This window comes from Streptomyces sp. NPDC093600, assembly GCF_044764755.1.
Taxonomy (GTDB): Bacteria; Actinomycetota; Actinomycetes; order Streptomycetales; family Streptomycetaceae; genus Streptomyces.
Genome location: NZ_JBIWIU010000001.1, coordinates 678,506 through 791,568, shown reverse-complemented (window position 1 = coordinate 791,568; position 113,063 = coordinate 678,506). Strand labels below are relative to the sequence as shown.

The 113,063-nt window shown below is 71.8% G+C and carries 103 protein-coding genes and 1 pseudogene (1 of these 104 cut by a window edge); 46 read left to right on the top strand and 58 right to left on the bottom strand.

Annotated elements, in window-relative coordinates; all coding sequences use genetic code 11:
- Positions 1–354, bottom strand: the 5' portion of a protein-coding gene (locus ACIRB4_RS03905) for a DUF1707 domain-containing protein (protein WP_403288247.1). The gene continues 345 nt to the left of window position 1, outside the view; the window shows 354 of its 699 coding nt (coding positions 1–354); its start codon is at positions 352–354; the stop codon falls past the left edge of the window.
- A 258-nt stretch (positions 355–612) separates the two neighbouring features.
- On the opposite strand from ACIRB4_RS03905, the gene ACIRB4_RS03900 reads away from it, so the two are divergent.
- Complete coding sequence (locus tag ACIRB4_RS03900; RefSeq protein ID WP_403288246.1) at positions 613–2,280, top strand: fumarate hydratase; 1,668 nt, start codon at positions 613–615, stop codon at positions 2,278–2,280.
- Between the two features lie 257 nt (positions 2,281–2,537).
- A complete protein-coding gene (locus ACIRB4_RS03895) occupies positions 2,538–3,191 on the top strand; it encodes a lipoprotein (protein WP_403288245.1) in 654 nt (217 codons plus the stop codon).
- Between the two features lie 104 nt (positions 3,192–3,295).
- On the opposite strand, the gene ACIRB4_RS03890 is transcribed toward ACIRB4_RS03895, so the two are convergent.
- Positions 3,296–4,828 carry a ricin-type beta-trefoil lectin domain protein gene (locus ACIRB4_RS03890; RefSeq protein ID WP_403288244.1) on the bottom strand — a complete coding sequence of 511 codons (1,533 nt, stop codon included), beginning with the start codon at positions 4,826–4,828 and terminating at the stop codon, positions 3,296–3,298.
- Positions 4,829–4,935: 107 nt separating this feature from the next.
- Between ACIRB4_RS03890 and ACIRB4_RS03885 the strand changes: the two genes are divergently transcribed.
- The 3 genes from ACIRB4_RS03885 (at position 4,936) to ACIRB4_RS03875 (ending at position 9,288) form a co-directional block, all read left to right on the top strand.
- Positions 4,936–6,348 carry a class II fumarate hydratase gene (locus tag ACIRB4_RS03885; protein WP_403288243.1) on the top strand — a complete coding sequence of 471 codons (1,413 nt, stop codon included), beginning with the start codon at positions 4,936–4,938 and terminating at the stop codon, positions 6,346–6,348.
- A 142-nt stretch (positions 6,349–6,490) separates the two neighbouring features.
- Positions 6,491–7,156 carry a DUF402 domain-containing protein gene (locus ACIRB4_RS03880; RefSeq protein WP_403288242.1) on the top strand — a complete coding sequence of 222 codons (666 nt, stop codon included), beginning with the start codon at positions 6,491–6,493 and terminating at the stop codon, positions 7,154–7,156.
- A gap of 290 nt (positions 7,157–7,446) precedes the next feature.
- The gene (locus ACIRB4_RS03875; RefSeq protein WP_403288241.1) at positions 7,447–9,288 is read left to right on the top strand and encodes a SpoIIE family protein phosphatase; all 1,842 of its coding nucleotides are present in this window, start codon (positions 7,447–7,449) and stop codon (positions 9,286–9,288) included.
- Between the two features lie 110 nt (positions 9,289–9,398).
- Here ACIRB4_RS03875 and ACIRB4_RS03870 read toward each other — a convergent pair whose 3' ends face one another.
- A complete protein-coding gene (locus ACIRB4_RS03870) occupies positions 9,399–11,573 on the bottom strand; it encodes a transglycosylase domain-containing protein (RefSeq protein ID WP_403288239.1) in 2,175 nt (724 codons plus the stop codon).
- Positions 11,574–11,804: 231 nt separating this feature from the next.
- On the opposite strand from ACIRB4_RS03870, the gene ACIRB4_RS03865 reads away from it, so the two are divergent.
- From ACIRB4_RS03865 to ACIRB4_RS03855, 3 genes are read left to right on the top strand one after another with little or no spacing between them, the layout of a single operon-like run.
- On the top strand, positions 11,805–12,329 hold the full coding sequence (locus ACIRB4_RS03865) for a PadR family transcriptional regulator (protein ID WP_403288238.1): 525 nt from the start codon (positions 11,805–11,807) through the stop codon (positions 12,327–12,329).
- Positions 12,326–13,009 carry an ABC transporter ATP-binding protein gene (locus ACIRB4_RS03860; RefSeq protein WP_403288237.1) on the top strand — a complete coding sequence of 228 codons (684 nt, stop codon included), beginning with the start codon at positions 12,326–12,328 and terminating at the stop codon, positions 13,007–13,009. The genes ACIRB4_RS03865 and ACIRB4_RS03860 overlap by 4 nt, the downstream gene beginning before the upstream one ends.
- The gene (locus ACIRB4_RS03855) at positions 13,006–15,351 is read left to right on the top strand and encodes an FtsX-like permease family protein (protein ID WP_403288236.1); all 2,346 of its coding nucleotides are present in this window, start codon (positions 13,006–13,008) and stop codon (positions 15,349–15,351) included. The genes ACIRB4_RS03860 and ACIRB4_RS03855 overlap by 4 nt, the downstream gene beginning before the upstream one ends.
- A gap of 41 nt (positions 15,352–15,392) precedes the next feature.
- Here the strand turns inward: ACIRB4_RS03855 and ACIRB4_RS03850 are convergent, their stop codons facing one another.
- Positions 15,393–16,355: a LysR substrate-binding domain-containing protein gene (locus ACIRB4_RS03850; protein WP_403288235.1), complete on the bottom strand. Its 963-nt coding sequence runs from the start codon at positions 16,353–16,355 to the stop codon at positions 15,393–15,395.
- A gap of 134 nt (positions 16,356–16,489) precedes the next feature.
- Here ACIRB4_RS03850 and ACIRB4_RS03845 point away from each other — a divergent pair, with 134 nt between their 5' ends.
- Positions 16,490–17,044: a peroxiredoxin gene (locus ACIRB4_RS03845; RefSeq protein ID WP_403288233.1), complete on the top strand. Its 555-nt coding sequence runs from the start codon at positions 16,490–16,492 to the stop codon at positions 17,042–17,044.
- Between the two features lie 17 nt (positions 17,045–17,061).
- Positions 17,062–17,595: an alkyl hydroperoxide reductase gene (locus ACIRB4_RS03840; protein WP_356885578.1), complete on the top strand. Its 534-nt coding sequence runs from the start codon at positions 17,062–17,064 to the stop codon at positions 17,593–17,595.
- 81 nt (positions 17,596–17,676) lie between these two features.
- Here ACIRB4_RS03840 and ACIRB4_RS03835 read toward each other — a convergent pair whose 3' ends face one another.
- The 5 genes from ACIRB4_RS03835 to ACIRB4_RS03815 form a co-directional block, all read right to left on the bottom strand.
- Positions 17,677–18,375: a hypothetical protein gene (locus ACIRB4_RS03835; RefSeq protein ID WP_403288232.1), complete on the bottom strand. Its 699-nt coding sequence runs from the start codon at positions 18,373–18,375 to the stop codon at positions 17,677–17,679.
- Positions 18,372–19,868, bottom strand: a complete 1,497-nt coding sequence (locus tag ACIRB4_RS03830; protein ID WP_403288231.1) for an AI-2E family transporter — start codon at positions 19,866–19,868, stop codon at positions 18,372–18,374. The genes ACIRB4_RS03835 and ACIRB4_RS03830 overlap by 4 nt, the downstream gene beginning before the upstream one ends.
- Positions 19,869–19,986: 118 nt before the next feature.
- Positions 19,987–20,676 carry a transglycosylase SLT domain-containing protein gene (locus tag ACIRB4_RS03825; protein WP_403288230.1) on the bottom strand — a complete coding sequence of 230 codons (690 nt, stop codon included), beginning with the start codon at positions 20,674–20,676 and terminating at the stop codon, positions 19,987–19,989.
- Positions 20,677–21,052: 376 nt separating this feature from the next.
- Positions 21,053–22,375 (bottom strand): PhoH family protein, encoded by a 1,323-nt coding sequence (locus tag ACIRB4_RS03820; RefSeq protein WP_403288229.1) that lies wholly within the window; start codon positions 22,373–22,375, stop codon positions 21,053–21,055.
- Between the two features lie 339 nt (positions 22,376–22,714).
- Positions 22,715–23,476 carry an isoprenyl transferase gene (locus tag ACIRB4_RS03815; RefSeq protein ID WP_403288227.1) on the bottom strand — a complete coding sequence of 254 codons (762 nt, stop codon included), beginning with the start codon at positions 23,474–23,476 and terminating at the stop codon, positions 22,715–22,717.
- A gap of 63 nt (positions 23,477–23,539) precedes the next feature.
- On the opposite strand from ACIRB4_RS03815, the gene mgrA reads away from it, so the two are divergent.
- Positions 23,540–24,625, top strand: coding sequence for an L-glyceraldehyde 3-phosphate reductase (mgrA, locus tag ACIRB4_RS03810; RefSeq protein WP_403288226.1), 1,086 nt, complete (start codon positions 23,540–23,542; stop codon positions 24,623–24,625).
- Between the two features lie 350 nt (positions 24,626–24,975).
- Here the strand turns inward: mgrA and ACIRB4_RS03805 are convergent, their stop codons facing one another.
- Positions 24,976–25,329, bottom strand: a complete 354-nt coding sequence (locus ACIRB4_RS03805; RefSeq protein WP_403288669.1) for a winged helix-turn-helix transcriptional regulator — start codon at positions 25,327–25,329, stop codon at positions 24,976–24,978.
- Positions 25,330–25,407: 78 nt separating this feature from the next.
- Between ACIRB4_RS03805 and ACIRB4_RS03800 the strand changes: the two genes are divergently transcribed.
- On the top strand, positions 25,408–26,559 hold the full coding sequence (locus ACIRB4_RS03800) for a winged helix DNA-binding domain-containing protein (protein ID WP_403288224.1): 1,152 nt from the start codon (positions 25,408–25,410) through the stop codon (positions 26,557–26,559).
- 72 nt (positions 26,560–26,631) lie between these two features.
- Here the strand turns inward: ACIRB4_RS03800 and ACIRB4_RS03795 are convergent, their stop codons facing one another.
- Positions 26,632–28,134 (bottom strand): DUF2079 domain-containing protein, encoded by a 1,503-nt coding sequence (locus tag ACIRB4_RS03795; protein WP_403288223.1) that lies wholly within the window; start codon positions 28,132–28,134, stop codon positions 26,632–26,634.
- A 25-nt stretch (positions 28,135–28,159) separates the two neighbouring features.
- Positions 28,160–29,023 (bottom strand): prepilin peptidase, encoded by an 864-nt coding sequence (locus ACIRB4_RS03790; protein WP_403288222.1) that lies wholly within the window; start codon positions 29,021–29,023, stop codon positions 28,160–28,162.
- A gap of 70 nt (positions 29,024–29,093) precedes the next feature.
- Between ACIRB4_RS03790 and ACIRB4_RS03785 the strand changes: the two genes are divergently transcribed.
- Positions 29,094–29,453 (top strand): DUF192 domain-containing protein, encoded by a 360-nt coding sequence (locus tag ACIRB4_RS03785; protein ID WP_403288221.1) that lies wholly within the window; start codon positions 29,094–29,096, stop codon positions 29,451–29,453.
- Here the strand turns inward: ACIRB4_RS03785 and ACIRB4_RS03780 are convergent.
- A complete protein-coding gene (locus ACIRB4_RS03780; RefSeq protein WP_403288220.1) occupies positions 29,425–30,549 on the bottom strand; it encodes a hypothetical protein in 1,125 nt (374 codons plus the stop codon). The two genes, ACIRB4_RS03785 and ACIRB4_RS03780, sit on opposite strands and share 29 nt — an antisense overlap.
- 285 nt (positions 30,550–30,834) lie before the next feature.
- Between ACIRB4_RS03780 and ACIRB4_RS03775 the strand changes: the two genes are divergently transcribed.
- Together ACIRB4_RS03775 and ACIRB4_RS03770 are read left to right on the top strand one after the other, a co-directional pair.
- Positions 30,835–31,287, top strand: coding sequence for a hypothetical protein (locus ACIRB4_RS03775; RefSeq protein ID WP_403288219.1), 453 nt, complete (start codon positions 30,835–30,837; stop codon positions 31,285–31,287).
- A complete protein-coding gene (locus ACIRB4_RS03770; RefSeq protein WP_403288218.1) occupies positions 31,280–32,560 on the top strand; it encodes a low temperature requirement protein A in 1,281 nt (426 codons plus the stop codon). Before ACIRB4_RS03775 ends, ACIRB4_RS03770 begins: the two co-directional genes overlap by 8 nt.
- 63 nt (positions 32,561–32,623) lie before the next feature.
- Here ACIRB4_RS03770 and ACIRB4_RS03765 read toward each other — a convergent pair whose 3' ends face one another.
- The 14 genes from ACIRB4_RS03765 to ACIRB4_RS03700 all read right to left on the bottom strand — a co-directional run bounded on the left by ACIRB4_RS03765 (position 32,624) and on the right by ACIRB4_RS03700 (position 44,027).
- Positions 32,624–33,232, bottom strand: a complete 609-nt coding sequence (locus tag ACIRB4_RS03765) for an OmpA family protein (RefSeq protein WP_403288217.1) — start codon at positions 33,230–33,232, stop codon at positions 32,624–32,626.
- A 13-nt stretch (positions 33,233–33,245) separates the two neighbouring features.
- A complete protein-coding gene (locus ACIRB4_RS03760; RefSeq protein ID WP_403288216.1) occupies positions 33,246–33,827 on the bottom strand; it encodes a hypothetical protein in 582 nt (193 codons plus the stop codon).
- 21 nt (positions 33,828–33,848) lie between these two features.
- Positions 33,849–34,493 (bottom strand): pilus assembly protein TadG-related protein, encoded by a 645-nt coding sequence (locus tag ACIRB4_RS03755; protein WP_403288215.1) that lies wholly within the window; start codon positions 34,491–34,493, stop codon positions 33,849–33,851.
- A complete protein-coding gene (locus tag ACIRB4_RS03750; protein ID WP_403288214.1) occupies positions 34,490–34,717 on the bottom strand; it encodes a Flp family type IVb pilin in 228 nt (75 codons plus the stop codon). The genes ACIRB4_RS03755 and ACIRB4_RS03750 overlap by 4 nt, the downstream gene beginning before the upstream one ends.
- Before the next feature lie 108 nt (positions 34,718–34,825).
- Positions 34,826–35,536 (bottom strand): response regulator, encoded by a 711-nt coding sequence (locus ACIRB4_RS03745; protein WP_403288213.1) that lies wholly within the window; start codon positions 35,534–35,536, stop codon positions 34,826–34,828.
- Positions 35,533–36,816, bottom strand: coding sequence for a sensor histidine kinase (locus ACIRB4_RS03740; RefSeq protein ID WP_403288668.1), 1,284 nt, complete (start codon positions 36,814–36,816; stop codon positions 35,533–35,535). Before ACIRB4_RS03740 ends, ACIRB4_RS03745 begins: the two co-directional genes overlap by 4 nt.
- A 51-nt stretch (positions 36,817–36,867) precedes the next feature.
- Complete coding sequence (locus tag ACIRB4_RS03735) at positions 36,868–37,755, bottom strand: DUF5936 domain-containing protein (RefSeq protein WP_403288211.1); 888 nt, start codon at positions 37,753–37,755, stop codon at positions 36,868–36,870.
- 15 nt (positions 37,756–37,770) lie between these two features.
- Complete coding sequence (locus ACIRB4_RS03730; RefSeq protein WP_403288210.1) at positions 37,771–38,712, bottom strand: type II secretion system F family protein; 942 nt, start codon at positions 38,710–38,712, stop codon at positions 37,771–37,773.
- A 15-nt stretch (positions 38,713–38,727) separates the two neighbouring features.
- Complete coding sequence (locus ACIRB4_RS03725; protein WP_403288209.1) at positions 38,728–40,068, bottom strand: CpaF family protein; 1,341 nt, start codon at positions 40,066–40,068, stop codon at positions 38,728–38,730.
- Positions 40,065–40,616, bottom strand: a complete 552-nt coding sequence (locus ACIRB4_RS03720; RefSeq protein ID WP_403288208.1) for a TadE/TadG family type IV pilus assembly protein — start codon at positions 40,614–40,616, stop codon at positions 40,065–40,067. Before ACIRB4_RS03720 ends, ACIRB4_RS03725 begins: the two co-directional genes overlap by 4 nt.
- Entirely contained in the window at positions 40,613–40,951 is a 339-nt protein-coding gene (locus ACIRB4_RS03715; RefSeq protein WP_403288207.1) for a TadE/TadG family type IV pilus assembly protein, read from the bottom strand. The genes ACIRB4_RS03720 and ACIRB4_RS03715 overlap by 4 nt, the downstream gene beginning before the upstream one ends.
- A gap of 51 nt (positions 40,952–41,002) precedes the next feature.
- Positions 41,003–42,307: a CpaE family protein gene (locus ACIRB4_RS03710; protein ID WP_403288206.1), complete on the bottom strand. Its 1,305-nt coding sequence runs from the start codon at positions 42,305–42,307 to the stop codon at positions 41,003–41,005.
- Positions 42,308–42,314: 7 nt separating this feature from the next.
- Positions 42,315–43,022, bottom strand: coding sequence for a Flp pilus assembly protein CpaB (cpaB, locus tag ACIRB4_RS03705; protein WP_403288205.1), 708 nt, complete (start codon positions 43,020–43,022; stop codon positions 42,315–42,317).
- Between the two features lie 150 nt (positions 43,023–43,172).
- Positions 43,173–44,027 (bottom strand): hypothetical protein, encoded by an 855-nt coding sequence (locus ACIRB4_RS03700; protein ID WP_403288204.1) that lies wholly within the window; start codon positions 44,025–44,027, stop codon positions 43,173–43,175.
- 360 nt (positions 44,028–44,387) lie between these two features.
- On the opposite strand from ACIRB4_RS03700, the gene ACIRB4_RS03695 reads away from it, so the two are divergent.
- From ACIRB4_RS03695 to ACIRB4_RS03675, 5 genes are all read left to right on the top strand, one after another.
- Positions 44,388–46,091 carry a chitinase gene (locus ACIRB4_RS03695; protein WP_403288203.1) on the top strand — a complete coding sequence of 568 codons (1,704 nt, stop codon included), beginning with the start codon at positions 44,388–44,390 and terminating at the stop codon, positions 46,089–46,091.
- Between the two features lie 111 nt (positions 46,092–46,202).
- Positions 46,203–46,736 (top strand): chloramphenicol phosphotransferase CPT, encoded by a 534-nt coding sequence (gene cpt, locus ACIRB4_RS03690; protein WP_403288200.1) that lies wholly within the window; start codon positions 46,203–46,205, stop codon positions 46,734–46,736.
- A 171-nt stretch (positions 46,737–46,907) separates the two neighbouring features.
- Positions 46,908–48,251, top strand: coding sequence for a M14 family metallopeptidase (locus ACIRB4_RS03685; protein ID WP_403288199.1), 1,344 nt, complete (start codon positions 46,908–46,910; stop codon positions 48,249–48,251).
- A 137-nt stretch (positions 48,252–48,388) separates the two neighbouring features.
- A complete protein-coding gene (locus tag ACIRB4_RS03680; RefSeq protein ID WP_403288198.1) occupies positions 48,389–50,251 on the top strand; it encodes a serine/threonine-protein kinase in 1,863 nt (620 codons plus the stop codon).
- Positions 50,233–51,087 carry a TIGR04222 domain-containing membrane protein gene (locus ACIRB4_RS03675; RefSeq protein ID WP_403288197.1) on the top strand — a complete coding sequence of 285 codons (855 nt, stop codon included), beginning with the start codon at positions 50,233–50,235 and terminating at the stop codon, positions 51,085–51,087. Before ACIRB4_RS03680 ends, ACIRB4_RS03675 begins: the two co-directional genes overlap by 19 nt.
- 20 nt (positions 51,088–51,107) lie before the next feature.
- On the opposite strand, the gene ACIRB4_RS03670 is transcribed toward ACIRB4_RS03675, so the two are convergent.
- The 4 genes from ACIRB4_RS03670 to ACIRB4_RS03655 all read right to left on the bottom strand — a co-directional run bounded on the left by ACIRB4_RS03670 (position 51,108) and on the right by ACIRB4_RS03655 (position 54,920).
- On the bottom strand, positions 51,108–52,541 hold the full coding sequence (locus tag ACIRB4_RS03670) for a GntP family permease (RefSeq protein ID WP_403288196.1): 1,434 nt from the start codon (positions 52,539–52,541) through the stop codon (positions 51,108–51,110).
- Between the two features lie 137 nt (positions 52,542–52,678).
- Positions 52,679–53,089, bottom strand: coding sequence for a RidA family protein (locus tag ACIRB4_RS03665; protein ID WP_356885643.1), 411 nt, complete (start codon positions 53,087–53,089; stop codon positions 52,679–52,681).
- Positions 53,086–53,835: an IclR family transcriptional regulator gene (locus ACIRB4_RS03660; RefSeq protein ID WP_403288195.1), complete on the bottom strand. Its 750-nt coding sequence runs from the start codon at positions 53,833–53,835 to the stop codon at positions 53,086–53,088. Before ACIRB4_RS03660 ends, ACIRB4_RS03665 begins: the two co-directional genes overlap by 4 nt.
- A complete protein-coding gene (locus ACIRB4_RS03655) occupies positions 53,832–54,920 on the bottom strand; it encodes a sugar kinase (RefSeq protein WP_403288666.1) in 1,089 nt (362 codons plus the stop codon). The genes ACIRB4_RS03660 and ACIRB4_RS03655 overlap by 4 nt, the downstream gene beginning before the upstream one ends.
- A 216-nt stretch (positions 54,921–55,136) precedes the next feature.
- On the opposite strand from ACIRB4_RS03655, the gene ACIRB4_RS03650 reads away from it, so the two are divergent.
- Complete coding sequence (locus ACIRB4_RS03650) at positions 55,137–56,408, top strand: alanine racemase (protein WP_403288194.1); 1,272 nt, start codon at positions 55,137–55,139, stop codon at positions 56,406–56,408.
- A 10-nt stretch (positions 56,409–56,418) separates the two neighbouring features.
- Complete coding sequence (locus tag ACIRB4_RS03645) at positions 56,419–58,044, top strand: amidohydrolase family protein (protein WP_403288193.1); 1,626 nt, start codon at positions 56,419–56,421, stop codon at positions 58,042–58,044.
- 42 nt (positions 58,045–58,086) lie between these two features.
- On the opposite strand, the gene mptB is transcribed toward ACIRB4_RS03645, so the two are convergent.
- The gene (gene mptB / locus ACIRB4_RS03640; protein WP_403288192.1) at positions 58,087–59,520 is read right to left on the bottom strand and encodes a polyprenol phosphomannose-dependent alpha 1,6 mannosyltransferase MptB; all 1,434 of its coding nucleotides are present in this window, start codon (positions 59,518–59,520) and stop codon (positions 58,087–58,089) included.
- Between the two features lie 127 nt (positions 59,521–59,647).
- Here mptB and ACIRB4_RS03635 point away from each other — a divergent pair, with 127 nt between their 5' ends.
- On the top strand, positions 59,648–60,859 hold the full coding sequence (locus ACIRB4_RS03635) for a pyridoxal phosphate-dependent aminotransferase (RefSeq protein ID WP_403288191.1): 1,212 nt from the start codon (positions 59,648–59,650) through the stop codon (positions 60,857–60,859).
- Positions 60,860–60,939: 80 nt separating this feature from the next.
- Positions 60,940–61,332: a hypothetical protein gene (locus tag ACIRB4_RS03630; protein ID WP_403288665.1), complete on the top strand. Its 393-nt coding sequence runs from the start codon at positions 60,940–60,942 to the stop codon at positions 61,330–61,332.
- A 175-nt stretch (positions 61,333–61,507) separates the two neighbouring features.
- Here the strand turns inward: ACIRB4_RS03630 and ACIRB4_RS03625 are convergent, their stop codons facing one another.
- Positions 61,508–63,331 carry a phosphoenolpyruvate carboxykinase (GTP) gene (locus ACIRB4_RS03625; protein ID WP_403288190.1) on the bottom strand — a complete coding sequence of 608 codons (1,824 nt, stop codon included), beginning with the start codon at positions 63,329–63,331 and terminating at the stop codon, positions 61,508–61,510.
- A gap of 207 nt (positions 63,332–63,538) precedes the next feature.
- On the opposite strand from ACIRB4_RS03625, the gene ACIRB4_RS03620 reads away from it, so the two are divergent.
- Together ACIRB4_RS03620 and ACIRB4_RS03615 are read left to right on the top strand one after the other, a co-directional pair.
- A complete protein-coding gene (locus tag ACIRB4_RS03620) occupies positions 63,539–64,213 on the top strand; it encodes a hemolysin III family protein (RefSeq protein WP_403288189.1) in 675 nt (224 codons plus the stop codon).
- Positions 64,214–64,221: 8 nt separating this feature from the next.
- A complete protein-coding gene (locus ACIRB4_RS03615) occupies positions 64,222–64,848 on the top strand; it encodes a TetR family transcriptional regulator (RefSeq protein WP_403288188.1) in 627 nt (208 codons plus the stop codon).
- On the opposite strand, the gene ACIRB4_RS03610 is transcribed toward ACIRB4_RS03615, so the two are convergent.
- Genes ACIRB4_RS03610 through ACIRB4_RS03600 form a run of 3 tightly spaced genes read right to left on the bottom strand, consistent with a single transcriptional unit; the run spans position 64,814 to position 67,003 of the window.
- The gene (locus tag ACIRB4_RS03610; RefSeq protein ID WP_403288186.1) at positions 64,814–65,830 is read right to left on the bottom strand and encodes a glycoside hydrolase family 26 protein; all 1,017 of its coding nucleotides are present in this window, start codon (positions 65,828–65,830) and stop codon (positions 64,814–64,816) included. The genes ACIRB4_RS03615 and ACIRB4_RS03610 overlap by 35 nt on opposite strands.
- 1 nt (position 65,831) lies before the next feature.
- Positions 65,832–66,479, bottom strand: a complete 648-nt coding sequence (locus ACIRB4_RS03605; protein WP_403288185.1) for a vitamin K epoxide reductase family protein — start codon at positions 66,477–66,479, stop codon at positions 65,832–65,834.
- 20 nt (positions 66,480–66,499) lie between these two features.
- Positions 66,500–67,003: a DUF5949 family protein gene (locus tag ACIRB4_RS03600; protein WP_403288184.1), complete on the bottom strand. Its 504-nt coding sequence runs from the start codon at positions 67,001–67,003 to the stop codon at positions 66,500–66,502.
- A 150-nt stretch (positions 67,004–67,153) separates the two neighbouring features.
- On the opposite strand from ACIRB4_RS03600, the gene ACIRB4_RS03595 reads away from it, so the two are divergent.
- Positions 67,154–67,576 carry a tyrosinase family oxidase copper chaperone gene (locus ACIRB4_RS03595; protein ID WP_403288182.1) on the top strand — a complete coding sequence of 141 codons (423 nt, stop codon included), beginning with the start codon at positions 67,154–67,156 and terminating at the stop codon, positions 67,574–67,576.
- Positions 67,560–68,426 (top strand): tyrosinase family protein, encoded by an 867-nt coding sequence (locus ACIRB4_RS03590; protein ID WP_403288181.1) that lies wholly within the window; start codon positions 67,560–67,562, stop codon positions 68,424–68,426. Before ACIRB4_RS03595 ends, ACIRB4_RS03590 begins: the two co-directional genes overlap by 17 nt.
- A 65-nt stretch (positions 68,427–68,491) precedes the next feature.
- Here ACIRB4_RS03590 and ACIRB4_RS03585 read toward each other — a convergent pair whose 3' ends face one another.
- The 5 genes from ACIRB4_RS03585 to ACIRB4_RS03565 form a co-directional block, all read right to left on the bottom strand.
- A complete protein-coding gene (locus ACIRB4_RS03585; protein WP_403288179.1) occupies positions 68,492–68,773 on the bottom strand; it encodes a chaplin in 282 nt (93 codons plus the stop codon).
- A 289-nt stretch (positions 68,774–69,062) separates the two neighbouring features.
- Complete coding sequence (locus tag ACIRB4_RS03580) at positions 69,063–69,551, bottom strand: hypothetical protein (protein WP_403288178.1); 489 nt, start codon at positions 69,549–69,551, stop codon at positions 69,063–69,065.
- Positions 69,552–69,741: 190 nt separating this feature from the next.
- Positions 69,742–70,581, bottom strand: a complete 840-nt coding sequence (locus ACIRB4_RS03575) for a hypothetical protein (RefSeq protein WP_403288177.1) — start codon at positions 70,579–70,581, stop codon at positions 69,742–69,744.
- Positions 70,582–70,981: 400 nt separating this feature from the next.
- A complete protein-coding gene (locus ACIRB4_RS03570) occupies positions 70,982–71,263 on the bottom strand; it encodes a hypothetical protein (protein ID WP_403288176.1) in 282 nt (93 codons plus the stop codon).
- A 436-nt stretch (positions 71,264–71,699) separates the two neighbouring features.
- Positions 71,700–71,942, bottom strand: a complete 243-nt coding sequence (locus ACIRB4_RS03565; protein ID WP_403288175.1) for a chaplin — start codon at positions 71,940–71,942, stop codon at positions 71,700–71,702.
- Between the two features lie 500 nt (positions 71,943–72,442).
- Between ACIRB4_RS03565 and ACIRB4_RS03560 the strand changes: the two genes are divergently transcribed.
- The 8 genes from ACIRB4_RS03560 to ACIRB4_RS03525 all read left to right on the top strand — a co-directional run bounded on the left by ACIRB4_RS03560 (position 72,443) and on the right by ACIRB4_RS03525 (position 81,973).
- Positions 72,443–73,600 (top strand): glycosyltransferase, encoded by a 1,158-nt coding sequence (locus ACIRB4_RS03560; protein WP_403288174.1) that lies wholly within the window; start codon positions 72,443–72,445, stop codon positions 73,598–73,600.
- Entirely contained in the window at positions 73,597–75,051 is a 1,455-nt protein-coding gene (locus ACIRB4_RS03555; RefSeq protein WP_403288173.1) for a sugar transferase, read from the top strand. Before ACIRB4_RS03560 ends, ACIRB4_RS03555 begins: the two co-directional genes overlap by 4 nt.
- Positions 75,051–76,364 carry an O-antigen ligase family protein gene (locus ACIRB4_RS03550; RefSeq protein ID WP_403288172.1) on the top strand — a complete coding sequence of 438 codons (1,314 nt, stop codon included), beginning with the start codon at positions 75,051–75,053 and terminating at the stop codon, positions 76,362–76,364. Before ACIRB4_RS03555 ends, ACIRB4_RS03550 begins: the two co-directional genes overlap by 1 nt.
- 244 nt (positions 76,365–76,608) lie before the next feature.
- Positions 76,609–78,273: a murein biosynthesis integral membrane protein MurJ gene (gene murJ / locus ACIRB4_RS03545; RefSeq protein ID WP_403288171.1), complete on the top strand. Its 1,665-nt coding sequence runs from the start codon at positions 76,609–76,611 to the stop codon at positions 78,271–78,273.
- Complete coding sequence (locus ACIRB4_RS03540) at positions 78,182–78,991, top strand: polysaccharide deacetylase family protein (protein WP_403288170.1); 810 nt, start codon at positions 78,182–78,184, stop codon at positions 78,989–78,991. Before murJ ends, ACIRB4_RS03540 begins: the two co-directional genes overlap by 92 nt.
- Positions 78,988–80,121 (top strand): glycosyltransferase, encoded by a 1,134-nt coding sequence (locus tag ACIRB4_RS03535; RefSeq protein ID WP_403288169.1) that lies wholly within the window; start codon positions 78,988–78,990, stop codon positions 80,119–80,121. Before ACIRB4_RS03540 ends, ACIRB4_RS03535 begins: the two co-directional genes overlap by 4 nt.
- An 8-nt stretch (positions 80,122–80,129) precedes the next feature.
- Positions 80,130–80,825, top strand: coding sequence for a lipopolysaccharide biosynthesis protein (locus tag ACIRB4_RS03530; RefSeq protein WP_403288168.1), 696 nt, complete (start codon positions 80,130–80,132; stop codon positions 80,823–80,825).
- Positions 80,822–81,973 (top strand): GNAT family N-acetyltransferase, encoded by a 1,152-nt coding sequence (locus tag ACIRB4_RS03525; RefSeq protein WP_403288167.1) that lies wholly within the window; start codon positions 80,822–80,824, stop codon positions 81,971–81,973. Before ACIRB4_RS03530 ends, ACIRB4_RS03525 begins: the two co-directional genes overlap by 4 nt.
- A gap of 33 nt (positions 81,974–82,006) precedes the next feature.
- Here the strand turns inward: ACIRB4_RS03525 and ACIRB4_RS03520 are convergent, their stop codons facing one another.
- The 4 genes from ACIRB4_RS03520 to ACIRB4_RS03505 form a co-directional block, all read right to left on the bottom strand.
- Positions 82,007–83,515: a glycoside hydrolase family 26 protein gene (locus ACIRB4_RS03520; protein ID WP_403288165.1), complete on the bottom strand. Its 1,509-nt coding sequence runs from the start codon at positions 83,513–83,515 to the stop codon at positions 82,007–82,009.
- A gap of 208 nt (positions 83,516–83,723) precedes the next feature.
- Positions 83,724–83,954, bottom strand: coding sequence for a chaplin (locus ACIRB4_RS03515; RefSeq protein ID WP_403288164.1), 231 nt, complete (start codon positions 83,952–83,954; stop codon positions 83,724–83,726).
- 226 nt (positions 83,955–84,180) lie between these two features.
- Positions 84,181–84,342 carry a hypothetical protein gene (locus ACIRB4_RS03510; protein WP_403288163.1) on the bottom strand — a complete coding sequence of 54 codons (162 nt, stop codon included), beginning with the start codon at positions 84,340–84,342 and terminating at the stop codon, positions 84,181–84,183.
- Positions 84,343–84,564: 222 nt separating this feature from the next.
- Positions 84,565–86,601 (bottom strand): thioredoxin domain-containing protein, encoded by a 2,037-nt coding sequence (locus ACIRB4_RS03505; protein WP_403288162.1) that lies wholly within the window; start codon positions 86,599–86,601, stop codon positions 84,565–84,567.
- Between the two features lie 199 nt (positions 86,602–86,800).
- On the opposite strand from ACIRB4_RS03505, the gene ACIRB4_RS03500 reads away from it, so the two are divergent.
- The gene (locus ACIRB4_RS03500) at positions 86,801–87,367 is read left to right on the top strand and encodes a Uma2 family endonuclease (RefSeq protein ID WP_403288161.1); all 567 of its coding nucleotides are present in this window, start codon (positions 86,801–86,803) and stop codon (positions 87,365–87,367) included.
- 89 nt (positions 87,368–87,456) lie between these two features.
- Here the strand turns inward: ACIRB4_RS03500 and ACIRB4_RS03495 are convergent, their stop codons facing one another.
- The 13 genes and pseudogenes from ACIRB4_RS03495 to ACIRB4_RS03435 form a co-directional block, all read right to left on the bottom strand.
- Positions 87,457–88,188 (bottom strand): DUF4365 domain-containing protein, encoded by a 732-nt coding sequence (locus ACIRB4_RS03495; RefSeq protein WP_403288160.1) that lies wholly within the window; start codon positions 88,186–88,188, stop codon positions 87,457–87,459.
- Positions 88,189–88,710: 522 nt separating this feature from the next.
- Positions 88,711–88,869: pseudogene (locus ACIRB4_RS03490) on the bottom strand (DUF255 domain-containing protein); the annotation flags it as partial.
- Positions 88,870–88,975: 106 nt separating this feature from the next.
- Positions 88,976–90,211 carry a helix-turn-helix domain-containing protein gene (locus ACIRB4_RS03485; protein ID WP_403288159.1) on the bottom strand — a complete coding sequence of 412 codons (1,236 nt, stop codon included), beginning with the start codon at positions 90,209–90,211 and terminating at the stop codon, positions 88,976–88,978.
- A gap of 153 nt (positions 90,212–90,364) precedes the next feature.
- Positions 90,365–90,517 carry a hypothetical protein gene (locus ACIRB4_RS03480; protein WP_403288158.1) on the bottom strand — a complete coding sequence of 51 codons (153 nt, stop codon included), beginning with the start codon at positions 90,515–90,517 and terminating at the stop codon, positions 90,365–90,367.
- A gap of 164 nt (positions 90,518–90,681) precedes the next feature.
- On the bottom strand, positions 90,682–91,311 hold the full coding sequence (locus ACIRB4_RS03475) for a pyridoxamine 5'-phosphate oxidase family protein (RefSeq protein WP_403288157.1): 630 nt from the start codon (positions 91,309–91,311) through the stop codon (positions 90,682–90,684).
- A 3-nt stretch (positions 91,312–91,314) separates the two neighbouring features.
- Positions 91,315–92,580, bottom strand: a complete 1,266-nt coding sequence (locus tag ACIRB4_RS03470; protein ID WP_403288156.1) for an ATP-grasp domain-containing protein — start codon at positions 92,578–92,580, stop codon at positions 91,315–91,317.
- Between the two features lie 53 nt (positions 92,581–92,633).
- Entirely contained in the window at positions 92,634–93,884 is a 1,251-nt protein-coding gene (locus tag ACIRB4_RS03465) for an ATP-grasp domain-containing protein (RefSeq protein ID WP_403288155.1), read from the bottom strand.
- A gap of 37 nt (positions 93,885–93,921) precedes the next feature.
- On the bottom strand, positions 93,922–95,433 hold the full coding sequence (locus tag ACIRB4_RS03460; protein WP_403288154.1) for a condensation domain-containing protein: 1,512 nt from the start codon (positions 95,431–95,433) through the stop codon (positions 93,922–93,924).
- 4 nt (positions 95,434–95,437) lie between these two features.
- Positions 95,438–96,706, bottom strand: a complete 1,269-nt coding sequence (locus ACIRB4_RS03455; protein WP_403288153.1) for an ATP-grasp domain-containing protein — start codon at positions 96,704–96,706, stop codon at positions 95,438–95,440.
- Positions 96,707–96,747: 41 nt separating this feature from the next.
- A complete protein-coding gene (locus ACIRB4_RS03450; RefSeq protein ID WP_403288152.1) occupies positions 96,748–98,007 on the bottom strand; it encodes an MFS transporter in 1,260 nt (419 codons plus the stop codon).
- Positions 98,004–99,365, bottom strand: a complete 1,362-nt coding sequence (locus tag ACIRB4_RS03445; protein ID WP_403288150.1) for a TldD/PmbA family protein — start codon at positions 99,363–99,365, stop codon at positions 98,004–98,006. The genes ACIRB4_RS03450 and ACIRB4_RS03445 overlap by 4 nt, the downstream gene beginning before the upstream one ends.
- Positions 99,362–100,735 (bottom strand): TldD/PmbA family protein, encoded by a 1,374-nt coding sequence (locus tag ACIRB4_RS03440; RefSeq protein ID WP_403288149.1) that lies wholly within the window; start codon positions 100,733–100,735, stop codon positions 99,362–99,364. The genes ACIRB4_RS03445 and ACIRB4_RS03440 overlap by 4 nt, the downstream gene beginning before the upstream one ends.
- Before the next feature lie 68 nt (positions 100,736–100,803).
- Positions 100,804–101,775 carry a TauD/TfdA family dioxygenase gene (locus ACIRB4_RS03435; protein WP_403288148.1) on the bottom strand — a complete coding sequence of 324 codons (972 nt, stop codon included), beginning with the start codon at positions 101,773–101,775 and terminating at the stop codon, positions 100,804–100,806.
- Between the two features lie 270 nt (positions 101,776–102,045).
- Between ACIRB4_RS03435 and ACIRB4_RS03430 the strand changes: the two genes are divergently transcribed.
- The 9 genes from ACIRB4_RS03430 to ACIRB4_RS03390 are packed head-to-tail and all read left to right on the top strand — an operon-like array spanning position 102,046 to position 112,933.
- Entirely contained in the window at positions 102,046–102,906 is an 861-nt protein-coding gene (locus ACIRB4_RS03430) for an isocitrate lyase/phosphoenolpyruvate mutase family protein (protein ID WP_403288146.1), read from the top strand.
- 49 nt (positions 102,907–102,955) lie between these two features.
- On the top strand, positions 102,956–103,930 hold the full coding sequence (gene sbnA, locus ACIRB4_RS03425) for a 2,3-diaminopropionate biosynthesis protein SbnA (RefSeq protein WP_403288145.1): 975 nt from the start codon (positions 102,956–102,958) through the stop codon (positions 103,928–103,930).
- Positions 103,923–104,993 (top strand): 2,3-diaminopropionate biosynthesis protein SbnB, encoded by a 1,071-nt coding sequence (gene sbnB / locus ACIRB4_RS03420; protein WP_403288144.1) that lies wholly within the window; start codon positions 103,923–103,925, stop codon positions 104,991–104,993. The genes sbnA and sbnB overlap by 8 nt, the downstream gene beginning before the upstream one ends.
- Complete coding sequence (locus ACIRB4_RS03415) at positions 104,990–106,705, top strand: amino acid adenylation domain-containing protein (protein ID WP_403288143.1); 1,716 nt, start codon at positions 104,990–104,992, stop codon at positions 106,703–106,705. Before sbnB ends, ACIRB4_RS03415 begins: the two co-directional genes overlap by 4 nt.
- A gap of 1 nt (position 106,706) precedes the next feature.
- Complete coding sequence (locus ACIRB4_RS03410) at positions 106,707–107,864, top strand: nucleotidyltransferase family protein (protein ID WP_403288142.1); 1,158 nt, start codon at positions 106,707–106,709, stop codon at positions 107,862–107,864.
- On the top strand, positions 107,861–108,766 hold the full coding sequence (locus ACIRB4_RS03405; protein WP_403288141.1) for a hypothetical protein: 906 nt from the start codon (positions 107,861–107,863) through the stop codon (positions 108,764–108,766). Before ACIRB4_RS03410 ends, ACIRB4_RS03405 begins: the two co-directional genes overlap by 4 nt.
- Positions 108,763–109,887 carry a 2-aminoethylphosphonate aminotransferase gene (locus ACIRB4_RS03400; RefSeq protein WP_403288140.1) on the top strand — a complete coding sequence of 375 codons (1,125 nt, stop codon included), beginning with the start codon at positions 108,763–108,765 and terminating at the stop codon, positions 109,885–109,887. The genes ACIRB4_RS03405 and ACIRB4_RS03400 overlap by 4 nt, the downstream gene beginning before the upstream one ends.
- Positions 109,888–109,940: 53 nt before the next feature.
- Complete coding sequence (locus tag ACIRB4_RS03395) at positions 109,941–112,193, top strand: FAD/NAD(P)-binding protein (protein WP_403288139.1); 2,253 nt, start codon at positions 109,941–109,943, stop codon at positions 112,191–112,193.
- Positions 112,190–112,933, top strand: a complete 744-nt coding sequence (locus ACIRB4_RS03390) for a maleylpyruvate isomerase family mycothiol-dependent enzyme (RefSeq protein ID WP_403288138.1) — start codon at positions 112,190–112,192, stop codon at positions 112,931–112,933. The genes ACIRB4_RS03395 and ACIRB4_RS03390 overlap by 4 nt, the downstream gene beginning before the upstream one ends.
- Positions 112,934–113,063 lie beyond the last annotated feature (130 nt).

Sequence of the window (113,063 nt, the reverse complement as noted above, 5' to 3'; positions counted from 1 at the left end):
CCGGGTGGTGCTGGAGAAGACGGCGACCACGTTGTCGGCGGGGGCCGAGGTGTCGTCCGGGCCGTACGCGTAGGCCGATTCCGGATCCTGGCTTGGCCGGGTCCCGGCGGGGAGGTCACGGACGATGGGCTCCAGTTCGCCCACGGTCTTGGCGCGGTAGACGGCGTCGATCCGCTCCGAGTGCTCCTCGGCGTCGATCCGCCCCTCGGCCAGGGCGTCCCGGAGGATGTCCGCGATCCGGTCCCGGTCGGCGTCCGAGGCCCGCAGGGAGTCACCGGCAGCGGCGGGGGCCGGCGCGACAGGGGCGGGCTCGGCGGGGGCGACCGGCTTCTGGGGCTGCTTTTCGAGGTCCACGAACTCAGACTAGCGAAACGCGATAGATCGCGACCAGGGGCGCGGCGCGGCTTCCGGCCATGGGGGGCTGTCGGCCATGGGCGGCTGTCGGCCCCCGGTCCGGCTGGATCGGTCGGACTGGCCGGAGCGGCCGGAGCGGCCGGAGCGGCAAGTGAGCCTTACCTCACAGGATGGGTGTCGGTGGCGCGTCTTACGCTTGAGGACGCGCTGCCAATGGAGGCGGCGCAGCTGTCTGCCGAGTGAGGAATGGCCGCCGTCATGCCAGAGTTTGCGTACTCCGATCTACTCCCCCTGGGAGAGGACACCACGCCCTACCGCCTGGTGACCTCCGAAGGTGTCTCCACCTTCGAGGCCGACGGCCGTACGTTCCTCAAGGTCGAGCCCGAGGCGCTGCGCCGGCTCGCCGCCGAGGCCATCCACGACATCCAGCACTACCTGCGCCCGGCCCACCTGGCCCAGCTGCGCCGGATCATCGACGACCCGGAGGCGTCGAGCAACGACAAGTTCGTCGCGCTCGACCTCCTCAAGAACGCCAACATCGCCGCCGCGGGCGTCCTGCCCATGTGCCAGGACACCGGCACCGCGATCGTGATGGGCAAGCGCGGCCAGAACGTGCTGACCGAGGGCGGCGACGAGGAGGCCCTGAGCCGCGGTGTCTACGACGCGTACACCAAGCTCAACCTGCGGTACTCCCAGATGGCCCCGCTGACCATGTGGGAGGAGAAGAACACCGGCTCGAACCTGCCCGCGCAGATCGAGCTGTACGCGACCGACGGCGGCGCGTACAAGTTCCTCTTCATGGCCAAGGGCGGCGGCAGCGCCAACAAGTCCTTCCTCTACCAGGAGACGAAGGCCGTGCTCAACGAGGCGAGCATGATGAAGTTCCTGGAGGAGAAGATCCGCTCGCTCGGCACGGCCGCCTGCCCGCCGTACCACCTGGCGATCGTCGTCGGCGGCACCTCCGCCGAGTTCGCCCTGAAGACCGCGAAGTACGCCTCCGCGCACTACCTGGACGAGCTGCCCGCCGAGGGCTCGGAGCTCGGCCACGGCTTCCGGGACAAGGAGCTGGAGGAGAAGGTCTTCGAGCTGACCCAGAAGATCGGCATCGGTGCGCAGTTCGGCGGCAAGTACTTCTGCCACGACGTGCGCGTGGTCCGTCTCCCCCGCCACGGCGCCTCGCTGCCGGTCGCGATCGCCGTGTCCTGCTCGGCCGACCGTCAGGCCGTCGCGAAGATCACCGCCGAGGGCGTCTTCCTGGAGCAGCTGGAGACCGACCCGGCGCGCTTCCTGCCGGAGACGACGGACGAGCACCTGGACGAGGCGGGTGACGTCGTCAAGATCGACCTGAACCAGCCCATGGACGAGATCCTCGCCGAGTTGACGAAGTACCCCGTCAAGACCCGGCTCTCGCTGACCGGTCCGCTGGTGGTGGCCCGCGACATCGCGCACGCCAAGATCAAGGAGCGCCTCGACGCCGGCGAGGAGATGCCGCAGTACCTCAAGGACCACCCGGTGTACTACGCCGGTCCGGCCAAGACCCCCGAGGGCTACGCCTCCGGCTCGTTCGGCCCGACCACGGCCGGCCGCATGGACTCGTACGTCGAGCAGTTCCAGGCGGCGGGCGGCTCCAAGGTCATGCTGGCCAAGGGCAACCGCTCGAAGCAGGTCACGGACGCTTGCGGCAGCCACGGCGGCTTCTATCTGGGCTCGATCGGCGGCCCGGCGGCGCGCCTGGCGCAGGACTGCATCAAGAAGGTCGAGGTCGTCGAGTACGAGGAGCTCGGCATGGAGGCCGTCTGGAAGATCGAGGTCGAGGACTTCCCGGCGTTCATCGTCGTCGACGACAAGGGCAACGACTTCTTCCAGGACCCGGCTCCGGAGCCGACGTTCACCCACATCCCGGTGCGCGGCCCGGGCCTGGGCTGACAGCGGCAGGGCGGTACGTACGCAGATGATGGCGGGGCCCTCGGCGGGAGCCGGGGTCCCCTGTCGTGGTGCGGGGGCCGGGGCGTGCGGGAGAGGTCCTTGTGCGCGGCCGAGTGGGTGGTGATGCGCGGCAGTGGCATGGGGCGGCCCGGCGGCGCTCAGCGTCCTGCGGCCGGTGGGCGGCGGGACAAGGCCCCCTCCCCCCTGCGACCCGCCCCTCGGTGGAGCCCCGAGCCGGCCTCACTAGGCTGACGCGCATGAGACATCACATACGGGTACGGGCCCTGGCGCCCGTCCTCGCCGCGGTCACGGCCGTCGGCGTGCTGGGCGGCTGCGGTACGGAGAAGGCGTCGACGCCTGAGGTCAAGGAGGCACCGGCCGCCGCCGAGGCCACCACGGCCGCCAAGGGCAAGGGCGCCAAGGCCGCGGCCTCCCTCGGGGGGCCGGGCACCGCCTGCGTCCTTCCCGTCTCCTTCGGGCTCGCCGCCGACTGGAAGCCGAAGGCCGTCAAGGTCGACGAGAACGACGAACTCGCCGCCGCGCTCGGCAAGCAGGGCCCCGCGACCATGGTCTGCGAGATCGACGCCAAGCCCGCCGGCAACATCGGCTACATGCGCGTCTGGACCGCCCCCGGCGGCTCGGCCCGTACGGCGCTCGAAGGGTTCGTGAAGGCCGAGGAGAACACCTCCAAGGTCTCCTACAAGGAGACGAAGGCGGGCGCGCTGCCCGTCGTCGAGGTGACGTACTCCATCTACAACAAGATCATGGAGGAGTCCAAGGAGGAGAGCGCCTTCGCGGTCTCCACCCCGAAGGGCACCGTCATCGTGCACCTCGGCGGGCTCGACTCCGAGGAGCACCGGGAGATGCTTCCGGCGTACGAGCTGGCGCGCTCCAGCCTCAAGGCGCTCTAGACGACCGCGAGACCGGGGCCCCCGTCCCGCACCGGACGAGGGCCCTGGCCCGGGCCCCGTAGTTTGCCGTGTCAACGCGTCAACGCGTCGTCACGTCGTCGCCGTTATGCGAACCGCTGGTTCGCCGAGCCGTCGCAGTTCTGGAGCCGCAGCGGCTCCTTCGCCGCCGCCTGCGTCAGGCACAGCCCGGTCGCGGCCGCCGGCCGGATCGTGGCCCCGTCGCGTACGAACGCCTGGTTCGCCGCGCCCGAGCAGTTCCACACGATCATCGCCGTGCCCGCCTGGTACTTCGCGCCCGGGACGTCCAGGCAGCGGTCCTGGGTCAGCTCCGTGTGGACGGTCTTGCGGGCGGAGTCGTACCACCAGCCCTGGTTGCGGCCGCCGTGGCAGTCCCAGCCGAGGACCCCGGTGCCGTTGGCGCTGTTCGAGGCGTTGACGTCCACGCAGTTTCCCGTGGCGGCGTTCTTCAGCGGTTTGTAGACGTCGTCCCAGGCGTACGGGAAGAGGGCCGGCGTCCCGGACGAGTTCACGTCCGCGCAACTGGCCTCGCGCACGTTCGAGTTGTAGAGCTGCGTGAGGCAGGAGGCGAAGGCGGCGTGGCCGCGGGCGTTGGGGTGGAAGGACTGCCGGACGGAGTTCTCGTCCGGGGTGCCGGGCTTGGAGAGGTCGATGTAGAGGCCCCGGGCCCAGGCGTCGTCCATGCAGACCTCGTGGCCGTGGAAGAGCCGCGAGTTGTCGAGGTAGGTGGCGCCGGTGTTCGCGGCGGCCTTGCGCATGCCGCGTTCGAAGGCGGGTACGGCGGTGTTGCGGCCCCAGACGGTGTCGGAGTCGTAGCCGAGTCCGCCGCAGGCGAGCTTGCCGGGGAAGTTCGGGTTGTCGTGGAAGTCGGGTCCGATGGGGCTCGGGTAGCCCATGACGACGAGCTTGTAGTCGCGGTCGGCGTAGCCGGCGTCCCGCATGACGGTCCTCAGATCGCGTACGGTCTGCTCGACCTTGGGGACGAGCGCGTCGACGCGGGCCTGCCAGCCGGGGGCGTACTTCGGCTCGCAGGGACCCTGGAGGGTGAGATAGCGGGTGACGCAGTCGGTCATCACGGGTCCGAACTGCAGGTCGTCGTTGGCTCCGGCGACGAGGAGCACCATCTTGATCCGGGTGTTGCGGGCCTTGACGGCGAGGTTGTCGCTCTGGACGAGTTCGTCGGCGTACTGCTTCGAGCCGCCGATCCTGATGTTGCCGGTGTGGGCGCCGGAGCAGGACACGTTGAAGGTGAGGTCCGCGGGGATGCCGGTGCGGTGGACGGCGGCCTCGGGCGAGCGGTGGCACCAGTTGCTGGGGCCGTTGGTCGGCGGCTCGTAGGTGCCGACGCCCTCGCCGGAGATCTCGCTGTCGCCGAGCGAGATCAGGCCGCTCTTGCGGTCGGCGAGCGGCCGCTCGGCCGGGTCGCCGTAGATCTTGACCGCTTCGGCGGCGCGGATGGCCTCCAGTTCGGGCGAGAGCGGTACGGATGCGATGCGAGCGGTGCCGTCGGTCGTGTCGGCCGCGCCGGCGGGTGCCGCGGCTGCCATGGTTCCGAAGACCGTCGCGGCCGCGGCCGCGGCCGCGACCGTCCAGCGGACTCTGTGCCTGGTGCGCCTCATTGCGCCTCCTGGAGGGTGGGGTTACCCACGGTTTCTACTGGCCGGTACGCGCATTGGGAATAGGCAGAACAAGACAACTGCTCAACTTTTACAGGAGGTTGGGATACATGAGTGACACGAGTGACAACCGGGAAGACTTCCGGATCGAGCACGACTCCATGGGCGAGGTGCGGGTCCCCGCACACGCCAAATGGCGCGCCCAGACCCAGCGTGCGGTGGAGAACTTCCCCGTCTCGGGTCAGCGCCTGGAGCGCACCCACATCGAGGCCCTCGCCCGGATCAAGGCCGCCGCGGCCAAGGTCAACGCCGAACTCGGCGTGATCGACGAGGACATCGCCGACGCCGTCCAGGAGGCCGCGGCGGAGGTCGCCGAGGGGCGCTGGGACGAGCACTTCCCGGTCGACGTCTTCCAGACCGGCTCGGGCACCTCGTCCAACATGAACGCCAACGAGGTCCTCGCCACCCTCGCCGGCGAGCGCCTCCCCGAGGGCCGGGACGTCCACCCCAACGACCATGTGAACGCGTCCCAGTCGTCCAACGACGTCTTCCCGTCCTCGATCCACATCGCCGCGACCGCCGCCGTCACCCGCGACCTGATCCCCGCCCTCGACCGTCTGGCGGTGTCCCTGGAGCGGAAATCGGCCGAATTCGCGGAGGTGGTGAAGTCCGGTCGTACGCACCTCATGGACGCCACTCCGGTGACCCTGGGCCAGGAGTTCGGCGGTTATGCGGCCCAGGTCAGGTACGGGATCGAGCGGCTGGAGTCCTCCCTTCCCCGGCTCGCCGAACTCCCCCTCGGCGGTACGGCGGTGGGAACCGGCATCAACACGCCACCCGGCTTCTCCGCCGCCGTCATCGCCGAGGTCGCCCGCGCCACCGGCCTGCCGCTCACCGAGGCCCGTGACCACTTCGAGGCCCAGGGCGCCCGGGACGGCCTGGTGGAGACGTCCGGCCAGCTCAGGACCATCGCCGTCTCCCTGACGAAGATCTCCAACGATCTGCGCTGGATGGCGTCGGGGCCGCGTACCGGCCTCGCCGAGATCAACCTCCCCGACCTCCAGCCGGGCTCCTCGATCATGCCGGGCAAGGTGAATCCGGTCATTCCCGAGGCGGTCCTGATGGTCGCCGCACAGGTGACCGGAAACGACACCACGGTGGCGGTGGCGGGCGCGGCCGGGAACTTCGAACTCAACGTGATGCTCCCGGTGATCGCCAAGAACCTCCTGGAGTCGGTCCGGCTCCTCGCCAACGCCGCCCGGCTGCTCGCGGACCGTACGGTCGACGGCATCACCGCCAACGTCGAGCGGGCCAGGGAGTACGCGGAGTCCTCGCCGTCCGTCGTCACGCCGCTGAACAAGTACATCGGCTACGAGGAGGCGGCCAAGGTGGCCAAGAAGTCCCTGGCCGAGCGGAAGACGATCCGCGAGGTGGTGCTCGAGTCCGGGTACGTCGAGCGCGGCGACCTGACCGTGGAGCAGCTCGACGAGGCCCTCGACGTGCTGCGCATGACCCACCCGTAGAAGGGGAGGACCACATCGGCGGGGCGAGTTCGGCCCAAGCGGGGAAGGCGCGTGAAACCGGCGCGTCCGTATCTGACTCATCTCCGACCCCTCCGTGACCTGTGCCGCAGCGGTGGCGGGGGCACGCCCCTAAGATCTGCGCATGACAGGATCGGGCGGCCCCCAGCACTGGGCGCCTGGGGAGCACATCCTCTGGCGCTACCGCGGCAACGGCTCCGGCGCTGTGCACATCTGCCGGCCGGTGACCGTCGTCCAGGACACCGCCGAGCTGCTCGCCGTCTGGATGGCGCCCGGCACCGAGTGCGTCAAGCCGGTGCTCACCGACGGCACTCCCGTCCACGAGGAGCCGCTCGCCACCCGCTACACCGCCCCGCGCACCACCGTGCGCGCGCGCTGGTTCGGCACGGGGGTGCTGAAGCTGGCCAGGCCCGGGGACCCCTGGTCGGTCTGGCTGTTCTGGGACCGCGGCTGGCGCTTCCGCAGCTGGTACGTGAACCTGGAGGAGCCCCGGACCCGTTGGGCCGGCGGCATCGACTCCGAGGACCACTTCCTCGACATCTCCGTCTACCCGGACCGCAGCTGGCTGTGGCGGGACGAGGACGAGTTCGCGCAGGCCCAACGGGCCGGTCTGATGGACGCGGCACAGGCCGCGCGGGTACGGGGCGCGGGCCGGGACGCCGTCGAGGTGATCCGGGCGTGGGGGGCGCCGTTCTCGGACGGCTGGGAGGACTGGCGGCCGGATCCGCGCTGGAGCGTTCCCGAGCTTCCGTCCGACTGGGATCGCACTCCGGCGCACACGGCACCGTGAGACCCTTGATGCGCCCCCGGGGTGCAAACGTAGGATCGTCCTCCGCAAGACCGTGATCAACCGAGCGTCGCGTCAACCACTGAGCACCGCGCAGGACCTGACCGTAAGTCATCCAAGAGGGGGAGAGCCGTGCCGGACGTGTGCCCGGGTGTTCCGACCCCTGCCGTAGACACCGCTCGCGGGGTATTCACATCCGCCGCCCGCCAGGGGTTTATCGCCGGTGAAGGCGCGGCATCGGCGAGAAGAGCGAGTGCATCGCCCCACCGGCCCGGACGGACGGAATCCCACGCGTGACGGAGCATCCCACCTCCCACGAAGGCCGCCAGCCGCTGGCTGCCCGGCCGCAGGAACGCACCCGCCCCCGCCAGGAGGCGGCGGCCGCGGCCGTCGCGGTGCCCGCGCCCACCGGCGGCGGCGGGGTGGCGCAGGACGTCGCCGCCACGCGGCGGGAGGGCGACCGGCTGCGGTTCGTGGGCGCGGCGACCCGGCGGATCGCGCGCGGGATAGACCTGGACGAGATCGTGCTGGGCCTGTGCCGGGCGACCGTACCGACGTTCTCCGACGCGATCCTGGTCTATCTGCGCGACCCGCTCCCAGTGGGTGACGAGCGGCCGGTCGCGCCGTTCGTGCTGCGGCTGCGCCGCACCGACCGGTTGCGCTTAACGGACCTGGAGGGCGAGGAGCTCGTCCTCGTGCCCGATCCCGACCCCACGCCCGCGGCCGAACTGTGCGAGGTCCGCTCCGGCGGCGCCCTCGCCGAGGTGCTGCGCGGGGTGCGGCCGGTCTTCGGCGACTCCGAGGCGGCCCGGGCCGCGCTGCCCGAGCTGCTGGGAGCCGATCACGCGCTGCCCGGCGGTCACCGGGCGATCCTCGCCCCGCTGCGCGGCCGGCGGCGGGTCATCGGCGCCGCCGTCTTCCTGCGCCGCCCCGAGCGGCCGGGTTTCGAGCCGAACGACCTGCTGGTCGCGGCGCAGCTGGCGACGCACACGGCGCTCGGCATCGACAAGGCGGTGCTGTACGGCCGTGAGGCGTACATCGCCGACGAGCTGCAGCGCACGATGCTGCCGGACTCGCTGCCGCAGCCGACCGGGGTGAGGCTCGCCTCGCGCTATCTTCCGGCCGCCGAGACGGCCCGGGTGGGCGGCGACTGGTACGACGCGATCCCGCTGCCGGGCAGCCGGGTGGCGTTGGTCGTCGGTGACGTCATGGGGCACTCCATGACGTCCGCCGCGATCATGGGCCAGCTGCGGACCACGGCGCAGACCCTCGCGGGGCTCGACCTGCCGCCGCAGGAGGTGCTGCACCATCTGGACGAGCAGGCGCAGCGGCTGGGGCAGGACCGGATGGCGACGTGCATGTACGCGGTGTACGACCCGGTCTCGCACCGGATCACCATCGCCAACGCCGGTCATCCGCCGCCGATACTGCTCCACCTCGGCGGCCGGGCGGAGGTGCTCCGGGTTCCGCCGGGCGCTCCGATCGGGGTGGGCGGGGTGGACTTCGAGGCCGTGGAGCTGGACGCCCCGGCCGGCGCGACGCTGCTCCTGTACACGGACGGTCTGGTCGAGTCCCGGCTGCGGGACGTGTGGACCGGGATAGAGCAGTTGCGGGAGCGCCTCGCGGCGACGGCCCAGCTGACCGGCCCCGACCATTCGCCGCCGCTGGAGGCGCTCTGCGACGACGTCCTCGACATGCTCGGGCCGGGCGACCGGGACGACGACATCGCGCTGCTCGCGGCCCGTTTCGACGGGATCGCGCCCAGTGACGTGGCGTACTGGTTCCTGGAGCCGGAGGACGCGGCCCCGGGCCGGGCCCGGCGGCTCGCGCGGCGGGCGCTCGCCCGCTGGGACCTGGAGGAGCTGTCGGACTCGGTGGAGCTGCTGATCAGCGAGGTCGTGACGAATGCCGTGCGGTACGCGGAGCGGCCGGTGACGCTGCGGCTGCTACGGACGGACGTCCTGCGCTGCGAGGTCGGCGACGACTCTCCGCAGCTGCCCCGGCAGCGGCGGGCGCGGGACACCGACGAGGGCGGTCGCGGGCTGTTCCTGGTGAACCGGCTGGCCCGCCGGTGGGGGGCGACCCGGCTCTCGGGCGGCAAGGTGGTCTGGTTCGAGCTGGCCACGCGTAGCTGAGCGGCGGGAGCAGCGGGAGTACGCATACGGCGACGGCCGGGCCCTTGGCGGGCCCGGCCGTCGTCCTTCTCAGCGCTCAGCGCGGGAGCCGTGTCGACGCAGGAGCCCTGTCACTGGCGCGGGCGCTGATCGTCCTCGCCCACGACCGGCGGTTCGAAGGTCGGCTCCGTCCGCGTGGGCGTCGGCAGCGGCGGTGTCGTGGTCGTCCGGGTCGGCTGCGGCGGCGTGGTCGCGGTCGACGTCGGCGGCGGCGTCGGGTCCGGGGACGCGGTGCTGGTGGCCGGCGGGGTCGGCTCGGGGGACTCGGTGGTCCGCGACGGCGTCGGGTCCGGCTCGACGACCGCGGAGTTGTCGGTCTCCAGGTCGAAGCGGGCGTCGGAGCCGCCGCCCAGCGCGCTGGTGGTGTAGGCGCCCCAGATCTGGGCCGGGGTGCGGCCGCCGTTGGCGCGGCCGGGGTTGATCGTGTCGGTCAGGGTGGTCTGGCCGCCCTTGACCTCCTCGCCGAACAGGCCGACGGCGGTGACCAGTTCGGGGGTGTAGCCGACGAACCAGGCGGAGCGGTTGTTCTCGGAGGTACCGGTCTTGCCGGCGGCCTGGTAGTTGCCCGCGGCCCGGAAGCCGGAGCCGCTGCGGACGACGCCCTGCATCGCCTTGGTGGTGGTGTCGGCGGCCTCGCGGCTGATGACCCGCTCGCCGATCGACTTCACCGGCTCCGCCCTGCGGTCCTTGTGCTCGGCGGACTTCACGATGGTCGGGGTGACCTTCACACCGTGGTTGTCGAGCGTGGCGTAGACGGCGGCCATGTCCCAGGTGGAGGCGCCCATGACCCCGAGCGACATGGAGGGGGTCTCGCCGAAGTCCTCGCCGTCCTTCATGCCGAGGTCGAGGGCGGTCTTCTTGACGTGGGCCGGGCCGACGTCGACGATCATCTGGGCGTACACCGAGTTGATCGAGCTGTTGGTGGCCTTCTGGACGGTGACGGGGCCGTAGCTCCGGTCGTCCTCGTTCTCCGGGTTGAACGGCACGTCGCTGCCCACGACCGGCCGCTTGCTGGTGCCGTCGTAGATGGTGCCGAGGCCTATCTTCCGGCCGTCCTGGGTCTCGGCGCCGTTCTCGAGGGCGGAGGCGAGCACGATCGGCTTGAAGGTCGAGGCGGGCTGGTAGTCGCGGCGGGTGGCGTTGGACATCCAGTGCTCGGTGGCGCCGAGGCCGCCGTAGAGGGCGACGACCTTGCCGGTCTTCGGGTCGACGGAGGTGGCGCCGGCCTGGACGGTGGCGTCCTTCTCGTCGCCCTTGCGGTCGAGCTTCGCCTCCAGTTGCTCGTCGACCGCCTCGATCAGCGCCTTCTGCTTCTTCTCGTCGATGTTGAGGGTGATCGTCCAGCCGCCGGCCTTGATGTCCTCCTCGCTGATGCCCTGGCGCATCAGCTCCTGGTTGGCGGCCTCGACGAGGTATCCGCGCTGGCCTTCCATGCCGGGGGCGGGCTTGGGCTTCTGCGGGACGGGGAACTTCAGGCCGTGCCGCTCGGTCTGCTCGAGCCAGCCTTCCTCGACCATGTTGTCGAGGGTGTAGTTCCAGCGCTCCTCGACCAGCTTGCGGCCGGTGGGGGTGGCGGAGGTCCAGTCGTACTGGTTGGGGGCCTGGAGCAGCGAGGCGAGGTAGGCGCCCTGGGCGACGGTCAGCTTGGAGGCGTCGACACCGTAGTAGGACTGGGCGGCGGCCTGGATGCCGTAGGCGCTGCGTCCGTAGTAGCTGGTGTTCATGTAGCCGGCGAGGATCTCGCTCTTCGCCATGCGCTGGTCGACCTTGAGGGCGATCACCATCTCCTTGAGCTTGCGGGTGACCGTCTGGTCCTGGTCCAGGTAGTAGTTCTTGACGTACTGCTGGGTGATGGTCGAGCCACCCTGCTTGCCCTTGCCGGTGACGGTGTTGAGCGCGGCGCGGGCGGTGCCGCGGATGTCGACGCCGTTGTCCTTGTAGAAGGTCTTGTTCTCCGCGGCGACGAAGGCGTACTGGACCTTGGTCGGGATCCGCTCCAGGCCGACGATCTCCCGGTTGATCTCGCCGGTCCTGGCGATGATCTTTCCGTTGGAGTACTTGTAGACGTTGCTCTGCATGGTGGCCTGGGCGTTGGCGGACGGCACCGGGACCAGCAGGTAGATCGCGTAGAAGGCGCCCATGACGAGCAGGCAGCCGACGAAGAACGTGCCCAGGAGTTTCTTCCAGGTGAAGAGGCGGCGTATCCGTCCGCCCTTTTTCACTCGGCCTTTTTCCGCTCGGCCCATGTCCCTCGTCGCTCCGCTCATCGTCGTCCCGGGCAGGTGTCCGCACCGAGTCAGCTCAGCAAGCTAACACCGCTGATGCAGACAAAGGGCAATCGATCCGGTCTTTTCCGGACGTGAGAATCAGCACCCGTCTCCCCTGCAATCGACGCTTCTGGGGCCCGGATGGTTGTGCGACACCGGTCACAACCTGGCTATACAGCGTGCGTATACACCGGGTGTACAGTGGCCGTCATGTCAATCGGTCACACCCTTCTCGGGCTCCTGGAGTCCGGACCGCGCCACGGCTACGACCTCAAGCGCGCCTTCGACGAGAGATTCGGCCACGACCGGCCCCTGCACTACGGGCAGGTCTACTCGACCATGTCGCGGTTGCTGAAGAACGGCCTGGTCGTGGTGGACGGCGTCGAAGCCGGCGGCGGGCCCGAGCGGAAGCGGTACGCGATCACCGAAGCGGGCATCACCGACGTCGAGCGCTGGCTGTCGCAGCCGGAGAAGCCGGAGCCGTACCTCCAGTCCACGCTCTACACCAAGGTCGTCCTCGCCCTGCTCACCGGACGCGGCGCGGCGGAGCTGCTCGATGTGCAGCGCTCGGAGCATCTGCGGCTCATGCGCGAGCTCACCCGGCGCAAGAAGGGCGGCGACCTCGCCGACCAGTTGATCTGCGATCACGCCCTGTTCCACCTCGAAGCCGATCTTCGCTGGCTGGAACTGACCGCCGCCCGACTCGACCGGCTCGCCGAGGAGATCCGCCGATGACGCCCCCTCCCCTCCTCCACGCGACCGGCGTCGACAAGACGTACGGGCCGACCCCCGCGCTCTCCGGGGCGGACTTCGCGGTCCGGGCCGGCGAGGTCGTGGCCGTGATGGGCCCGTCGGGTTCCGGGAAGTCCACGCTGCTGCACTGTCTCGCCGGGATCGTCCGGCCCGACGCCGGCACCATCACCTACGACGGGCGCGAGCTCACCGGCCTGTCGGACACCGCGCGCAGCGCTCTGCGCCGCACCGACTTCGGCTTCGTCTTCCAGTTCGGCCAGCTGGTCCCCGAACTCAGCTGTGCCGAGAACGTCGCCCTGCCGCTGCGCCTGCACGGCGAGCGGCGCAAGCACGCCGAGGCCAAGGCGGTGGAGTGGCTGACCCGCCTTGAGGTCGACGACATCGCCGCCAAGCGGCCCGGCGAGATCTCCGGCGGCCAGGGCCAGCGGGTCGCGGTCGCCCGCGCGCTGGTCGGCTCCCCCCGCGTGCTCTTCGCCGACGAGCCGACCGGCGCCCTGGACTCGCTCAACGGCGAACGGGTGATGCAGCTGCTCACCGACGCGGCCAGGGACACCGGCGCCGCGGTCGTCCTCGTCACCCACGAACCCCGGGTCGCCGCCTACTCCGACCGCGAGGTCGTCGTCCGCGACGGCTCCGTGCGGGACGCGGAGTGGGCGGCATGAGGCTCCGTACCTGGGCGCGCGACCTGCTGCTCGGCGCGCGGTTCGCGGTCACCGGGGGCCGCTCCGGCTGGACCCGGACGGCCCTGACCAGCGTCGGCATCGGCCTGGGCGTCGCGCTGCTGCTCGTCGCCTCCTCGATACCGAACCTGCTGTTCTCGCGCGAGGTGCGCGAGTCGCAGCGGGACGTCAACGCGAGCCAGGAGGTGCCCCGCCCCACGGCGGACTCCTTTCTCTACGCCAAGCCCTCCACGCTCTACCGCGGTGAGACGATCACCGGGCTCGTCCTGCGGCCCGAGGGACCGCACGCCCCCGCCCCGCCGGGTGTGGCGGAGCTGCCCGGAGCGGGCGAGATGCTGGTCTCCCCCGCGCTCGCCGAGCTGCTCGCCTCCCCGGGCGGCGCCCTGCTCCGCGAACGCCTGCCGTACCGGACCATCGGCACGATCGGGGACGCGGGCCTCATCGGACCGGCCGAGCTGCGTTACGTCGCGGGCAGCGACACCCTCACCACCGTCGACTACGACGGGCGCGGCAAGGAGTACGGCTGGTCGGTGCCGAGCGAGCCGCTGAACGCGTTCCTGCTCCTGCTCGTCGTCATCGCCTGCGTCGTCCTGCTGCTGCCCGTGCTCGTCTTCATCGCCACCGCCGTCCGCTTCGGCGGCGAGCAGCGCGACCGGCGGCTGGCGGCGCTGCGCCTGGTCGGCGCGGACAGCGCGATGACCCGGCGCATCGCGGCCGGGGAGTCGCTCGCCGGGGCGCTGCTCGGGCTGGGCCTCGGCGCCGTGCTCTTCGCGCTGGCCCGGCAGCTCGCCGGGACGGTCCAGGTGTGGGACGTCAACGCCTTCCCCACCGACGTGGTGCCGCTGCCCGCGCTCGCCGCGGTCGTCCTCGTGGTGGTCCCGGTGTCGGCGATCGTGGTGACGGTCTTCGCCCTGCGCGGGGTCGCGATCGAACCGCTCGGTGTCGTACGGACCTCCACCCCGCGCGCCCGCCGGCTGTGGTGGCGCCTGCTCCTGATCGCGGCCGGTGTCGCCCTGCTCGTCCCGATGGCCGGCGCGGTCGGCTTCCGGGAGACCTCGGCGGACACCGTCATGGTCACGGCGGGCGCGGCCCTCGCCCTCATCGGGCTCACCACGCTGCTGCCGTGGCTGGTGGAGACCGTGGTCAAGCGGCTGCGGGGCGGCCCGGTCGCCTGGCAGCTGGCCACCAGAAGGCTCCAGCTGAGCAGTGGCACGACGGCACGGGCGGTCAGTGGGATCGTGGTCGCCGCGGCCGGGGCGATCGCGCTCCAGATGCTTTTCCAGGCGATGCAGAACGACTTCATGCGGCCCACGAACATGGACACCGCGCGGGCCCAGATGGAAGCGCACACGGACGCGGTGGACGGCGACGAGGCCCGCGAGATGATCGCGAAGTTCTCGCGGACCGAGGGCGTGACCGGAGTGATCGGCACGATCACCTCGCACGTCTGGCGGCCGGGCCCGCTCAAGAAGGGCGAGGGGTTCACCCCGATCACCTCGCTCACCGTCGCGGACTGCGCCTCGCTCAGGGAGCTGGCGGCGCTGCCCTCCTGCACGGACGGCGACGTGTTCATCGCGCGGACGCACGGCCGGGAGGGCCCGGACGACGCGTACCTCGCCGAGACGGCCCGCCCCGGAGCGGTGGTCGCCCTGCGGGACATCCCGTCGGACGGCGGCGCGGTGCCGACCTGGCGGATCCCGGACACGGCCCGCACGGTCGACTCCCGCCGCGATCCGATGGGCCAGTTCCGCTTCGGTGTCTTCGCCACCCCGTCCGCCGTCGACGTGTCGGGGCTGGACATGCCGAACGCGTCGGCGATGGTGCGGATCGACCCGGCGGTGCCGGACGCGCCCGAGTACGTACGGAACACGGCCGCCTCGATCGATCCGCTGATCTGGGTCGGCACCCTGCAGAACTTCGAGCGCGACGCGCAGTTCAGCAGCGTACGGACCGGGATCCTGGTCGGCGCGACCGCGACGATGATCCTGGTGGCCGCGTCGCTCCTGGTCACGACCCTGGAGCAGGTGCGGGAGCGGAAGCGGCTGCTGTCCTCGCTGGTCGCCTTCGGGACGCCGAGGACGACGCTGTCCTGGTCGGTGCTGTGGCAGACGGCGGTCCCGATCGCGCTGGGTCTGGCCCTCGCGGTGGCCGGCGGGCTCGGGCTCGGCCTGGTCCTGCTGAAGATGATCGACAAACAGGTCGAGGAGTGGACGGTCTTCCTGCCGGTGACGGGGGTCGGCGTCGCGCTGATCCTGGCGGTGACGCTGCTGAGCATGCCCGCGCTGTGGCGCGTGATGCGGGCGGACGGGCTCAGGACCGAATGACCCGGACGGGATGAACCCGGGGGCTGGGTGCCGGTGCCGCTTCAGGCGCCGGCGCCCACCACCCGTACCGGAAGCCGCTTCATCGCGCCGCGCAGGGACCGCGCCAGCTCCTCGAACTCCTCGTGCCGGGCCGCTCCGGTGCGCATGGCGAGAGCGACCCGCCGCGAGGGCGCCGGATCGGTGAAGCGGCCGGTGAACAGGGCCGTGTTGCGGGCGGTCTCGACCTTGACGGCGGTGCGCGGGAGCAGGGTCACGCCGAGACCGCCCGCCACCAGCTGGACCAGGGTGGACAGGCCCGCCGCGGTGGTGGTGACGGGCGCCCCTTCCGTACGGCCGGCCTCCCGGCAGATGTCGAGGGCCTGGTCGCGCAGGCAGTGCCCCTCGTCGAGCAGCAGCAGATTGAGTTCCTTCAACGCCTCGCGCGGAATGTCCTCGCGGCCGGCCAGCGGATGCCCCTGCGGGGTCACGAGCACGAAGTCCTCGTCGAAGAGCGGCAGTTCGATGACGCCCGGAACGCCGAGAGGCACAGCGAGCAGCAGCAGATCCAGCCGCCCGGCGGCGAGCCCCTCCAGGAGCGAGGAGGTCTGCTCCTCATGCACCTGGAGGTCCAGCTCCGGATAACGCTCGTGGACCAGGCGCAGGACCGTGGGCAGCAGATACGGCGCGACCGTCGGGATCACGCCGAGCCGCAGGACCCCGGTGAAGGGAGCCTGCGCCGCCTCCGCCTCCTCCATCAGCTCCGACACCGCGTCCAGCACCGCCTTGGCGCGCACCGCGAGCCGCTCCCCCGCGGGTGAGAGCAGTACCTTCCGCGTCGTACGCTCGAGGAGCTGGACACCGAGTGCCTCTTCGAGAGCCGAAACCGCGCCCGAAAGTGCGGGCTGGCTCATCCCGATCGCCGCCGCGGCGTCCCGGAAGTGCAGATGCTCCGCGACCGCCGCGAACGCTCTGAGCTGGGAAAGACTGGGCTGCTTGCCTCGGTACGGGTTGTACGGGGATCCCACTGATAACCACCTTCAATCAACACGACCCAGTCTAGCTATTTCACTGATCAATGCACCGCGTGCCATGCTGGTCGCCGTCCAACCCCCATGGAGGACCCCAAAAGGGACCTTCAACCCCTCTGCAAGGAGAGCGCGTGCTCACTGTCGGTGACCAGTTCCCCACCTACGACCTGACCGCCTGCGTGTCGCTGGAGAGCGGCAAGGAGTTCGCTCAGATCGACCACAAGACCTACGAGGGCAAGTGGCGTGTGGTGTTCTTCTGGCCGAAGGACTTCACCTTCGTCTGCCCCACCGAGATCGCCGCGTTCGGCAAGCTGAACGACGAGTTCGCCGACCGTGACGCCCAGATCCTCGGCGTCTCCGGCGACTCGGAGTTCGTGCACCACGCCTGGCGCAAGGACCACGACGACCTGCGTGACCTGCCCTTCCCGATGCTCGCCGACTCGAAGCACGAGCTCATGCGCGACTGCGGCGTCGAGGGCGAGGACGGCTTCGCACAGCGTGCCGTCTTCATCGTGGACCAGAACAACGAGATCCAGTTCACCATGGTGACCGCCGGCTCCGTCGGCCGTAACCCCAAGGAGGTCCTGCGGGTGCTGGACGCCCTGCAGACCGACGAGCTGTGCCCGTGCAACTGGACCAAGGGCGAGAACACCCTCGACCCGGTCGCGCTCCTCTCGGGCGAGTAAGGAACGGGTGAACTGAGATGGCTCTCGACGAACTCAAGTCCGCCATACCGGACTTCGCCAAGGACCTGAAGCTGAACCTCGGTTCGGTGATCGGCAACAGCGAGCTGCCGCAGCAGCAGCTCTGGGGCACCGTCCTGGCCTGCGCGATCGCCTCGCGCTCGCCGAAGGTCCTCAAGGAGCTGGAGCCGGAGGCCAAGGCCAACCTGAAGCCCGAGGCGTACCAGGCCGCCAAGTCCGCCGCCGCGATCATGGCGATGAACAACGTCTTCTACCGGACCCGGCACCTGCTGTCGGACCCCGAGTACGGGACGCTGCGCGCCGGTCTGCGGATGAACGTCATCGGCAACCCGGGCGTCGAGAAGGTCGACTTCGAGCTGTGGTCGCTGGCCGTCTCGGCGATCAACGGCTGCGGTCAGTGCCTGGACTCGCACGAGCAGGTGCTCCGCAAGGCCGGTGTCGACCGCGAGACGATCCAGGAGGCGGTCAAGATCGCCTCGGTGATCCAGGCGGTCGGCGTGACGCTGGACGCGGAAGCGGTGCTGGCCGAGTAGGGCCGCCGCGACGCGAGGAAGGGCCCCGGGGTCGTCACCCCGGGGCCCTTCGTCATGCCGTGAGCCGTCACGCCTTGAGCGTCATGCTTTGAGCGCGGCCATCAGCGCCTTCATGTCCTGGATCAGCACGGCCTCGATGCCCGACAGATCGGTCTTCCGCTCGGCCGGGACCGCCTGGTTCGTGTCCACGTCCCAGTCCATTTCCGGTGTGAGCCAGATGTCCAGCTGGGCCTGGCCGTCCAGCACGCTGATCCAGGCACCGGAGTCGTCCTTGTCGCGGTGGACGTACGCCCGCTCCCCGAGCCCCTCGACCGGCTCGGTGTCCGCCATCATCTCGCCGAGCCTCGGCTCGAACTCCGGCCCGGGATCGGTCACCTTGTGCAGGTCGTAGCCGACTTCGGCGGTGAAGCCGGTTTCATCGGAGCCCAGCACGACCGTGCAGCGCGCTCTGTCCAGCGCCGGGTGCGTCCGGGTCGGCGTCGGCACGTCGGTGTCCGGCGTCTTCTTCCCCAGCTCCACCTGGAGCGCCTTCAGCTCGGCCTTGTCGCAGAGGTTCTCGACCGTGCGGTATCCGCCCAGGTCGGGGCCGCCGTCCTGGGGCCTCTCGTACGCGAGGAGTCCCCCGGCCCACACCGCCGACGCCACCACCGCGCCGCCCAGCGCCCACAGCCAGGGCGGCCGCGGACGGGACGGGCGGGGCGGCTCGGGCGCCGGTTCGATACGAGGGGACTCGGCGGCCGGGAAGGCCGTACCGCCCACGAGTTCGGGTTCGGTGATCACGCGTCGTCGTTCCTGTCCGTCGATCCCGGCGCCGGGGTCGGTGCCACCGCGTGGGCCGTCGCGCCGCGCGGTTCCGGGGTGCTGAGCAGGGCCCGTTCGGTGCTGTACGCGCGGAGGTAGCCGACCGCCGTGTTGGTGACCGCGACCAGCGGCACCGCCACCACCGCGCCGCCGATGCCCGCCGTCAGACCGCCGGCCGCCACCGCGAGGACGACCGCCAGCGGATGGACCCGCACGGCCCGGCCCAGGATGAAGGGCTGGAGCACATGGCCTTCGATCTGCTGCACGGCCAGGACCACGACGAGCACCATCAGGGCCGTGAACACCCCGTTGGTGACCAGGGCGACCACGACCGCGAGGGCGCCGGAGATGACCGCGCCGACCAGCGGGATGAAGGCGAAGAGGAAGATGAAGACGGCGAGCGGCACGGCCATCGGGACGTCGAGGAAGTAGAGACCGAGGCCGATGAAGACGGCGTCGATGAGGGCGACGAGGACCGTTCCGCGTACATAGGCGGTCAGCGTCCGCCAGGCGCGCGGCCCCGCGCCCGCGACACCGGGCCGTGCCTGGGCGGGCACCAGCTTCAGCGTCCAGTTCCATACCTTCTTGCCGTCGTAGAGCAGGAAGAGCGTCGAGAACATCGCGAGCAGTATGCCGGCCATCGCCTCGACGACCACCGTCACGCCCTGGAGTCCGGCGGAGGTGATCTGCTCGGTGTTGGCGCCGATGGTGTCGCTGAGGTTCTGCGCGATGTCGTTGATCTGCGACTCGGTCACGTGGAACGGGGAGTCGAGCAGCCAGCGCTTGAGCTCCTCGATGCCGTCCCTGACCCGGTCGGACAGGTTGTCGAGGTTGTCCATGACCTGCCAGACCACGAACCAGCCCACCAGGCCCATCACCACGAAGCCGGAGACGGCGGTGACGGCGGTGGCGACCCCGCGGGGAAGCCCCATCCTGCGCAGCCGGGCCACGGTGGGCTGGAGGAGCGCGGTGATGAGGAGCGCGGCGACGAAGGCGAGCACGACCAGCTGGACGGAGCTGATCACCTTCATGAGCACCCAGAGCGTGCCGGCGAGGACGAGCAGCCGCCAGCCGGCCTCGGCCGCGACGCGCATGCCCCACGGGATGGCGTCGACGGGGTCGGGCCGGGCGGCGACGGCGGGCGCGTAGGCGGGGGGCGCGGGTACGGACGCGGTGGGGGCGACGGGCGCGCGCCGCCCCGGCCACCGGCCGGACCCGGCCCCGGCCCCGGCCTTGGCCGTGCCGCCTTCGGTGCCCTGACCGTCGCCCGCGTCGGCGCCCGGCCGGTCGGACGGACCGCCCGTGCCCGGTCCTGGCTCGTCCGACGGGTCGTAGGGGCGGTCGCCGATGTCGTCGTAGGGCGGGCCGAGTTCCTCGTCCGCCTCCGCGCGGGCGCGGCGCTCGTCCAGGCGCTCGCTCATCCGGGCCAGGCGGTCGCCCAGCCGGCTCAGCCATCCAGGCAGTTTCGACATGCTCTTCCTTCTTCCCCCGCTCACTCCCCCCAAAGGAGCCGACCGGGTCCCGAACCTACACGCACGGAGCCCCTCACCGTAGGACGGTGAGGGGCTCCGAGAGGTTGAGCTCGCCGGACTAGTACCAGCGGTTGGCCTGCCAGAACGACCACGCGCCGCAGGGGCTGTCGTAGCGGTTGTTCATGTAGTTCAGGCCCCACTTGATCTGGGTGGCGGGGTTGGTCTGCCAGTCGGCGCCGGCCGACGACATCTTCGAACCCGGGAGGGCCTGGACGAGACCGTACGCGCCCGAGGAGGGGTTGGTCGCGCGGTAGTTCCAGCCGGACTCGTGGTCCACGATGTTGCTGAAGCACTGGAACTGCGAGGCCGGGATCATCTGACGGGCGATCGCCTTGACCTCCGCGATCGAGTAGGAGCCCTGGGCCGAGAAGCTCGACGCGTCGCGCACCGCGGAGCGGTTGGCGCGCTCCTCGGCTTCCTTGCGCTCGCGCTCCGCCTTGTCGGCGGCCTTCTTCTTGGCCTCGGCGTCCTGGGCGGCCTGGAGACGGGCCGCCTCCTCCGCGGACTTCTTCGCGGCCGAGTCGGCCGCGGCGGCCTGGGCGTCGGCCTGGGCCGAGAGCGAGGAGACCTGTACCTGGGCCTGCTCGCCCATGGGGATGTCCGCGAGCAGCGTGGTGTCGGCGGCGGTCGCCTCGAAGTTGTCGTCCGCGGGCTGGGTGCCGCCCGAAGCGACGCCGACGACGGCGCCGACAGTGGTGACCGCAGTGGCCGAAGCCACCGCGAATCCCCGGACCGAGATCCGGCTCACACGGTTTCCTTCCAGCATCGCCCACGCAGGTGACCAAATGGGCGAAATCGTGCCCCTGGCGCTGGTCTTCGACGAGATGGGTCACAGAAGACACGGGCCCGTGGTGCTGTGGGCGGCATACGGCGAACGGTTGTTGAGTTGTGTGGTGCCGCACCCCTGAAGGTGCACGTGTGCCGTATGCGGGGCCTGACGGAAGCAAGACTCTGCCGGACGGCGACGCCGCAAGGCAATTCTGAGTTGCGTGTGAAAGCTCACACCCCGTCCTGCGCAGCGGTTTTGGTCGATACGGAGGACAGCGCGGCGCCGCCCGGCTAAGCTCCTGCGCTTTGCCGGGCGGCGCCAACTGCCGTACGTGTACGGGACCGCGTCAAGCGGGTCAGATGTGAACGTCCTCCAGCATTTCGGTCACGAGCGCGGCGATCTGCGAGCGCTCGGAGCGGGTGAGCGTGACGTGCGCGAAGAGCGGATGCCCCTTCAGCTTCTCGACGACGGCGACCACGCCGTCGTACCGGCCGACCCTGAGGTTGTCGCGCTGGGCGACGTCATGGGTCAGCACCACACGGGAGTTCGCCCCGATCCGGGACAGAACGGTCAGGAGGACGTTCCGCTCCAGGGACTGGGCCTCGTCGACGATCACGAAGGCGTCGTGCAGGGAGCGGCCCCGGATGTGCGTCAGCGGCAGGACCTCCAGCATGCCGCGGCCGAGCACCTCCTCGATGACCTCCCGGCCCGCCACGGCGGAGAGCGTGTCGAAGACCGCCTGGGCCCAGGGGCTCATCTTCTCGGACTCGCTGCCCGGCAGATAGCCGAGCTCCTGGCCGCCGACGGCGTACAGCGGACGGAACACCATCACCTTCTGGTGCTGCCGGCGCTCCAGGACCGCCTCCAGGCCGGCGCAGAGCGCCAGCGCGGACTTGCCGGTGCCGGCCCGGCCGCCCATGGAGATGATGCCGACGTCGGGGTCGAGGAGCAGATCGAGCGCGATCCGCTGCTCGGCGCTGCGGCCGCGGATGCCGAAGACCTCCCGGTCCCCGCGCACCAGGCGGATGTTGCCCTCCGCCGTGATCCGGCCGAGCGCCTTGCCCCGCTCGGACTGCAGCACCAGGCCCGTGTGGACCGGAAGCTCGGCGGCCTCCGGGACGTACAGGGTCTCCTGGTCGTAGAGGATGTCCACCTGGTCGGCGCCGAGCGCGATCTCGGACATTCCGGTCCAGCCGGAGTCCGTGATGGCGAGCTCGGCGCGGTACTCCTCCGCGAGGAGACCGACCGAGGACGCCTTGATGCGCAGCGGCAGGTCCTTGGAGACGACCGTGACGTCGTACCCCTCGGCCTGGAGGTTGCGCGCGACCGCGAGGATCCGTGAGTCGTTGTCCCCCAACCGGTAGCCGGCCGGAAGCACGCCGGGGTCGGAATGGTTGAGTTCGACCCGCAGCGTGCCGCCCAGGTCCCCGATCGGGAGCGGGGCGTCGAGGCGTCCGTACCGGACCCGGAAGTCGTCCAGGAGGCGCAGGGCCGCCCGGGCGAAGTAGCCGAGCTCGGGGTGGTGCCGCTTGGCCTCCAACTCGGTGACCACGACGATCGGGAGCACGACCTCGTGCTCGTCGAAGCGGGACACTGCGTTGGGGTCGGCCAGCAGGACGCTGGTGTCGAGTACGTAGGTGCGCCTGTCGGACAAGCGGCGCTTAGTGCTGGTCACCACGGAAGGACAGACCCCCTCTGAAGACCCCTGCGAGGGCGGGGTGCGACGGAATCGGTGTCGCTGCGGGATGGGACCGGGCTCTGGCCACGAAAGGCGGGCCGAGCACCGGCCCTCCGCTTCGTCCGTGCATGTCCTGCACGGTCGTCCTGGTGCAACGGGCCTCCCGGGTGGCGGTCTCCGTGCCGCTCACTCTGGAAGGGATATGCCCTGCGAGAGGCGCCGCCATGCCATGGCATATGACGACGTGTTCATGAACGCTGGGTGACCCGCGCTCCGGCGCGCCCGAGCGCGGGTGCGGCGCGGGTGCGGCGCGGGTGCGGCGCGGGTGAGGCGCGGGTGTCAGGTGCCGTAGCGGCGGTGGCGGGCCGCGTAGTCGCGCAGCGCGCGCAGGAAGTCGACCTTGCGGAAGGCGGGCCAGTGGACTTCACAGAAGTAGTACTCGGAATGGGCGCTCTGCCACAGCATGAAACCGGACAGGCGCTGCTCGCCGCTGGTACGGATGACCAGGTCGGGGTCGGGCTGTCCGCGCGTGTAGAGGTGCTCGGAGATGTGTTCGACGTCGACGATCTCGGCGAGCTCCTCGAAGCTCGTCCCCTTCTCCGCGTGTTCCAGGAGCAGCGAGCGGACCGCGTCCGCGATCTCCTGGCGACCGCCGTAGCCCACGGCCACGTTCACGAGTATCCCCGTGTTGTCGTGGGTGGTCTGCTCGGCTTCCTTCAGTACGGACTGGGTGCGGGCGGGCAGCAGGTCCAGCGTGCCCACGTGGTGGACGCGCCAGCGGCCGTCGGCGGCGAGGGCGCGCACCGCGTTCTCGATGATGCCGAGCAGCGGCACGAGCTGCTCCTCGGGCCGGTTCAGGTTGTCCGTGGAGAGCATCCAGAGCGTGACGACCTCGACGTCGGTCTCGGCGCACCAGCCGAGCAGCTCCTGGATCTTGTCCGCACCGGCCTTGTGGCCCTGCTCGGGAGTCCCGCCGGACGCCTTGGCCCAGCGCCGGTTGCCGTCGAGGATGACACCGATGTGCTTCGGCACCTGGGCGTGGTCGAGGCGGCCTTCCACCCGGCGTGCGTAGAGCCCGTACACCAGGTCGCGCAGGTTCACTGTTCTTAACCCCTCCATGCCGCGGCGGTTCCCCGAAGCCGCCACATTACTGCGCACGGGTCAATGGCTCCCAGCCCGGGACTGTCACAAGACCGTGATAAGCAGAGATACGTGACTGATTCTCCCCTGTACCGCGCCTCAGCGGACCGTTACGACCACATGGAGTACCGCCGCACCGGGCGCAGCGGGCTCCGGCTTCCCGCCATCTCGCTGGGCCTCTGGCACAACTTCGGCGACGACCGGACGCTCGGCTCGCAGCGGGCGATCCTGCGCCGCGCCTTCGACCTGGGCGTGACCCATTTCGACCTGGCGAACAACTACGGGCCGCCGCCCGGCTCCGCCGAGCTGAACTTCGGCAAGATCTTCGCCCAGGACTTCGCGCCCTACCGGGACGAGCTGATCGTCTCGACGAAGGCCGGCTATCTGATGCACCCGGGGCCGTACGGCGAGTGGGGCTCCCGCAAGTATCTGATGTCGTCGCTGGACGCCTCGCTGAAGCGGATGGGCCTCGACTACGTCGACATCTTCTACTCCCACCGCTTCGATCCGCACACCCCGCTGGAGGAGACGATGGGGGCCCTGGCCTCCGCCGTCCAGCAGGGCAAGGCGCTGTACGTCGGCGTCTCCTCGTACACCAGCGAGCAGACCGCCGAGGCCGCCGGGATCCTCAAGGAGATGGGCGTCCCCGCCCTCATCCACCAGCCGTCGTACTCCATGATCAACCGCTGGACGGAGGAGGACGGCCTGCTCGACACGCTGGAGGCGGCCGGCATGGGCTGCATCTCCTTCGTGCCGCTCGCCCAGGGGCTGCTCACCAACAAGTATCTGACGGGCGTCCCGGAGGGTTCGCGGGCCACGCAGGGCAAGTCCCTCGACCCGAACCTGCTCTCCGACGAGGTGCTGCGGCGGCTGCGCGGGCTGGCGGAGATCGCCGAGCGCCGGGGCCAGTCCCTGGCGCAGCTGGCGCTGTCGTGGGTGCTGCGCGACGAGCGGATGACCTCCGCGCTGATCGGCGCTTCCAGCGTCGGGCAGCTGGAGGAGAACGTGGCCGCTCTGTCCGGTCCGCCGCTGACGGAGGAGGAGCTGAAGGAGATCGACTCGTTCGCGGTGGACACCGAGGGCACGAACATCTGGGCCGGGCGGGGCTGAGGCCGAAGCCCGGGCGCGGGACCGGGGGAGGAACTGAGACCGGCCGGGGAAGAAAAAACGGGCCGGTCCGTGGGGGGGATACGGACCGGCCCGAGGGGGGGTTTCCACCATAACCCTTCGTAAGTCGTGGTGTGTGCCACCCGGCGCCGACGGATGGCCGGTGAGTCGCACCAGCCCAGTCGCGGCACGGGTCGTGCGGGGCGGTGGCGGGTTTACGCCCGGGCGTGGCGGCGGTTTCCGTACTCCCAAGGGGGACCCCCGGGGGCGGGAGCCCGGTTGACGCGCGGGGCCGGGGGCCGGACGGAAAGCGCGGGGCCGGGGGCCGGACGGAAAGCGCGGGGGCTCGGTGGTCAGGCGGCCTGTTCCGCCTTGCGGGCGAGGATCTCCGCCATGAAGCGGTCGCCCCACTCCCCCAGCGGCATGAGCGCCGTGTTGAGCGCCTCGCCCAGCTCCGTCAGGGAGTACTCCACCCGGGGCGGGACCTCCCGGTAGACCTCGCGGTGGACGATGCCGTCCACCTCCAGCTCGCGCAGTTGCTGGATCAGCATCTTCTCGCTGACGCCGGACACCTGCCGCCTGAGCTCCCCGAAGCGGCAGGTGCCGTGCGCGTGCAGCGCCCACAGGATCAGCGGCTTCCACTTGCCGCCGACGACATCGACGGCCGCGTCGAGTCCGCAGTCGTATCCCGTCTTGCCCTTGGCCATCGCCAACTCCTCGAATCGTCCCGACTGTTCGGTCAAGGCGGACAGCTTCTGACCTATTCCGCGCCTACGGTCGGAGGCATGACCACCACCCCACCACACGTCAGCTGGGCCGAGGCGGATGCCCGGAGGATCCACCGTCAGTTTCTGGACGAGCCGGCCGACGCCCCGCCGGCGGCGGTGACGGCCGCGATGCTCGGCGCGCACGCCCAGGTCCTGTCGGCGGCCGAGCTGTCCGTGGCCCTGCGCACGACCGGGGCGACCCGGGCCGACGTACGGGCCGCGCTGTGGCAGGACCGCTCGCTCATCAAGACGTACGGCCCGCGCGGCACCGTGCATCTGCTGCCCGCCGCCGATCTGCCGCTGTGGACGGGGGCGCTCTCCGAGATCCCGTCGGGGCCGAACCAGATGCCGCCGGACGTACGGATGACGGCCGCGCAGACGGACGAGGTCGTGGCGGCGATCGGGGACGCGCTCGCGGGCGCGGAGCTGACCGTGGACGAACTGACGGACGCGATCGTGGCGCGAACCGGCCCCTGGGCGGGCGAGCGGGTGATGGACGCCTTCCAGGACAAGTGGCCGCGCTGGCGGCAGATGACCCACACGGCGGCGCACCGCGGGGTCCTGTGCTTCGGGCCGAACCGCGGCCGGAAGATCACCTACACCAGCCCGGGCGTGCGGCCCGCGGAGGGGACGGAGGCGCTCGGCGCCCTCGTCGAGCGCTACCTGTACGCGTACGGCCCGGCGACCCCGCGGCACTTCGCGAAGTGGCTGGCCGCTCCGGCCGGGTGGGCGGGCACGCTGTTCGCCGCGCTGGCCGGGGACGGGCGGATCGAGGAGGTCTCCTTCGAGGACGCGGCGGCCTGGGTCGTCGCCGGGGACAACGACTTCCCGGCGGAACCGGCGCGGGGCGTGCGGCTGCTGCCGTACTTCGACGCCTTCACCATCGCCTCGCAGCCGCGCGAACGGCTCTTCCCGGGAGCCGCGTACGAACGGGCGCTCGCGCGCGGGCAGGCCGGCAACTTCCCGGTGCTGCTCGTCGACGGGACGGTGGCCGGCGTATGGCACCAACGGCGCTCGGGCAAGCGGATCGCGGTCACGGTCGAACCGCTGCGGCCACTGGACGCGGCACGTACGCGGGAGCTGGAGTCGCAGGCCGAGCGGGTGGCCGCGGTGCTTGAGGGGACGGCGGAGCTGACGGTGGGGACGGTGACGGTGGGCCCGCACGCCTGAGCGGTCAGGGTGGGGGCGGGGTCCGCTCCGGTGGCGTCTGAGCGTGGAGGGCGCAGTCCGCTCCGGCGGCCCTCAGCGGGCGGTGCGGCGCAGGAGGGTCAGGCCGTCGCGCGCGGCCACGAGCTCGTAGCCGTGCTCCTCTCGCGCCGCGGCCAGCTCCGCCAGCTGCTGTTCGATCGGGTAGGGCCAGTGGCCGGTCTTGTACGGCCACGCCTCCGGTGCCCGGGCGTCGTGGAGGATCCACTCGGCCGTCGGGGCCGGGAGGTGCTTCCGGTCGTACCGGTAGAGCTTGCTGTCCACCGGGAACGTCGGGAAGACGACGACGGTGCAGCGCGAGGTGAGCTGCGGGACCAGGCGGTTGGACGCGGCGACGGTCGCGCCGTCCGGGATCCTCGCGAGCAGCGTGCGCGCCGCCTCGATGTGGGGGGTGGTGCGCCAGGTGGCCCGCTGGGCGAGCTGGGCCAGCGGGAAGGACGGGATCATCACCGCCGTCACCGCGAGCACCGTGGCCAGCGAGGCGCGGATGTGGCGGGCGGCGAGCGGATGGTCTGCACGGCGCCAGACGGTGAGGGCGTCGATCAGTCCTGCGAGGACGACCGGCATGAGGACCGCGCTGTAGTGGAAGGCCGTGCCCCAGTGGAAGCCGTTCTCGGAGAGCATCCGCCAGGCGAGGGTCGGTACGGCGATCAGCGAGAGCGGGGAGCGGAGCGCGAGGAGCGCGGACGGGGCGAAGACCAGGACGAGGGTCATCGCCTTGATGTCGGGGCGCAGGGCGTCGAGCGGCGCGTGGGCGAGGGTGGAGAGCAGGGAGCCGTAGCCGTCGGAGAGGTTCCCGCCGTGGGCGTAGCCCCCTCCGGGGTTGAACGCGGGCAGCAGGAGTGCGATCTCGACGAGGGAGCCGAGGAGACCGGCCACGGCGGTGGCGACGCCGAGCCGGCGCGGGCCTTTGATCGCGATGTACACGCCGATGGCCGCGAAGGTGAGGCCCAGGTCCTCCTTGACGAGCAGCAGGGGCGCGGCCCAGGCGACGGCCGGGCCCCAGCGCCGCCGTCCGAGCGCTTCGAGGCTGAACGCGAGGAGCGGTACGGCGAGGGCCACCTCGTGGAAGTCGAAGGCGGCGGCTGAGGCGATCCCCCAGCTCAGGCCGTACCCGGCGGCGACGACATGGGCGGCCCGGCGGCCGAGCGCGCGGCCCGCCCAGCGGGCGAGGGGGACGACGGCGAGGGCGAGAAGTGCGGCCTGGGCGACCAGCAGGCAGAGGGGTGAGGGCCAGAGGCGGTAGAGGGGCGCGAGGACGGCGAGGAGCGGATGGAAGTGGTCGCCGAGGAGGTTGAAGCCCTCGCCGCGCAACGGGACGACGGGCGCGCGCAGTTCGGCGTAGGCGCGGACGGCCTGCTCGAAGATGCCGAGGTCGTAGCCGGTGGTACGCAGGAGGAGGTGGCGGCGGACGGCGACGGTCGCGTAGAGGACGCACAGACCGGCGGCCCAGGCCCAGGGCAGGAGGGCGGACGCTCCCCGGGGCTGCCGGAGGACCGCGGGAACCACCTGAACCGTTCTGTCAGCAATTGTCCGCATACGGCAGGATGCTAGGTCGCGAACCTCAGGGGGTGGCGGAGAGCGCGCCGAGGAGGACGCCGAGCAGGGCGCCGCCGAGCATGAAGGGGCCGAACGGTATCGCCGCCTTGCGGCCGCCGCGCCGGGCGAGGACCAGGCCGAGCCCGTACAGCGAGCCGAGGAGGAAGCCCGCGAAGGCCCCGGCGAAGAGGATGCCCCAGCCGTACCAGCCCAGGGCGGCGCCGAGGGAGAGCGCGAGTTTGACGTCGCCGAAGCCCATGCCGGCGGGGTTGATCAGGAACAGCACCAGATAGGCGCCGCCCAGCGCGAGCGCGCCGAGGAGGGCGTGGCTCCAGGAGCCGGCGTCGTACGGGAGGAGCGCGGCGGCGCCGAGGAGCGACGGGGTGGCAGCGGCGAGCGGGAGGGTGAGCCCGTCGGGCAATCGGTGCACACAAACGTCGACGCTCGCCAGGAGCACCCCGAAGGGCGCGTACAGCAGCCAGACGACCAGCTCGGGGCGGGGCCCGGTGGCGGCGGCGAGGAGGGCGCAGACGAGGGCGGTGAGGAGGGCGGGGGTGAAGGGAAGGGAGCCCGGGGCGGTTTCGGGCTCCGACTGCGGTTGGGGCTGGGGCTGGGGCTCCGACTGCGGTTGGGGCTGGGGCTGGGGCTCCGGCTGGGGCGCGGTTGCGGGGGGCGCGGCCCCGATCCGGATCCGGGCGCGGGGGCCGCACATACGGCAGGGCGGGGCGCCGAGCCAGCCGCCCGCCGGGCCGGTGAGGGCGTGGCCCGCCGGGCAGCGGTCGCGCCAGGGCTCCCCGGGCTCGACCGACAACCGGTAGGCCGCGCGCGGCACGAGCAGGCCGGCGGCGGCGCCCCACAGGGCGGCGACGGCGATCAGCGTGGGGGACACGGCCCGACCCTAGGCCCGGCGTACCGCTACCGTCTCCCCTTACGGGGAGTTGGCCGGGGGGAGTTGGCTCATGCGGAGTTGGCGCGACGGTACGGGGACGCTGGCCGTGCCGGACGGGACGGTGCCGCTGGAGATCGCGGCCTCCCACCGGGCACGGCGTAGAGGGCTCCTCCGCCGGGACGGCATCGCGGGAGCGCTCCTCATCACCCCGACCAACAGCGTGCACACCTTCGGCATGCGGTTCACCATCGACGTGGCCTATCTGGACCGTTCGTTCCGCGTGATCGATGTGGTGACGATGAAGCCGGGCCGGCTCGGCATGGTGCGGCCGCGGGGCCGGCATGTGCTGGAGGCGGAGGGCGGTGCGATGGCGGCCTGGGGCCTGCGGCGGGGCGTACGGGTCACGGCGGTCCCGAACCCAGAAGCGTGAAGGCGCCGTAGACGGCGGAGGCGAGCGCGAGACCGGCCAGGACGAGGACCCGGGTGCGCACCCGGAGCCGTACCAGCGCCACCGCGGCCGGAAGGAGCAGCCCGAACGCCGGCATCATCAGGCGCGGCCGGGAGCCGAAGTACGCGGCGCCGATGAGGGAGACCACGACGACGCCGATCGTGTACACGAGCAGGGGCAGGGGCTGCCTCTGCCGTACGCACAGGACCACGAGCCAGGCGAGCAGGCCGAGGGCCGCGCACAGGCCGAGGGCGGCCAGGGGCGGCAGGCCCCGGATGAAGCGGGCGAGGGCGACCCCGCCGTCGATGGAGTTGCCCCAGGCCGCCTGGACGTCGAAGTAGGCGGTCGCGCTGCCCTCGCGCACGCCGACGTAGACGATGTACGCGAGCCAGCCCAGCGGCGCGAGCAGCGCACCGGCCACCACGCGCGCGTGGAGCCCGCGTTCGCGGACGAGGGTGGCGAGGGCCGTGATGCCGATGGCGGCGACGAGCGCGGCCGCGGTCGGCCGGGTGAGCCCGGCCAGCGCGCACAGGGCGCCGGCCAGGAGCCAGCGCTCGCGCAGCACGGCGAGGACCGACCAGGCGGCGAGCGCGGTGAAGAGCGTCTCGGTGTAGGCCATCGACTGCACGAAGGCGGTCGGGTACACGCCCCACAGGACGGCGAGGGTGATCCCGGCGGGGCGGCCCGCGAGGTGCGCGCCGACGGCGAAGAGGCCCCATGCGGCGGCGAGCGAGGCGGTCCAGGAGACGAGTAGTCCGGCGGTGGCGGCGTCGACGGGGAGGGCGGCGGACAGGGCCCGTTCGAGGAGGGGGAAGAGGGGGAAGAAGGCGAGATCGGAGTGGACGCTGCCGTTGGGCAGGGTGACCTGGTGGCCGTAGCCGTGCTCGGCGATCCTGACGTACCAGACGGAGTCCCAGCGTCCGCTCAGCCGGTGCAGTCCGTCCTTGCCGGTGACGGCGGCGGCGATGCCGAGGACCGCGAGGCCGAGGAGGCGGGTCGCGGCGTAGCCGCCGAGCGCGGGCCAGGGGACGGCAGCGAGGGCGGGCCATCGCGGGACGGTGGGCTGAGCGGGGGACATGCGCTCGATTATGTCCGGGCCTGTCCACAGCCCCGAGGGCGGGCGACGGCTCCGAGGCGGGCGGCGGGAGCAGGTTATCCACAGGGGATGCGGACGGCCCCGCGTTGGTGGGGCATGAAGGGGGCGGGGGACGTGGAGGACTTGGTGAGGACGGCCCGGGGCGGGGTGCTCCTGACCGAGTGGGCGTATGCGGCCGACTGGCCGCGGGGGAGGTTGCGGGGCCGGCTGCGGGGTGAGGGATGGCAGCGGATCTGCCGGGGGGCGTGGGCCGTTCCGGGAAAGGAGGTGGACTGGAGGGTCCGGGCGAGGGTGGTGCAGCTGCGACGGCCGGAGTGGGTGTGCAGCCACAGGACGGCGGCGGCGCTGCACCGCGTCGAGGTCCTGAACGGCGGCCTACTGAACAGCGGTGGCGCGGAAGGGGAGGAGGTGCCGGTTCTGGAGTTCACCATGCTGAGGCGGGGAGGCCGCGGGGTCTCCTTCGGGGCCGGTCTGCGCGTCCACACGACGGTGCTCCTCACCGAACGGGACGTGTCCGTACGGGCGGGGCTGCGGGTGACCGACCGCTTCAACGCCCTCGCGGAATGCCCGTCGGTACGCCGGATCCTGCGCCTCACGGCCACGGAGGTCTTCCACCACCCGGACCGCGTGATCGCCAGAATCCGGGCGGTATTGGCGACGCAGCCGTGGCGCGCGAGCACCCTGAGCGGCGGCGTTGGAAATGATGGTGCGCATGAATGATCCCCAGCACCCCAGCGACACCGGCGCGCGTGCCCTGTCGCGACGGCTTGTTCCGATGACGGGCCGTGACCCGGAAGAGCAGGGCCGGGTCTCCTCACCACTGGAGCTGCTGTTCGACCTGACCTTCGTGGTCGCGGTCGGCACGGCGGCGTTCCAGTTCGCCGAGATGGTCGCCGAAGGGCATGCCGGGGAGGCGGTCGTCGCCTTCGTACTGGCGATGTTCGCGATCAGCGTCGCCTGGATCAACTTCAGCTGGTTCGCCTCCGCCTTCGCCACCGACGACTGGCTCTACCGCGCCTTGACGATGGTGCAGATGATCGGCGTCGTCGTCTTCTCGCTCGGCCTGCCCGCGATGTTCCACTCCGTCGAGGAGGGGGAACACCTCGAACTGCGTGCCATCGTCATCGGCTACGTCGTGATGCGGATCGCGATGGTGCTCCAGTGGTGGCGCGCCGCCCGGCAGTCCCCGTCGTTCCACGACGTCGGTATGGCCAACATCCGCTGGACGGTGATCGTCCAGGCCGGCTGGATCGTCGTGGCCTTCGTCCATATGCCGATCGCCGCCGTCTTCGTGGCGTTCGGCGTCCTGGGCGCCTTCGAACTCGTCCTGCCGGTGCTCACACAGGGCTCCGCGGGCGGCACGCCCTGGCACCCGCACCACGTCGCCGAACGGTACGGGCTCTTCGCCATCATCACGCTCGGCGAGGGCGTCGTCGGCACCGTCGCCTCCTCCGGCGACCTCCTGGGCGGCGGCGACGGCACGCACTGGACCTGGAACGCGATCGCCGTCGTCATCGCCGGCGTGGGCCTGACCTTCGGCATGTGGTGGATGTACTTCATGACGCCGTTCGGCGACATCCTGGCGCGCCGCCGCGGCCGCGGATACCTCTTCGGTTACGGCCACATTCCCCTGTTCATCGGCATCGCCGGAGCCGGCGCGGGCCTGCACGTGGCGGGCCTGTACATGGAGCACCACGCCAAGATCTCCGGCACGGCCGTCGTCCTCGCACTGGCCCTCCCGGTCGGCCTCTACCTCCTCATGGTCTATCTGCTGCACAGCCTCCTGCTGTCCGCGGCCGACCCCTTCCACCTGCTCCTGATCTCCCTCACCCTCGCCGTGCTGCTCGCCGCGGTCCTGCTGGCAGCCGCCGGCGTGGCCATCGCGGTGTGCCTGCTCGTGATCATGCTCGCGCCGTTCGTCACCGTGATCGGCTACGAGACGATCGGCCACCGTCACCAACAGGAGATGCTGAGAAGACTCGGTACGCGGTAAGCGCGGTAAGCAGGGCACTGCCTGCACCAGGCATCACGGCAGGCCCAGGCCCTCAACTCGTACTCAGTCGCCTGTCGTGCGGGGGAAGGAGATCTCCACGCGGCGGTTCTTCGTGCGGCCTTCCTCCGTGCGGTTGTCGGCGATGGGGTAGTCCTCGCTGTACCCGCGGATGTCGAACGTCTTCCCCGGGTCGAGCGTCTTGGCCAGCTCCTGCTGCACGGCGTTGGCCCGCTGCTTGGAGAGCTTGAGGCCGTGCTCGTACGTCCCGAGGTTGTCGGTGAACCCGAAGACCCGGACCTTGCTGGAGTCCTGCTGGTTGATCTCGGCGGCGATGGCGGCGATGCGCGCGGTGGCGGCGCTGCTGAGCTTGGCGCTGTCCTTGCCGAACAGCACCTCGGCCTGGAGGGCGAACGTGACGTCCACATTGGTGTCCTCCCGCCGCTGTTCACCGCCCTCCTCCTCGACGATCTGCTTGATGTCGAGCACCTTGGCGGGCGCGAGGGTGGCCCCGTCGGGAAGCATGAGCTCGGGCGAGTTCGGGTCGATCGGGGGTGGCGGGGAGGAGCTGGAGGTGGAGTTGGGCGGATCGTCGGCGAGTGCGGGGCCGGCGGTGAGCGCCGTGGCGAGGAGGGTGACGGCGGCGAGGGTGGCGAGGCGGTGGGGAGTCGTCATGGCGGCGCGCCCGTCAGGAGAGCTTGATGGTGCCGGGGCGGAAGGTGGGCAGTTGGAAGGTGACTTCGGTGGTGGCGGGGGGTGGGGCGGGGAACTGCATGAAGACCTGCGTGGACTTGCCTGGGGCAAGGCTGGACAGGCCGGAGGTGGTGAGCGGTCGGCCATCCGTGTCCCGCAGTACGTAGTACCGCTTCTTCCCGGCACCATCCACGAGGGTCGCGCCCCCCAACGAGTTGCCGTGCTTGACGATCTCGGTCTCGTCCCCCGCGAGTTGGGCCGGAATGACGCGGGGAGCGTCAGATGTGTTCGCCAGCTCCCCGCTGATGGTCAGGAAGCCTCCGGCGTCCCGCTTCGCCGACTGCACGGTGAGCTCAAGCCCCTCCTGTCCCTTGAGGACAGCCAGAACCTCGCCGGGTTCCTCGGTCTGTGCCCCCTTGTTGCCGTCGTCGGTCTTGGGAGCCGAAGAAGTCACCGATGACTTCTGTGCCTGAGGTTCGTCACCGCTGCCGCACCCGGCAGCACCGAGGACCAGGCCAGTCGCGATGACGACCGCGGCCGCCCCTCTACGGGCCTTCGTCGCGTACCGCACACTCATGAGACGGGGTTCCTTCGTTTGTCAGTCAGCCAGTCGAACGCTGAAGAGATCGGCAACGCTCGGGAGCCTCGGGTTCTTGGGATCGATGTGCCAGTCGACACCGTCACAGGAGAGGCCCAGGATCGGTGAATCGTCCGGATCCGACGGCGGCTCCGTCGGTGTCGGCTCGGGCTCGGGCTCAGGTTCGGGCGCATTGAACGTGCACCGAGGCTCGATCACTGCCGTGGCGGACGCCGTGGCGTGTTGCCGTTCCGTACCCGGAATGATCGACTCCCCCACCGTCCCGAGAGTGCGCACCGTGACGCGGAAGCCTTCTTGGGCACCGCCAAGTCGCACACACTGATCACCGAAGAGCTCAGCCTCGTTCTTCGCCGCGAACGCGCCGGCTCGTTCGCAAGCCGCATCCTCGTCGAAGCGTCCGCCTTCCACGTAGTCGAGCCACTCGGTGGGGTCCAGGATCACACCCAGCCAGCCGTCGCGAAGCTGGTCCCTCGCGTCCTGCGCGGCTGCCAACGCGGCGGCGTCGGCAGCTGTCTGCGCTCCATTACGAGTGGCGGCCGCCTGCCCGACCGCGAAGTACGCGAACGCAAGAAAGAGCAGGCCCGCCACCACCGTGATGTAGATGGGGAAAGCCTGCCCTGAGTCGTCCTCGCGACGACCAGTCACTCGCCCCCGCCGCCGCCGGTCAAGCTGGCGATCTTGGTGCTGATCGCGTTCTTGATGTCCTGGCCGATGCTCGTGCCCGAGATCGCGATCACGATGGCCACCACCACCACGATGATCCCCAGGTACTCGACCGCCGTCTGCCCCCGGTCCTTCGACGCCGTCCGCGCCCAGTTGCCGACGTAGACCCTGGTCCTGGCCACGGTCTTCAGCATGAGGTCGTTCATGGTGGTCCCCTCCGGATCCGTACGGCAGCGCGTCGGTATCGCCCCGCTCACCGTACGTGAGCGGGGTGTTCGTGCCACAGGGTCCGTGGGCCCAAAGGCGGGCCCAGTTCATGAGGTGGTCCTTGTACCGAGCCAGGCCGCTATCGCCTCGCTTCTTGTCGTGCTGTGGAGTTTCGCGAAGATGCGGTTGATGTGGTTCTTCACCGTCTTCTCGCTGATGAAGCAGGTGTCGGCGATCTGTCGATTGCTCAGGCCCGACGCGATCAGGTCCATCACCTCCGCCTCCCTCCGACTCAGACCGAAGCATGACACATTCGGTTGCAGCTGCGAAGGGGGATGGGCCGATTCCGTCAAAATACCGCCCGTTGAGCCAACCACCCTGTGTGCAGTCGCACCCACCGCCCTCCCCCGCACCATCCCCAACAGCGCGTTCGCCGCCGTCGGCGTGAAGTGTGCCCGGCCCTCCCGCACATCGCGGACCGCCGTCACCAGCTCCTCCACCGTGAACTCCCCGTGCACCAGGTAACCCCCCGCCCCCAGCCGCAGCGCCTCCCGGACCACCGCGCTCTCCCCGCTGTACGTCAGCATCAGGACCGGAGCCATACGGGTCAGGCGGGGAAGGGCCGTCAGGCCGTCCATGCCCGGCATGCGGACGTCGAGGAGGATCACGTCCGGGCGGTGGCGGGCCGTCGCCTCAAGGGCCGTGCGGCCGTCCGGGGCCTCCGCCACCACCCGGAGGCCCGGGTGGGCGGCCAGCAGGGAGGTCAGGCCCGCCCGGACGACCGGGTTGTCGTCGGCGACCAGCACGGTCAGTGTCATCGCGCCACACCCCCGACCGGAAGCTCCAGACGTACCTCCGTGCCCTTCACCGCCCCGCCCCTCCCGATCCTGATCCGCGCCCCGACTCCCGCCGCCCGCTCGACCATCCCCACCACGCCGAAGTGGCCGGTCCGGCGCAGGCCTTCCAGGGTCGTGCCCGGTGGCAGGCCGGGTCCGTCGTCCCGCACGCTGATCCGGAGCAGGCCCGCGACGACACCGGCCGAGACGTCGATCCGGGTCGGCCTGGCGTGGCGGCCCGCGTTCTCCATCGCCTCCGAGGCGATCGTGAGGAGCTGTCGGGCGACGGTGTACGGCACCGGCGGTACGGCCCCCTCGCCCACCCCCCGGTAGGCCGTCTCGATGCCCGAGCGCCGCCCGAAGTCCCGTACCCGGTCATGGAGTTCCGCGACCACGTCGACACCGCCCTCCCCGCCTCCGTACGACTGTCTGCGCAGGTCGGCGAGGAGCTCCCGCGACTCGGCGACCGCCCTGCGCGCCGAGCGGGCGACCAGCTCCGCCTGGCCCCGGACCGTCCGGGGGTCCGCCGTCGCGGCCAGGGCGTCGGCGGCGAGCGCCAGGCCGTGCAGGGTCTTGGCCACCGAGTCGTGCATCTCACGGGCGAGGCGGGCGCGTTCCTCCTCCACCGCCTGCGCGGCGGCGAGACGGGCCCGGGTCTCCGTGAGGGCCTGCGTGGCCGCACCGAAGCGGAGGAGGAGGTTCCTGAGGGTCACTCCCAGGGCTCCCGTGATGACGCAGAGGCCGGGCAGCAGCAGCGCCTCGCCCAGGGACGTGTCGGCGCGCCGGGGATCGGCGGCGTGGACCGCCAGGAGGATCAGGGACTGCAGGCAGGCGAAGAAGGCGGCGCCGCGCCAGCTGTAGACGATCCCCGCCAGCAGGGGCGTGCAGACGCTGACGTAGCCGAGGGTGCTGCGCGGGCCGGCCGTGACGAGCAGCAGCGCGCCGAAGAGGGTGTCCACCGCCAGCAGGGAGGGGTGCCGCAGGAGCAGCGGGCCGAACCGTTCCCAGTCCCTGAACAGCGTGTACGAGACCATGAACGTCACGAGCACGGCGGCGCCGACGAGCTTCTGGGCGAGGCCGGGGGCCGCGTTCAGGAGCGCGGCCGGGGCCGCCAGGGCGATCATCGCGAGCCGGAAGCCGAAGACCTGGCGGCACATGGCCTGGAGGGCGTTGATCTGGAGGTTCGGGGACGCTGCCGGCCCGGGACCCGTCGGCGCGCCACTCACCCGCCCACTCACTCGTCCGTTCACCCGCACGCCCACGCGCCCGCCCACCCGGTCACTCAGCCGCAGACCCACGCGCCCGCCCACCGGTCACTCCCCCGTGATCGAGCCGAAGTCCGTGCCCGTCCCCAGGAACAGGCCCGCGCCCAGCAGGATCATCGTCGCCGGGACCATCAGGGTCGTGATCACCATGGTCGCCTTGGGGACCGCCTTCGCCGCCTTCCTCCGGGCGTTCTGGGCGTCGGTCCTGCGCATGTCGTTCGCGATCTGGATCAGCGTGTCGACGATCGGCGCGCCCAGCTCCTCGCCCTGCTGCAGCGCCGTGACGAACTGGGCGACCTGCTCGGAGTCGTTGCGCCGGCGCAGTTCGTCGAAGGCCTGGCGGCGGCTGACACCCATGTCCATCTGGCGCAGGGTGATCCGAAGTTCGTCGGCCCACGGGCCCTCGTACTTGTCCGCCACCCGGTCCAGCGCCTGCCGGAAGCCGAGCCCGGCGCTGACGACGACGGCGAGGACGTCGAGGAAGTCGGGCAGCGTCCGCTCGATCTGGTCCTTGCGGATGCGGATGGCCGACCAGATGCCGACCTCGGTCCAGAAGACGGCGAACGCGAAGAGGAGCAGCGCGACGACGAGGTCGCCGTTGGAGAGCATGACCAGGCCGCCGAGGCCGCCGAGGAAGCCGTAGACGGCGCGCCTGGCTCCGTACCGGTCGATGGTCAGTCCGCCGGGGTTGCCCGCCAGGTCGATCCTGCGCCGGACCTGGTTGACCCGTTTGGGGCCCATCAGGCGCAGGACGGCCGGTGAGTAGCGCATGCCGAGCCGGTCCACGACGGAGTCGACGGCGCCGGTGCGCGTGGAGCCGACCTCCAGGGCGAGCCGGAGGTCGTCGGGGAGGCGGGCGTCCGCGCGGTAGAGGCGGATGCCGCAGAGGATTCCGGCGACGGAGAGGCCGGCGGCCAGGGCGAGCAGCAGGTCCATGACGGCTCCCGGGCCTCAGACGTCGATCTTCGAGAAGCGGCGGATGACGACGAAGCCGACGACGTACAGGCCGAAGGCGAGGACGACGGCGAACTGTCCCAGGCCGGAGCCGGTCATCCGGTCGAGCGCGCCCGGCTGCATGTTGTCGATCATCAGCAGGGAGCCGATGCCGATGACCGGTACGGCGTAGGCGGTCATGCTCACCTGGGACAGCTGGGTACGGACCTCCCGCCGGGTCTCCTTGCGCTCCTCCAGGGTCTCGGTGAGGTTGCGCAGGGAGGCGACGACGGTGCCGCCCGCCTTGTTGGCGAGGACCAGGGTGGTGACGAGGACGACGAGTTCGCGCGAGGGCAGACGCTCGGCGAGTTCGCCGAGGGCCTCGTCGAGGGAGGTGCCGACGGCGAGCTGCTGGGCCACCCGTTCCAGTTCGTCGCCTGCCGGGGCCTCCATCTCGTCGGCGGCCATGCTGAGCGCCATCCGCAGGGCCAGCCCGGCGTGGGTGGCGTTGGCGAGGATGCGGGAGAGTTCGGGAAGCTGGTTGATGAACTTCTCGATCCGCTTCTGCCGCTGCCAGTTGAGGAACCCCAGCGCGACCCACACGCCGAGGAAGCCGCAGAGCGGGCCGAAGAACGGGGAGAGCAGGGACTGCCCGGTGATCCACAGCGCGGTGACGGTCGCCGCCATGGCCACGAGGAACTCGCCGGGGGTCAGGTCGAGACCGGTGGCGGAGATCCGCAGTTCCAGCCGGCGGCCGAAGCGGGTACGCCGGACACGGCGGTCGAGGGCCCGGAAGCGGCGGCGCCGTCCACGGCCCGCCGCCTCCGGTTCGCCGGTCTGGGCGAGCCGGGCGACGAGGGCGGCGCGCTGGGCGGAGCCGCTCGCGTACAGCTGCGTACCGATCACCCCGAGGACGCCGCAGAGCAGTGCGACGCCGATCGTCAGCAGGGTGGGATTCATCCTCCGTCGCCTCTCCTACTTCGCTTCTCGGGTGGCGAGCTGTTCGTCCGACGCGGCCACGCCGAACGCCTGGGGGATCGGCTGGCCGGCGAGGTAGAGCCGTTCGGCGACCCGCCGCGGCAGCGGGTGGTAGGTGAACTCGCCGTGCACCCGCCCGTCGGCGGTGAGCGGCTGGGCGCGGAACCGGCAGACGGTGGCGAGCGTGAACCGCTCCCGCCCGTTGGACGCCAGGACGGCGATCTCGGTGATCCGGCGGGTGCCGTCGGGGTGCCGGGTGAGCTGGACCAGGACGTCGACGGCGCTGTTGATCTGGTCGCGGAGCGCCTCGAAGGGGACCTTCACCTCCGACATGGAGGCCAGGGTCTGGAGCCGCATCAGGGCGTCCTCGGCGGAGTTGGCGTGGACGGTGGCGAGCGAGCCGTCGTGACCGGTGGACATCGCCTGGAGCATGTCGAGCGTCTCGCCGCCCCGGACCTCGCCGACGATGATGCGGTCGGGGCGCATGCGCAGGGAGTTGCGGACGAGGTCGCGGATGGTGACCTGCCCCCGGCCCTCGATGTTCGGGGGCCGGCTTTCGAGGCGGATGACGTGGGACTGCTGGAGCTGGAGTTCGGCCGAGTCCTCGATGGTGATGACCCGTTCGCCGTCGGGGATCAGTCCGGAGAGCGCGTTGAGGAGGGTGGTCTTCCCGGTGCCGGTCGCGCCGGAGACGATGATGTTGAACTTCGCCTGCACCAGCCCGGCGAGCAGGAACAGCATGTGCTCGTCGAGCGAGCCGAGCCCGATCATCTCGGTGAGGGTGTACGCGCGGGGGAAGCGGCGGATCGTCAGGGTCGCCCCGGTCAGGGAGAGCGGCGGGATGATCACGTTGACGCGTTCGCCGGACGGCAGCCGGGCGTCGACCATGGGGTTCGACTCGTCGACCCGCCGGTTGACGGTGGAGACGATCCGCTCGATGGTCTGCATCAGCTGCTCGTGGGAGGCGAAGCGCAGCGGGAGGAGCTCGACCCGGCCGGCGCGCTCGATGAAGATCTGGTCGGGGCCGTTGACCATGATCTCGGTGATGGACGCGTCTTCGAGGAGCGGTTCGAGGACGCCGAGGCCGAGCGCCTCGTCGACGACGCGGCGGATGAGCTGGGCGCGTTCGACGGTGGAGAGGACCGGTCCCTCACGGCTGATGATGTGCCCGAGGACGCGCTCCAGGCGGGCCCGGCGCTCGGCGGCGGCGAGCGCGGACATCTCGGTGAGGTCGATCTCCTCCAGGAGCTTGGCGCGGAAGGAGGCGACGAGGTGACCGTCCTCCCGGCCGCCCGAGCCGCTCTCCTCGGGGGCGTTGATACGTGCCCGCAGACTCATGAGAGGTCCTCCTCGGGCGTGGAAGCGGGTTCGTACGCGGGCGTGACCTCGTACGCGGACGCGTGCGTGAACTCGTGCGTGGACTCGGGCGCGGGCGCCGACCCGGACCCGGGCATCGGCGCCGACTCCGGCATCGGGAGGGTCGCCGACTTCCGTACCGTCCCGAAGTCCCAGAACGGCACCACCGACGGGATGTCGACGGTCACCGTCGCCGTCACCTGTCCGTCCCCGCCAGGCGCGGAGACGGCGCTGCGCTCGGCGATCCAGTCGCTCATCGCGCGGTGGCCGGCCGCTTCCGGGTCGAGCTCCGTGTCGTCGTGCGTGGCCGCGCGGGCCGCGGCCCGCGCGCCCGTCCCCGCCTGCTGGGCGGCGTACGCGGCGAGGCCGAGCTGGATGCCCGCGAGAGCGACGAGCAGCAGGATGGGCAGGAAGCCGAGGTACTCGACGGCGACCTGCCCCCGGTCCCGGCCACGGCCCCGGCCGCGGTCCTGGGAGACCCGGCCCCGGTCCATCCAGCCCCCGCCCCCGGCTCGCTCCCCGCGCCTCACGGCCGGCTCCGTTCTTCCCGTACGGCTCCGGCCTCGCCCGGCACCGTGAACGGGAAGGCGATCGCCCCCGGGAACAGCACCGGCACCCGCAGGCCGACCCTCGCACGCACCATGTCGCCCTCCTCGTCGCAGGTCACGGCGGCGCCGTCCGCCCACGCCCCGTCCAGGTGCCGCCTCCCCGCCTCCCCGCAGTCGTCGCCCACGGCCGCCGCCCGAGCCGCCTCGTCGGCCGCGTTGCCCGCGAGCGTGAAGGTGTAGCCGACCAGCACGCACTGCCAGAGCAGCACCAGCGTGAGCAGGATGAGCGGGACCATGCCGAGGAACTCGACCGCCACCTGCCCTCTGTCATCGTCCCGGTACGGCGCGGGTCCGGCGCCCGGCACGGCTCAGCGCCCCTTTCCGCCGCGCCGCAGCAGCCCGACCGAGCCGCGGTCGTTGCCGCGCGTCACGCGGGCGAGCTGCTTCCCGGGCCGGCCCCCGCCGCCCGCCGCGCCCGCGCTGCCCGCGCCGCCCTGATCCGGTGCCTTCACCAGGCCCAGCTCCCCGGCCAGCGACCACAGCGCCTGCTTCACCGTCGAGCGCGCGTCGAGCTCGTGCAGCCGGCCGGCGTCCACCACGCCCTGGAGCTCCTTGAAGTGGGCGGGTACGACGACCCCCGCCATCCGCATGCCCGTGATCTTCTGGATGAGGCCGGGCTGGATCTCGGTGGCGCGGGTGTAGCGGTTCACCAGGCAGACGCTCTCCTCCGCCTTGCGGATCTGGAGGCGGTCCCACATCCGTACGACCCGCTTCGCCGCCCGTACCGCGACCACGTCGGGGGTGGTGACGAGGACGGCCGCGTCGGCCATCTCGACGGCGGCGGCGTTGGAACCGGTGAGATAGGTGCCGCAGTCGACGACCACGACGTCGTAACGGGAACGGAGGGCGCCGACGATCTGGCGTGCGGAGCGGTCGCTGACCTCCTCTCCGCGCTCGCCGTCGCCGGGGGCGAGGAGCAGCGCGAGGCCGGTCTCGTGGGTGTAGACGGCGTCCTGGAGGACGCGCGGCGAGAGGTCGTCGACGGCCGCGAGGTCGGCAAGAGAGCGGCGGAACTGGACGTCGAGATAGGAGCCGATGTCTCCGCCCTGGAGGTCCATGTCGACGAGGGCCACGCTGTGGCCGGACGTCTGGGAGGCGAGGGCGAGCTGAACGGCCGTGACCGTGGTGCCGACCCCGCCCTTGGCCCCGCTCACGGTGACGACCCTGCCGCCCGGGCCCGTGAAGACGTCGGCGCCCGCGCCGAGGTGGCGTCGGACGCCCACGGACCACTGGGCGGCCGCCTGGACCCGGCTCGCCAGCTCCTCGTACCCGAGGGGGAGCGTGACCAGGCCGCGCGCGCCGGAGTCCATGGCCGCCGAGAACAGCACCGGGCTGGCGTCGGCGGTGATGAGGACGACACCGACGGCGGGGAAGCGGAGCGCGACCTCGCGGATGAGCTCCAGGGCGGGGACGGGGCCGATCCGTTCGTGGACCAGGACGACGTCCGGCAGCTCGTCGAGGGACACGGCGGCGAGCCGGGCGAGGGCGTCGACCAGTCGGGTGGAGTCTCCGACGGGTGGGAGGGGCTCGGCGTCGGGGAGCCGGCTGAGCAGCGTGGTGACGGACCGGGCCGCGTCGGGGTCGCCGACGGCCGGCAGGATCCTGGTGGTCATACCGGCCTCACTTGTCCTTGTCGAGCGTGTAGGTGCGGTCGCCGGGCTTGAGGGTCGGCTCGCTGCCCGGCGCGACGAGCGCCAGCCGTACGTGCTCGGCGAAGGACTCGGCGTAGGCGACGCGCTGGGTGTCGAGGGTGTTCAGGGCGAAGGTGATGGGGACGGCTTCGGTGGCGCGGCTGCCCCGGTCCTCGCGGTCGGCGCTGATCGGCGTCAGCTTGCCGACGTCGATGACACGGGCGTTGCTGACGATGACCTTGGACTGGTCGGGCTGTCCGTCGCGTTCGCCGGCGAAGGTGGCGTAGATGTTGACCGTGGCACCGGCGGTGATCTTTCCGGCCACTCCGGTGGCGGCGTCGATCATGATGGCGATCTCCTGCTGGCCGGCCTGGAGCGCCGGGCGTTCGACGATCATGTCGCTCTGCAGCAGGGAACCGGCCTGGAGCCGGGTGACGGCGATCTTCCCCTCGATCTGGGCGAGGTCCGTGACGGCGTTGGCCGAGAGCCATCGCTCGGGCATCGAGATCTTCTGGAACTGCCTGGCGCCGAGCGGGGTGTAGGGCTCGATGTCCTTGGTGACGCGGTACGCGGTCACCTCGGGGCCGACCTTGGAGTTCACGTCGCTGATCACCGAGAGGACTCCGGCGAACGCACCCAGGGCACACAGGACGGACAGCAGAAGAAGTAGGACGCCACGGCGCTGGCGGGAGTTCATTGCCGTACAACCTCGATCGGAGACATGTGACTCGGCGGACAGGGACCGTAGGACGGAGCAGGCGAGGGAACGGACGAGGGGGCGTACGGGAGGTCGGGAGAGCGGTCGTACGAGTCGTACGGCCGGAGGTACGGCGGCGCCATCGCGCGACTACGGGACACGGGCGGCGGACGCCTGGTGCTCGGCCGTGGGCAGCGGGGCGGAGCAGAAGCCGCAGCGGTCACCGATGAGCTCCATCGCGCACCAGTGGCAGGTCTCGCGCCGTACGGAGGAGACCAGTTGGTGCAGGACGGGCAGGTCGGGGAGGTAGGCGGCGAACTCGACGAGCCGTCCGGTGCCCCACCAGCGTGATGACTCGGCGGGCAGCGGCGCCTCCCGCACCGCCCGCACCTGCCACTGCGGTACGAGGGTGGCGGTGGGCCAGTCGGTCTGGAGCTGCCCCCGGGCCAGCACCAGCTCGGTGGCGAACTCGGGTCCGGCCGGCGGCGGGACGCCCGGTCCGATCCTGTCGAGCTGGGGGACGGGCCCGGCGAGCACGGCGAACTGCGCGCCCGGCAGCCATCCCTTGACATGGGACTTCAGGCTGACCGGTACGCGGTCGAGCCTGGCGACGGAGCCGAGGACGGCACCGGCGTAGATGTAGTGGGCGAGCAGCCGCGCCGCCGACGCGACGACGCCGGGGCTGAAGTCGCAGACGGAGAGCTGGCGCAGCTGGAGCGCCAGGACGGCGGTGCCGAGGGGCGGCAGGTCGGACCTCACCAGGGCGATCCGGTCGCTCTCCAGGAGGGAGCGGATCGCGTACAGCCGCTGCTCCGTTGCGGTCGGTACGGAGGAGGGGTAGACCACGATCACATGGCCGTGGCGGTCCACGAGCAGCTGGAGTTCGGCGACGGCGGAGGCGAGCGGCTGGGTCTCGGGGGCGGGCAGGACGGCGGCGGTGGGCGTGCGCTGATCGGCCGGTGGCAGCACCAGGTCGGCGCTGGTGACCGCGATCGCTGTCGACACGTCAGACCCCCCTCCATGTCACTCACTGCGTTCACCGCGTCACTGCACAGGCGGCCGCCCCTGCACCTTATCCACGACCCCCGGGGTGGTGAACAGACAATCCGCCAAGCGACAGGGAGATTTTTGGGCCCGGCGTAGGTCCACGCTGGGCCCAGGACTGGGCCCGGCGGGCGACCCGCGACCGGGCCCGCGGCGGGCCTCGCCCTAGGTCCGCGCCATGGGCCCGGGGACCCAGGCGCCAACTCGCCTTCTCCGCATGGGTCTTGACAACTCAATTGGTCTGGACCAACTTGTTCCCTCAGCGGTGGCCACCGTTCCGAACTCCTCCAGACCCCCCGACTCCCCCACCGGAGGCAGCAAGTGGACCGCACCACCACACGCTCCCGCAGATGGCTCGGCAGCGTCCTCGCGCTGGCCGTCGGCTCCGGGCTCGTCCTCGTCGGCGGCGCCGGCACGGCCCAGGCCGCGGACGTCAACGTCGCCAAGAACGCGGGCTTCGAGTCCGGCACCGCCAACTGGACCTGTTCCGCCGGCAGCGGCACCGCCGTCTCCTCGCCGGTACGGACCGGCGCCGGCGCCCTCAAGGCCGCCCCCGGTGGCCAGGACCACGCCAAATGCACCCAGGTCGTCACCGTCAAGCCCAACTCGACGTACAAGCTGAGCGCCTGGGTGCAGGGCGGGTACGCCTACCTCGGCGCCAGCGGCACCGGCACCACCGACGTCTCCACCTGGACCCCGGACAGCTCCTCCTGGAAGCAGCTGACCACCACCTTCACCACCGGCGCGAACACCACCTCCGTCACCGTCTACACCCACGGCTGGTACGGACAGGCCGCCTACCACGTCGACGACGTGAGCGTCTTCGGCCCCGACGGGGGCGGCGGCACCGACCCCGACCCGGTGGTCCCGGCGGCCCCTGCGGGCCTCGCCGCGGGCACCGTCACCTCCTCCTCCGTCGCCCTGACCTGGAACGCCGCCACGGGCGCGACCGGCTACAACGTCTACCGCGGCGGCACCAAGGTCCTCTCGGTCAGCGGCACGTCGGCCACCGTGACCGGGCTCGCCGCCGACACCACGTACCAGTTCCAGGTGACCGCGACGAACGCCGCGGGCGAGTCCGCCAAGTCCGCCACCGTCTCCGCGCGGACCGGCAAGGTCACCGACCCGGGCCCCGGACCGGCCGTACCCAGGCACGCGCTGACCGGCTACTGGCAGAACTTCGACAACGGGGCGACCGTCCAGAAGCTGCGGGACGTGCAGGCGCAGTACGACATCATCGCCGTCTCCTTCGCGGACTCGACCGCCACGCCGGGCCAGATCGTCTTCAACCTCGACCCGGCCGTCGGCTACGCCTCCGTCGCCGACTTCAAGGCCGACATCGCCGCGAAGAAGGCCGCCGGCAAGTCGGTCGTCATCTCCGTCGGCGGTGAGAAGGGGAACGTCACCATCAACAGTGACGCCTCCGCGACCGCCTTCGCCGACAGCGCGTACGCCCTGATGCGGGAGTACGGCTTCAACGGCGTCGACATCGACCTGGAGCACGGCATCAACTCGACGTACCTGACGAAGGCGCTGCGCCAGCTGTCCGCCAAGGCGGGTCCTTCCATGGTCCTGACCATGGCCCCCCAGACGATCGACATGCAGAACACCGGGACCGAGTACTTCAAGACGGCGCTCGCCGTGAAGGACATCCTCACGGTCGTCAACATGCAGTACTACAACAGCGGTTCCATGCTGGGGTGCGACGGCAAGGTGTACAGCCAGGGCTCGGTCGACTTCCTCACCGCGCTCGCCTGCATCCAGCTTCAGGGCGGCCTCGACGCCTCCCAGGTCGGCCTGGGCGTGCCCGCCTCCACGCGGGGCGCGGGGAGCGGCTATGTCGACCCGTCGATCGTGAAGAACGCGCTGGACTGCCTGACCCGGGGCACCGGCTGCGGTTCGTTCAAGCCGTCGCGGACCTGGCCGGACCTGCGCGGCGCGATGACCTGGTCGACCAACTGGGACGCGACGGCGGGCAACGCCTGGTCGAACGCGGTCGGCCCGCACGTACACAACCTGCCGTAACCCTCGGTCGGCTCACGCCGTGGCGCCGCCGTTCCCCGGGCGGCGCCACGCGCGCGGCAGAAGGGTTGGAAATCGCTTCGTCGCCGTGACGGCTGCGTCTACGGTGACGTGGTGACGACTCAGGTGATCGTGTTGAACGGCGGCTCCAGCTCGGGCAAGTCGGGGATCCTCCGCTGCCTGCAGGCGGCCTTGCCGGACCCGTGGCTCGCCGCCGCCGTCGACTCGCTGGTCGAGGCGATGCCCGCTTCCCTCCAGGCCTCGAACGCGGGAATCGACTTCGCCGCGGACGGGGGCGTGCAGGTCGGAGCGGCGTTCCGGGAGCTGGAAGCGGCGTGGATGGCGGGGGTCGCCGCGATGGCCCGCGCGGGCGCCCGGGTCATCGTCGACGACGTCTTCCTGGGCGGAGCGACGTCCCAGGAGCGGTGGCGGAAAGCTCTGGACGGACTGGACGTGCTCTGGGTCGGCGTCAGGTGCGAGGGCGCGGTCGCCGCGGGCCGTGAGGTCGCCCGGGGCGACCGGCCCGTGGGAATGGCCGCCAAGCAGGCGGAGGCGGTCCACGAGGGCGTGGTCTACGACCTGGAGGTCGACACCACCCGCACGGAGTCCCTGGAGTGCGCGCGGACCATCGCCGCCCACGTCGCATGACCGGGAGCTCCGGGGGCCCGGCCCACCGCTCGGTTCAGCCGCCCGAGCGGGACGGGCCAGTATGGCCGAACCGCATACCTTGACCGGTGCATGCCAGGGCTTCACGATGTGGCCTGGACACCCGCACCGGTTTCTGTCGCACACCCCCACACTCCCCACCCAGGAGACAGCATGCGACTACGCATTCGCGGAAGAAGGTCCGCCACCCTCGCGGCCCTGCTGGCGCTCGCCGTGGCGGCGCCCCTCTCCGCAAGCGCGACCCCCGCCGGGCCCGACCCCGCGCCGGCCGCCGCCACCCCCGCCGAAGAGGTGATCCGGCAGTACGAGATCACCGTCCCGTCCACCCCCGCCGCCCGCACCGCCCTCGCCGCCACCGGGGTCTCGGTGGACGAGGTCGACGGCCGCTCGGTCGTGGTCAGCGCCAACGCCGAACAGCTGCGGCGGCTCAAGGCCCTCGGCCACAAGGTCACCGCCCTGCCCGCCCCGCCCACCCGGACGATCGAGGGGCTGGGGATCAAGCCCCTCGACTTCCCCTCCGCCGACTCGAAGTACCACAACTTCGCCGAGATGAACGCGGAGATCGACCAGCGCCTCGCCCAGTACCCGGCCATCATGAACAAGCGGGTCATCGGAAAGACGTACCAGGGCCGGGACATCGTCGCCATCAAGATCAGCGACAACGTCGGCACGGACGAGGCCGAGCCCGAGGTCCTCTTCACCCACCACCAGCACGCGCGCGAGCACCTGACGGTGGAGATGGCGCTCTATCTGCTGCGCGAGCTCGGCGCCGGCTACGGCAAGGACTCCCGGGTCACCAAGGTCGTCGACAGCCGCGAGATCTGGATCGTGCCGGACCTCAACCCGGACGGCGGCGAGTACGACATCGCCTCCGGCTCCTACCGCAGCTGGCGCAAGAACCGGCAGCCCAACGCCGGCTCCAGCTACGTCGGTACGGACATGAACCGCAACTGGGACTACAAGTGGGGCTGCTGCGGCGGCTCGTCCGGCTCCCCGAGCTCCGCGACCTACCGAGGCACCGCCCCCGAGTCCGCCCCCGAGGTGAAGGTCGTCGCCAACTTCGTCCGATCGCGCGTGGTCGGCGGCAAGCAGCAGATCAAGGCCGGCATCGACTTCCACACGTACAGCGAACTGGTGCTGTGGCCCTTCGGCTGGACCAACGCCGACACGGCGCCGGGCATGACCCAGGACGACCGGGACGCCTTCGCCGCCGTCGGGCGGAAGATGGCCGCGAGCAACGGCTACACCCCCGAGCAGTCCAGCGACCTCTACATCACGGACGGGTCGATCGACGACTATCTGTGGGGCTCGCAGAAGATCTTCGGATACACCTTCGAGATGTATCCGGCCTCGTCCGCGGGCGGCGGCTTCTACCCGCCCGACGAGGTGATCGAGCGCGAGACGAGCCGCAACCGGGACGCCGTCCTGCAGCTCCTGGAGAACGCCGACTGCATGTACCGCTCGATCGGCAAGGCGTCGCAGTACTGCGCGAGTTGAGGCCGTGACACCGCCCCGTTGATATCGATTCCGTGAACTCCCTGTCCCGGACCCCTCCGGGACAGGGAGACCCCATGGCCGAGCCGTCCGTCTCGTGCCACTGTGGACGGGGACCGGTACCACGGGGGAGGTACGGCATGGCGGGCGCGCGCGTGGAGGAGTTGCGCGGGGACGATCCACAGCGGCTCGGGAGGTACCGGCTGCTCGGGCGGCTCGGTACGGGCGGCATGGGACGGGTCTATCTCGGCCGCACCCGCGGCGGGCGGCTCGTCGCCGTCAAGACGCTGCTCGCCGAGGGCGTCGTCGGGGAGACCGACCGCCGCCGCTTCGCGCGGGAGGTCGCGCTCGCCCAGCGGGTCAGCAGCGCCTACACCGCCCAGGTCCTCGACGCGGACGCCGGCGCCGACCGCCCCTGGATGGCGATCGAGTACATCGCCGCGCCCTCCCTCGCCGAACTCGTGCGCTCGCAGGGCGTGCTGCAGGCGTCCGCCGTACGGTGGATCGCCGCCGGAACGGCCGAAGCACTGGTCACCCTGCACCGGATGGGGATCGTCCACCGCGATGTGAAGCCGCAGAACATCCTGCTGCCCCTGTCCGGCCCCCGCCTCATCGACTTCGGCATCTCGCACGCCACCGACCTCACCCGCACCCAGCTCACCCTCGGCACCATCGCCTTCACCTCTCCGGAGCAGGCGCGCGGCGAGGAGTCGACGGCCGCCGCCGACGTCTACTCGCTGGGCGCGACCCTCTTCCATCTCGCGGTGGGCCGGCCGCCCTATCCGGAGGACGGCGACACGCTCCGGCTGCTCGCCCGCGTGCAGCGCGGCGATCTCGACCTGGGCGGCCTGCCCAAGGAGCTGACCCCGCTCATCCGGCCCTGTCTTGCCGCGGAGCCGCACGCCCGGCCCGAGCCGGCCGAGGTGCTTGAACAGTTCACCTCCTCCCTCGCCGGGCTGCCCCGCTCCCCGAGCGGCGACCGGTGGCTGCCGCCGCGCTGGAAGAAGCTCATCGGCGCGTACGAGAAGCAAGGGCGCCGATTCCTGGAGACGGGCCCGGACGGCGGCGAGGCGCCGACGGTGGACCAGCGGACGCGCGCGGTCCCGGCCCCCGGGCCGACGAAGGTGCTCCCGGAGGAGCGGGCGCGCCGCGCCGCGGAGGCACGGGCCGCGCGGGCGGCCAAGTCCGCGGCTCAGGAGGAGCGCCGGCGGGCCCGCGCCTCCCGCACACCGGAGCGCACCCCACCGGCGCGCACCGCACCGGCGCGCGCCGCACCGCCGCCGTCGGTGCCGCCACCGGCATCGGCACCGGCGACCGGCGGGAAGAGCGGCGGCGGCTGGTTCGGGATCGTCGTGCTCGCCGTCATCGGGTTCCTGCTCTACCAGGCGAACGCCGACGACACGAGCTCCCGCAGCGGCGGTTCGGTGGTGTCGCCCCGCTCCACGTACACCTACAGGTACACGCCACCGCCGACCCCGACCCCGGCCCCGACCCCCGACGCGGTGGACCGCGCCTTCCGCGCCGTCGACCCGGGCGACTGCCTCTCCGCGTACGACGACGGCTACGGCTCCTGGTCGACGAAGGTCCCGCGGGCCGTGCGCTGCTCGGCCGCGAACGCGTACCTCCGGGTCACCGCGGCGACCGCGGGCATCGACTTCGCCGACTGCCCCACGGGCAACGGCCGCAGCTACTGGTACCACTCCGGCTCGCGCCACGGTTTCTCCACCACGCTCTGCGTGGAGCGGCGGTTCCGCAAGGGACAGTGCTTCGTCGCCAAACGCGACGGCACCACCATCACGTCCTCCCGGCCCATGAACCTGTGGAACTGCGACGCGGAGAAGGTCCCCAAGGGCTACAACTCGATCCTCCGGATCACCGGCTACTACACAGCGCAGAAGTCCTATCCGCGCGGATACTGTTCGCGCAACGGATACGACCGGAACGTCTACTGGACGTACGAGGTCGACGGGGGAAAGAGCGTGCTGTGTACGACAACGGCCTGACGGCCCTCGCCCCGCTCCTGGCGAGCGGTGCGTCGCTGCGCGGTCTGTGGCGCGAGAGGGCCGAGTGCGAGGCGTCCGTGGAGCCCGCAGGCGCTCCCGACCCGGCCGATCCGCTGCCGGTGGCACTGCTCGCCGGGGGCCCGAAGCGGGTGGCGGACACGGTGCTCTTCGGTATGCACCAGGCCGGTCGCCTCGTCCTCGACGGGAAGAAGGCCCGCGCGGGCACGACCGAGGCGTACGGCTCCGGGCCGTGGGAGCGGCTCGTGGCGGAACGGGTGGCCCGGGGCGCGGTGGACACGCACCGGCTGCACGAGAAGCTGGCCGAGTCGAACCCCCTGACGGCCCTGGACGAGGCGCTCGTGAGGGACGGACTGCTCCACCCGCTCGGCCCGCTGCGCGCCTGGCGACGCTCCTGGTACCTGCACGCCGTGGTCTGTGTCGTCTCGGCCTTCGTCGGGGTGGCCGCCTCCGACGGGGAGGGCGGCGCGGCCTGGCTGAACCCGGTCTCGCTGTGCGTCCTCGCTCTTCTGCTCGTGGGCCTCCCGTGGGCGCCCTTCGGCAGGTTCACCCCGGAGGGGCGGCTGACCCCGGCGGGCGCGGCGGCGCTGCGGCGGCTGCGGGAGGCGCACCGCCGGCTCGACGGCTCCTCCTGGGCGAACGCCCCGGCCTGCGGGCACGAACACCCCCACGCCGACCCGGAGGGGATCGGCGTGGCGCTGTTCGGCACGAACGGCATACGGGACAAGGCCCTGCGCCGCGCGATCCGGAAGGCCAACGAACGGCCCTCGTCCAGCGGCTGCGGCGGTGGCGGCGGCTGCGGGGGCTGCGGCGGCTGAGCCCTGCGGGGCCGGCGCGCCTAGACCACGAGGCTGAGTGCCGCCGCCACCGCGAAACCGGCCAGGGAGAGCACCGACTCCAGGACCGTCCAGGACTTCAGGGTGTCGCGCTCCGAGATCCCGAAGTACTTCGCCACGATCCAGAACCCGCCGTCGTTGACGTGCGAGGCGAAGATCGAGCCGGCCGAGATCGCCATGATGACCAGGGCGAGGAAGGCCTGGGAGAAGTCGCCGCCCTCGACCAGCGGCAGCACGATGCCGGCCGTGGTGACGATCGCGACCGTCGCCGAGCCCTGGGCGACCCGCAGGACGAGCGAGATCAGATAGGCGAGGACGATGACGGGCAGGCCGACGTCGTTGAAGGTGTCGGAGAGCGCCTGGGCGACCCCACTGGCCTTGAGGACGGCGCCGAAGACCCCGCCGGCACCGACGACCAGCAGGATGTTGCCGACCGGCTTCAGCGAGGAGGTCGACACCTGCTCCAGGGACTTGCGCGACCATCCGCGCCGGACGCCGAGCAGGTAGTACGCCAGGACCAGCGCGATCGTCAGCGCGACGAACGGGTTGCCGAAGAATTCGATTACGGACCGGAGGGTCGACGGGTCGAGCGCGATGGAGGAGAAGGTCGCGGCGAGGATCAGGACGAGCGGCGTGCCGATGATGAAGAGGACCGTGGAGAGCGAGACCGGCGCCTCGGAGGCGCCGCCCGCGCGTTCCGCCGCCACCTTCGCCCTGGCCTCCTCGGCGGCCTCCAGCATGTCGTGCGGGACCTCGACGAAGATCCGCTTGCCGATCCAGGAGGCGTAGGCCCAGGCGGCGAGGACGGCGGGGAGGCCGACGACGACGCCCATGAGGATGACCCAGCCGAGCGAGACGTGCAGCAGACCGGCGGCGGCGACGGGACCCGGGTGGGGCGGCAGGAACGCGTGGGTCATCGAGAGTCCGGCGAGCAGCGGCATGCAGTAGAGCAGGACCGACTTGCCCGACCGCTTGGCGGCGGCGTACACGATCGGCGCGAGGACGAAGATGCCGACGTCGAAGAAGACGGGGATGCCGAAGATGAGGCCGGTCAGGCCCATCGCGAGCGGTGCGCGCTTCTCCCCGAAGAGGCCCAGGAGGCGGCTGCTGAGCACCTCGGCGCCGCCGGAGACCTCGAGTATCGCGCCGAGCATGGTGCCCAGGCCGATGATGATGGCGACGTGGCCGAGGATGCCGCCCATGCCGTTCTCGATGACGGACGTGGCCGCCGACTTCTGCACCGTGCCGAAGAGTTCGGTGACGGAGAGGCCCGCGGCGAGGCCGACGCCGAGGGAGACGGCGAGCAGCGCGACGAAGGGCTGCAGCCGGATCTTGATGATCAGTACGAGCAGCAGGGCGATGCCGAGCGCCGCGACGGTCAGCAGGCCGGCGGTGCCGGGTATCAGGAGCAGGAGACCACCGGTGTGGGGCTGCATGGGGAGTACCTCGTTTTTGGGTAGGGGGGAGCGCGGCACGGCGTTCCGGGGGCGAACGCCGTGCCGTGAAGCGGTGGTTCCAGCGGAATCAGCTCGGGTTCAGAGGGGTCGGCTCGGGCTCAGAGCGATCGGCTCGGTCAGCCGAGGACGGCGAGCGCGTCGATCTCGATGAGGAGGCCCTTGGGGAGGCCGACGTAGACCGTCGTGCGCGCGGAGGCGGGCGCCTTGAGGCCCTGCTCCTCGAAGTACGCGTTGTAGATCTCGTTCATCTCGGCGAAGTGGTCGACGTCGGTGAGGTAGACGCGCATCATCATCACGTCGTCCCAGCTGGCGCCGCCCTCCTCCAGGATCGCCTTGACGTTGGCGAAGGTCTGGAGGGTCTGCTCGCGCAGGGTCGGACCGGCGGGCGTAGGAGCCTGGCCGTCGACGGCGGGCAGGAAGCCGACCTGGCCGGCGACCTGGAGGATGTTGCCCTTCTTGACGCCGTGCGAGAACTTCGCGGGCGGGGCGGTGTGGGTGGCGGGGGTGAGCGCGATCTTCTCGGTCATGTGCGGTCCTTGCCTGAATAGTCGCGGCTGATGGCGTCGGCGGTGCGGCGCACCAGCGGGAGGAGCGTGAGGAGTTCCTCCGCGGTCACGACCACGTTGGGGGCCGAGACCGACATGGCCGCGGCGACGCGGCCGTCGGCGCCGCGGATGGGGGCGCCGACGCAGTTGATGGACTCCTCGTGGCCACCGAGGTCGGTGGCCCAGCCCTGTTCGCGCACGGTCGCCAGCTCCTGGAGGAAGGCGGCGGCGTTCGGGGTCGAACGGGGCGTGTACTGGGGGTAGTCGAGCTTGGCGGCGACGGAGCGCCGCTCGGGCTCGGGAAGGTCGGCGAGCAGCAGCTTGGCGACGGCGGCGACGGTGATCGCGACGGGCTTGCCGATACGGGAGTACATCCGGACCGGATAGCGGCTCTCGACCTTGTCGATGTAGAGGACCTCGCCCTCCTCGTACACCGCGAGGTGGACGGTGTGCCCGATCTGCTCGTTGAGGGCGATGAGATGGGGGTGGGCGATCTCGCGGATGTCGAGGTTCTCGACGGCCTCCTGCGCGAGGGCGAACAGCCGGGCGCCGAGGCGGTAGCGCTGGTCCTGCTGGCGGTAGACGAGGCCGTGCTCGTGCAGGGTGCGCAGCAGCCGCAGGGCGGTGGACTTGTGCACGCCGAGCCGGTCGGCGACCTGCCCGAGGTCGGCGGGGCCCTGGGCGAGCAGCGGCAGGATGCTCAGCGCGCGGTCGACGGTCTGGCTCATGGCGTACGTCCCTCTTCCTGGTCGTCCCCGTGATCCCTTGTCCAGCCGGGGCCGAGGTGAAGTCTCTCCCAGGCGGTGTCGTCGAGAGCGACCAGCCGGTCGGCGTGGGCCCGCGCGGGCGGCGCGGCGAGATCCCCGGGCACGGTGAGGACGGCGGCGGCCATCAGGTGCCCGTGCCGGATCCGCTCCCGTACGCCGAGCCCGCGCAGCGTCCCGGACAGGAAGCCGGCGGCGAACGCGTCCCCGGCCCCGACGGGCGCGACGACGTCGACGGTCGGTGCGGGGACGAAGGTGACGGTGTCGGCGGCGGGGGCGGATCCGGCGGGCGCCTCCAGCCGGTCCGGCGCCTGAGGACGCGGTGCGGACCCGGCGGGCGCCTGAGGCCGAAGCTCCGGAGTACGTGTGGGCTCCTCGCGGCGCTCGAAGGCGACCGCGCCCTGTCCGCCCCGCTTCACCACCAGCACGCGCGGCTCGGGCAGGGCCTCCCGGATCGCCTCGGGCCCGTGGAGCGCCCACGCCTGCTCCGCCTCGTCCTCGCCGACGAACACCATGTCCGCGCCTCGCGCCAGTTCCCGCAGGACGTCGCCGCCGTGAGGCCACAGCCCCGACCGGAAGTTCACGTCGAACGACACCAGCGGCCGGCCGGCCCGTCGCGCGGTCAGGGTGCGCGTCAGCGCCAGGCAGTCGTCGGAGAGCGCCGCCGTGATCCCGGACAGGTGCAGGATCCGGCCGTCGGTCACGTCCGCGTAAGGCACCGTCGTGGGCGACATCGCCGACGCCGCGGAACCGGCCCGGTAGTACGCGACCTCGTGCTCGTCCGCCGACCGGTCCGTGGCGGTACGGAAGTAGATCCCGGTCGGCCGCAGCGCGTCGCGCCCGACGGCCGACACATCGACCCCGTACGACGCGATCGCCTCGACCAGGTGGTCGCCGAAGCCGTCGCGCCCCACCCGGCTGACCCACTTCGCCCGGTGTCCGGCCGCGGCCAGCGCGCAGGCCACGTTGGACTCGGCCCCGCCGATGGTGCGGGCGAAGGACGGCACATCGGCGAGGCGGCCGGGCCGGGAGGGCAGGAAGGTGACCATGGACTCCCCGAGACAGACGGCGTCCACGGGCGCGTCCGGCGCGTCCACGGGCGGGGTTCCGGTCACTCGGAGGCTCCTCGACGATCGAGCGGGTCCATTGACCCGGCGTTGGCCCGGATGTTAGACAGCAGCAAGCGATATACGCAATGGTCATTGCGCATGCTGCAACGTGTACAAAGGGGCGGAGACAGCGTGCTGTGGAAGAAGGAGAGGCCCATGCCCATCGAGCCCCTGGCGGACGAACGCGTCGACCACCGTTTCAAGGCCCTCCCCCCGGACGCCGAGGGCCTCACCGTCGGCGAGCTGGCCGGCCAGCGCCGCAACCTGTTCACCGGCGGCTTCACCACCCCCGTCCTCGCCCTCTCCGCCGAGTCCGTCGAGCACAACCTCCGCCTCCTGGAGACCTACGCCGAGCGCCACGGACTCGCGTTCGCCCCGCACGGCAAGACCTCCATGGCCCCGCAGCTCTTCGCCCGCCAGCTCGAGCACGGCGCCTGGGGCATCACCGCCGCCGTCCCCCACCAGGCCCGCGTCTACCGCGCCCACGGCATCGCCCGGATCTTCCTGGCCAACGAGCTCGTCGACGCGGCCGCCCTGCGCTGGCTGGCGGCCGAACTCGACGCCGACCCCGGCTTCCGCCTCGTCTGCTACGTCGACTCCGTCCGCGGCGTCGAACTCATGGACGCCGCCCTCACCGAGGCGGGCGCCCGCCGCCCGGTCGACGTGGTCGTCGAGCTCGGCGCCGGCGAGGGAGCCCGTACCGGCGCCCGGACCACGGCCGACTGCACCGCAGTCGCCGACGCGGTCGCCGCCACCCGCACCCTGCGCCTCGTGGGCGTCGCCGGCTACGAGGGCGAGGTCCCCCAGGCCACGACCGAGCGGGTACGGGAGTGGCTGAACCGGCTCGTGTCCCTCGCCGTCGAGTTCGACAAGGCCGGCCGCTTCTCCCCCGACACCGAGGAGATCGTGATCAGCGCGGGCGGCAGCGCCTGGTTCGACGCCGTCGCCGACGTCTTCGCCGAGATCCCCGAACTCTCCCTGCCCGTCCTGAAGTTGCTGCGCTCCGGCGCGTACGTCTCGCACGACGACGGCCACTACCGCCATCTCACCCCCTTCAACCGCGTCCCGGAGGAGGGCGCCCTCCAGCCCGCCTTCCGGCTGTGGGCGCAGGTCGTCTCCCGCCCCACCGCCGAGCAGGCGTTCACCAACGCGGGCAAGCGGGACGCCGCCTACGACCTGAACCTGCCCGAGGCCCAGGTCGTCCGCTCCGCCCGCGACGGCTCCCAGCGTCCGGCGCACGGCATCACCGTCACCGGCCTCTCCGACCAGCACGGCTGGCTGCGGACGGAGCCGGAGGCCGCGATCGAGGTCGGGGACTGGCTCGGGATGGGCCTGTCCCACCCGTGCACCTCCTTCGACAAGTGGCAGCTGATCCCGCTGGTCGAGGCGGACGGCACGGTCGTCGACTACATCCGTACCTTCTTCTAGGGGAGCCCTCATGGATCTCGTCATCCGTGACGCGGAGGTCGTCGACGGCAGCGGTCGCCCCTCCTACCGCGCCGACGTCGCCCTCGACGGCGGCAGGATCGCCGCGATAGTGAAGGAGGGCGCGGCGGCCGGCTGCCAGCGCCCCACCGCCCGCCGCGTCCTGGACGCCGACGGCCTCGCCCTGTCGCCCGGCTTCATCGACATGCACGCCCACAGCGACCTCGCGCTGCTGCGCGACCCCGACCACAGCGCGAAGGCCGCCCAGGGCGTGACCCTCGAAGTCCTCGGTCAGGACGGCCTGTCGTACGCGCCCGTCGACGACCGCACGCTCGCGGAGGTCCGGCGGGCGATCACCGGCTGGAACGGCGACGGATCCGGCATCGACTTCGACTGGCGCACGGTGGGCGAGTACCTGGACCGCCTCGACCGCGCCCACGGCGGACAGGGCATCGCCGTCAACGCGGCCTACCTCGTCCCGCAGGGGACGGTCCGGATGCACGCGGTCGGCTGGGAGGACCGCGAGGCGACGCCCGAAGAGCTCGACCGCATGCGGCGCCTGGTGGCGGAGGGCATGGAACAGGGCGCGGTCGGCATGTCGTCGGGCCTGACGTACACCCCCGGGATGTACGCGGCCGACGCCGAACTCACCGAGCTGTGCAAGGTCGTGGCGCGGTACGGCGGCTACTACTGCCCGCACCACCGCTCGTACGGCGCCGGTGCGCTCCAGGCGTACGAGGAGATGGTCACCCTCACCCGGGAGGCGGGCTGCGCCCTCCATCTGGCCCACGCGACGATGAACTTCGGCGTGAACAAGGGCAAGGCACCCGACCTCCTGGCCCTGCTCGACCGGGCCCTTGACGAGGGCGCCGACATCTCCCTGGACACGTACCCGTACACGCCGGGCTGCACGACCCTGGTCGCGATGCTCCCGAGCTGGGTGGGCGAGGGCGGCCCGGAGGCGGTCCTCGCCCGGCTCCGTGACGACGCGACGGCGGAACGGGTCCGTCACGACCTGGAGGTCGTCGGCTCGGACGGCTGCCACGGCGTGCCGATCGAGTGGGACACGATCGAGGTCTCGGGCGTGAGCGACCCGGGACTCGCCTCCCACGTCGGAAAGACGATCGCCGCATCGGCGCGGGAGCGGGGCGAGGCCCCGTGGGTGACCGCCCGTCGGCTGCTGATCGACGACCGGCTGGGCTCGACGATCCTGCAGCACGTGGGCCACGAGGAGAACGTCCGGACGATCATGCGCCACCGGGTCCACACCGGCGGCTCGGACGGCATCCTCCAGGGCTTCAAGCCGCATCCACGGGCGTACGGCACGTTCCCGCACTACCTCGGCCGGTACGTGCGCGAGCTCGGCGTCCTCTCCCTGGAGGAGTGCGTGGCCCATCTGACCTCCCGCCCGGCCGCCCGGCTGCGCCTGCCGGACCGGGGCCTGGTCCGCGAGGGGCACCGCGCCGATCTGGTCCTCTTCGACCCGGCGACGGTCGCGGCGGGTTCGACGTTCGACGCGCCGAGGACCTTGCCGGCGGGGATCCCGCACGTGCTGATCGACGGCCGCTTCGTGATCGAGGACGGGAAGCGGACGGACGCCCTGGCGGGCCGCGCGATCCGCAGGACCCCGACGCCCTGAGCCCACCCCACGCGCCCCGTGGTGGGCCACGGGACGGCGTCCTTACGGGCGCGGCCGTCCCACGGTCCTGTCCACCACGGGGCCGTGCACCGGCCGGGAGTCCTGGGCCCACGGCTCCCGCCGTGCCCACCACAGCCCGAGCACAAGAACCACCCCCGCTGCCACGAAGCCGTACCACGGCGTACGCCCCGACGGCGCCGTCTCGTACACCAGCGCCGCCGACAGGACGACCAGCAGCTGCCCCGCCCGGCTCCGCCACGCCACCGCCGCGACCACCACCGTCCCCCACAGCAGGTACCACGGCTGCACCATCGGCGACAGCACCACCAGGGCGATCAGCGACAGCCCGAGCCCCAGCACCGGGTCGACGCGTCCCCGGTAGGCGCGCCAGGCGAGTGCGGCGATGACGGCGAGCGCGGCGACCAGCCCCAGCGTCCGCACCACACCCTTGACCGGCTCCGGATCGTCCGCGACGAGCAGCCCGAGCCCGAGCCCGATGTCGCTCGTCACCGACAGCGCCGTGTGAATGGTCCCGGCGACGCTCTGCGTACGCAGCCAGCCGAACCCCGTCCCGGCGACGAGCGTCGCCCCGGCGGCGACCGCCCCCGCCACCGCCCCGGGCAGCACCAGCCCCTTCACCACGCCCCGTACGCCGTGCCCGCGCGCCACCATCACGCCGATGAAGAGCAGCGCCACCGCCGCCGGCGACTTGACCATCATCGCGAGCCCCACCAGAACGCTGCCGAGCACCCACCGCCCGCGGACCGCGAGCACCACGCCGCTCAGCATCAGACCGATCATGAGGCCGTCGTTGTGCATCCCGCCGACGACGTGGATGAGCAGCAGCGGGTTCAGCGCACCCAGCCAGAGCGCGCCCGGGCCACCGCCGAGACCCCGTACGGCCCAGACGATCAGCGCGAGCGCGGCCAGCGCGATCAGCCGCATCCCCAGCACGGCGGGCACGATCTCGCCGCCCGTCAGCTGCACCACCCCCTGGGCGAGGGCGAGGAAGACCGGCCCGTAGGGGGCGGGGGTGTCGGTCCAGTGCCCGCCGACGCTGTCGGCGGCGTCGGCGCCGAGGTCGCCGGGGCCCAGGACGGAGGGGCCCGCGCCGTAGACGTCGTGGCCTTCGAGGACCATCGCACCCTGCGCGATGTAGCTGTAGACGTCGGCGCTGTAGAGCGGGGGCGCGAGCACGAGCGGCGCGGTCCACCAGGCGAGCGTCACGAGGACCCGGTCCCGTACCCCGTCCGCGAGCAGCCTCCCGTACCGCCACCAGGCGGCCACCAGCAGGGTGAGGCCGAGGTACGCGAGGACGGCGGCGGCGACGGCGGTTCCGGAGCCCCGGGGCGCCCAGATCCCCCACGGCTCGCGCACCGGAAGGGTCCCGGCCGCGTACCCGCCCGCGGCGACGGCGAGCGATCCCACCGCACCCAGCCACCGGCATCCGGAGGCACTCGCACTCAACACCCACATGACGGGCCAACCTATCCTGACGTGCGACGCTCCTCCGGCCCGTGACCCCTGGGGCAGGGCGGCCCCAAAGGCCCGACGTGTCCCAAAACACGAGGCGCGGTGTCCGCCCCCGCCGTAAGCTCGCGTCATGCAGGTGATCCAGTCCACGAAGCTCGCCAACGTCTGTTACGAAATCCGGGGCCCGGTGCTCGAAGAGGCGATGCGGCTGGAGGCTGCCGGTCATCGCATCCTCAAGCTGAACACCGGCAACCCCGCCGCCTTCGGTTTCGAGTGCCCGCCGGCGATCCTCGAGGACGTGCTGCGCAATCTCGCCGACGCGCACGGCTACGGCGACGCGAAGGGGCTGCTGTCCGCCCGCCGCGCGGTGATGAGCCACTACGAGACGAAGGGCATCCCGCTCTCCGTCGAGGACATCTATCTCGGCAACGGCGTCTCCGAGCTGATCCAGATGTCGATGCAGGCCCTCCTCGACGACGGCGACGAGGTGCTGGTCCCCGCCCCGGACTATCCGCTGTGGACGGCGTCGGTCTCCCTGGCCGGCGGCACGGCCGTGCACTACCGCTGCGACGAGCAGGCGGACTGGATGCCGGACCTCGCCGACATCGAGCGGAAGATCACCGACCGCACCAAGGCGATCGTGATCATCAACCCGAACAACCCCACGGGTGCCGTCTACGACGACGAGATGCTGCGGTCCCTCACCGAGATCGCCCGCCGCCACAACCTGGTCGTCTGCTCGGACGAGATCTACGACAAGATCCTCTACGACGGCACCACGCACACCCCGACGGCCGCCATCGCGCCGGACCTGCTGGTCCTGACGTTCAACGGCATGAGCAAGAACTACCGGGTGGCGGGCTTCCGCTCCGGCTGGCTCGCGGTCTGCGGCCCCAAGGCGCACGCCACCTCGTACATCGAGGGTCTGACGATCCTGGCGAACATGCGGCTGTGCGCGAACATGCCGGCGCAGCACGCGGTGGCCGCCGCCCTCCAGGGCCGGCAGTCGATCGAGGACCTGGTCCTGCCGGGCGGGCGGCTGCTCGAACAGCGCGACACGGCGTACGAGCTGCTCACCCAGATCCCGGGCGTGACCTGTGTGAAGCCGAAGGGGGCGCTGTACCTCTTCCCGCGTCTGGACCCGAGCGTCTACAAGATCAAGGACGACCGGCAGATGGTCCTGGACCTGCTGCGGGCCGAGAAGATCATGGTGGTGCACGGGACGGGCTTCAACTGGCACGAACCGGACCACTTCCGGATCGTCACGCTCCCCAACGCCAAGGATCTGGCGGACGCGGTGACCCGCATCGGCACCTTCCTCGACGGCTACGGCCAGCACTGACCCGCCGCCCCGGACGGCGCTCAACTTTAGACGGAATCTAAGCTAGGATGGCCGCAGAGCTACTGCAGGAGGCCGTCCCCATGTACGAACCGATCCGCACCAAGTCGGTCCACCGGATGGCCGACGACGACCAGAACGCCTACCCGCACCGCTCCCGCGAGGAAGAGCTGGACATCCAGCTCGCCGGGCACCTCTCCGCCCTGCTCGCCGTCACGGACGAACTGGGCGACGCGGCGGCCGGCGAACGCATCGCCCAGCAGGTGGCAAGGCTGCGTGGCGCGCCCCCGGCCCGTCACGCGGGGCTGAGCGGCTCGTCCGCCCAGTCCCTCCACCGTCGCGCCCACACCCTCGCGGGCCGGGCCCTGGTCGTCGCCGCGTCCCGGGCGGACACGGCCGCCGCGATCCTCGCCGCCGAGCGCATGGACGCGCACACCGCCGCGCTGGCCTCCCCCGAACTGGTCAGCGCCCCCTGACGGCCCCGGGCCGCGTGCCGGGGAGGCGCGCGGCCCGGGCGCCACTCACGCCAGAAGGCCGGCCCCCGAAGCCGTGAGGAGCTTCGGGGGCCGGCATGCGTCGTGACGGGCCGTCGTGACCCCACTGGTCAGGGCGGTTGTCGTGGGCAACCCGTCACGAGTCGGTGGTGCGGGTTCAGCCCAGGCGCTCGACCAGCGCGCGGTACTCGTCCCACAGCTCCTTCGGCGTGTGGTCGCCGAAGGTGTTCAGGTGCTCGGGGACCAGCGCGGCCTCCTCGCGCCAGACGTCGCGGTCGACCTTGAGCAGGAACTCCAGGTCCTCGGCCGGCAGCTCCAGGCCGTCGGTGTCGAGGGACTCGACGGTCGGCAGGATGCCGATCGGGGTCTCGACGCCCTCGGCCTTGCCCTCCAGGCGCTCCACGATCCACTTCAGGACGCGGCTGTTCTCGCCGAAGCCCGGCCACACGAACTTGCCCGCGTCGTTCTTGCGGAACCAGTTGACGTAGTAGATCTTCGGCAGCTTGGCCTGGTCGGCGTCGGCGCCCACCTTGATCCAGTGGGCCATGTAGTCGCCCATGTTGTAACCGCAGAACGGCAGCATCGCGAAGGGGTCGCGGCGCAGCTCGCCGACCTTGCCCTCGGCGGCGGCGGTCTTCTCGCTGGCCACGTTGGCACCGAGGAAGACGCCGTGCTGCCAGTCGAAGGACTCGGTCACCAGCGGAACGGCGCTCGCCCGGCGGCCGCCGAAGAGGATCGCCGAGATCGGCACGCCCTTCGGGTCCTCCCACTCGGGCGCGATGATCGGGCACTGCGAGGCGGGGACGGTGAAGCGGGCGTTCGGGTGGGCCGCCGGAGTCTCGGACGCGGGCGTCCAGTCGTTGCCCTTCCAGTCCGTGAGGTGCGCCGGGGCCGTCTCCGTCATGCCCTCCCACCACACGTCGTTGTCGTCGGTCAGCGCGACGTTGGTGAAGACGGCGTTGCCCCAGAGGGTCTTCATGGCGTTGGCGTTGGTGTGCTCGCCGGTGCCGGGCGCGACGCCGAAGAAGCCGGCCTCGGGGTTGATCGCGTACAGCCGGCCGTCCTCGCCGAACCGCATCCAGGCGATGTCGTCGCCGATGGTCTCGACCGTCCAGCCGGAGATCGTGGGCTCCAGCATGGCGAGGTTGGTCTTGCCGCAGGCGGACGGGAACGCGGCCGCGACGTACTTCGACTCGCCCTGCGGCGGGGTGAGCTTGAGGATCAGCATGTGCTCGGCGAGCCAGCCCTCGTCGCGCGCCATGACGGACGCGATGCGCAGGGCGTAGCACTTCTTGCCGAGCAGGGCGTTGCCGCCGTAGCCGGAGCCGTACGACCAGATCTCACGGGTCTCGGGGAAGTGCGAGATGTACTTGGTGGTGTTGCAGGGCCACGGCACATCCTCCTGGCCCTCCTCCAGGGGGGCGCCGAGGGTGTGGACGGCCTTGACGAAGAAGCCGTCGGTGCCGAGCTCGTCGAGGACGGCCTGGCCCATGCGGGTCATGGTGCGCATGGAGACGGCGACGTACGCGGAGTCGGTGATCTCGACGCCGATGGCGGAGAGCGGCGAGCCGACCGGGCCCATGCAGAAGGGCACGACGTACATCGTGCGGCCCTTCATGGAGCCGCGGAAGATGCCCTTCTCACCCGCGAAGATGTCCTTCATCTCCGCCGGGGCCTTCCAGTGGTTCGTCGGGCCCGCGTCCTCCTCCTTCTCCGAGCAGATGAAGGTCCGGTCCTCGACGCGCGCGACGTCGGAGGGGTCGGAGGCGGCGTAGTACGAGTTCGGGCGCTTGATCGCGTCCAGCTTCTTGAACGTGCCCTTGGCGACGAGCTCCTCGCACAGGCGCTCGTACTCGGCTTCGGATCCGTCGCACCAGACGATGTCGTCCGGCTGCGTGATCGCCGCGATCTCGTTCACCCAGGAGACGAGTTCCTGGTGCTGGGTGGGGACGGTGGTGGGAGCCGCGTTGTCGCGCGCCACGATTGCTCCTTGATGAGGGGTTTTTAGATGTTGGCCCCTTGGGGGCTGCGACCCGGATGCTTCTCGTGTGGAGACGCTCGCGCTCATCCGGTGCCGACCGCACTCATTTGATCATCCGACGCAAGTGCCCATATGTCCAGAGGGCCGCCCACGTGAGCATCGCCACTCCCGCTCGCCGCTTACGGGGGCGTCGGTAGCATTCTCGGCATGACTTCAGGCATGCCGTCGGTGAACGAGATAGAGCAGTTCGTGAAGCCGCGGCTGAGAGGATGGCTGCACGCGGGGATGTTTCCCGCCGTGATCGTCGCGGGTGTCGTCCTGGTCGCCCTGGCGGACTCGCCCCGCGCCCGGATCGCCTGTGGCGTCTACGTCCTCACCGCCTGTCTGCTGTTCGGCACCAGCGCCCTGTACCACCGCGGGAACTGGGGCCCGCGCGGCGAGGCCATCCTGCGCCGCCTCGATCACGCCAACATCTTCCTGATCATCGCGGGCACCTATACCCCGCTGACGCTGCTGCTCCTCCCCGATTCCACCGGGCGGCCGCTCATGTGGGCGGTCTGGGTGGCGGCCGCGGCCGGCATCGCCTTCCGGGTCTTCTGGGTCGGCGCCCCTCGCTGGCTGTACACGCCCTGCTACATCGCGATGGGCTGGGCCGCCGTCTTCTTCCTGCCGGACTTCATGCGCGCGGGCGGCGTCGCCGTGCTCGTGCTCGTCATCGTCGGCGGACTGCTCTACAGCGCGGGCGGTGTCATCTACGGCATCAAGCGCCCCAACCCGTCCCCGCGCTGGTTCGGCTTCCACGAGGTCTTCCACTCACTCACCCTCGCCGCCTTCATCGTCCACTACGTCGGCATCTCGCTGGTGGCCTACCAGCACGCCTGAGCGGGACAATGACGGCCATGGCCGCCGACACTCCCCCACGCCCCAGCCTGCGCGAACGCAAGAAGCTCAGGACCCGGGCGGCGATCCGGACGGCCACCTACCGGCTCGCCGCCGCGGACGGCTGGGAGGCGACCACCGTCGAGCGGATCGCGGCCGCCGCCGACGTCTCCCCCTCCACCGTCGTGCGCTACTTCCCGGTCAAGGAGGACATCCTCCTGACGAGCGAGCTGGATCCGCTGGTGGAGGCCCGGCTGCGGGCCCGCCCCGCGGACGAGGAGCCGCTGGAGTCGCTGCGCGCCGTGATCCTCGACGCGGTGACGGCGGTCCTGGCCGACGAACCCGAGGAGACCCGGCTGCGGGCCCGCCTCCTGGTGGAGGTCCCCGCCGTACGGGCCCGGCTCACCGAGACCACGGCCGAGACCGGCCGGCGCCTCGCCGACGCCCTCGCCGAACGCACCGGACGCGCCACGGACGACCTGGAGGTACGGGTCTTCACGGCGGCGGTCCTCGGCGCGCTGCGCGAGGCGACCGTCTACTGGGCCGAACGCGGCCGGCGCGACGACGACCTGATCCCACTCCTGAACCGGACCGTCGACGCCCTCAAGGACGGCCTGGCGCTCCGAACGCGCCCCTGACGACCTTCCCCGACTCGGGATTGTCCGCGCAGCCCCACACCCCGTGCGGGCAGTAGTCGGTGAAGGTCTGGTAGACGGGCCGGTGCCGCGCGAACCAGTCGAGCATCCCGCGCACGTACGCGGGATTGTCGCCGTTGTGGAACAGCCCCCACTCCGGGTACGAGACGGGCTTGCCGTGCGCCGCCGCGAACCGCACATGATCCGCGAGCCCGTACTCCTCCCCCACCTGTCCGGCGAAGTCCAGCCCCTCCGGCTGGTCGTAGGCGTCCATCCCGATGATGTCGACATAGGCGTCGCCCGGGTAGCAGCGCGGCCACTCCACGGCGTCCCGCCCCCGGCTCGCGGTGAAGTCGAAACGGAAGCGCTGCCCGGGCACGTCCCTCAGCACGCCCACGACCCGCCGCCAGTACGTCTTCCAGGTCTCCGGGTCCGGTCCGCAGCGATGGCTGTAGGTGGTCCCGTTCATCTCCCAGCCCAGGACCAGGACCGCGTCGGCCAGCCGGTGCTCCACGAGCCGCTCCCCCAGTGTGCGGAAGTGGCCGTCGTACGCCCCCGCCGCCCCGCGCCGCAGCCCCGCCCGGACCTCGTCGTCCGGCAGGCCGTCCTCGCTGCGGTCGAGCAGCGGCACGTTCAGGACGAACAGCCGCCCCGGGCCCGCCTCCTTCCACCGCGCCCACGGCTCGAAGAGCGCCGGATGCCCCTCGATGTTGGACCAGCGGTCGCCGGGCAGATACGTGTGCCCGACGGTCAGCGAGCCGCCGCCGAGCCAGCGCTGCACCTCGCCGATCCGCCGTACCCCTGTCGCGTCGGAGCCGGTGAAGAAACCGGACGGCACCGTCAGAGCCGCCGGCTCCGCCTCCGGCACGGCGGGTCCCGCGCTCGGCCGGGTGCCCGGCGCGAGCCGGTCGGAGGGCAGGACGAGCACGAGAACGGCCGCGAGCAGCACGATCAGTGCGGCCCGCGGCCGGCGGGAGAGGGTCACGTCAGCTGGTCCAGAAGTCCCACCACCGGGTCAGGATCAGCATCCCGATGATCCCGATGTGCAGGACGGGCAGGGCGAAGGTGAACTCCTCGAAGAAGCCCTTCAGCGCGGCGGGCGCGGGCAGCAGCCCGGTCCGCACGTTGTGCGAGGTGACGTACCAGAACATGACGATGGTGGCGGCCCAGGCCAGGCAGCACCACAGGCACAGCGCGTTGATCTCGTACAGCGACTGGTACATCAGCCAGGTGCAGAAGCCGACACCGAACAGCGTCCCGGCGTTGAGCCCCAGCCAGAACCAGCCGCGGTAGCGGGCCCCGGCCAGCAGCCCGGCGCCGACGGCCACGACCATCGCGTACGTCACGAGGCCCAGCATCGGGTTCGGGAAGCCGAACACCGCCGCCTGCTCGCTCTTCATGATGCTGCCGCAGGAGACGACCGGGTTCAGGCTGCACCCCGGCTGGAAGTCCGGATCCTCCAGGAGCAGGAACTTGTCGAGCGTGATGACCCAGGCGGCCAGCACACCGGCCGCACCGGTGACCACGAGCAGCCAGGCCAGGGCCCGGCTCGCCGCGGCCGGTCCGTGCGTCGCGTCGTCCTGCGCGAGCTGCCGCTGCCCCGGCACCCCGCCGCGTACGTTCGCCGTCGCCATGACGCCGCCGCCTTCCCCGCTCAGCCCTGCAGCCGCCGCACCGGCAGCACGGCATGTCCTCCGGTCGCCAGGGGGTTCTCGCCGGAGAAGAAGGACCGCAACTGCTCCTCCGAGACCGGCTCGCCGGGCGCGGCGTCGGGCCAGGGGCGGACGGAGCAGACCAGGTAGGCGTGTCCGAGCTCCTTGGCGGCCGCCTCCCACTCCGCCGGCACCGCGCACTGGACCTTCAGGAACGGCAGGGTGAGGACCGCCTGCCCCGCCTCGACCAGGAGATGGGCGTCGACCCGGGAATCCTTGGACGCGTCGACCACCGGCCCGCCGACGGTCAGGCCCATGCCCTCCACGGCGGCACGCATCGCCTCCGCACAGGCCTCGGGGCCCTCACTGCCGTTGCCGAGCGAATACACCATCAGATACGCGGTCGCGGGCTTGTCTTCGGTGGCGCCCATGGTCCAGAGGACGGTCGAGAGGGTCCCCAGCGGGGAGTCGCTGAGCGTCTCGGAAACGACATTGGAAGAAGTCATGGGTCCGGATGCTAGTGGTCGCACGCCCGCCATTCCGCGCCGAATTCACCCGAACGGCCGACATTCATCCCTGAGCCATTTCCCCCGCAACGAAGTCGGGATTTCATCGTTGTGCCCTGAGGGCATTCGCCGAGCATCAGGAGATCACTCATGATCGTCCCGCGCCGCGTCGCACTGCGCTTCCTCTTTCCCGCGACCCTGGCCGCCTTCACGGGCGGCGCGCTCGCACGTGTCGCCGCCACGCCCCGCGAAGGGCGCCCCGCCGCCCCGACCGCCTCGGGCGGCACCGGCGACGCCTTCGACGCCTTCGACGAGATGTACCGGGGGCGCCGTATCCAGGGCCGGGCCGCCCCGAGCGGTGCGCCGGAGGTCCTCGTCGACGGGCGGCCGCTGCATCTGATGCGCTGCGCGGACGGCGGCTATCTCACCCCCATCGATCACTACCAGTCCTGTCCGACACCACTGGAGGCCACCCGCGCGGCCGTCGACGAGCTGGGGTCCGCGCCGCTGACCCGCTACGCCGCGGCCCACGGCGTCCACCCGGGAGGGAGCCAGCGTGGTCCACACACGTAAGAACCAGCGCGATCTGACCGGCGCCGAGCGGAGGAAGTTCGTCTCCGCCGTCCTGGAACTCAAGCGCCGGGGGACGTACGACGAGTTCGTCCGTACGCACATCGAGTACTACGTATCCGACGGCGAGGGCCGCCTCCGCGTGGCCCATATGACGCCGAGCTTCCTGCCCTGGCACCGCAAGTTCCTGCTGGAGTTCGAGCGGGCGCTGCAGCGGATCGACCCGTCGGTGACCGTGCCGTACTGGGACTGGACGCGCGACAACACCCCGGCCGCGTCCCTCTGGAACGACGACTTCATGGGCGGCAACGGCCGCCGCGGCGACCTCCAGGTGATGACCGGCCCCTTCGCCCACGCGGGCGGGCGCTGGGCCGTGAAGCACGGCATGACCGAGAACCGCTTCCTCACCAGGGACTTCGGCCGCCCGTCGGACCCGATCAGCCTGCCCACCAAGGCGCAGCTGGACGAGGTGATGCGGGAGACGGTGTACGACATGGCGCCGTGGAACTCGACGAGCCGCTCGGGCTTCCGCAACCGGCTCGAAGGCTGGGCACCGGGCCGGGGCAACGACCGCCACCGTATCCACAACCGGGTGCACCGCTGGGTCGGTGGCCTGATGCTGGGCGGCGCCTCGGTCAACGACCCGGTGTTCTGGCTGCACCACTCCTTCGTCGACCTGCTCTGGTCACGCTGGCAGCAGCGCAACCCGCGCGCCGGCTACCTCCCGGCGAAGCCGCCCCCGCTGGGCGACTCGCAGTACCGCCGGATCGCGGCCCTCCACGAGCGGATGGGTCCGTGGGGCGTCACCCCGGCCCAGATGCTCGACCACAGCAAGCTCTACCGGTACGCCTAGATTCCGGGCGTACGTCAGCGGCCCCCCGGCAGGTCTGCCGGGGGGCCGCTCGGTGATCTGGGGGATCAGCCGCCGTAGCCACCGTCGCCGTGGCCGTGGCCGTGGCCGTCGACGTTCGCGCACTGGTTGCCGAACGCCGGGTTGATCAGGCCGATGATGGTGACGGTGTTGCCGCACAGGTTGATCGGGACGTGGATCGGAACCTGCACCACGTTGCCGGAGGCGATACCGCTTGAGTTGACGGCTACGCCCTCCGCGCCGGAATGGGCGACGGCCATGCCGGCTCCGCTGAGGGCAACGGCACCCGAGCCGGCGAGGACAGCGGCAGCCTTCGCGATGCGAGACATCAAGAACTCCTTGGACGTGGAAAGGCGACCGCGAGAATCACGGCCGTCATTCGTGTTAACGCCGAAAAGGCGTGTGAGTCACGCCCTTTAGGCCGGATGGAACAGAACCAGGAGAGGGAAGGCCCGCGGAACCGGGTCCACCCACCGTCGGATACGGCGGAGCGACCCCCGGGTCCGCGGGCCACGGCCATGCGACAAGCCTTCTCTTGTAACGAGCAACGACCCCTCGGGTGGCGGGGAAGAATCGTGTCTTCACCCGCCGGGTCACCGATCGCACAGAAGAACGCCGTCAGGCCGTCGGCTGCGCCAGACCCAGCTGGGAGTCCAGCGCCCCCGTCACGGCGGGGGCGATGACGCCGGCCTTCGGCGACGTGAACCCGGGCATCCCGCCACGGTCGGCACGCGGCTGGGTGAGCGGGTTGCCGACGAGGGCACCGGGCGTGGTCGCCGCCATCTTGGAGCGGGGGGTGGTCAGTAGCGCCTCGCCGAGCTCGCTGCCCTCGATGACCTCCGGCAGCGGGGCGGCGACGACGCTCTCCGGCATGTCGGTGTCGAGCGGTACCGTGGGCAGCCCGATGTCGGGCAGCGAACCCGCCCGCCCGGGGTGGAATCCGGTGGGAGCGCCGGGCATGGGCAGCGGGGCGGCGGTGGAGACCGTGGGAGCGTCCATGGGGATCACCGGCTCCAGCCCCTGGAGCGGCACGTTCACCGGTGCCTCGACGGCGGCCGCGGGGGCGGCCATGGCCGCGGAGGCGAGAGCGGTCACGAGGATTCCCATGCCGGCTTGAGATCGCAGATTCATGACTGCGTACGCCCTTCAGAGCAGAAGACAAGAGTGCGGTGTTGCTGTGTCCTGTGAACGAGCCGTCCGGGCCGAACGTCGCGAAATTCCCCTGTCTGCAGCAACGCCGGAGCCCCCCACCGGTGATGGGCGGGGGGCTCGGTTGACGGGACGTCAGCACAGCGCGTCAGTGTCGGCGCTCCTGACGTCCGGCGGACGCGAAGCGGCCCGCGCGGAGGCGGACGACCGTTCCGCCGAGGAGCAGCGCCGCGCTCGTGGCGGCGGCGGCCCACAGCGCGGAGTCACTGCCGGTGTCGGGGAGCTCGGGCTTGCCCGGCCCACCGGGCGGGGTGGAGGGAGGTGTGGTGACGGGAGGCTTGGTCGGCTCCTCGCACCCCGGCCCCGGCTCCTCGCACTCGCCCGGCGGCGTCGTCGGCGGAGTCGTGGGCGGCTTGGTGGGGGGCGTGGCGGGCGGCTTCGTCGGAGGGGTCGTCGGGGGCTTGGTGGGCGGCTTGGTCGGAGGCTTCGTGGGAGGCGTCGTCGGGGGCTTGGTCGGCTCCTCGCACCCCGGCTTGGGCTCCTCGCACTCGCCCGGCGGCGTCGTCGGGGGCTTGGTGGGCGGGGTCGTGGGCGGCTTGGTGGGGGGCGTGGCGGGCGGCTTCGTCGGAGGCTCCGGGTGGCCCGGGTTCCCCGGGTGATCCGGGTTCTCCGGGTTCTCCGGGTGGTCCGGGTTGCCGGGTGGCTTCGGGTGGTCGTCGTCCGGGACGTCGTCGTCCCCGTAACCGTCGGGGTCGAGACCCGCGCGCGTGCACAGATCGCCGACCGCCGCCGCGGCCTCGCCGAGCTTCATGGGGTGGCCGCACAGATCGGAGCCGGGGGTGAGCTGGAGGTGGTGGCCCGTGCCGCGGCCGGGGCCCTCACCCGTACCGGGCGTGGAGTTCGCCGCCATGGCGAAGCCGCCGGTCAGCGACAGAATGCCCGTCGCGGCGGCGGCAGTGATCAGTTTCCTGCTGATGATGGATCGCATCCCGCTCTTCCTCTGGAGAAAAGGAGAGACCGGCGGGGGACCCCCCTCGCTCCGACCGGCCTGTCCACGCACTCGGTGCGTCAGCCGCTGAGGGACTGACTACGGAAAGCGAGGCTCAAGGAGACCGGGCGAACGCTCCGCGGCGACCGCGACGCGCGGTCGAGCGCTGCCGTCCTCGGACTCTCCATGGGCCAACCTTCCGTGGGGTTGGCGAGAGCGTAGGAGCGGCGGGCGGCGAGAAACCGAGGCCACACGGCGGGCGATCAGAAAATCATTCGATCGGCCGACCACGTGGCGTAACGGTGAGCGCGGGTGGCAACGTCCGCCGGGACCGGGCGGAGGAGGATGTGGTGGGTGCAGGGGGAGCGGAAACCCCCGGCTGCGGGCGCGTGAGGGCCCGTCAGTTGCCGAGCGGGAGACCACCGAGCAGCGATCCGGCCTGGTCGGACTTGTTCAGGGAGCCCGCGGTGTCCCCGACCTTCTTGACCACGGAACCCTCCGTGGTGCTGCTCAGCTCGTCCGTCTTCAGCCCCTTGCCGCCGAGCCCCTGGCCGGCGATCGAACCCAGCCCGCCGTCGAGGCTCGTGGGAACGGCGGCCGACTCGGCGGCCATCGCGGGGGCGGCGGCGGCCAGAGCCATCACAGAACCGGCGACGACCGCGGCAACCTTGGTGGGCTTCATGGGGTGAGTCCTTCCTCTAGGGCGTCTCTCGCAAGCAAGTCGCTTGCCGCACAGTCCTCTTGGCCGATTCCTGTACGTCGTTCCGCCTTCTGTAACGAGGGGTCCGCTCCCCGGAAACTCCAGCAGGAAGGATTTCCCGGCACAGCACCCGAACGAAGGGCCGCGGTCGTATTTGCCGACCGGACGTGTGTGCGCCGTGCCCGATCCGGGGCCGCTTGCCTGCCTGCGGCTATAGCACTCCGCTACGGGGGAACTACTGAGCGCCACCCCTTCGTTCGAGTGAATCCCCCGCCCCGACCTGCCCCTGTCGGGGGCGTACGCCGTTGCACCGGGCGGCGCACAAGGGTGCGCCCCCGAACGAGCGGAAGGCCGACGCACCGCACCCTGGACGGGGCGGTGCGCCGGCCTCGGAAGGACGGCGGTGCGGTGTGCGAGATCAGGCGTTGACGCAGGTGTTGCCGAAGGCCGGGTTCAGCAGGCCGACGAGGTTGACGGTGTTGCCGCAGAGGTTGATCGGGATGTGGATCGGGACCTGCACGACGTTCCCGTTCAGGAGCAAGCCGTTGGAACCCACGGCAGCGCCCTTGGAGTGGGCGTCGGCGACGGCGACACCGGTGGCACCCGCGACGGACACGGCGACACCGACGGTCAGGACTGCAGCCTTCGCGATACGGGACATGGGGAAGCGCTCCTCGAATGTAGTGAAACCACTGAGACCTGACGGTCGATGCGGACGGAGACGTCCGACTCCCTCAACAACGCGGTTCCATTTCATTGGTTGCTCTCCCGAACGGGTGACGTTCAACCGATCTTTGGGCCATAGGGGTGCCGAATGGCAGACCGATCGGAGAGAGCAGCAACACGCCCGGCCGGGAACCTGCCTGGTGGATACGGAAGTTCGCTTTTCCGGACATCTAATGCTTACTATCGCCCGGCGTTGGGGTTATAACGTTCAACAACGTTGCTTCCGGCCCCGCCGCGCGTTCACTCATTTCGTGCGGACGAACTCTTCTTCTCTCCCGATCTCGACGGGTCTTCCCTTCCTCCTCTCATCAAAGCGGAGAACCTGTATGCGGAATTCAGCGGTTGGTGCGGTGCGCCGCGGTCTGTTGTGCGTCCGCGTCCCGAACCCTTCGGCCGAGGCGGCCGAGACCGTCCGGCTCGAAGTGCTCTTCTGACGTGCGGCCTTCACGGAAATCGGATTCCCATTCCCTCACCGTTCTGCACGCGGTCCAGCCCGGTGAGGCCGGAGTCGCCCGTGTCGTCACGGATCTGGTCCGCGCCCAGCTCGGATCGGGGATGCGGGTGGCGGTCGCCTGCCCGCCGGACACCCCGCTCGCCGGCGCCGTCCGCGCCGAGGGCGCCTCGGTGCACGTCTGGCGCGCCGGGCGCGAGCCCGGCCCGGCGCTGGTCCGCGAGACCCGCGACCTCGCCCGCCTGATCGGCACCGTCCGCCCCGCCCTGGTCCACGCCCACAGCGCCAAGGCCGGGCTGTGCGCCCGACTCGCCCTGCGGGGCCGGATTCCGACCGTGTACCAGCCGCACGCCTGGTCCTTCGAGGCCGTCGACGGCACGGTCGGCGCGCTCGCCCGGCGCTGGGAGCGCTGGGCGGCACGCTGGACGCAGCGGATCGTCTGCGTCAGCGAGGCCGAACGCCGCACCGGCGAGGAGGCCGGCGTCCGGGCGTCCTGGTCGGTCATCCACAACGGCGTGGATGTGGCCAGGTTCGGCGGTGCCGGCGCGCAGCCGGAGCCCGATGTCTCCGGGCGCGACGGCGGCCCCCTCGTCGTCTGCGTGGGACGGCTCTGCCGGCAGAAGGGTCAGGACGTGCTGCTCGCCGCCTGGCCCGCCGTCGCCGCCGAGTTCCCCACCGCCCGCCTGGTGTTCGTCGGCGACGGACCGGACGGCGAGCGGCTGCGGGCCGGAGCGCCGGCCTCGGTCCGGTTCGCCGGCGCCGTGGCGGACACCGCCCCCTGGTACCGCGCGGCCGACCTGGTCGTTCTGCCGTCCCGCTGGGAGGGCATGGCGCTGGCGCCCCTGGAGGCCATGGCGAGCGGCCGGCCGGTCCTCGTCAGCGACGTGGCCGGGGCCCGCGAGAGTCTCCCACCCGGCCACGAACCCCTGTGCCTGGTCCCGCCCGAGGACCCGGCCGCCCTCGCCGCCGCCGTCGGCCGCCTTCTCGGCCGGCCGGAGCTGCGGCACTCCCTGGGCCGCCAGGCCCACGAGCACGTACTCAGCAGATTCGATGTGCGGCGCACCGGCGCGGCCGTCGCGGACGTGTACCGCGAGCTGGCCGGAGTGCGGTGCACCGAGCACAGAGAGCCGATTGCCCAGTGACCACGGAAAGCACCAGCGTCCCTCCCGCACCGGGCCCCTGGCCCTCGGCGACCCACGCGGGCCCCGGTCTCGCCGCCCTCGCCCCGCAGCGCGGCCGGCCGGACCGGCTGGCGCTCCCGCCGCGCCGCCCCGCGCCGCCGCGGTTCGCCGCCGTACCGCTGATCGCGGCCGACGGTCTGGCCGTGCTGCTCGCCGTCGGGCTCATGCCCGCCCCGCACTCCGGGGTCCGGCTGCTGCTCCTGGTCGCCGGGCTGGTCCTCGCCCTCGACGCGTACGCGGGTCTGCACCGGCCCGGCCGCCTCGCCTCCGTACTGGACGAGCTGCCCGCGCTCGCCTCGCGCGCCGGGGTCGCGTGGTGCGTGGCGGCCGCCGCCGTCGCCGCGTACACCCCGGGGCGGGCGATCGGTCCTGCCGCGCTCTGCGCCGCGTACGCCACGCATCTCGCCGCCGTGTGCGTGGCGCGCGGTGCGGTCCACGCCCGCAGGCGGCGGATCGCCCGGGCGCATCCGCGGTCGGCGCTGGTGGTCGGCGGGCCGGGTGCGGCGCGCCGGTTCGCGGCGGTGGTGGGGCAGCATCCGGAGTACGGCATCAGACCGGTGGGGATCGTCACCACCCGGCAGGACGGCGGGGCTCCGCAGCACCCGACGGAGGCTGGGCTTCCGGTCCTGACGACCACGGAGGAGATCCACCGGGCGGTCATCCAGACCACCGTCCGCGACGCGGTGTTCCTGACCGAGGACCCCGGGCTGGTGAGGCTCTTCCAGCACTACGGCTGCACGACCTGGCGGGTGGGCGGCGAGGGTCAGGACGGGCCGATGAGCGACCACCTGTGGGGGTACGGCTGCCGCCGGCTCGTACCGCTGTCCGAGCGGCGCGGTCTGGCCGCGAAGCGCGCGCTCGACCTGGCGGTGGCCGGTCCCGCGCTGGCCTGCTCGCTGCCCGTCCTGCTGCTGTGCGCGCTGGCCGTGCGGCTCTCCGACGGGCCCGGTGTGCTGTTCCGGCAGGAGCGGGTGGGGCAGAACGGGCGGCTCTTCACGCTGCTGAAGTTCCGTACGCTGCGCCCGGCCGACGAGACCGAGTCGGCGACGCGGTGGAGCGTGGCCGACGACCGGCGGATGAGCGCGGTCGGCGGGTTCCTGCGGCGGACCTCGCTGGACGAGCTGCCGCAGCTGTGGAACGTGCTGCGCGGGGACATGAGCCTGGTCGGACCCCGTCCCGAACGGCCGTACTTCGTCGCCCAGTTCAGCCGCATCCACGCCGGATACGCGGCCCGGCACCGGATGCCGGTCGGACTGACGGGACTGGCGCAGGTGCACGGACTGCGCGGCGACACCTCGATCGAGGACCGCTGCCGTTTCGACAACCACTACATCGACCACTGGTCGCTCTGGCAGGACGTCCGCATTCTGCTGCGCACCGCGGCCGGTCTGGTCCGACCGGCGGGGAGCTGATGATGGCGACGGCCGCGGCGTTCGCCGCCGCGCCCGCCGACGTACGCGACCTGGCGCGCAGGGCCGGGGCGCTGTCCCCGGTCCTGGCGGTGATCGGACTGCTGCTCGTCCCGGCCGGCGGCGGCGCGGAGGGCGGCACCGGCGGTACGGGCACGATCGCGGACGCGGCCTCCGGGCTGCTCGTCCTGATCTGCCTGGTGCGGGTGGTACGCGGCGGAGCACGGCCGCTGACCCGGTGGGCGGCGGTCGTCCTCGGCCTGCCGGTCCTCGGGATCTGTCTGGCCGCCATCACCTCGAACGACCCGGCGGCGAGCCTGCCGGGCGTCGCCCGCTACGTCCAGGTCTTCGTGCTCGTCCCGGCGGCCGTGCTCCTGACGATCCGCGACCGGCGGGACTTCGCGGTGGTCGCGTGGGCGCTGGTCGCGCTGGCGCTGCTGCAGGGCGCGGTCGGGGTGACCCAGTCGCTGACCGGGACGGGCGCCTCGTACATGGGCGAGGACGTGCGGGCGGTGGGGACGTTCGGCCCGACCGATGTGATGGGCATGGCGACGGTCGTCTCGTACGGTCTCGTCGTCGTCACCGGCATCGCGCTGGGCAGCGGCCGGGGGCGGACCCGGACGGTGGCCCTTGTCTGCGCGGGCCTGCTCCTCCTGCCGCTGGTCCTCTCCTACAGCAGGGGCGCGTGGATCGCGACGGTGCTGGCGTGCGCGTTCCAGCTGCTGCTCTCCGGTCTGCGGCGGGCCGGGCGGGTGGCGCTCACGGTGGGCGCGCTCGCGGTGGTCCTGGTCGGCGGGCTCGGGATCGGCTCGACGATGGTGAAGGAGCGGGTCGCCAGCATCACGCGGGTGACGGCCGCGCCTGACCAGTCGGTGACGGACCGGTACACGATGTGGGCGGCGGCCGGGCGGATGTGGCGCGCGGAACCGCTGACCGGGGTGGGCCTGAAGGGCTTTCCGCGGTACCGCGACTCCCACGCCTCGCTGGCGCTGTCCTCGGGCAGTGACACGGCGGGCGCGGGGTCGGCGTTCCAGCGCCAGCCGCTGCTGTCGCCGCACAACATGTACCTGCTGGTGCTGAGCGAGCAGGGCCTGGTGGGGCTCCTCGCGCTGGCCGGGAGCTGGGCGGCGCTCCTGGTGGGGGCGTTGCGACGGCGCGCCCGGGGTGCGGACTGCGCGCTGGTGGCGATCGGACTGCTGTCCTGGCAGCTGGTCGACTTCTTCTACGCGGACATCGGCGGGCCCTCCACGGTGCTGCTGTCGGTCGTGCTCGGCCTGGCGGCCTGGTGGTCGCTGGCGGAGGTGAAGCGTGCGTGACCCCTGGCGGGGGGACCCGGAACCGACGGACGCGTTACCGCGAGGCGGGGGCGCGGCCCTCCACCCGCAACGGGGCACGGACACCGGCTCGGCTCCCGCCGCGCAACGGCCGGACGGCGTTCACCGGCCGGGCGCCGACGGAGGCTCGGCCGTCTCCGCGCAACGGCCGGACGGCGTCCCCGGCCCGGCGCCCGCCGGGCGCCGGAAGGGTGCCGTCGGTGCGCCCCGGCGGGGCCGGCGGCGTGTGGCGGCGTCGGCGTCCGGGCGGTTTCTGGCGCGGGCCGCCGCCGTCACGGCGGGGCTCACCGCGGCCGGGGCGGTGCTCGGTCTCGTACGGGACCAGATCCTGGCGCACTTCTTCGGCGCGGGCGCCGAGACCGACGCGTTCCTGGTCGCCTGGACCGTGCCGGAGTTCGCCTCGACGCTCCTCATCGAGGACGCGATGGCGCTGATCCTGGTGCCGGCGTTCAGCCGCGCCCTCGCCCGGCGGTGCGGCGGCACGGCCGACGACCCCGTCCGTGCCCTCGTACGCGCCACGCTGCCCCGGCTGGCGCTCACCGTCAGCGCCGTCTCCTCGCTGCTGATCCTCGCCGCGCCGTTCCTCGTCGCCGCCCTCGCGCCCGGTCTACCCGATCCGCGGCTCGCCGTCGACTGCACCCGGCTGACCGCCACCTGCGTGCTGACCTTCGCGCTCGCCGGCTACTTCTCCGCCGCGCTGCGCGCGCACGGCCGTTTCCTGTCACCGGCCGCCATCTACGTCGCGTACAACATCGGGATCATCGGCACGATCGTGGTGCTGCGCGAGCCCTTCGGCGTGCGGTCCGCCGCGGCCGGTGTCGCTGTCGGCGGCGTACTGATGGTGCTGGTCCAAGCCCCCTTCCTGCTGCGGGAGTTGCGGCGCCCGCCGGTGGCGAAGGAGGCGGAGCCCGATACGACCGGTACGGGCGACGGGCGGCTCCTCGTGCTCGGGCTCATCGCACCGGTCATCGTCTTCGCGCTCTCCCGCCAGTCGCAGATCCTCGTGGAGCGCTTCCTCGCCTCCCCGCTCCCCGCCGGCGCCATCTCGCATCTCAACTACGCGCAGAAGATCGCGCAGATGCCGATGATCCTCTCCCTGATGCTGTGCACGGTCAGCTTCCCGGTCGTCGCCCGCGCCATGGCGTCCGGTGACACCGAGGGTGCCCGCCGCCGCGTCGAGCGGGATCTGCTGCTCGCCGCCGTCGTCGTCCTCGGCGGCGCCTCGATCGTCATCGCGGCGGCCCCGCAGATCGTCGAGATCCTCTTCCAGCGCGGCGCGTTCGACCGCACCGACACCGCGGCGACCGCCGCCGTGATGCGTGTCTACGCCCTCGGACTGCTCGGCCAGACGATGGTCGGCGCCCTGGTCCGCTGCTACTTCTCGGCCGCCCGGCCGCTCTGGTACCCGGCCACCGCGATGGCCGCCGGTCTCGCCGTGACCGCCGGCGCCGGAGTGCCGGGAGCCCGGCTGTGGGGCGCCGTCGGCATCGCCGCCGCCAACGCGCTCGGGATCACCCTGACCGCGGTGATGCTGCTCCTCGGGGCGCGCCGCCAGTCCATCCCCCTCCGCGTCCGCACCCTCGGCGAGGGGCTGCTGCGGCTGGCAACGGCGGCCGCCTGGGCCACCGGCGCCGGCTGGCTCTGCTCCTCCCTGATCGGCCCGGCCGTCCTCTCCCTCGCGATCACGACGCTCGTCGCCGCCGGGGTCTTCCTGCTCTTCCTCGCCTGCGCCCCCCGCGCGCCGGACATCCCGCCCCTCACCCGCACCGCATCACGAAGGCTCGCCCATGCACGCTGTCATGGCGCCCCGCGCCGCCGCGATTCGCCGTCTGCTGCCGACGCCGCCCCTGTGGGTGGCGATGTACCACTCGATCGCGGACACCCCGGATGATCCGTACCGGGTGACCGTCTCCCCCGACCGTTTCGCCCGGCAGCTGAACTGGCTGAGCGACCGGGGCCTGCGCGGCGTCTCGGTGCGCCAACTGCTCCGCGCGGCCGCCGCGGGCCGCGCGAAGGGCCTGGTCGGCCTCACCTTCGACGACGGGTACGCCGACTTCCTCGACTCCGCCCTCCCCCTGCTGCGCCGCCATGACTTCACCGCCACCGTGTACGTCCTGCCCGGCCGGATCGGCGGTGAGAACGGCTGGGACGGCGAAGGACCCCGCAAGCCCCTGCTGACCGAGTACGGCATCCGGCGCGCCGCCGAGGCCGGTATGGAGATCGGCTCGCACGGCCTGCGGCACGTCTCGCTCCCCGCCACCGACGACGCGGCCCTCGCCGACGAGACCCGGCGCAGCCGCACCCTCCTGGAGGAGATCACCGGCGCGTCGGTGGACGGCTTCTGCTACCCCTACGGGCATGTCGACGCCCGGACGATCCGGGCCGTGCGGGACGCGGGCTACCGCCACGCCTGCGCCATCGACCCCGGCCGGCTGGCGAGCGCGCACGCGCTGCCCCGGGTCCACATCGACGAGCGGGACACCGCGTGGCGGCTCACCGCCAAGCGCGTCCTGCACCCCCTGCGCCGCCGCCAACCCGCCGATCTGCACCGTACGCGGGCCTCTTCGCCAGCACTGGCCACGAGCCCGGCGGGGGCGGAGGCCCGATGAAGGTCCTGCACATCATCACCGGCCTCGGCATCGGGGGCGCCGAGCAGCAGCTCCGGCTGCTGCTGCGCCATCTGCCCACCCGGAGCGAGGTCGTCACCCTCACCAACCCGGGGCCGGTCGCGCGCGGCATCGAGGCCGACGGCGTCCCCGTCACCCACCTCGGCATGGCGGGCAACCGCGATCTCGGAGCCCTGCCACGCCTCGTCCGGATCATCCGCGCCGGACGCTATGACCTCGTCCACACGCACCTCTACCGGGCCTGTGTGTACGGCAGGATCGCCGCCCGTCTCGCCGGGGTCCGTACCGTCGTGGCGACCGAACACTCCCTCGGCGACACGCAGATCGAGGGCCGTCCGCTCTCCGCCGGCACCCGTGCCCTGTACCGGGCGACCGAGCGGCTCGGCACCGCCACGGTCGCCGTCTCGCCCAGCGTCGCCCGCCGCCTGGCGGAGTGGGGCGTGGCCCCCTCCCGTATCCATGTCGTCCCGAACGGCATCGAGTCGGCCCGCTTCGGCTACACGGAGGACGCCCGGCGTCTGACCCGGAAGCTGCTCGGCCTGCCCGAGGACGCGTTCGTCGTCGGCGGGGTGGGGCGGCTGGCGCCCGGCAAGCGGTTCGACCGCCTCGTGCGGGCGGTGGCGGCGGTGCCGGAGGCGCGGCTGCTCCTGGTCGGCGAGGGCGAGGAGCGCGAGCGGCTCCTCACCGCGGCCCGCGCGTACGGGGTGGCCGACCGGGTGCTGCTCGCGGGGGCCTGCGAGGACCCGCCGCCCGCCGGCGGCGAAGGGCCCGACCTGCCGTCGCTGCTCGCCGCGATGGACGTCTTCGTCTCCACCTCGCCCGACGAGGCGTTCGGGCTCGCGGCCGTCGAGGCGCTGGCCGCCGGACTGCCCGTGCTGTACGTGGCCTGTCCGGCGATCGACGACCTGCCGCCCGGCGCGGCGCCCGGGGCCCGGCGGATCGGCCCGTCCGTACCCGAACTGATCAGCGCGCTGGGCGGCATCCGGGACGCCCGCCCCGTCCGGCTGCCACCGCCCGCCGCCGCTCATCGCTACGACATCGCCCACAGCGCCCAACAGTTGATGTCCCTCTACGAACAGGCCGTCCACGGCACCCCTCCTCCCTCGAAGTGAGCCAGCCCATGAACCCGTCCCGTTCCGCCCTGCGAAGCGCTCTGCGCGGCCCGCGCCGATCGTGGCTCCTGCCCGCCTCCGTGCTGGTCGGCGCCGCCCTCGGGGGCGGCTACGGCGTGCTGAAGACCCCGGAGTACGAGGCGACCAGTTATGTCGTCGTGGTCCCCGGCGAGAAGTCGGACCCGGCCTCGGCCGTCGGGTTCGCCCAGGCGTACGGCAGGGTCGCCACCGACCTCGCTGTGACCGGCGACGCCCAGGTGTGGGCCGGGGTGCCGGTCGCGACCCTGCGCTCAAGTGTGCAGGCCGCGACCTCCCCCGACGCGCCGATGATCTCCCTCACGGCGCGGGCGTCCGAGCCGGCCAAGGCGGTCTCCATGGCCGACGGCGTCGCCCGCGCGCTGGTCCTCAACAGCACGCACGTCTCCGGCAGCACGGGGGTGAAGGTCGTCCAGTTCTCCCGGGCGACCAAGCCGGTGGAGCCTGTCTCGCCGTCCGCGCCGCTGTCCGCGCTGGTCGGCGCCTGCGCGGGCGGTCTGCTCGGCGGACTGGCGCTCCTTGTCCGGCCCCGGCGCACCGCCCGTGCCGAGGCCCGCCACTCGCGGCAGCCGTCCGCCGCCGTCCCGGGTCCGTCCGCCGCCACGTCCACGCCCGCGACGGCGGCGGCGACCGGGACCGTGCACCGGCACGAACCGGAGTCGGTGTGACCACCGGCGGCACGCACGGTCTGCGGAGCGAGGTCTGCCGGGACGGCGCGGAGTTCGGCCGGCTCGCCGAGCGGTGGACCTCGCTGTACGGGCGGTGCTCCACGGCGACCCCGTTCCAGTCCCACTCCTGGCTCCACTCCTGGTGGCTGTCGTACGGCAGGCCGGGTGCGCTGCGGCTGGTCCTCGTACGGCGGAAGGACGGTGAACTGGTCGCCGCCGCGCCCCTGATGCGCGCCTGGCGGCCGCTGCCGGTCCTCACCCCGCTCGGCGGCGCCATCACCGACTTCACCGATGTGCTCCTCGACGACGCCTGCCCCGAGGCCGTGCCCCTGCTGGCCCGGGCGCTGGCGGAGGCGGCGCGCGGGGCGGTGGTCGACCTGCGCGAGGTGCGGCAGGGCGCGGCGTCCGAGCGGATCCTCGCCTGCTGGCGCGGGCCGCGCCGCCGGCTCGCCGACTCGCTCTGCCTGGAGCTGCCGGCGGTGCCGATGGACGCCCTGCTCGCACGGATCCCCACGGGGAAGGCTCAGCAGCGGGTGCGCGCCAAGCTGCGCAAGCTGGACGCCCTCGGGATCGACGAGCGGGTCGTGACCGGCGAGGAGGTGCCGGCGGCCCTGGAACGCCTCCTGACCCTGCATCAGCGTCAGTGGCGCGGCCGGGCGGTGACCGTGGAGCACACCAGCGACCGGTTCGCCCAGCATCTCGCGCGGGCGGTGCGGCCCATGGTCGAGCGCGGGGACGCGATGGTGACCGAGTTCCGGCTGGCCGGGGACGTCGTGGCCGCCGATCTGACCCTGATGTCACCACGGCTGTCCGGGGGCTATCTGTACGGCGCCGACCCGGTGCTGCGCGACCGGAAGGTCGACGTCGCGACCATGCTGCTGCGGCACGGGGCACGCCGGTCGGGCGGGAGCGGCCGGGTCACGTTGAGCCTGCTCAGGGGCGATGAACCGTACAAGCGGCACTGGCGGCCGGAGCGCGTCCCGAACCAGCGGCTGATGATGAGCGGCTGGGGTGCGGCTCCGCTGCTGTGGTTGCTGGCGGGCGCGGCGGGCGCACGGCGCTGGGCGGGCCGGCAGGCGCGGGAGCGGGCGTGGGTTGGGCGGGTGGTCGGACGGCTGCGAGGACGGACGAACGGCGGCGGAGGCTGATCGCCTCCGCCGCCGTGGGGGGTCCTTCTCCGGTCAGAACACCCACAGGGCGTTCATGAATCCGTTCCAGCCGTCGTCGGCCTCGTCCTTCCAGCCGCTGTCCTTGGGGACGCAGATGGTGCCACCGATCCAGCTCTCCACCCAGGAACCGAGATTGATGGTCCAGCACTGCGTCTCGGGCTTGGGCTCGGGCTTGGGCTCCGGCTTGGGCTCGGGCTTCGGTTCCGGCTTCGGTTCCGGCTTGGGCTCGGGCTTCGGCTCCGGCTTCGGTTCCGGCTTCGGCTCCGGCTTCGGCTTCGGCTCCGGCTTCGGCTCCGGCTTCGGCTCGGGCTTGGGCTCGGGCTTGGGCTCGGGCTTGGGCTCCGGTTTCGGTTCCGGCTTGGGCTCGGGCTTGGGCTCGGGCTTCGGCTCCGGCTTCGGCTCCGGCTTCGGCTCCGGCTTGGGCTCGGGCTTGGGCTCGGGCTTCGGCTCCGGCTTCTGTGGGATCTCCGGAACCTCGGGGAGCTCAGGAACCTCCGGCACCTCGGGGATCTCCGGCTCGACCCCGTACAGCTTCTGCCGGAAGACCTGCGCCGACCGCGGATTGTCGCCGCACTGCCAGACGCCGTGCGGGCAGTAGTCCGTGATCGTGTGATACAGCGGCTTGTGCTCGTCCATCCATTCGAGCATCCGGCGCATGTACTCGGCATTGTCGCCGTTCCGGAAGAGCCCCCATTCCGGATAGGAGATCTCCTTGCCGCGCTCGGCCGCGAAATCCACCTGCTTCTGCAGCCCGTACGGCTCCTTGACGTGCCGGTCGAAACCAGCCCCCGTCGGCTGATCGTACGAGTCCATGCCGATGATGTCGACGACGTCGTCACCCGGATAGCATTCCGTCCACGGAATGGCGTCCGTCCCCCGGCTCGGGGTGAAATCGAAGCGGAACTTCTGGCCGGGAACGGAACGCATGGTGGTGACGATCCGGTTCCAGTACTTCTTCCACGCCGTGGGATCCGGCGCGCACCGGTGCGTGTACGTGGTCCCGTTCATCTCCCAGCCGAGGACGATGACGGTGTCCGCCGCCTTCAGGCCGACGAGCCGTTCGGCCAGCGTCTTGAAGTGATGGTCGAAGTACCCCGCCGCACCGAGCTGGAGCTGACGGCGGACCTCGTGGTCGGAGACGCCGGCCTCGTTCCGCTCCAGCATCGGCACGTTCAGGACGAACAGCCGGTCCTTCCGCTCGTTGCGCCACTCCGCCCAGGCGTCCAGGAAGCCAGGGGGGCCCTCGATGTTCGACCAGAGGTCACCGGGAAGGTACGTGTGGCCGACGCGCAGCTCGCGCCCGCCGAGCCACCGCTCCAGCTGCGAGATCCGGCTGACACCCACCGGACCCGATTCCAGGAATGCTCCCATCGCGGTGGACAGGGACGGTGCGGGGTTTTTGGCCGGGACGGGTTCGGCGGCGTGAACGGGGGAGGACAGCGCGACGGAGCCGGATGCGAGGAGACCGGCGGTGAACACCCCCAGCCACACTCTCGATGTCTGCCGCTTTCGATGGGCCATGGCCACTCCTTCGGGAATCACACCGTTTGACGATCCGTCAGTCTGATACTCCGAAAGTATTCCTAATGGGCTGGCCGTGGACGCGATCACGATCCGTTCAGTAGCCCATCGGGGGATATACATCGCCCGGTTGGTGCACCCGGACATGGAAAAGGCCGGCCCCGGACGGCGTGGTGGACGCCTTCCGGGACCGGCCCCTGAGAATGCGTCAGGCGTTGACGCAGGTGTTGCCGAAGGCCGGGTTGACCAGGCCGATGAGGTTCACGCTGTTGCCGCAGATGTTGATCGGCACGTGGACCGGCACCTGGACGACGTTTCCGGAGACGAAGCCCGACGAACCGACGGCCGCGCCCTTCGCTCCCGCGTCCGCGAAGGCGGGCGACGCCGCACCCATGGCCATGACGATTCCGGCGACGACGGCCGCAGCCCTCTTACACATCATTTCGTCTGGATCCTTTCTACGGCGGAAGGCTGTTCACGGATTTCGTGATGCGCGGGCGCATTCATGCGCCCGGCCTCCGCTGCACACATCTCAACGACCATGCCATATAAGGAAACCGGTAGATCGTCGGATCGGCGCCCTTCACTCCATCGCACTCATCGAATTCCCCCGAATGCCGCGCGAACGGCACAGCGGGCACTCCGACGGACGCACACACCGCCGTTCAACGCGGCCAGATGGGCGTGTTCATCAGCCGTTCCCACTCCAGGTCCGGCATGCCCGGCACCGTACGGCCAGCGCGCGCCCAGCGCTGAACCATCGAGGAATAGACGGGCGACGGGGAGGAGGCGGGGTCGATACGGGTGGCCGGTGGCGGGTCCGCCACATAACGGCTCCTCGGAATGAAGGCCATCCGCTCCCATTTACCTGGGTCGGGCGCCATCTTCTCCCTCCCATCCAGTGCGGGCTCCCCATCATTCCACAGCCCCCGCACGAGGGTGATTCGTCCCGTCGATGTCGCGTCGCGTACCTGTGTGCGACGGAAATCGATTTAACGTGCGGACATTTCCCATTCCTCGGGCTCCGGTGGCACGGCCTCGTCCTCCGGTCAGCGGGACAGTACGCGGGCCAGCTCGGCCGGATCCGTCGTCGGCGCGTCGCAGGTGAAGTGACGGCAGACGTACGCGGCCGCTCCCCCGTCGACCAGAGGGCGGTCCTTGAGCAGCGGGAACTCGGCGCTGTCGGGGGAGCCGAAGGCGACGACCGCGCCGGGCGCGGGGGACAGCACCGCCGTGCGGTGCAGGGCACGGGCCGGGCCGTCGTCGAAGGCGTCATCCGCCGGGGAGACCACCGCGATCTCCCGGGGCCCGTCGAGCAGCGCCTCGGCGGTGGCCAGACCCCAGCCGATGAACCGGGGCGCGCGCGGCCCCAGCGCCTTGACCACTCCGAGCGCACCCTCGGCAGCGGCCCGGTGCGCCTCGGAGCCGGTGTGCGCGGCATAGGAGAGCAGCGCGCCGGCGGCCGCCGTCCAGCCGGACGGGGTCGCGTTGTCGGTCGGGTCCTGGGGCCGGCGGATCAGGGTCTCGGCATCGTGCGCGGTGTCGTACAGCGCGCCGCCCTCGGCGACGAACTGGTCGAGCACGATGTCGAGCAGGAACCCGGCGAACTCCAGCCACACGCCCTCCCCGGTGACCCCGGCGAGCGCGAGGAACCCCTCGGCGACATCGGCGTAGTCCTCCAGGACGCCGGCATTGGCTCCGGCATGACCGTCCTTGGAGGTACGGGAGAGCCGCGCGCCCTCGCCCATGTGGAGGCGTACGAGCAGGTCGGCGGCCTCCGTCGCGCGCTCGACCAGGTCGGGCCGGTCGAAGAAGGCGCCCGTCTCGGCGAGGGCGGCGATCGCGAGCCCGTTCCAGGCGGCGACGATCTTGTCGTCGCGGCCGGGGCGCGGGCGCCGGTCACGCGCTGCGAGCAGCCGCTCCCTGACCGAGGCGATCCGGCCGGCGTCCGCCACCCCCGCCTCGCTCGGGAGCTGGAGGACGGAGGCCCCCTCCTCGAAGGTGCCCTCCTCGGTCACCCCGAAATACCGGGCGGCGTACCCGGCGTCCTCCTCCCCGAGGACCTCGGCCAGCTGCTCCGGCGTCCAGACGTAGTACGCGCCCTCGACATGCCTCCCGGTCCCGTCGTCACTGTCGGCGTCCAGCGCGGAGGCGAAACCGCCTTCCGCCGTGCGCAGTTCGCGGACCATGAAGTCCGCGGTCTCCAGCGCGACCCGCCGGGCGAGGTCACTGCCGGTGACCCGCCACAGATGCGCGTACACCCGGCACAGCAGGGCGTTGTCGTACAGCATCTTCTCGAAGTGCGGCACGACCCAGTCGCGGTCCACGGAGTAGCGGGCGAAGCCGCCGCCGAGCTGGTCGTAGATACCGCCGCGGGCCATCGCCTCGCAGGTGTCGGCAGCCATCTGGAGCGCGCCCTCCGCCCCCGTACGGGCGTAGTGGCGGAGCAGGAACTCCAGCGCCATCGACGGCGGGAACTTGGGTGCGCCGCCGAAGCCGCCGCGCGTGGCGTCGTACTCCCTGGTCAGGCCGAGGAGCGCTTGGGCCAGCTCCTGCTCGCCGGGGACGCCGGCGCCGCCGAAGGCGAGGGAGCGGGAGGAGAGGTCCTTGACGATCTTCCCGGCGACCTCGGCGACCTCGTCGCGGCGCTCGGTCCACGCGCGGGAGACGCCCTCCAGGACGTCACCGAAGGACGGCATGCCGTGCCGGGACTCCGGCGGGAAGTAGGTGCCGAAGTAGAAGGGCTCCCCGTCCGGCGTCATGAACACGGTCATAGGCCAGCCGCCCTGTCCGGTGGCGGCCTGCACGGCCTCCATGTAGACGGCGTCGACGTCGGGCCGCTCCTCGCGGTCGACCTTGACGGACACGAAGTGCTCGTTCATGTACGCAGCGGTGTCGTCGTCCTCGAAGGACTCGTGCGCCATGACGTGACACCAGTGGCACGCCGAGTATCCGACCGACAGCAGAACGGGCACATCGCGCCGTCGTGCTTCCTCGAACGCCTCCGGTGTCCAGGGCCACCAGTCGACGGGATTGTCGGCATGCTGCAGCAGATAAGGCGAGGTCACACCAGCCAACCGGTTCATACGATCCAGCCTCTCACAGTGCCTGGCGCGACCGGGGAAACCCTCACGCGCCCGCCTCGCTTGGCCGAATTGCACTCCTGGTCCATCTCGTGGTGGCAACTCCACTCCCTCCCTCCGGAGCGGGCGGCCTGGCACCTCGGAACAGTAGGCTGGGCGCAGCAGTGCTGGACCTGCCGAGGCTCCTCGAAGGAGGTACACCATGACCGCCGAGATGGTGGCGCCCGCGTGGATGCATTCGCAGATCAGCGCGGAGCAGTACGACTCCTGGTCCGAGGAACAGTGCGCCGGCATCGAGATCGTGGACGGGATGGTCGTCGTGAGCCCGAGCGCCTCCAAGCGGCACAACCGGCTGGCGCGAATCCTGGCCAATGCCCTGGACGCCGCCGCGGGCCCGGACTGGAACGCGGACACGGACTTCGACGTCCGCCTGCAGGACGTTCCGCTCACCAACCGCCGTCCGGACGTCATCGTCTACCGGGCGGAGACGATCGACCTCACACCCACCCGCCCCGAGCACGTACTGCTGGTCGTCGAGGTCGTGTCGCCCGGTTCGGAGACCACGGACCGGATCGTGAAGGTGGACCAGTACTCCAAGGCCGGCATCCCCTTCTACTGGCGGGTCGAGCAGGCCGCCACCGGGCTCCCGATCGTCTACACGTACGTTCTGGACCCCGCTACCAGGGCCTACCGGGACGGCGAGGTGTTCACCGGCACGGTGAAGGCCACCGCACCTTTCTCCATCACGGTCGATCTCGGGGCCCTGTAAGGGACCGAGGCGTCGCCCCGCTGTCGACGTTTGGCTGTCACCGGGCTTTCCGGGCATGCCGAGCTTTGCGGAATCCATCACCACCGAATCTAGAAGGGCCTGTCTTCTGCGACTGGTCGACGCCACCATTCGGTGGACTTGAAGCAGCCCATGAGCCAGTGTGCTTCGGCACCATCAAGGATGATGTCCCCGATCGACGGGATGAGATCGAGGCGAAGCATCTGCTCCTGGATGCGCACGGGCTCCCAGTCGAGGTCGTGATGCAGCAACACCGCAAACGGCTCCCCGCGCTTCTGCCAGAAGACCATGGGCTCGCCAACTTCGTTGATGAACGGTTTGACGATGTCGTTCGGCTCGAAGTCGACGTCCGCCATGTCCGCCCATCTGCCGACACCCTCGCGCTCCCGAGCCAGGTAGTTTCGCATGCGCTGGACGAAGGCCTCGAAGGTGGAATCGTCCAGCGTGGACTCCCGCCGGACGACAACGGACTTCAACGTCTTGCGCAGCGCTTCTGCTCGGCGAAGCTGACGAGTCGCATTGGCCCAGAAGAGGCCATTCCGCTCGGGGTCGTGGACGACGCAGAGCACCGGCAGGCTGCCGTCGCGCCAATTGTCCCCATGGTCCCCGACCTGGACGCGGTACCCCCGCCGGGTGCGCGTCGAGACCCCGCCCTTGACCTGCACGGCCAGAGAGTCCGCTGTTCGTCGCCCATCCTGGACGAAGGTGACGTGCAGATCCTCTCCGTGGTCGTTCGCGCCGTCGATTTCCTGCACGATGTGGCCGTTCCGCTCCAGCAACGAACGCACCTCGTTCACGGCCATGCGTCCAACGCGCCGGCTCTCAGGAACCTTAGGCATCTCGCCCCCCTGTTGATCTGTTCGTCAAGGCTAAGGCAGCGCGCCCACACGCAAGCCGACTACGAAGACGTCGAGTTGACGCACCAAGACAGGCGAGGGCGGGGGTGGCGCGAAGAGCCAGCCGCTCACCGGATGGCATCGGCGAGTTTTCCGTCACCGCGATCTCATAGAGAAGGAGCAGTCGGCCCGCTCGTTGGCGCTCGGCTCCCGAGCGCTCGCCCCTGACTTCCGACTGCGATGACTGGTCGAAGCTCAAGACACCGAGCGGGCCCCGCGTGAAGGAGCGGCCGGCCCGCTCGCTGACGCGTGCCTTCGAGGCGCTCTCCTTGCCCCTACGCAACGACCTCGGAGTGGCGGCTCGCATCGAAGGGTCCCCCCGCGATCGTCCTGACCTCCGACCGAGGCGACTGGTGGAAGCTCTGCGAGCAGTGCGTGATCATCAGGGAGACATGAGCACTGCCGACTCCTGGGTGCGCGAGTTCACTGGCACCAGTGGCAGGCGCTGTAGCCGACGCTCAGGAACACGGGGACATCACGACGCCGGGCCTCTTCGAACGCGTCCTTCTCCCATGGCCACCAGTCGACGGGGTTGTCCGCGTGCTGGAGGAGGTAGGGGGACGTGGCCTGGGCGAGTCGGTTGGACATACCCCCTTCCTCGCGCACCCGCCTCCGCCCCGCCCCTGCGCCACAGGGGCGGCACGCGAAACGGGGCGGAGAAGTGCCGCGGGCCGACGGAGGCCGCGGCGGTCGGTCATGAGGGGGGTGACACGGTTCCCACGGCGCACTCGGCCACCGTCCGCCAGACCTCGGCGGCCAGTTCTGGCATCTGGGTGCTCTGCACCTCGGTGGCCAGCTCCTGCAGCCGGGCCACCGCGCGCGTGTCGCCGGAGCGGGCGGCCAGCATCTCCTGAAGGATCCGGAAGCGGATCCGGTCGCGGTATGTGAAGAGCTGGAGGCCATGCTCGGCCTCCGCCACGAGTTCGGCCGCACGGTTGGAGTCGCCCCGGCGGAAGGCGAGTTGCGCCCGGAGGAAGAGGAACTCCTGGCGGTGCCGGGGCGGCCCGGCGAAGTCCAGGACCGGTTCCACGGCCGCCAGCAGAGCCTGCGCCTGGTCCAGTCTCGGCGGCGTGCTCTGGAGGCAGAGCGAGGCCGCTCCCAGCCGTAGCCGCATCCAGAGGGTGATGTCCTCCCGGCTGTCCAGGGCGTCGATCGCCTTGTCCAGGTACCGGCGCGCCCCCTCGGCGTCGCCCTGGCGGGTGCTCACGGTCGCGGCGGTCCAGTACGCCTCGGCGGTGAGGGCGCCCCGCTCGGACGGCAGCGCGGCGAGGACGTCGAGGCTGAGCCGCATCGCCTCGGCGACGTTGCCGAGCTCCGTCTCCGCCGAGACCAGGAGCAGTCGGCTGCGGAGCAGATCGGTGACGGGGATGCGTACGCGGTGGTGCTCGCCCAGTTCCAGGGCCTCGCGGACCGCCTGGCGGGCCAGCCCCATGTCGCCGCGGTTGCGGGCGCACCGGGCCACCCGCTGTTTGGTGTACACATGGAGTGCGGGGCGCGCCAACTCGTCGCTGATCTTGCTCAGTTCGGCGAGGACGTCCCACTCCTCGGTGAACTCGCCGAGCGAGGCGTGCACCTGGGCGAGCAGGGCGAGCGCCTGCCAGCGGGTCGAGGGGTCCGCGTCCGTGGCCCGCTCGAGCGCGCCGGCGAGGAGGTCGCGCATCTCGGCGTCACGTTCGCTGTCCGGCCGGGACGCCAGGGTGGCGACGACGTCCAGGAGGTCGTCCTCGGTGGGCTCGGCGAAGCTCTCGACGGGAATGCCGAGCCGGTCCGCGAGGTAGTCGACGGCACGCTGGGTGGGGAACCGGGCACCCGACTCCAGGCGGGAGAGATACGCCGCGGACATGCCCGGCCCGGTCAGCTCCGCCTGGGTCTTGCCCTGCTGAAGCCTCAACTGACGCAAGCGTCGTCCAAAGCCAGGTTGCTCCAGCATGCGACCACCGTCTTCGAGGGTTCGTCCGATGCCTCACACAAGCATCGAGGGGGGCTTCCATGGCCCCCCTCGACACATTGTGACAACGATTGACTGGCACTGGCAACCGCGTCTCAGAACCGCAGGTCCGCAATGGCCGAAAGGCGCCTCGGATTACGGCCAGTCGATCGTGACGGCGGCGTGGAGGGCAAGAGTGCGCGTCTCCCCCGCGGAAACGCCCTCGCCCGCGCCGGCCGATACCGCACCCGCGAACAGCAGGGCTGAGAAAGCGAGGGCGAGTATTCGGGCAACAACGGTCTTCTTCATGGGAATCCTTTACTGAACTCAATGATCGCCCGCGGCAGGGCGGTGCCAACGTATCCGGCCGGGCACGCGTCTGGCAAGACTTGACAACGATGGCAATTCCCATGAAGGACACGTCGGCTTCACCGGTTCTTCACCCGCTCCGCGCCTCGCGGTGGCCGTGACCCTCAGGGCGGCCCCGGATAGAGGTGCCGCTCGTACTCGGGGCCGTACCGACGCTCCAGGGACTCCAGCGACGCCTCGGTCCACTCGGTGGCCCGGGCGATCCGCGCCCGGGAGGACACCGCCTCCGGAGCCCAGGACTCCGGTTGCCACAGCCCTGCCCTCATGAACGACTTGGCGCAGTGGAAGTAGGCCTCCTCGACGCTCACCACGAGAGCCAGCCGCGGCCGGTTGCCCCGGACCACCATGTCGTCGAAGAAAGGGGCGGAACGGACCAGGCGGGCGCGTCCGTTGACCCGGAGCGTGTCGCCCCGCCCGGGAATCAGGAAGATCATTCCCACCCGGGGGTTCTGCAGCACATTGCGCCAGGTGTCGAGCCGGCGATTGCCCGGCCGGTCGGGTACCGCGAGCGTACGTTCGTCGAGAATGCGCACGAACCCCGGTGGATCGCCGCGCGGCGAAACATCACACGTGCCGTCCGTCGCGGCGGTGGCGATCAGGCAGAAAGGCGAATTCCTGATCCATTCGCTTTCGTACGCACGAAGAACCGGAGTCGCCTTGCGGAACACCACGGGATTCGCCGGACCGACCAGTTCCCGCAGTTCTTCCTCGGTGTGTATCTCGTCGTACTCCATGCGTCACTCGGCCGGATCCGCCGCATCGGCGGCGTCAGCCGGTTCGGGCGTCGTGGCGACCCGGATCGTGGCGCAGGCCTTCTCGCACAGCGCCACCGCGGCGTCCGCGTCCGCGGCCACGGCGATCACCTGACCCAGGCGGTCCCAGCTCGACCGCAGCGGCCGGACCACGCTCCCCTGCTCCACCGGCAGGTCCACGTCGACGACCCCGTCCAGGGCCCGGGCCTCCTCAAGACCCTCGATCGCGGTCACCGTGCCCGGTTCGGCTCCGAGGAACCGGGTGGCCGCCGCCCGCAGCGCGGCCGGCCGCTCGTCGAGAGCCGGCAGCCCCCCGCCCGGCCAGGCCACGGTGTACCGCTCGATGTCGAAGCCGTAGGCCTCCTCCACCAGGTCCCTGATGCGGTCGCCGCCCGGCCGGTTGTGCGACTCGATCACCCGCGGCCCGCGCTCCGACAGCCGCACCTCCGTGTGGCTGGGGCCGCTCACCACTCCCACCGCGTCCAGGAACGTGGTCACACACGCCACGACCGCCGCCTCGTCCGCCGGGGAGATCCGGGCGGGCACCACGTGCCCGAGCTCCACGAAGTTGTCGTAGGTCAGCTTCTCCGTGACGGCCACCACCACATGGCGGCCCTCGAAGGTGAACGCCTCCACGCTGAGCTCCGGCCCGGATATGTACTCCTCCATGAGGAATCGCTCCAGCGGGAAGAAGCGGGCGAACTGGTGGTCCGAGTGACGCAGCCTCGTGATCGTCTCCCACACCTCGTCCAGTTGGTCCGCCGACTCGACCAGCTGGAGCCCCAGGCTGCCGATGCCGTCGACCGGCTTGACGATGAACGGGTACCCGTGGCGCGCGCCGAAGGCCGTCAGGCTCTCCCGGTCGCCGACCTCCTCCGCGGCGACCGAGACCGACGGGGCCGCGGAGGCCAGGTGCCGGCGCATGCTCAGCTTGTCCCGCAGCAGGTGGGCCACCTCGTGGGAGACGCCGCCCAGGCCCAGCAGGTCGCTGATCCGGCCGGCCGGCTCCACGCCCGCCTCCGTCGTGGTCACCACGCTGGTGAAGCCGTAGGCACGGTGCGCGGCGGCCACCAGGGGCTCGGTCACCGACCAGTCGGTGTAGTCCACGAGCAGCGCCGCGTCCACCAGGGAGGCGTGTTCGGGGGTGAACTGGCCGGGCTGCTGGAGGTAGACGACGCCGAGACCCTGCTCCTTCGCCTTGCGGACGTTCTCGATCCGGCCGCCGACGATCAGCACGCGCTGTTCGGACATGATGCTCCTTGACATGGGAAGTTCGATGGTGCGGTCCTTCGGACCGGTGGATCTCAGACGCCGGTCACGGGCTCCGCGTCCTCGGTGAGCTCCACCACGGCCTCGGTGGTCAGCCGCCGTGCCAGCGCCCGCATCCGGTCCGGGGTGTCGCAGTCAAGGACCGCCCACGCCAGGCGGTCCCCGGAGTCCTCGGCGGGACGCACCCGCGCGCCGGGTGCCAGCCTGACGTCGTGCCGGGCCACCTCCGGCCGGGCGGCCCACGCGGACAGGTCCAGTACGGCGAGCGTGCCCGTGCCCGGGGACGACAGGAAGAGACTGCCCGCCGAGCGCACCGGTCCGTGGCCGTCCGGCACGGAGGGCTCCTCGTCCAGGGCGAGGCGCAGGCAGGCCCCGAAGACGTCGAACCCGTGGGCGCGGGCGACGAGCTCCATGATGTGGTCGCCCGGGGTGCGGACCGCCACCTCCATGATCACCGGCTCGTCGTCGGCGACCGCCCGGAACTCCAGGTGGGCGATGCCGGTCACCATGCCGAGCGCGGCCACCACTGCGCGGCACAGCTCGTCCGCCGCCTTCCGCAGCGTGGGGCGGTCCGCTCCGTAGCCCGCCTCGTGGAGCAGCTCGACGAAGTGCGGCGGGCCGGTGGTCTCCTTCCGGGTCAGGTTGGTGAACAGCACCCGGCCGCGGTGCACCAGGGCCTCCACGCTGTACTCCTGGCCCTCGACGTACCGCTCGACGAGCAGCGGTCCTTCGGCGTCCCGGCGGGCGACCGCGTCCGCCCACTCGTCCGGGGTGCCGATCCGCTCCACGCCCTGACTTCCCTGCGAGGACACCGGCTTGACCACGACGGGCAGCCGCTCCAGGGCCCAGTCGGTCGCCTCCGACAGCCGCCGGGTGTGGCGGTGGGCCGGCTGGGGCAGACCGGTGCGGCCGAACTCGGCGCGCTGCAGGGCCTTGTTGCGGGAGACGGTCGCCGCGTCCAGGCCGGGGCCGGGCAGCCCCAGCCGGTGCTGGACCATCGCCGTGGCCAGCACGTGCGGCTCCGCGAATCCCCAGACGGCGTCCGGCCGCAGCCGGGCCGCCAGCGTCATGGCGGGCGCCAGCCAGGCCTCGTCACGGCCCGCGGCCGCCTCGTCCACCGGCTCGAAGTCCACGAGGCACGGGAAGCGGTCCGCCAGCGCCGCGTGACGGGTGGGGGTCTCCACGACGCCCACTCGCAGCCCCAGGGTCTGAGCCGCGTGCAGATACCCTTCCGCCATCACGCCGGCGCCGACCAGGAGGGCCGTGCGTTGCTGATCTTCTGCCATCGTCGGTGCTCCCAAATCTGTCTCGTACGAGGGGGGTTCAGCCCACCGGAAGGTCCGGGCCGGGCGAGTCCGCGTCCTGCGCCGGGCGGTCCGGTTCCGGCAGCGCCGGGTGGTCGGCGTCCAGCGCGGCCGCGCACAGCAGCCGTTCGAGGGCGGCAGTCCGCCGCTCGGCCCACTCCGGCGGGTGGACCGCGGTGTCGACCTGCAGGAGCAGCCGGATTCCGTCGGCGTCCACATCGGCGCTGAGGTAGTGGCTCGCCCGCCACGGGTCGGCGTCGGTCCACTCCGTCACGGCTCGCGGCTGGGCGGCCGCGAGTTCCGCGGCGGTCGTCGGGCGGACGGGCAGGGCCGTGGAGCGCGGGCGGTAGTTGAGGGCCGGGGTGGTGTCCAGCCGTACGCCCCGCTCCTCCTCCACGGTCCGGAGCAGCGCGGCCAGCCGGTCGGGCGGGCAGCCGCCGGCCCGGAAGGCGCGCAGTGAGGCCGCCGCGGTCAGGCGCACCAGTTCGTGGAAGGTGGCCCCGGCCGTGTCGACGCAGCAGGGCACGGGCTGGGACAGCGGCAGGACAGCCGCCGCTGTCTCGGGCCGCAGCCGGTTCGCCGAGATCAGCTGCACCGCCCCGTACCGGGTGGTGCCGGTGCCGTCGCCCGGTACGGGACCGGTCCTGGCGGCGTCGAGAGCGATCAAGGCGGCCGCGAGGACGGTGGCCGGGGACTCTCCGGTGCGGGCGGCGACGGCGCCGACGGCGAGGTCCAGGGCGGGGGAACGGTGACGGAGGAACCGGTACCGCGGGCCGGCCGGGGGGCCGGCCACCGGTCGCGGGGCGGGCGGCATGCGGCGGTACGCCTCCTCGGCGAGGCGCAGGGCCCGTCGCGCGGACCGCTCCCCCGCCGGGGACGCCTCGGCGGCCGCCTGCTCGCGCGGCCCGCGCGGGGCCGCGCCCGGGGCGGGGGCGGTGCGGGCCACCGGGTCGGCCTCGGCGATCCGCTCGACCAGGTGCGCGGAGACCGGGACGAGCGCGAACGCGTCCACGGCGACATGGCTGAACGCCAGGGCGAGGTACCGCGCGTGGCCCTCCTCGGTGACGAGCGCCGCGCGCAGCGGCCAGCACTCCGTCACGTCCAGGGGCGGGGCGGCGAGCGCGCCGAGGACGGCCCGCGCGTGGTCGTCGGCGGCGCCGGCGGGCGCCTCGTGGACGGCGAGGTGCAGCGTGCCCCGGGTGTGCACCCGCTGGTGCGCTCCGCCGGCCTCGTCCCGGACGACCCGGCTGCGCAGCACCTCGTACCGTTCGAGCAGTTCGCGCAGCGCGGCGGCGGTGCCGGCCTCCGTCGTCCCGGCGCGCAGCCGGTAGAGGCGGGGCACGTTGAGCCCCCGCCCGTGGGCACGGGCCGCGTCGACCTCGGCCAGGTAGTACCGCTGGCTCCAGGTCAGCGGCGCCGCGACCGTGTCAGCGGCCGCCGCGTCCGCCGGCGCGGGGCCGGCGGCGAGGAAGCGTACGGGGACGGTACGGGCCGGGGGCGGCGCGGACCGCGCCGGGGCGGGGCGGGGCACGGTGCTACGCCTCCGGGGCGGTCTCGTCGAGGGGCGACCAGGTGAAGGTGAGCGTGTCGCCGGCCGCGTGGGCGCGGGCCAGGGCCTGCTCGCGGTCGGCGCCCTCGGCGATGATCCAGGCGGCCCGGTCGCGGTTGGAGCCGTTGGCCCGGTAGTCGATGCCGGCCTGGACGCCGGGCCGCAGGTGCACCTCGTGGACGCCGTCGAGGGCGAGGGCCTCCTCCACGCCGTCGATGGCGTCGAGGTGGCCGCTGGAGCGGAGCATCAGGAAGTGGATGGCGGCGGTGCGGTCGGTGGTGAGCGTCAGGTCCGGGGTGCCGCCGAGGAGCGCGGTCATGTGGAGGCGGCACATGTCGACACCGCTGGCGATGCGGACGGCCTCGGGGATGCGGTCGCCGGCGATGCGGCCGTTGACCTCGATGACCCGGGCGTCCTTGCCGTCGGCGGTGAGCTTGAGCTCGACGTGGGACGGGCCCCAGGTGATGCCGACGGCCTTGACGGCGAGTTCGGCCTTCTCGACGAGCAGTCGCTCCTGGTCGCCGGGCAGGACGGCCGGGAAGACGTGGCCCATCTCCAGGAAGAGCGGCGGCTCGCTGCCGATCTTCTCGGTGAGGCCGAGGACCTTGCCGTGCATGATCTCCGCGGAGTACTCGGCGCCCAGGACGCACTCCTCGACGATCACCTGGGGGGTGACCGAGTGGCCGAGGTACTCGCCGAGCCGCATGACCTCCGCGGTGATGGCGGTGACGTCCGCCGCGTTCTCGCAGCGGCGGACGAACAGGCTGCCGGTGAGGTCGAGGGGCTTGACGACGACGGGGTAGCCGATCTCCTCGGCGGCGGCCGCGGCGGCCTCCGGCGATGCGGCGACCCGGAAGAGCGGGTTGAGGCCGGGTACGTCGGCCATCGCCTCGCGCATGGCGGACTTGGAGCGGCAGATCGCGGCGGCGGCCGGGTCGGGCCCGGCCAGGCCCAGCCGGGCGGCGACGCGGGCGCCCATGTCGCAGTAGTACTCGTAGACGGAGGTGACGCCCACGAGCTCGCCCTGGGTGGCGAGTTCCTCGCAGAAGGCCACGATCGCGTCGGCGGAGTCGACGTCGCAGGCGCGGATCTCGACGCCGAGTTCGGCGTAGTCGTGGAGGAGCGAGGGGTGCAGGTGCGCCGGATCGGCGGCCAGGATGATCGGCGTGATGCCCTGCTCCAGCAGGAAGCGGGCGCAGTCCTGGCCGGCGCCGGTCCACGGGGACTCGATGAACACTACGTAGCGGGGGGACACGGGGTACTCCATTCGGTTGCTCTGGGAGGGCGGCGCACGTCTCAGGTGCGCAGGGGAGCGTCGTCCGCCGACGGCGACTCCTCGGGCGCGGGGAGGTCACGCAGGGGTCGCAGCCGGGAGAGCACGAGCCACAGGACGCCGGCGCTCATGCCGGCGCCGCCGACGAGGAGGGCGCCGCGGATCCCGAGCCACTCGCCCAGGGCTCCGCCGGTGACCGAGCCGAGCGGGAGGATGCCCCAGACGAGGAAGCGCACGCTGGCGTTCATCCGGCCGAGCAGCTCCGGCGGGCACAGCTGCTGCCGGATGCTGACCTGTCCCACGTTGTAGACGACGATGCCGAAGCTCATGACGAACCAGGGGACGGCGAACAGCAGGCTCTTCCAGCCGCTTTCGGCGAACGGGATGAACAGGGCGGTGGGCACGGTCAGCAGGTACGCGGTCCACATGGCGCGTACCTGCCCGAACCGGCGGGCGAGGCGGCCGGCGAAGGAGGCGCCGAGCACCCCGCCGACGCCGCTGACGGCCATCAGGACGCCGACGGCGGTGCCGGAGAGCTCCATCTCGTCGACGAGCAGCAGCATCACCAGCGGCAGGGAAACCGCGTAGAAGAAGTTGTAGGTGGCGGCGGAGCCGGTGATGGCCCGGAAGACCGGTTCGCGCAGGACGAACCTGAGGCCCTCGCGGATCTCGGCGCCCATGCGGCGCCGCTCGGTGCGCTCCGGGACCGCCTCGGGGGTGCGGATGCGGGAGAGCAGGAGCGCGGACACGACGTGGGTGGCGGCCTGGACGGAGACGGTCGCGACGGCGCCGACGAGCTGGACGAGCCCGCCGCCGAGGGTGGGTCCGGCCAGCCGGGAGACCGCGTTGGTGCTCTCCAGCCGGGCGTTGCCCTCGACGAGGTGGTCCCGGCCGACGACGACGGGGATGTAGGACTGGTAGGCGATCTCGAAGAACGCGGTGGCGAGCCCGACGAGGAGGGTCACGGCGAGCAGGGCGGGGAAGGTGACCAGGTCGAGGAGGAAGCCGAGGACGATCGCCGCCATCAGCAGGGCCCGCAGCAGGTCGCAGACGATGAGGATCGGGCGGCGCCGGGACCGGTCGACGAACACGCCCGCGGGCAGGCCCACGAGGAGGAACGCCACCGTCTGCGCGGCCTGGAGCAGCCCCATCTGGAACGGGGTGGCGGACAGGGCGCCTGCCGCGAGGAGCGGGATGGCCACCCGGGTCATGTTGGTGCCGATCATGCTGACCGTCTGCGCACCCCAGAACAGCCGGAACTCGGGGTTCTTCAGGAGGCTCATACGGCGTCCTGGTGGCCGACGGTGAGGCTGCGGGTCCAGACGCCGGGACCGGCGACGAAGGAGTTGTTGCTGCGGTTCACCCGGACGCGGCCGTCGTGTCCGTCGATGGAGCGGAGCAGTTCGAAGACGTTGCCGGCGAGGGTGATGTTGCCGGCGTTGCGCCGGGTGCCGTCGGGGCTGACGAGCACGGCGTTGGCGCCGATGGAGAAGTCCCCGGTGATGGGGTTGGAGGTGTGGGCACCGTTGGCCTGCACCACGTGGAGCACGGTTCTGTCGGGGCGGACCTCGGTGCCGAGGTCGTCGGTGTGGCTCAGCAGCAGATGGCCGGGGTGGACGGTCGGCATCTCCCCGTTGGCGCCGCGGTGCGCGGAGCCGGTGGCGGGAGCGCCCGCCTCGGCGGCGGTACGGCGGGAGGAGAGGAAGCCGCGCAGGACGCCGTCCTCGACGAGCACGGTGGGGCCGGTGGGGGTTCCCTCGCCGTCCCAGGGGATGAAGAGCGGGGAGCCGGCGGCCGTGGGGTCGTCGAGGAGGGTGACGCCGGGCGAGGCGACCCGTTCGCCGACGCGGTCCTTCAGGGGTGAGCGGCCTTCGAGTACGGAGTCGAGGAGGAACGCGGGGGCGACGAGGGTGAGCAGCCGGGAGAGCACCCGGCCGTCGACGAGCAGGTCGTCGTGGTCCAGGACGGTGGCGGGCCTGGAGGCGAGGACCCGGGCGAGGGCGACGAGTTCGGCCAGTTCGGTGCGCTCGGCGTCGTCGAGGATGCCCTCCATGGTGCGGCCGAAGAGGTGGTGGCCGATGTAGCCGGTGCCCTCGCCGCGGGCGGTGATCCGGGCGAAGAGCTGCGCGACGCCGGTGTCGTACTCGGCGGGGCCCGCGCCCGCGCGGTGGAGGCGGACGCGGGTGCGGTCGGCGCGGGCGCGCAGTTCGATCTCCAGGTCGCCGGTGCCCTCGGCGAGGGCGCGCAGACGGGCGGTGGCGTCGGCGCCGATCCGGGGCAGGGGGGCCGCCGGAGGGGTGTGGGGGGCGCGGTTCGCCTGGGGGGCGGGGGCGGCGTCTTCGGCGGCGAGGACACGGCCGATCTCGAGGGCGGTGGTGACCAGGGCGGTGTCGGTGGCGCCGGGGACGTTGCGGACGGCATAGCCCTCGTTGCCCTCGGCCCACACGGTCAGCGCGGTGGCTCCGGAGGAGACCTCGCTGCGGCGCTCGACGGTCCCGGCGCGGCAGACGAGTTCGTCGGTCTCGTGCCAGGCGGTCCAGACCTCGGCGTCGGCACCGTGCCGGGCGGCCTCGGCGAGGAGGACGTCGCTCGCGCCGGTCCGCGCCTCGGCGCCGGCGAAGTGTTCGCGTGAGGTGGTCATCGGCTCGTGCCTCCCACCAGGAGAGAACCGACCCGGAGGGTCGGTCCGACGACGCCGACCGTCACCCACTGGCCGAACTTCCCGCACTTGGCCGCGCCCACCGTGCTGTCGTCGGCGATGGCGTCGATGTCCCTCAGCACCTGTGTTCCCGTTCCCGTGATGGTGGTTTCCTCGATGGGGTCGGTGACCCGCCCGTTCTCGATCAGATGGCCGTTGGTCACCCGGAAGGTGAACTCGCCGGTGGATTCGATGACTTCGCCGCCGCCGACGTGCTCGGCGTAGATGCCGTACTCGGTGGAGGCGATGATCTCGTCGACGGTGGAGGTGCCGGCGGCGAGGCAGGTGTTGGTCATGCGCGGCTGGGGCGGCTGGAGGGCCGTGGTGCAGCGGCCGTTGCCGCTGGAGGCGAGCCCGAGCCGGGCCGCGGACTCCTGGTCGGTGAGCCAGCCGGTGAGGACGCCGTTCTCGATCAGGGTGGTCGGGGTGGCGCGTACGCCTTCGTCGTCGTAGACGTACGAGCCGACGGCGCCGGGGACGGTGGGGTCGTCCCTCAGGGTGACCAGCGGGGAGGCGATGGTCCGGCCCATCTGTCCGGCGTAGACGGAGCCGCGCAGCACCTCGTCGCCCTCCAGGGGATGGCAGCAGGCCTCGTGGAGCAGGACCATGCCGCGGCCGCCGGCGACAACGACGGGCAGCCGGCCGACGGGGGCGGGCCGGGCCGAGAGGCCGGTGACGGCGCGGCGGGCGACCTCGGCGCCGGCGGCGCGCATGTCGATGCCGGAGAGCGGGCCGCTGACGCCGGGGGTGTAGAAGCCGGTGGCGACGCGGCCGCCCTTGCGGGCGATGACGCGGACGGTGAGGTAGCTGAGCAGCCGGGTCTCGTCGTGCACGAGGCCCTGGGCGTCGACGAGGCAGAGGTCCTGCTCGGCGAGTTCGAAGTCGATCACGACCTGGGCGACGGTGGGGTCGTAGTCGCGGGCGGCCTGTTCGAGTTCGCGCAGGGCGGTGAGCGCCGTGCCGGGTTCGGTCCAGGCGGGGGACCGCCCGGGGCCGGGGGTGTGGAGGGAGGCTCCGGCGGTCCCGGTGGCGCCGGGGGCGGTGCTGCCGCCCTCGACGGCGAGCCGGGCCACGGCCGGGTCGAAGCCGGAGACCGAGCGGTGCAGGAACGTGTCGCGCGTGACGTACCGCGCCGCGGTCGCCTGTCCCCACTGCACGCTGATGTCGCTGACGCGGCCCTCGGCGAGCCGGCCGCTGGTGCGGTGCCAGGTCTGCACCTCGCCGGATGCGGAGAGGTGGTCCTTCGGGCGGTTCCGCCGCAGTTCGGCGGCCAGGTCGTGGCCCACCGTCCGGAGGGACTCACGCGGGTGCATCGATGGTCTCCTTGGCGTGTCGGGACGTTCGGGCGCGGCGCGGGCGAGGAGGCCCGGCAGGACGGCCGTCAGGCCTTGGTGGACCACATGCGGAACATGTAGCGGTTGACGTCGTCCGGCCGGTCGTCGCTCATGTCGATCTCGCGGGGCGGGAAGCGGTCGTAGAACGCCGTACGGGTGTGGAGGAAGCGGTCGTCGGCGGAGACCAGGGTCTGCCCGCGCTCCAGGCGGACGCGGTACTGCACGGAGGACTGGTCGAGCACGGCGTCGAAGAAGTCGAGCGCGGCGCGCTGTTCGGCGGTGATGGGCTCGCCGACCTTGTCGTGGGCGACCTCGATGTAGGTGCGGAAGTAGCGGACCAGGGGCTCGCCGTCGGCGGTGTAGCGGATGATCGGCGAGCGGAAGAAGCCGGTCTCCCGGGACAGCGACATGCCGCGCTTCTCGAACCAGAAGTCCTGGGTGAGGATGGCCAGGACGTCCGGGTGGCGCTCCAGGACCTCGTGGACGGGCTTGGCGTCCACGAGGATGCTCTCGCCGCCGATGTAGGCGGACTGGCCGCAGGACAGCAGCAGGTAGTCGATGGGGTCGACGTCGTTGACGGCGTCGTTGTGCATGTACGAGCCCTGCTTGGTCTGGTGGTAGCGGGCGCCGTCCTCGATGGTCTTGCGGATGCCCCGGTCGTAGACCTCGATCAGCCGCCAGCCGTCGGTGTTCTGGACCATGGGCCGGCCCAGCGCGGTGCCGAGCACCCAGGCGTAGAGCGCCTGCCCGCGGAGGCTGTCCACGCCGGCGACGCGGTCGTACACGATGAAGTGCGCGGTGTCGTCGATGACATGGCGGCTCGCGTCGACCTCCGCCGCGAAGAGCGGGACGGCGTCGAGGTCGACGTCGATCGCGTCGACCCGGCCCGCGGGGAAGCGCCGGTCGAGCTCGGCGACGTACGCGGCGACTTCGCGCTGCGCCCGCTCGGAGAAGGTGTGGAACGTCTCTGCCGGAACCTCCAGGGTGCGGGGGTGAGTGGGCGCGAGCGTGGTGCTCATTCTCTGCTGTTCCTCTCTGGGATTCCCGATGACCCGCAGCGGGGCCGGTAGGCATTGCATCACGCTGGCAAGTCGTTGACAAGGTTGTTGACATCTTCGGTTTCAGACGCCTACCTTCAGCGTCGTGCCGCCTGGCCATGAGCCCGACAGCCAGCGACAACAACCAGGTAAGAATCTTGGCAATACCTTGCCTAGACATTGCTCAAGCATTGCCTACAACGGCGTAGAGCGATTCGATCCACCACATCGAACGATTCAGGAGTCTCAGGCGTGCAGCGGTCCATCTATCCTTCTTTTCGCTCTGTTCTGGCCGACAACGAGATCGTTCGTGTGGCGGGCGCCAACCACGCCCTCGGCGGACTGCTCGCGGAAGAGGCCGGGTTCCAGGCCGTCTGGTCGTCCAGCCTCGAGGTGTCGGCGTCACGCGCTCTGCCGGACGCGAGCATCCTGAGCATGACCGAGTACCTCGAAGCGGCTGCCAACATCCAGAAGGCACTGCGGATCCCGGTCGTCGCCGACTGCGACACCGGATACGGCGGCAACCTCAACGTGGCGCACATGGTCCACGAGTTCGAGGCGGCCGGCATCACCGCGATCTGCGTCGAGGACAAGCTGTTCCCCAAGATGAACAGCTTCGTCGCGGGCGGCCAGACCCTTCTCGGCACCAAAGAGTTCGCCGACAAGATCCGCATCGCCAAGGCGGCCCAGGCCACCCAGGAGATGTTCGTCATCGCCCGCACCGAGGCCCTCATCAGCGGGCTCGACGTCGACGCGGCCCTCGAACGCTGCCGTGCCTACGCCGACGCCGGCGCGGACGCGGTCCTCGTCCACTCCAAGGTGAAGACCCGCGACCAGGTCGTCGGGTTCCTCGAGGGCTGGGACTTCCGCTGCCCGGTGGTCATCGTGCCGACGACCTATCCGGACTGGCACATCGACGACATCAAGCAGGCCGGCGTCTCCGTCGTCATCTACGCCAACCAGGGGCTGCGCGCCACCGTCAGCGCGCTGCGCGAGACCTACCGCTCCGTCTACGAAACCGGCGACTCCACGGCGGTCGAGGACTCCATCGCCTCCGTCCAGGACATCTTCGCCCTGCAGCGCCTGGAGGCCTGGCAGAAGCTCGACGCCTGATCGCCGGGACGGACCGTAGGGGGCGGGACGAAAGAAGCGGACACGACTCTTGGCCATCATCTCCACAGCGGACGAACTGTTCGACAGCGACGTCTACGTCGACCTCGGACACACGCTCCGCATCCCGTTGCACCTCAAGTGCGAAGGCTTCAACTTCGCCGGCTCCGTGAAGCTCAGGGCAGCCACCTCCATGATCGCGTCGGCCGTCCGGCTCGGTCTGATCGACGAGCGCTCCACCGTCGTCGAATCGTCCTCCGGGAACCTCGGGGTGGCGCTCAGCGTGGTGGCGGCCGCCCGCTCCCTGCGGTTCGTCTGTGTCACCGACCCCAAGTGCAACCCCGCGACCGTCAAGCTCATGCGGGCCCTCGGCAGCGAGGTGGTCGTCGCCGACCGGCCCGACGCGGACGGCAGCTATCTGACCGCCCGCAAGGCGCTCGTCCGTGAGCTGTGCTCGCGCAACTCCGGCTACGTGTGGCTCAACCAGTACGAGAACCCCGCCAACTGGCTGGCCCACTACGAGAACACCGCGCCCCTGATCGCCAAGCAGTTCCCCCAGCTCGACGTGCTGTTCATCGGCACCGGCACCGGTGGCACCCTCACCGGCTGTGCCCGATGGTTCCGGGACAACCGCCCCGGCGTACGGATCATCGCGGTGGACACCGTGGGCTCGGTCAACTTCGGGATGCCCGCCGGCCCCCGGCACCTGCCGGGGCTCGGCGCCAGCGAGCCGATGCCGCTGGTCGAGGCAGCCGAGGTGGACCAGATCGTCCGGGTCCACGAGCGCGACACCGTGCGGATGTGCCGGCGCCTCGCCCGGCACGGGTTCCTCATGGGCGGTTCCACCGGAACCGTCGTCAGCGGCGCCGCCCGCTGGCTGGAGCAGCACGACCCCGGCTCCACCCTCACCTCGGTGGCCATCTCCGCCGACATGGGCGACCGCTACATCGAAACGGTTTACGACGACACCTGGGTGCGGAGCACCTACGGCGACCTCGACAAGGAACAGGAAGAGAGCAATGGCTGAGCAGCAGGGCGGGCCCCCGCGGTTCTCCGTCGTACCCGGCGCGGCGGTGCACCGCGGCCTCGAAGGACGCAGGGCCGAGATCATCGACCTGGTGGAGGCCGCCTACCGCCGCCACGGCGAGGGCGGCACCGTCAACCCGCCCTCGTACTTCCTGCGCTTCCCCGACCGGCCCACCGCCCGGATCATCGCCCTGCCGGCCTCGGTCGGCGGGACGGACGGGACCGACGGGACCGACGGCGTGGACGGCATCAAGTGGATCTCCAGCTTCCCCACCAACCTGGAGCGGGGCATCCCGCGCGCCTCCGCCGTCCTGCTGCTCAACGACCCGGCCACCGGCTACCCCTACGCATGCCTGGAGGGGTCCATCATCAGCGCGGTGCGCACCGCCGCGTCGGCCGCCGCCGCGGCCCGGCGGATCGCCGCCCAGCGCGGCGGCACGCCCCGCCGCGTCGGCTTCTTCGGCACCGGCCTGATCGCCCGGTTCATCCAGGACTACCTGAGCGAACTCGCCTGGGACGTGGACGAGTACCACGTCTTCGACCTGAGCGACGACTACGCCTCGTCCTTCGCCCAGCAGGTCCTGGAGCCCACCGGCCGGCCGGTCCGCGTCCACACCTCCGCCGAGGACCTCGTCCGCTCCTGCGACCTGATCGTCTTCGCCACCACCGCCGCGACCCCCCATGTGACCGACCCGGGCTGGTTCTCGCACAACCCGTTGGTCCTCCACGTCTCGCTGCGCGACCTGGGCGTCGACGTGATCCTGGAAAGCGTCAACATCGTCGACGACGTCGAGCACGTGCTGAAGGCCGACACCTCGGTGCACCTGGCCGAACAGCGCACCGGCAACCGGGACTTCCTGGACGGCACGCTGTTCGACGTCCTCACCGGCGCTGTCACCGTCCCCGTGGACCGGCCCGTGGTGTTCTCCCCCTTCGGGCTCGGCATCCTCGACCTCGCCGTCGGCGCCCACGTCCACCGGACGGCCGTCGCCGCCGGGGAGGCCGTCCCCATCGACGGCTTCTTCCACGAGCTGGACCGCCACCAGAGCGCGGGGGCGTCATGACCACCCGGCCCGCCGCCACCCCGCCGGCCGCCGTCCCGTCCGCTCCCACCGTGCCCGTCCTGGCGCCGCTGCCGCTCGCGGACGGTGCCGCCGCCCGCGCCGCCTCGCTCTCCCTCGGCCGGCTCGCGGAGTTCGACACCGCCCCCGGCGTTCTCCACCACGTCGCGCGCTTCGCCGCCGCCACCCCGGACGCGCCCGCCGTCGTCGACGGCGACACCACCCTCACCTACCCCGAGCTGCTGACCCGCGCCGCGCGCTTCCGGGCCGCCCTCACCTCGGCCGGCTGCGGCGCAGGCAGCGTCGTGGCCGCCGTCGGCGAGCGCTCCGCGGACACGATCGCCGCGTTCCTCGCCCTCGAAGGGCTCGGGGCCGTCTACCTGCCCCTCGCCACCGACTGGCCCGCGGAGCGGGTCACCGAGGTCCTCCAGCGCGGCGCGGCCGGGTTTCTGCTCGACTACTCCGGCGCCCCGAACGGCGGCGGCCCCGGCGGGGAGACCGCTGTCAAGGCGGCCGCCGGGCTCGGCACCACCGTCGTCGCCGCCCCTGGGCCGGACGCCGCCGTCGCTCCGTACACCCCCGACGGCCGCGACCAGTCCCTGGAGCCCCGGTACTGCATCTTCACCTCCGGCACCACCGGCCGTCCCAAGGGCGCGGCCGTCGAGCACCGCGGCATGCTCAACCACCTCTGGGCCAAGGTCGCCGACCTGGAGCTCACCGCCGACGACCGGCTGGCGTTCACCGCGCCCCTGGTCTTCGACATCTCCATCTGGCAGATGCTCGCCCCGCTCCTCGTCGGCGGTGCCGTCGTGGTCGTACGGCAGCGGGACCTCGACTTCCCGCGCCGCGTACGGACCGCCCTGGAGCACACCGGCGTCACCGTGGTCGAGCTCGTCCCCACCGTGGTCGGCTGGCTCGTCGGCGAGGCCGAGCGGCGCGGCCCGGTGCTCCCCGCCCTGCGCTGGCTCATCTCCACCGGTGAGGAGCTCCGCCCGGAGCTCGCCGCCCGTACCCTCGCGGCCCTCCCCCACGTACGCCTGCTGAACGCCTACGGGCCCACCGAGTGCTCCGACGACGTCACCCACCACGAGGTCAGCGCCGCCGACACCACCCGGTCCCGGCTGCCCGTCGGCGGGCCCGTCGCCAACGCCCGGCTCTATCTGCTGGTACGCGAGGAGGACGACGGCCCCTGGCGGGCCGCCGAGCCCGGCGAGGCCGGGGAGCTCTTCGTCGGCGGTGTCGTCGTCGGACTCGGCTACGTCAACGACCCCGGCAACAACGCCCGCGCCTTTTTCGCCGACCCCCTCGACCCGGACTCGCCCACCGGCCGGCTCTACCGCACCGGCGACCTCGCCCGCTTCGAGGAGGGCGTCGTGCTCTACCTCGGCCGGGTCGACCGCCAGGTCAAGGTCGCGGGCGTCCGCATGGAGCTCGACGAGATCGAGGCCGTCCTGCTGCGCCACCCGGCCGTCGACCACGCGGCCGTCACCGTGCCCGTCGTCGACGGACACCCCGTGCTCGCCGCCCACTACACGGTTCACGGGCCCGTGACGCCCGAGGAGCTCCGCGCCCACCTGGCCCGCTCCCTCCCCGAGGCGATGGTGCCGCGCCGGCTCACCGAGCTGGACGCGCTCCCCCTGACCCCCAACGGCAAGACCGACCACCGTGCGCTGCGGCAGCTCACGCAGGACGGCACGTCCCCCGCAGAGGTGTGACATGGCAGACAAGACCACTTCCCGTGACCTGACCGCCGAGGACCTGCCCGCGCACTCCCGGCTGCTGCTGCGGATGGCCCGGCTGCGTCTGGGCGCCGACGACATCGCCGCGATCCGCGAGCTGGCGGTCCGCCCCGACCTCGACTGGGGCGCCTTCCTGGAGGCCGCCGCCTGGCACAAGCTGCTGCCGCTGATCGGCCGGCACGTCGACCGCCACCGCCTGGACCGCAAGGTCGGCGAACAGCCGGGCTTCCCCTACCCCTGGGTGTTCACGGGCGCCTACCTCGCCAACCGGGCCCGCAACCAGGGCCTGTCCGACGAGTTCGGCCGGGTCTTCGCCGAACTCTCCTCCGCCGGACTGCGCTTCGCCGTCCGCAAGGGCTTCTCCCTCGGGGAGGGCGAGTACCGCGACCCGGCCCTGCGCCGCATCGCCGACCTCGACGTGCTGCTGTCCCGCGAGGACGCGCGCGCCGCGCACGAGGTCCTGCTCCGCCTCGGCTACATCCAGGGCAAGGTCGCCGAGGACGGCGAGCGGATCGAGCCGTACAGCCGCGAGACGCAGGCGTTCTGGAAGATGAACCTGAGCAACCAGCTGCCGTACCGCAAGCCGGGCGGCCGTCCCGACATCACCGACTTCAACGTCGACATCTGCCACGACATCTTCCAGAAGAAGTCCGGGATCAGCGCAGGAGCCGCCGAGCTGCTGGACCGTGCCGTGCCCACCGTGCTGTGCGGCGCCCCCGCCTTCGAGCCCGCGCCCGACGACCGGCTCCTCGACCTCTGCTCGCACCTGCACAAGGAGGCCACCAGCCTCCACTTCATCGAGGACCGCCAGGACCTCCAGCTGAGCAAGTTCCTGGACCTCGCCCTGGTCGCGGGGGCCTGCGAGGAGGACGCCTGGCAGCGGTTCCTCCAGCGGGTCGCGTCGGTCGGCGCCGAGGCCATCGCCTACTACGCCCTGCACTTCACCGCGGTCCTCTACCCGGAGGCCGTCCCGGCCCACGTCCTGGACACCCTGCGCCCCGAGGACACGGACTACCTGGAGCTGTACGGCTCCCTCGACGGGCAGAGCGCCCGCTGGGAGCAGCCCTTCCTCGGGCGGCTGTTCAACGCCCGCCGGCACACCGCCGGGACCGTCTCCAACGTTCCGCTCCAGTGACCGCCGCCGACTCCACGGCCCCCGCCACGGCGCCGGGCCGCGCGCCCGCGCCCGACGGGACGCCGGGGCTGCTCGTCCTCAAGGTCGGCGGCAGTCTCCTCTCCGACAAGCGGCACAGCGGGGGGACCGACGAGGCGGCCGTCGACGCGTACGCGTCCCTGGTCGCCGAACTGGTCGCCGCGCACCCCGGACGGATCATCCTGGTCACCGGGGGCGGTGCGCTGTGCCACCCCGTCGGCCTGCGGATCAAGGCGGCCGAGGACGACCCGTACGCGGCCGTCGCGCTGACCGAACCGGCCTTCCGCATGCGCTGGGCGTGGACCGCCGCGCTCCGCGCCCACGGGGTACGGGCCGTACCGCTGCAGACCACCTCGATGCTCAACGAGCTGCCCGACGGCACCACCGTCACGGAGACGGCGGTGGTGTCCCGGCTCCTCGCCGAGGGCGCGCTGCCGGTGCTCTCCAGCGACTGCGTGGTCACCGCCGCCGGCACCCTGCGCATCCTCAGCAGCGACGACGTCCCCGGTGTGGTGCTCGACGCCGCCATGGCCCCCGGCCCCGTCCGCGTCGTCGCCCTCACCGACGTGGCCGGAATCCACCTCGCGCGGGACCCGGACAGCCCGGTACTTCCGTACCTCGACCCCGACGACCTGGCCGCCGTGCGGCGGCTGTTCTGGGACGACGCGTGGGACGCCACCGGAGCCATGGAGGGGAAGGTCGAGGCGCTCGCCGCGCACGCCCGCCGCGGCGCGGAGTGCGTCATCACCCGCGGCGACCGCGGACCCGGGGGCCTGCACCACCTCTTCGCCCCGCTCGACACCTGGCCGCGCGATGTCCCCCGCACTCTGATCCGGCGCCGTACCCCCGCCACCACCGAACCGTCCCTGGAGGACCTCACATGACCGGCACGCACGGACGGCCCGACCGCGTCGTCCTGCTGAACCCGGGGCCCGTCAACGTGCACGACCGGGTCCGCGCCGCCCTGGCCGGCCCCGACGAATGCCACCGGGAACCCGAGTGCCAGGCGCTCCTGGGCAGCGTCGGCGGCAAGATCACCGAGGTGTGCGGGGCCGACCGGGACAGCCACGCCGCCGTCCTGTTCACCGGCTCCGGCACGGCCGCCCTGGAGGCCGTCATCAGCTCGGTCCTCCCCGCCGACGGCCGGCTGCTTGTCCTGGACAACGGCCACTACGGCGAGCGGCTGCTGCGCATCGCGAAGGTCCACGGCATCGCCTGTGTCCGGCTGGAGTTCGGCTGGGCCACACCGCTCGACCTCGACTCGGTCGACCGCGCGCTCGCCGCCGACGCGGGCATCACCCATGTCGCGGTCGTCCACCACGAGACCAGCACCGGCATGCTCAACCCGGTGCGCGAGCTCGGCGCGCTGGTCGCCCGCCACGGGCGCTCGCTGATCGTCGACGCGATCAGCAGCCTCGGGGCCGAGGACCTTGACGTCGTCCGCGACCACGTCGACTGGTGCGTCGGCACCGCCAACAAGTGCCTGGAAGGCATGCCGGGCATCAGCTTCGTCTGCGCCCCCCGTGAGCGCCTCGAAGCGCTCGCGGACGTGCCCGCCCGCACCTTCTACTTCGACCTGTCGGCGAACTACCGCGCCCAGGTCCTCAAGGGCAGCCCGCAGTTCACCCCGGCCGTCCAGGTACTGCGCGCCCTCGACGCGGCGCTCGACCTCACCCTCGCCGAGGGTGTCCCGGCCAGGACCGCACGCTACGCGGCACGCGCCGCCGAGATCCGCGCCGGTCTCGAGGAGCGCGGCATCGAACTGCTCCTGCCGCCGGACCAGCGGGCCGGTTCGATCACCAACGCGCACCTCTCCAACGGCATGACGTACGACGAACTGCACGACGGCCTCAAGGAGCGCGGTTACGTGATCTACGCGACCCAGGAGAAGTCCGCGGGGGTGTTCCGCCTCGCCAACATGGGCCAGTTGACCGGTGACGACATCGCCGGCTTCTTCCGCGCGTTCGACGATGTCGTCGCCCGGTCCGCTGACTCGAATTCCTGACCCCAGCCGAGAAGAAGAGATGGAGCGGTGAGCCGGTGACAACCGACAATTCCGTGAACGCTTCGCCGATTCACCTGGCGATCGTGGGCGGCGGCCCGACCTGCACGTACGTCCTGGAGCGCCTCGCCGCCCTGGTGCGCGACCGGCGCGAAGCGGTCGCCCTGGAGATCGTGGTCTACGACCTCTCGGGCGAGTTCGGCCCCGGTCAGGTCCACAGCCCCGGCCAGACGAGGACCAGCTACCTCAACCGGGTCGTCGGCCAGGTGGCCTTCGCCGCCGACGAGAGCGTCGTCGACGCGGGGCCGCTGCTCTCCGCGTCCGAGCGGCCCACGCTGCTCGAGTGGTGCCGCAAGAAGTTCGAGGAGACCGGCGACCCGGTCTACGACATGGTCGCCGAGGACTGGCCCAAGCGGTTCGTGCACGGCGAGGCCCTGCGCGACCAGTTCGCCGGGTACGTGGAGATCCTGCGCGCCGCCGAAGGCGTCGAGGTGACCCTGCGGCAGGCCGAGGTCGTCGACCTGGAGGAGCGCGGCGACCGGTTCGCCGTCCTCACCGCCGACGGCGCTCCCGCGTACGAGGCCGACTACGTCCTCATGCTCACCGGTCACTCGTCGAACCGGCCGGAGCTGGACCCGCGCCAGGCCCACCTGGCCCGGTTCGCCGCCGAACACCCGGCGCACCTCATCCCCTCCGCGTACCCGCTTGAGCGGTCGCTGGACCCGGCGCACACCGGCCCGGGTACGACGGTCGCCTGCCTGGGCATGGGGCTCACCGGCATCGACGTGCTGCTGTATCTCACCGAGGGGCGCGGCGGCACCTTCGAGCGGGACGCGAACGACGAGCTCGTCTACCGCCCGTGCGGTGCCGAACCGGACTCCATCGTGGCGTTCAGCCGCTCCGGCCTGTTCACGTTCGCCCGGCCGTACAACGAGAAGGAACGCGACATCGCGGCCCTGGAGTACAAGGGCCCCTTCCTCACCACGGCGGCCGTCGCCGAGCTGCGGCGGACCGTCGGCGTGCCGAACGTCATCGGCGGCGTCCCCAAGCGCCAGCTCGACTTCGAGCGGCACGTGTTCCCGCTGATCCTGCTGGAGATGGCGCTGATCCAGTACGGCGTGCTGTACGGCCCGGAGTTCCGCGAGGCCGCTGTGCTGGCCGCGCAGCCGGCGTACGAGAAGTTCCTGGCCGACGCCGGCGCCTTCGCGGACCACCACGAGGCCGGTGAGTTCCTCGTCGCGCCCGTCGAGGAGCTGGCCCGGGCCCTCGCCGACCGGGTCGACGACGTCCTGGCGGGCCGTACCGCGCTGGTGGTGTACCGCGGCGGGGATTCCGCCGGCGGTCTGCCGCCGGTCGACCGGGCGGTGCGCTCCTTCCTCACGGTCGTGTACGGCGCCGAGCGGGCCGAGGCCCTGCTCTCCGAGGCCGGCGACCCGCGCGCCTTCGCCGCCGCGGTCGCCGCGGCCGAGTCCCCGTGGCGGCATGCCCCGTGGGCGGCCGAGCACCGCTTCTCGTGGGAGCGGACCATCAGCCCGGTGCCGGTGCCGGACACCGGTTACGCGAGCCCCGAGGAGTACGTCGAGACCTTCCTCGACTTCCTCGACCGGGACATCCGCTGGGCCGCCCAGGGCAATCTGAGCAACCCGGCGAAGGCGGCCGCCGACGCCGCCTGGCGCGACATGCGCGGTGTCGTCATCGAGGCGGTCGACTTCGGCGGGCTGCTCGCCTCCTCGCACCGCACCTTCCTCAGCGTGTACACGCCGCACCACAACCGGCTGTGCCAGGGCGCCTCGGTGGAGGCCATGGAGAAGGTCACCGCGCTGATCAAGAGCGGCCGCGTCGACATCTCCGCCGGCCCGGGCGCCCGCGTGGAGTGCGACGAGGAACGCGGCCTGTTCCGGGTCGTCGGCCCGGTCACCGGAGCCGAGCGGTACGCGGACGCCCTCGTCGACGCGCGGGTCCACGGCTTCGACGCCGAACGCGACGTCATGCCGGTCTATCCGAACCTGCTGCGCCGCGGCATCGTCCGCAAGTGGTCCAACCCGGGTATCGGCGAACCCGACTTCGTCCCCGGCGGCCTGGACCTCACCCCCGAATTCCACCCGGTCCGCGCGGATGGCAGTGTCGAGTCCCGGATCACCTTCCTGGGTCCGCCCAGCGAAGGGGTGATGTACCACCAGATCGGCGCTCTCCGGCCGAACAAGGACCACCACGTCATCCGGGACATCCTCTGCTGGATCCACGCGTTCATGCCGCGGGAGTCCCCGGCCGGGACAGAGACGAAGGAACTCGAAAGGAACCCGTCATGAGTACCTCCATCGACTACACGGACCGCGAGTACGGCGGTGTCGACGTACCCGAGCGGCTCAAGGAGATCCGCGCCGCGCACGACCGACTGCGTGCCGCCGCCGCGGAGATCACCGAGGAGGGCGCCCGCGAGTCCATCCACCTCCCGGGCTGGACGCGCGGCCATGTCCTGATCCACCTCGCCGACCTGTCCCGGGCGTTCGCCCGCCAGGCCCGGTACGCCGTCGAGGGCAGGACCGTCGAGGTGTACGACGGCGGGCGGCCCACCCGCGACCGGCGCATCGAGGAGCTGCACGGCCGGCCGGTCCCGTGGCTGCGGGAACAGCTGGAAGAGGGCCTGAGCGCGCTCGAGGAGGCGTGGGAGGCGCTCGGCCCCGACGGCTGGGAGCTGCCCTGCGCCTACCGGAACTCCCCGCTGTTCGCGACCCAGCTCGCGTGGTGGCGGGAGACCGAGCTGCACACCGTCGACCTCACGGTCGGCTACGGCTCCGAGGAATGGAGCACCGCGCTCTCCTCGCACGTCGTCACCTTCCTGCGGCCCCGGCTGCCGCAGGGGGTCGTGCTGAGCGCGGAGGACACCGGAGAGGAGTGGTCCACCGCGGTCGAGGGCTCGGCCCCGGTGGCGGTCCGCGGCTCGCTGCGCGCGCTGGCCGCGTGGATCTCCGGCCGCCCGCACCCGGTCCTGCCCGTCGTGAACGGCGACCCGGCCGCGGCACTCCCCGAGCTGAACGCCTGGCCGTAAGGCGGTCGGCTCCGGCGGGCCCGCGTCTCGCGGGCCCGCCCCGCCCCGACAGCGCCGGATGAGGTGGGGGGGGGCCCCCCGCGGGGGGGGGGGCCCCCCCCCCCCCAAGCGGTGCGCCCCCCCCCCCCGG

Bases quoted from the DNA above. Each gene is read 5' to 3' on its own strand.
- ACIRB4_RS03900 (WP_403288246.1), top strand. From the start codon at position 613: ATGCCAGAGTTTGCGTACTCCGATCTACTCCCCCTGGGAGAGGACACC.
- ACIRB4_RS03895 (WP_403288245.1), top strand. From the start codon at position 2,538: ATGAGACATCACATACGGGTACGGGCCCTGGCGCCCGTCCTCGCCGCG.
- ACIRB4_RS03890 (WP_403288244.1), bottom strand. From the start codon at position 4,828: ATGAGGCGCACCAGGCACAGAGTCCGCTGGACGGTCGCGGCCGCGGCC.
- ACIRB4_RS03885 (WP_403288243.1), top strand. From the start codon at position 4,936: ATGAGTGACACGAGTGACAACCGGGAAGACTTCCGGATCGAGCACGAC.
- ACIRB4_RS03880 (WP_403288242.1), top strand. From the start codon at position 6,491: ATGACAGGATCGGGCGGCCCCCAGCACTGGGCGCCTGGGGAGCACATC.
- ACIRB4_RS03870 (WP_403288239.1), bottom strand. From the start codon at position 11,573: ATGGGCCGAGCGGAAAAAGGCCGAGTGAAAAAGGGCGGACGGATACGC.
- ACIRB4_RS03865 (WP_403288238.1), top strand. From the start codon at position 11,805: ATGTCAATCGGTCACACCCTTCTCGGGCTCCTGGAGTCCGGACCGCGC.
- ACIRB4_RS03860 (WP_403288237.1), top strand. From the start codon at position 12,326: ATGACGCCCCCTCCCCTCCTCCACGCGACCGGCGTCGACAAGACGTAC.
- ACIRB4_RS03855 (WP_403288236.1), top strand. From the start codon at position 13,006: ATGAGGCTCCGTACCTGGGCGCGCGACCTGCTGCTCGGCGCGCGGTTC.
- ACIRB4_RS03840 (WP_356885578.1), top strand. From the start codon at position 17,062: ATGGCTCTCGACGAACTCAAGTCCGCCATACCGGACTTCGCCAAGGAC.
- ACIRB4_RS03830 (WP_403288231.1), bottom strand. From the start codon at position 19,868: ATGTCGAAACTGCCTGGATGGCTGAGCCGGCTGGGCGACCGCCTGGCC.
- mgrA (WP_403288226.1), top strand. From the start codon at position 23,540: ATGGCTCCCAGCCCGGGACTGTCACAAGACCGTGATAAGCAGAGATAC.
- ACIRB4_RS03805 (WP_403288669.1), bottom strand. From the start codon at position 25,329: ATGGCCAAGGGCAAGACGGGATACGACTGCGGACTCGACGCGGCCGTC.
- ACIRB4_RS03800 (WP_403288224.1), top strand. From the start codon at position 25,408: ATGACCACCACCCCACCACACGTCAGCTGGGCCGAGGCGGATGCCCGG.
- ACIRB4_RS03795 (WP_403288223.1), bottom strand. From the start codon at position 28,134: ATGCGGACAATTGCTGACAGAACGGTTCAGGTGGTTCCCGCGGTCCTC.
- ACIRB4_RS03785 (WP_403288221.1), top strand. From the start codon at position 29,094: ATGCGGAGTTGGCGCGACGGTACGGGGACGCTGGCCGTGCCGGACGGG.
- ACIRB4_RS03780 (WP_403288220.1), bottom strand. From the start codon at position 30,549: ATGTCCCCCGCTCAGCCCACCGTCCCGCGATGGCCCGCCCTCGCTGCC.
- ACIRB4_RS03770 (WP_403288218.1), top strand. From the start codon at position 31,280: ATGAATGATCCCCAGCACCCCAGCGACACCGGCGCGCGTGCCCTGTCG.
- ACIRB4_RS03765 (WP_403288217.1), bottom strand. From the start codon at position 33,232: ATGACGACTCCCCACCGCCTCGCCACCCTCGCCGCCGTCACCCTCCTC.
- ACIRB4_RS03760 (WP_403288216.1), bottom strand. From the start codon at position 33,827: ATGAGTGTGCGGTACGCGACGAAGGCCCGTAGAGGGGCGGCCGCGGTC.
- ACIRB4_RS03750 (WP_403288214.1), bottom strand. From the start codon at position 34,717: ATGAACGACCTCATGCTGAAGACCGTGGCCAGGACCAGGGTCTACGTC.
- ACIRB4_RS03745 (WP_403288213.1), bottom strand. From the start codon at position 35,536: ATGACACTGACCGTGCTGGTCGCCGACGACAACCCGGTCGTCCGGGCG.
- ACIRB4_RS03735 (WP_403288211.1), bottom strand. From the start codon at position 37,755: ATGGACCTGCTGCTCGCCCTGGCCGCCGGCCTCTCCGTCGCCGGAATC.
- ACIRB4_RS03730 (WP_403288210.1), bottom strand. From the start codon at position 38,712: ATGAATCCCACCCTGCTGACGATCGGCGTCGCACTGCTCTGCGGCGTC.
- ACIRB4_RS03725 (WP_403288209.1), bottom strand. From the start codon at position 40,068: ATGAGTCTGCGGGCACGTATCAACGCCCCCGAGGAGAGCGGCTCGGGC.
- ACIRB4_RS03710 (WP_403288206.1), bottom strand. From the start codon at position 42,307: ATGACCACCAGGATCCTGCCGGCCGTCGGCGACCCCGACGCGGCCCGG.
- cpaB (WP_403288205.1), bottom strand. From the start codon at position 43,022: ATGAACTCCCGCCAGCGCCGTGGCGTCCTACTTCTTCTGCTGTCCGTC.
- ACIRB4_RS03685 (WP_403288199.1), top strand. From the start codon at position 46,908: ATGCGACTACGCATTCGCGGAAGAAGGTCCGCCACCCTCGCGGCCCTG.
- ACIRB4_RS03680 (WP_403288198.1), top strand. From the start codon at position 48,389: ATGGCGGGCGCGCGCGTGGAGGAGTTGCGCGGGGACGATCCACAGCGG.
- ACIRB4_RS03670 (WP_403288196.1), bottom strand. From the start codon at position 52,541: ATGCAGCCCCACACCGGTGGTCTCCTGCTCCTGATACCCGGCACCGCC.
- ACIRB4_RS03665 (WP_356885643.1), bottom strand. From the start codon at position 53,089: ATGACCGAGAAGATCGCGCTCACCCCCGCCACCCACACCGCCCCGCCC.
- ACIRB4_RS03660 (WP_403288195.1), bottom strand. From the start codon at position 53,835: ATGAGCCAGACCGTCGACCGCGCGCTGAGCATCCTGCCGCTGCTCGCC.
- ACIRB4_RS03655 (WP_403288666.1), bottom strand. From the start codon at position 54,920: ATGGTCACCTTCCTGCCCTCCCGGCCCGGCCGCCTCGCCGATGTGCCG.
- ACIRB4_RS03650 (WP_403288194.1), top strand. From the start codon at position 55,137: ATGCCCATCGAGCCCCTGGCGGACGAACGCGTCGACCACCGTTTCAAG.
- ACIRB4_RS03645 (WP_403288193.1), top strand. From the start codon at position 56,419: ATGGATCTCGTCATCCGTGACGCGGAGGTCGTCGACGGCAGCGGTCGC.
- mptB (WP_403288192.1), bottom strand. From the start codon at position 59,520: ATGTGGGTGTTGAGTGCGAGTGCCTCCGGATGCCGGTGGCTGGGTGCG.
- ACIRB4_RS03635 (WP_403288191.1), top strand. From the start codon at position 59,648: ATGCAGGTGATCCAGTCCACGAAGCTCGCCAACGTCTGTTACGAAATC.
- ACIRB4_RS03630 (WP_403288665.1), top strand. From the start codon at position 60,940: ATGTACGAACCGATCCGCACCAAGTCGGTCCACCGGATGGCCGACGAC.
- ACIRB4_RS03620 (WP_403288189.1), top strand. From the start codon at position 63,539: ATGACTTCAGGCATGCCGTCGGTGAACGAGATAGAGCAGTTCGTGAAG.
- ACIRB4_RS03615 (WP_403288188.1), top strand. From the start codon at position 64,222: ATGACGGCCATGGCCGCCGACACTCCCCCACGCCCCAGCCTGCGCGAA.
- ACIRB4_RS03605 (WP_403288185.1), bottom strand. From the start codon at position 66,479: ATGGCGACGGCGAACGTACGCGGCGGGGTGCCGGGGCAGCGGCAGCTC.
- ACIRB4_RS03600 (WP_403288184.1), bottom strand. From the start codon at position 67,003: ATGACTTCTTCCAATGTCGTTTCCGAGACGCTCAGCGACTCCCCGCTG.
- ACIRB4_RS03595 (WP_403288182.1), top strand. From the start codon at position 67,154: ATGATCGTCCCGCGCCGCGTCGCACTGCGCTTCCTCTTTCCCGCGACC.
- ACIRB4_RS03585 (WP_403288179.1), bottom strand. From the start codon at position 68,773: ATGTCTCGCATCGCGAAGGCTGCCGCTGTCCTCGCCGGCTCGGGTGCC.
- ACIRB4_RS03580 (WP_403288178.1), bottom strand. From the start codon at position 69,551: ATGGGAATCCTCGTGACCGCTCTCGCCTCCGCGGCCATGGCCGCCCCC.
- ACIRB4_RS03575 (WP_403288177.1), bottom strand. From the start codon at position 70,581: ATGCGATCCATCATCAGCAGGAAACTGATCACTGCCGCCGCCGCGACG.
- ACIRB4_RS03570 (WP_403288176.1), bottom strand. From the start codon at position 71,263: ATGAAGCCCACCAAGGTTGCCGCGGTCGTCGCCGGTTCTGTGATGGCT.
- ACIRB4_RS03565 (WP_403288175.1), bottom strand. From the start codon at position 71,942: ATGTCCCGTATCGCGAAGGCTGCAGTCCTGACCGTCGGTGTCGCCGTG.
- ACIRB4_RS03550 (WP_403288172.1), top strand. From the start codon at position 75,051: ATGATGGCGACGGCCGCGGCGTTCGCCGCCGCGCCCGCCGACGTACGC.
- ACIRB4_RS03540 (WP_403288170.1), top strand. From the start codon at position 78,182: ATGGCGCCCCGCGCCGCCGCGATTCGCCGTCTGCTGCCGACGCCGCCC.
- ACIRB4_RS03535 (WP_403288169.1), top strand. From the start codon at position 78,988: ATGAAGGTCCTGCACATCATCACCGGCCTCGGCATCGGGGGCGCCGAG.
- ACIRB4_RS03530 (WP_403288168.1), top strand. From the start codon at position 80,130: ATGAACCCGTCCCGTTCCGCCCTGCGAAGCGCTCTGCGCGGCCCGCGC.
- ACIRB4_RS03520 (WP_403288165.1), bottom strand. From the start codon at position 83,515: ATGGCCCATCGAAAGCGGCAGACATCGAGAGTGTGGCTGGGGGTGTTC.
- ACIRB4_RS03515 (WP_403288164.1), bottom strand. From the start codon at position 83,954: ATGTGTAAGAGGGCTGCGGCCGTCGTCGCCGGAATCGTCATGGCCATG.
- ACIRB4_RS03505 (WP_403288162.1), bottom strand. From the start codon at position 86,601: ATGAACCGGTTGGCTGGTGTGACCTCGCCTTATCTGCTGCAGCATGCC.
- ACIRB4_RS03500 (WP_403288161.1), top strand. From the start codon at position 86,801: ATGACCGCCGAGATGGTGGCGCCCGCGTGGATGCATTCGCAGATCAGC.
- ACIRB4_RS03495 (WP_403288160.1), bottom strand. From the start codon at position 88,188: ATGGCCGTGAACGAGGTGCGTTCGTTGCTGGAGCGGAACGGCCACATC.
- ACIRB4_RS03485 (WP_403288159.1), bottom strand. From the start codon at position 90,211: ATGCTGGAGCAACCTGGCTTTGGACGACGCTTGCGTCAGTTGAGGCTT.
- ACIRB4_RS03480 (WP_403288158.1), bottom strand. From the start codon at position 90,517: ATGAAGAAGACCGTTGTTGCCCGAATACTCGCCCTCGCTTTCTCAGCC.
- ACIRB4_RS03475 (WP_403288157.1), bottom strand. From the start codon at position 91,311: ATGGAGTACGACGAGATACACACCGAGGAAGAACTGCGGGAACTGGTC.
- ACIRB4_RS03470 (WP_403288156.1), bottom strand. From the start codon at position 92,580: ATGTCCGAACAGCGCGTGCTGATCGTCGGCGGCCGGATCGAGAACGTC.
- ACIRB4_RS03465 (WP_403288155.1), bottom strand. From the start codon at position 93,884: ATGGCAGAAGATCAGCAACGCACGGCCCTCCTGGTCGGCGCCGGCGTG.
- ACIRB4_RS03450 (WP_403288152.1), bottom strand. From the start codon at position 98,007: ATGAGCCTCCTGAAGAACCCCGAGTTCCGGCTGTTCTGGGGTGCGCAG.
- ACIRB4_RS03445 (WP_403288150.1), bottom strand. From the start codon at position 99,365: ATGACCACCTCACGCGAACACTTCGCCGGCGCCGAGGCGCGGACCGGC.
- ACIRB4_RS03440 (WP_403288149.1), bottom strand. From the start codon at position 100,735: ATGCACCCGCGTGAGTCCCTCCGGACGGTGGGCCACGACCTGGCCGCC.
- ACIRB4_RS03435 (WP_403288148.1), bottom strand. From the start codon at position 101,775: ATGAGCACCACGCTCGCGCCCACTCACCCCCGCACCCTGGAGGTTCCG.
- sbnB (WP_403288144.1), top strand. From the start codon at position 103,923: ATGGCTGAGCAGCAGGGCGGGCCCCCGCGGTTCTCCGTCGTACCCGGC.
- ACIRB4_RS03415 (WP_403288143.1), top strand. From the start codon at position 104,990: ATGACCACCCGGCCCGCCGCCACCCCGCCGGCCGCCGTCCCGTCCGCT.
- ACIRB4_RS03410 (WP_403288142.1), top strand. From the start codon at position 106,707: ATGGCAGACAAGACCACTTCCCGTGACCTGACCGCCGAGGACCTGCCC.
- ACIRB4_RS03400 (WP_403288140.1), top strand. From the start codon at position 108,763: ATGACCGGCACGCACGGACGGCCCGACCGCGTCGTCCTGCTGAACCCG.
- ACIRB4_RS03390 (WP_403288138.1), top strand. From the start codon at position 112,190: ATGAGTACCTCCATCGACTACACGGACCGCGAGTACGGCGGTGTCGAC.